99 protein-coding genes and 1 pseudogene (2 of these 100 only partly in view) are annotated in these 113,293 nt (G+C 72.6%); 56 read left to right on the top strand and 44 right to left on the bottom strand.

The window, feature by feature from the left end:
• The 8 genes in view from JOE61_RS09495 to JOE61_RS09460 are tightly spaced (at most 10 nt apart) and all read right to left on the bottom strand, a layout consistent with a single transcriptional unit that may run on beyond the window.
• Positions 1–554, bottom strand: partial view of a branched-chain amino acid ABC transporter permease gene (locus tag JOE61_RS09495; RefSeq protein WP_193669850.1) — the 5' portion only. It extends 307 nt beyond the left edge of the window; the window shows 554 of its 861 coding nt (coding positions 1–554); the start codon lies at positions 552–554; its stop codon lies beyond the left edge, outside the window.
• 7 nt (positions 555–561) lie between these two features.
• Positions 562–1,302 (bottom strand): ABC transporter ATP-binding protein, encoded by a 741-nt coding sequence (locus JOE61_RS09490; RefSeq protein ID WP_193669849.1) that lies wholly within the window; start codon positions 1,300–1,302, stop codon positions 562–564.
• A 10-nt stretch (positions 1,303–1,312) separates the two neighbouring features.
• The gene (locus tag JOE61_RS09485) at positions 1,313–2,653 is read right to left on the bottom strand and encodes an ABC transporter substrate-binding protein (RefSeq protein ID WP_193669848.1); all 1,341 of its coding nucleotides are present in this window, start codon (positions 2,651–2,653) and stop codon (positions 1,313–1,315) included.
• Positions 2,650–3,420 (bottom strand): enoyl-CoA hydratase/isomerase family protein, encoded by a 771-nt coding sequence (locus JOE61_RS09480; protein WP_193669847.1) that lies wholly within the window; start codon positions 3,418–3,420, stop codon positions 2,650–2,652. The genes JOE61_RS09485 and JOE61_RS09480 overlap by 4 nt, the downstream gene beginning before the upstream one ends.
• The gene (locus tag JOE61_RS09475; RefSeq protein ID WP_193669846.1) at positions 3,417–4,490 is read right to left on the bottom strand and encodes an acyl-CoA dehydrogenase family protein; all 1,074 of its coding nucleotides are present in this window, start codon (positions 4,488–4,490) and stop codon (positions 3,417–3,419) included. The genes JOE61_RS09480 and JOE61_RS09475 overlap by 4 nt, the downstream gene beginning before the upstream one ends.
• Complete coding sequence (locus JOE61_RS09470; protein WP_193669845.1) at positions 4,487–5,641, bottom strand: acyl-CoA dehydrogenase family protein; 1,155 nt, start codon at positions 5,639–5,641, stop codon at positions 4,487–4,489. Before JOE61_RS09470 ends, JOE61_RS09475 begins: the two co-directional genes overlap by 4 nt.
• Complete coding sequence (locus JOE61_RS09465; RefSeq protein ID WP_193669844.1) at positions 5,638–6,393, bottom strand: enoyl-CoA hydratase/isomerase family protein; 756 nt, start codon at positions 6,391–6,393, stop codon at positions 5,638–5,640. Before JOE61_RS09465 ends, JOE61_RS09470 begins: the two co-directional genes overlap by 4 nt.
• On the bottom strand, positions 6,393–8,534 hold the full coding sequence (locus JOE61_RS09460; RefSeq protein WP_193669843.1) for an acetate--CoA ligase family protein: 2,142 nt from the start codon (positions 8,532–8,534) through the stop codon (positions 6,393–6,395). Before JOE61_RS09460 ends, JOE61_RS09465 begins: the two co-directional genes overlap by 1 nt.
• A gap of 128 nt (positions 8,535–8,662) precedes the next feature.
• Here JOE61_RS09460 and JOE61_RS09455 point away from each other — a divergent pair, with 128 nt between their 5' ends.
• Both JOE61_RS09455 and JOE61_RS09450 read left to right on the top strand, forming a co-directional pair.
• Positions 8,663–9,628, top strand: a complete 966-nt coding sequence (locus tag JOE61_RS09455) for a phosphotriesterase family protein (RefSeq protein ID WP_204797198.1) — start codon at positions 8,663–8,665, stop codon at positions 9,626–9,628.
• 140 nt (positions 9,629–9,768) lie between these two features.
• Positions 9,769–10,727, top strand: a pseudogene (locus tag JOE61_RS09450) (integrase core domain-containing protein).
• Positions 10,728–10,740: 13 nt separating this feature from the next.
• Here JOE61_RS09450 and JOE61_RS09445 read toward each other — a convergent pair.
• Positions 10,741–11,382, bottom strand: a complete 642-nt coding sequence (locus tag JOE61_RS09445) for a TetR/AcrR family transcriptional regulator (RefSeq protein ID WP_193669842.1) — start codon at positions 11,380–11,382, stop codon at positions 10,741–10,743.
• Between the two features lie 161 nt (positions 11,383–11,543).
• Between JOE61_RS09445 and JOE61_RS09440 the strand changes: the two genes are divergently transcribed.
• The 3 genes from JOE61_RS09440 to JOE61_RS09430 are packed head-to-tail and all read left to right on the top strand — an operon-like array spanning position 11,544 to position 14,747.
• Complete coding sequence (locus JOE61_RS09440) at positions 11,544–13,340, top strand: flavin-containing monooxygenase (protein ID WP_193669841.1); 1,797 nt, start codon at positions 11,544–11,546, stop codon at positions 13,338–13,340.
• On the top strand, positions 13,337–14,326 hold the full coding sequence (locus JOE61_RS09435; RefSeq protein ID WP_193669840.1) for an Ldh family oxidoreductase: 990 nt from the start codon (positions 13,337–13,339) through the stop codon (positions 14,324–14,326). Before JOE61_RS09440 ends, JOE61_RS09435 begins: the two co-directional genes overlap by 4 nt.
• A gap of 1 nt (position 14,327) precedes the next feature.
• Positions 14,328–14,747: a carboxymuconolactone decarboxylase family protein gene (locus JOE61_RS09430; RefSeq protein ID WP_193669839.1), complete on the top strand. Its 420-nt coding sequence runs from the start codon at positions 14,328–14,330 to the stop codon at positions 14,745–14,747.
• Between the two features lie 43 nt (positions 14,748–14,790).
• Here JOE61_RS09430 and JOE61_RS09425 read toward each other — a convergent pair whose 3' ends face one another.
• From JOE61_RS09425 to JOE61_RS09405, 5 genes are all read right to left on the bottom strand, one after another.
• Complete coding sequence (locus tag JOE61_RS09425) at positions 14,791–15,195, bottom strand: PaaI family thioesterase (protein WP_193669838.1); 405 nt, start codon at positions 15,193–15,195, stop codon at positions 14,791–14,793.
• Positions 15,196–15,337: 142 nt separating this feature from the next.
• Entirely contained in the window at positions 15,338–18,637 is a 3,300-nt protein-coding gene (locus tag JOE61_RS09420) for a M1 family aminopeptidase (RefSeq protein WP_193669837.1), read from the bottom strand.
• Between the two features lie 218 nt (positions 18,638–18,855).
• Entirely contained in the window at positions 18,856–19,269 is a 414-nt protein-coding gene (locus tag JOE61_RS09415; RefSeq protein WP_193669836.1) for a hypothetical protein, read from the bottom strand.
• Positions 19,270–19,303: 34 nt separating this feature from the next.
• Complete coding sequence (locus tag JOE61_RS09410; RefSeq protein ID WP_193669835.1) at positions 19,304–20,797, bottom strand: sodium:solute symporter family protein; 1,494 nt, start codon at positions 20,795–20,797, stop codon at positions 19,304–19,306.
• A 256-nt stretch (positions 20,798–21,053) separates the two neighbouring features.
• The gene (locus tag JOE61_RS09405) at positions 21,054–22,853 is read right to left on the bottom strand and encodes a helix-turn-helix domain-containing protein (protein WP_193669834.1); all 1,800 of its coding nucleotides are present in this window, start codon (positions 22,851–22,853) and stop codon (positions 21,054–21,056) included.
• A gap of 199 nt (positions 22,854–23,052) precedes the next feature.
• On the opposite strand from JOE61_RS09405, the gene JOE61_RS09400 reads away from it, so the two are divergent.
• From JOE61_RS09400 to JOE61_RS09360, 9 genes are all read left to right on the top strand, one after another.
• Positions 23,053–24,657, top strand: a complete 1,605-nt coding sequence (locus JOE61_RS09400; RefSeq protein WP_193669833.1) for a long-chain-fatty-acid--CoA ligase — start codon at positions 23,053–23,055, stop codon at positions 24,655–24,657.
• 66 nt (positions 24,658–24,723) lie between these two features.
• Positions 24,724–25,518 (top strand): transporter substrate-binding domain-containing protein, encoded by a 795-nt coding sequence (locus tag JOE61_RS09395; protein WP_193669832.1) that lies wholly within the window; start codon positions 24,724–24,726, stop codon positions 25,516–25,518.
• Between the two features lie 47 nt (positions 25,519–25,565).
• Entirely contained in the window at positions 25,566–26,351 is a 786-nt protein-coding gene (locus JOE61_RS09390; RefSeq protein ID WP_193669831.1) for an amino acid ABC transporter permease, read from the top strand.
• 4 nt (positions 26,352–26,355) lie between these two features.
• Positions 26,356–27,105: an amino acid ABC transporter ATP-binding protein gene (locus JOE61_RS09385; protein WP_307822901.1), complete on the top strand. Its 750-nt coding sequence runs from the start codon at positions 26,356–26,358 to the stop codon at positions 27,103–27,105.
• A 30-nt stretch (positions 27,106–27,135) separates the two neighbouring features.
• Entirely contained in the window at positions 27,136–27,639 is a 504-nt protein-coding gene (locus JOE61_RS09380; protein WP_193669830.1) for a mycothiol transferase, read from the top strand.
• A gap of 99 nt (positions 27,640–27,738) precedes the next feature.
• Complete coding sequence (locus JOE61_RS09375) at positions 27,739–29,097, top strand: short-chain fatty acid transporter (RefSeq protein ID WP_193669829.1); 1,359 nt, start codon at positions 27,739–27,741, stop codon at positions 29,095–29,097.
• A gap of 195 nt (positions 29,098–29,292) precedes the next feature.
• Positions 29,293–30,279 (top strand): amidohydrolase family protein, encoded by a 987-nt coding sequence (locus JOE61_RS09370; RefSeq protein ID WP_193669828.1) that lies wholly within the window; start codon positions 29,293–29,295, stop codon positions 30,277–30,279.
• Positions 30,276–31,454, top strand: a complete 1,179-nt coding sequence (locus tag JOE61_RS09365; protein ID WP_193669827.1) for a Gfo/Idh/MocA family protein — start codon at positions 30,276–30,278, stop codon at positions 31,452–31,454. The genes JOE61_RS09370 and JOE61_RS09365 overlap by 4 nt, the downstream gene beginning before the upstream one ends.
• The gene (locus tag JOE61_RS09360; protein ID WP_193669826.1) at positions 31,447–32,568 is read left to right on the top strand and encodes a Gfo/Idh/MocA family protein; all 1,122 of its coding nucleotides are present in this window, start codon (positions 31,447–31,449) and stop codon (positions 32,566–32,568) included. The genes JOE61_RS09365 and JOE61_RS09360 overlap by 8 nt, the downstream gene beginning before the upstream one ends.
• Before the next feature lie 16 nt (positions 32,569–32,584).
• On the opposite strand, the gene JOE61_RS09355 is transcribed toward JOE61_RS09360, so the two are convergent.
• Complete coding sequence (locus JOE61_RS09355) at positions 32,585–33,673, bottom strand: amidohydrolase family protein (RefSeq protein ID WP_193669825.1); 1,089 nt, start codon at positions 33,671–33,673, stop codon at positions 32,585–32,587.
• A gap of 29 nt (positions 33,674–33,702) precedes the next feature.
• Here JOE61_RS09355 and JOE61_RS09350 point away from each other — a divergent pair, with 29 nt between their 5' ends.
• On the top strand, positions 33,703–34,728 hold the full coding sequence (locus tag JOE61_RS09350; RefSeq protein WP_193669824.1) for an Ldh family oxidoreductase: 1,026 nt from the start codon (positions 33,703–33,705) through the stop codon (positions 34,726–34,728).
• 24 nt (positions 34,729–34,752) lie between these two features.
• Positions 34,753–35,580 carry a fumarylacetoacetate hydrolase family protein gene (locus JOE61_RS09345; protein ID WP_204797197.1) on the top strand — a complete coding sequence of 276 codons (828 nt, stop codon included), beginning with the start codon at positions 34,753–34,755 and terminating at the stop codon, positions 35,578–35,580.
• Positions 35,581–35,684: 104 nt separating this feature from the next.
• On the opposite strand, the gene JOE61_RS09340 is transcribed toward JOE61_RS09345, so the two are convergent.
• From JOE61_RS09340 to JOE61_RS09325, 4 genes are all read right to left on the bottom strand, one after another.
• Positions 35,685–36,428, bottom strand: coding sequence for an ABC transporter ATP-binding protein (locus JOE61_RS09340; RefSeq protein WP_193669822.1), 744 nt, complete (start codon positions 36,426–36,428; stop codon positions 35,685–35,687).
• On the bottom strand, positions 36,421–37,383 hold the full coding sequence (locus JOE61_RS09335; protein ID WP_193669821.1) for an ABC transporter permease: 963 nt from the start codon (positions 37,381–37,383) through the stop codon (positions 36,421–36,423). The genes JOE61_RS09340 and JOE61_RS09335 overlap by 8 nt, the downstream gene beginning before the upstream one ends.
• 125 nt (positions 37,384–37,508) lie before the next feature.
• On the bottom strand, positions 37,509–38,357 hold the full coding sequence (locus tag JOE61_RS22465; RefSeq protein WP_193669820.1) for an ABC transporter permease: 849 nt from the start codon (positions 38,355–38,357) through the stop codon (positions 37,509–37,511).
• 91 nt (positions 38,358–38,448) lie between these two features.
• A complete protein-coding gene (locus JOE61_RS09325) occupies positions 38,449–39,510 on the bottom strand; it encodes an ABC transporter substrate-binding protein (protein ID WP_193669819.1) in 1,062 nt (353 codons plus the stop codon).
• A gap of 253 nt (positions 39,511–39,763) precedes the next feature.
• Here JOE61_RS09325 and JOE61_RS09320 point away from each other — a divergent pair, with 253 nt between their 5' ends.
• Genes JOE61_RS09320 through JOE61_RS09310 form a run of 3 tightly spaced genes read left to right on the top strand, consistent with a single transcriptional unit; the run spans position 39,764 to position 42,148 of the window.
• Positions 39,764–40,858 (top strand): LLM class flavin-dependent oxidoreductase, encoded by a 1,095-nt coding sequence (locus tag JOE61_RS09320; RefSeq protein WP_193669818.1) that lies wholly within the window; start codon positions 39,764–39,766, stop codon positions 40,856–40,858.
• A complete protein-coding gene (locus JOE61_RS09315) occupies positions 40,851–41,420 on the top strand; it encodes a carboxymuconolactone decarboxylase family protein (protein WP_193669817.1) in 570 nt (189 codons plus the stop codon). Before JOE61_RS09320 ends, JOE61_RS09315 begins: the two co-directional genes overlap by 8 nt.
• A complete protein-coding gene (locus tag JOE61_RS09310) occupies positions 41,417–42,148 on the top strand; it encodes an alpha/beta fold hydrolase (protein ID WP_193669816.1) in 732 nt (243 codons plus the stop codon). The genes JOE61_RS09315 and JOE61_RS09310 overlap by 4 nt, the downstream gene beginning before the upstream one ends.
• Positions 42,149–42,154: 6 nt before the next feature.
• On the opposite strand, the gene JOE61_RS09305 is transcribed toward JOE61_RS09310, so the two are convergent.
• Together JOE61_RS09305 and JOE61_RS09300 are read right to left on the bottom strand one after the other, a co-directional pair.
• On the bottom strand, positions 42,155–43,540 hold the full coding sequence (locus JOE61_RS09305) for a PucR family transcriptional regulator (RefSeq protein WP_193669815.1): 1,386 nt from the start codon (positions 43,538–43,540) through the stop codon (positions 42,155–42,157).
• Between the two features lie 14 nt (positions 43,541–43,554).
• A complete protein-coding gene (locus JOE61_RS09300) occupies positions 43,555–44,544 on the bottom strand; it encodes a Gfo/Idh/MocA family protein (RefSeq protein WP_193669814.1) in 990 nt (329 codons plus the stop codon).
• 211 nt (positions 44,545–44,755) lie between these two features.
• Between JOE61_RS09300 and JOE61_RS09295 the strand changes: the two genes are divergently transcribed.
• Positions 44,756–45,904 (top strand): flavin reductase, encoded by a 1,149-nt coding sequence (locus JOE61_RS09295; RefSeq protein WP_193669813.1) that lies wholly within the window; start codon positions 44,756–44,758, stop codon positions 45,902–45,904.
• Between the two features lie 40 nt (positions 45,905–45,944).
• Here JOE61_RS09295 and JOE61_RS09290 read toward each other — a convergent pair whose 3' ends face one another.
• Together JOE61_RS09290 and JOE61_RS09285 are read right to left on the bottom strand one after the other, a co-directional pair.
• On the bottom strand, positions 45,945–47,279 hold the full coding sequence (locus JOE61_RS09290; protein ID WP_193669812.1) for a M20/M25/M40 family metallo-hydrolase: 1,335 nt from the start codon (positions 47,277–47,279) through the stop codon (positions 45,945–45,947).
• Positions 47,276–49,447 (bottom strand): prolyl oligopeptidase family serine peptidase, encoded by a 2,172-nt coding sequence (locus tag JOE61_RS09285; protein WP_193669811.1) that lies wholly within the window; start codon positions 49,445–49,447, stop codon positions 47,276–47,278. The genes JOE61_RS09290 and JOE61_RS09285 overlap by 4 nt, the downstream gene beginning before the upstream one ends.
• Positions 49,448–49,483: 36 nt before the next feature.
• Between JOE61_RS09285 and JOE61_RS09280 the strand changes: the two genes are divergently transcribed.
• Genes JOE61_RS09280 through JOE61_RS09260 form a run of 5 tightly spaced genes read left to right on the top strand, consistent with a single transcriptional unit; the run spans position 49,484 to position 55,296 of the window.
• The gene (locus tag JOE61_RS09280; RefSeq protein ID WP_193669810.1) at positions 49,484–51,340 is read left to right on the top strand and encodes an ABC transporter substrate-binding protein; all 1,857 of its coding nucleotides are present in this window, start codon (positions 49,484–49,486) and stop codon (positions 51,338–51,340) included.
• Positions 51,337–52,389 (top strand): ABC transporter permease, encoded by a 1,053-nt coding sequence (locus JOE61_RS09275; protein ID WP_193669809.1) that lies wholly within the window; start codon positions 51,337–51,339, stop codon positions 52,387–52,389. Before JOE61_RS09280 ends, JOE61_RS09275 begins: the two co-directional genes overlap by 4 nt.
• On the top strand, positions 52,386–53,306 hold the full coding sequence (locus JOE61_RS09270; RefSeq protein WP_193669808.1) for an ABC transporter permease: 921 nt from the start codon (positions 52,386–52,388) through the stop codon (positions 53,304–53,306). The genes JOE61_RS09275 and JOE61_RS09270 overlap by 4 nt, the downstream gene beginning before the upstream one ends.
• On the top strand, positions 53,303–54,271 hold the full coding sequence (locus tag JOE61_RS09265) for an ABC transporter ATP-binding protein (protein ID WP_193669807.1): 969 nt from the start codon (positions 53,303–53,305) through the stop codon (positions 54,269–54,271). Before JOE61_RS09270 ends, JOE61_RS09265 begins: the two co-directional genes overlap by 4 nt.
• The gene (locus JOE61_RS09260; RefSeq protein ID WP_204797194.1) at positions 54,268–55,296 is read left to right on the top strand and encodes an ABC transporter ATP-binding protein; all 1,029 of its coding nucleotides are present in this window, start codon (positions 54,268–54,270) and stop codon (positions 55,294–55,296) included. The genes JOE61_RS09265 and JOE61_RS09260 overlap by 4 nt, the downstream gene beginning before the upstream one ends.
• 47 nt (positions 55,297–55,343) lie before the next feature.
• On the opposite strand, the gene JOE61_RS09255 is transcribed toward JOE61_RS09260, so the two are convergent.
• Positions 55,344–55,742 (bottom strand): hypothetical protein, encoded by a 399-nt coding sequence (locus JOE61_RS09255; protein WP_193669775.1) that lies wholly within the window; start codon positions 55,740–55,742, stop codon positions 55,344–55,346.
• Positions 55,743–55,835: 93 nt separating this feature from the next.
• Between JOE61_RS09255 and JOE61_RS09250 the strand changes: the two genes are divergently transcribed.
• Positions 55,836–57,149 (top strand): NupC/NupG family nucleoside CNT transporter, encoded by a 1,314-nt coding sequence (locus JOE61_RS09250; protein ID WP_193669774.1) that lies wholly within the window; start codon positions 55,836–55,838, stop codon positions 57,147–57,149.
• A 75-nt stretch (positions 57,150–57,224) separates the two neighbouring features.
• Here the strand turns inward: JOE61_RS09250 and JOE61_RS09245 are convergent, their stop codons facing one another.
• Complete coding sequence (locus tag JOE61_RS09245) at positions 57,225–57,779, bottom strand: type 1 glutamine amidotransferase domain-containing protein (protein WP_307822900.1); 555 nt, start codon at positions 57,777–57,779, stop codon at positions 57,225–57,227.
• Positions 57,780–57,924: 145 nt separating this feature from the next.
• On the opposite strand from JOE61_RS09245, the gene JOE61_RS09240 reads away from it, so the two are divergent.
• Entirely contained in the window at positions 57,925–58,809 is an 885-nt protein-coding gene (locus JOE61_RS09240; protein WP_193669772.1) for an aldo/keto reductase, read from the top strand.
• Between the two features lie 43 nt (positions 58,810–58,852).
• On the top strand, positions 58,853–59,896 hold the full coding sequence (locus JOE61_RS09235; RefSeq protein ID WP_193669771.1) for an alcohol dehydrogenase catalytic domain-containing protein: 1,044 nt from the start codon (positions 58,853–58,855) through the stop codon (positions 59,894–59,896).
• Positions 59,897–60,029: 133 nt separating this feature from the next.
• Here the strand turns inward: JOE61_RS09235 and JOE61_RS09230 are convergent, their stop codons facing one another.
• From JOE61_RS09230 to JOE61_RS09220, 3 genes are read right to left on the bottom strand one after another with little or no spacing between them, the layout of a single operon-like run.
• Positions 60,030–61,301: a patatin-like phospholipase family protein gene (locus tag JOE61_RS09230; protein WP_193669770.1), complete on the bottom strand. Its 1,272-nt coding sequence runs from the start codon at positions 61,299–61,301 to the stop codon at positions 60,030–60,032.
• A 13-nt stretch (positions 61,302–61,314) separates the two neighbouring features.
• Positions 61,315–62,121, bottom strand: coding sequence for a DUF2786 domain-containing protein (locus JOE61_RS09225; RefSeq protein ID WP_193669769.1), 807 nt, complete (start codon positions 62,119–62,121; stop codon positions 61,315–61,317).
• A complete protein-coding gene (locus JOE61_RS09220) occupies positions 62,118–62,633 on the bottom strand; it encodes a TIGR04338 family metallohydrolase (protein ID WP_193669768.1) in 516 nt (171 codons plus the stop codon). Before JOE61_RS09220 ends, JOE61_RS09225 begins: the two co-directional genes overlap by 4 nt.
• A 121-nt stretch (positions 62,634–62,754) precedes the next feature.
• On the opposite strand from JOE61_RS09220, the gene JOE61_RS09215 reads away from it, so the two are divergent.
• On the top strand, positions 62,755–63,150 hold the full coding sequence (locus JOE61_RS09215) for a hypothetical protein (protein ID WP_193669767.1): 396 nt from the start codon (positions 62,755–62,757) through the stop codon (positions 63,148–63,150).
• Between the two features lie 49 nt (positions 63,151–63,199).
• Here JOE61_RS09215 and JOE61_RS09210 read toward each other — a convergent pair whose 3' ends face one another.
• From JOE61_RS09210 to ppc, 3 genes are all read right to left on the bottom strand, one after another.
• Entirely contained in the window at positions 63,200–64,147 is a 948-nt protein-coding gene (locus JOE61_RS09210; protein WP_193669766.1) for an NAD(P)H-binding protein, read from the bottom strand.
• Positions 64,148–64,307: 160 nt separating this feature from the next.
• Positions 64,308–64,916 carry a cysteine hydrolase family protein gene (locus tag JOE61_RS09205; protein WP_193669765.1) on the bottom strand — a complete coding sequence of 203 codons (609 nt, stop codon included), beginning with the start codon at positions 64,914–64,916 and terminating at the stop codon, positions 64,308–64,310.
• A gap of 96 nt (positions 64,917–65,012) precedes the next feature.
• Positions 65,013–67,811, bottom strand: coding sequence for a phosphoenolpyruvate carboxylase (gene ppc / locus JOE61_RS09200; RefSeq protein WP_193669764.1), 2,799 nt, complete (start codon positions 67,809–67,811; stop codon positions 65,013–65,015).
• Between the two features lie 109 nt (positions 67,812–67,920).
• On the opposite strand from ppc, the gene JOE61_RS09195 reads away from it, so the two are divergent.
• Complete coding sequence (locus JOE61_RS09195; protein ID WP_193669763.1) at positions 67,921–69,156, top strand: cysteine desulfurase-like protein; 1,236 nt, start codon at positions 67,921–67,923, stop codon at positions 69,154–69,156.
• Between the two features lie 49 nt (positions 69,157–69,205).
• Here JOE61_RS09195 and JOE61_RS09190 read toward each other — a convergent pair whose 3' ends face one another.
• The 3 genes from JOE61_RS09190 to egtB are packed head-to-tail and all read right to left on the bottom strand — an operon-like array spanning position 69,206 to position 71,894.
• Positions 69,206–69,553 carry an MmcQ/YjbR family DNA-binding protein gene (locus JOE61_RS09190; protein WP_193669762.1) on the bottom strand — a complete coding sequence of 116 codons (348 nt, stop codon included), beginning with the start codon at positions 69,551–69,553 and terminating at the stop codon, positions 69,206–69,208.
• A gap of 14 nt (positions 69,554–69,567) precedes the next feature.
• Positions 69,568–70,545: an L-histidine N(alpha)-methyltransferase gene (gene egtD / locus JOE61_RS09185; protein WP_193669761.1), complete on the bottom strand. Its 978-nt coding sequence runs from the start codon at positions 70,543–70,545 to the stop codon at positions 69,568–69,570.
• Positions 70,542–71,894 (bottom strand): ergothioneine biosynthesis protein EgtB, encoded by a 1,353-nt coding sequence (egtB, locus tag JOE61_RS09180; protein ID WP_193669760.1) that lies wholly within the window; start codon positions 71,892–71,894, stop codon positions 70,542–70,544. Before egtB ends, egtD begins: the two co-directional genes overlap by 4 nt.
• A gap of 239 nt (positions 71,895–72,133) precedes the next feature.
• On the opposite strand from egtB, the gene JOE61_RS09175 reads away from it, so the two are divergent.
• Positions 72,134–73,099 carry a phosphotransferase gene (locus JOE61_RS09175; protein WP_193669759.1) on the top strand — a complete coding sequence of 322 codons (966 nt, stop codon included), beginning with the start codon at positions 72,134–72,136 and terminating at the stop codon, positions 73,097–73,099.
• Between the two features lie 22 nt (positions 73,100–73,121).
• On the opposite strand, the gene JOE61_RS09170 is transcribed toward JOE61_RS09175, so the two are convergent.
• A complete protein-coding gene (locus tag JOE61_RS09170; protein ID WP_307822899.1) occupies positions 73,122–73,703 on the bottom strand; it encodes a class F sortase in 582 nt (193 codons plus the stop codon).
• 13 nt (positions 73,704–73,716) lie between these two features.
• A complete protein-coding gene (locus JOE61_RS09165; protein WP_193669758.1) occupies positions 73,717–74,964 on the bottom strand; it encodes a hypothetical protein in 1,248 nt (415 codons plus the stop codon).
• Between the two features lie 176 nt (positions 74,965–75,140).
• On the opposite strand from JOE61_RS09165, the gene JOE61_RS09160 reads away from it, so the two are divergent.
• The gene (locus JOE61_RS09160) at positions 75,141–75,368 is read left to right on the top strand and encodes a hypothetical protein (protein ID WP_193669805.1); all 228 of its coding nucleotides are present in this window, start codon (positions 75,141–75,143) and stop codon (positions 75,366–75,368) included.
• A 23-nt stretch (positions 75,369–75,391) separates the two neighbouring features.
• Here the strand turns inward: JOE61_RS09160 and ilvA are convergent, their stop codons facing one another.
• Both ilvA and JOE61_RS09150 read right to left on the bottom strand, forming a co-directional pair.
• Positions 75,392–76,666: a threonine ammonia-lyase IlvA gene (ilvA, locus tag JOE61_RS09155; protein WP_193669757.1), complete on the bottom strand. Its 1,275-nt coding sequence runs from the start codon at positions 76,664–76,666 to the stop codon at positions 75,392–75,394.
• Positions 76,667–76,809: 143 nt separating this feature from the next.
• Positions 76,810–77,976, bottom strand: coding sequence for an acyl-CoA dehydrogenase family protein (locus tag JOE61_RS09150; RefSeq protein WP_193669756.1), 1,167 nt, complete (start codon positions 77,974–77,976; stop codon positions 76,810–76,812).
• An 87-nt stretch (positions 77,977–78,063) separates the two neighbouring features.
• Between JOE61_RS09150 and JOE61_RS09145 the strand changes: the two genes are divergently transcribed.
• From JOE61_RS09145 to JOE61_RS09090, 12 genes are all read left to right on the top strand, one after another.
• The gene (locus JOE61_RS09145; RefSeq protein ID WP_307822898.1) at positions 78,064–78,657 is read left to right on the top strand and encodes a TetR/AcrR family transcriptional regulator; all 594 of its coding nucleotides are present in this window, start codon (positions 78,064–78,066) and stop codon (positions 78,655–78,657) included.
• A 154-nt stretch (positions 78,658–78,811) separates the two neighbouring features.
• On the top strand, positions 78,812–80,371 hold the full coding sequence (locus JOE61_RS09140; protein ID WP_193669754.1) for a hypothetical protein: 1,560 nt from the start codon (positions 78,812–78,814) through the stop codon (positions 80,369–80,371).
• Positions 80,372–80,489: 118 nt separating this feature from the next.
• Complete coding sequence (locus JOE61_RS09135) at positions 80,490–80,957, top strand: PGPGW domain-containing protein (RefSeq protein WP_193669753.1); 468 nt, start codon at positions 80,490–80,492, stop codon at positions 80,955–80,957.
• On the top strand, positions 80,954–81,439 hold the full coding sequence (locus tag JOE61_RS09130) for a PGPGW domain-containing protein (protein ID WP_193669752.1): 486 nt from the start codon (positions 80,954–80,956) through the stop codon (positions 81,437–81,439). Before JOE61_RS09135 ends, JOE61_RS09130 begins: the two co-directional genes overlap by 4 nt.
• Positions 81,440–81,506: 67 nt before the next feature.
• Positions 81,507–84,848 carry an exodeoxyribonuclease V subunit gamma gene (recC, locus tag JOE61_RS09125; RefSeq protein WP_193669751.1) on the top strand — a complete coding sequence of 1,114 codons (3,342 nt, stop codon included), beginning with the start codon at positions 81,507–81,509 and terminating at the stop codon, positions 84,846–84,848.
• Complete coding sequence (locus JOE61_RS09120) at positions 84,845–88,330, top strand: UvrD-helicase domain-containing protein (protein WP_193669750.1); 3,486 nt, start codon at positions 84,845–84,847, stop codon at positions 88,328–88,330. The genes recC and JOE61_RS09120 overlap by 4 nt, the downstream gene beginning before the upstream one ends.
• Positions 88,327–90,213 carry an exodeoxyribonuclease V subunit alpha gene (recD, locus tag JOE61_RS09115; RefSeq protein ID WP_193669749.1) on the top strand — a complete coding sequence of 629 codons (1,887 nt, stop codon included), beginning with the start codon at positions 88,327–88,329 and terminating at the stop codon, positions 90,211–90,213. The genes JOE61_RS09120 and recD overlap by 4 nt, the downstream gene beginning before the upstream one ends.
• 60 nt (positions 90,214–90,273) lie before the next feature.
• Positions 90,274–90,888 carry an ACT domain-containing protein gene (locus JOE61_RS09110; RefSeq protein ID WP_193669748.1) on the top strand — a complete coding sequence of 205 codons (615 nt, stop codon included), beginning with the start codon at positions 90,274–90,276 and terminating at the stop codon, positions 90,886–90,888.
• A gap of 123 nt (positions 90,889–91,011) precedes the next feature.
• Positions 91,012–91,929, top strand: a complete 918-nt coding sequence (locus JOE61_RS09105; protein ID WP_193669747.1) for a 1,4-dihydroxy-2-naphthoyl-CoA synthase — start codon at positions 91,012–91,014, stop codon at positions 91,927–91,929.
• A gap of 173 nt (positions 91,930–92,102) precedes the next feature.
• Positions 92,103–92,639, top strand: a complete 537-nt coding sequence (locus JOE61_RS09100) for a DUF4333 domain-containing protein (protein ID WP_193669746.1) — start codon at positions 92,103–92,105, stop codon at positions 92,637–92,639.
• Positions 92,640–92,676: 37 nt separating this feature from the next.
• Complete coding sequence (locus tag JOE61_RS09095) at positions 92,677–93,375, top strand: NAD-dependent deacylase (protein ID WP_193669745.1); 699 nt, start codon at positions 92,677–92,679, stop codon at positions 93,373–93,375.
• A gap of 114 nt (positions 93,376–93,489) precedes the next feature.
• Positions 93,490–94,242: a LolA-like protein gene (locus JOE61_RS09090; protein ID WP_193669744.1), complete on the top strand. Its 753-nt coding sequence runs from the start codon at positions 93,490–93,492 to the stop codon at positions 94,240–94,242.
• 47 nt (positions 94,243–94,289) lie between these two features.
• On the opposite strand, the gene treZ is transcribed toward JOE61_RS09090, so the two are convergent.
• Genes treZ through glgX form a run of 3 tightly spaced genes read right to left on the bottom strand, consistent with a single transcriptional unit; the run spans position 94,290 to position 100,676 of the window.
• A complete protein-coding gene (treZ, locus tag JOE61_RS09085; RefSeq protein ID WP_193669743.1) occupies positions 94,290–96,083 on the bottom strand; it encodes a malto-oligosyltrehalose trehalohydrolase in 1,794 nt (597 codons plus the stop codon).
• Positions 96,080–98,458 (bottom strand): malto-oligosyltrehalose synthase, encoded by a 2,379-nt coding sequence (gene treY / locus JOE61_RS09080; RefSeq protein ID WP_193669742.1) that lies wholly within the window; start codon positions 98,456–98,458, stop codon positions 96,080–96,082. The genes treZ and treY overlap by 4 nt, the downstream gene beginning before the upstream one ends.
• Before the next feature lies 1 nt (position 98,459).
• On the bottom strand, positions 98,460–100,676 hold the full coding sequence (gene glgX, locus JOE61_RS09075) for a glycogen debranching protein GlgX (protein ID WP_193669741.1): 2,217 nt from the start codon (positions 100,674–100,676) through the stop codon (positions 98,460–98,462).
• A gap of 143 nt (positions 100,677–100,819) precedes the next feature.
• Here glgX and JOE61_RS09070 point away from each other — a divergent pair, with 143 nt between their 5' ends.
• The 7 genes from JOE61_RS09070 to JOE61_RS09040 all read left to right on the top strand — a co-directional run bounded on the left by JOE61_RS09070 (position 100,820) and on the right by JOE61_RS09040 (position 107,037).
• Complete coding sequence (locus JOE61_RS09070; RefSeq protein ID WP_193669740.1) at positions 100,820–101,965, top strand: acyl-CoA dehydrogenase family protein; 1,146 nt, start codon at positions 100,820–100,822, stop codon at positions 101,963–101,965.
• A gap of 73 nt (positions 101,966–102,038) precedes the next feature.
• Entirely contained in the window at positions 102,039–102,803 is a 765-nt protein-coding gene (locus JOE61_RS09065) for a VIT1/CCC1 transporter family protein (RefSeq protein ID WP_193669739.1), read from the top strand.
• A 187-nt stretch (positions 102,804–102,990) separates the two neighbouring features.
• Positions 102,991–103,557 (top strand): RNA 2',3'-cyclic phosphodiesterase, encoded by a 567-nt coding sequence (gene thpR, locus JOE61_RS09060; protein WP_193669738.1) that lies wholly within the window; start codon positions 102,991–102,993, stop codon positions 103,555–103,557.
• A gap of 37 nt (positions 103,558–103,594) precedes the next feature.
• Entirely contained in the window at positions 103,595–104,734 is a 1,140-nt protein-coding gene (locus tag JOE61_RS09055; RefSeq protein WP_193669737.1) for an NAD(P) transhydrogenase subunit alpha, read from the top strand.
• Positions 104,731–105,072, top strand: a complete 342-nt coding sequence (locus tag JOE61_RS09050) for an NAD(P) transhydrogenase subunit alpha part 2 (protein ID WP_193669736.1) — start codon at positions 104,731–104,733, stop codon at positions 105,070–105,072. Before JOE61_RS09055 ends, JOE61_RS09050 begins: the two co-directional genes overlap by 4 nt.
• Positions 105,072–106,442 carry an NAD(P)(+) transhydrogenase (Re/Si-specific) subunit beta gene (locus JOE61_RS09045; RefSeq protein WP_193669802.1) on the top strand — a complete coding sequence of 457 codons (1,371 nt, stop codon included), beginning with the start codon at positions 105,072–105,074 and terminating at the stop codon, positions 106,440–106,442. Before JOE61_RS09050 ends, JOE61_RS09045 begins: the two co-directional genes overlap by 1 nt.
• A 163-nt stretch (positions 106,443–106,605) precedes the next feature.
• Entirely contained in the window at positions 106,606–107,037 is a 432-nt protein-coding gene (locus JOE61_RS09040) for an organic hydroperoxide resistance protein (protein ID WP_193669735.1), read from the top strand.
• An 11-nt stretch (positions 107,038–107,048) separates the two neighbouring features.
• Here the strand turns inward: JOE61_RS09040 and JOE61_RS09035 are convergent, their stop codons facing one another.
• From JOE61_RS09035 to upp, 3 genes are read right to left on the bottom strand one after another with little or no spacing between them, the layout of a single operon-like run.
• On the bottom strand, positions 107,049–108,248 hold the full coding sequence (locus JOE61_RS09035; protein ID WP_193669734.1) for an ABC transporter permease: 1,200 nt from the start codon (positions 108,246–108,248) through the stop codon (positions 107,049–107,051).
• Positions 108,245–109,123 carry an ABC transporter ATP-binding protein gene (locus JOE61_RS09030; RefSeq protein WP_193669733.1) on the bottom strand — a complete coding sequence of 293 codons (879 nt, stop codon included), beginning with the start codon at positions 109,121–109,123 and terminating at the stop codon, positions 108,245–108,247. The genes JOE61_RS09035 and JOE61_RS09030 overlap by 4 nt, the downstream gene beginning before the upstream one ends.
• 34 nt (positions 109,124–109,157) lie before the next feature.
• Entirely contained in the window at positions 109,158–109,799 is a 642-nt protein-coding gene (upp, locus tag JOE61_RS09025; RefSeq protein ID WP_193669732.1) for a uracil phosphoribosyltransferase, read from the bottom strand.
• A gap of 137 nt (positions 109,800–109,936) precedes the next feature.
• Between upp and JOE61_RS09020 the strand changes: the two genes are divergently transcribed.
• The 5 genes in view from JOE61_RS09020 to JOE61_RS21640 are tightly spaced (at most 45 nt apart) and all read left to right on the top strand, a layout consistent with a single transcriptional unit that may run on beyond the window.
• Positions 109,937–110,422, top strand: coding sequence for a tRNA adenosine deaminase-associated protein (locus JOE61_RS09020; protein WP_193669731.1), 486 nt, complete (start codon positions 109,937–109,939; stop codon positions 110,420–110,422).
• 38 nt (positions 110,423–110,460) lie between these two features.
• Positions 110,461–110,910, top strand: coding sequence for a nucleoside deaminase (locus JOE61_RS09015; protein ID WP_193669801.1), 450 nt, complete (start codon positions 110,461–110,463; stop codon positions 110,908–110,910).
• Complete coding sequence (locus tag JOE61_RS22460; protein ID WP_193669730.1) at positions 110,907–112,175, top strand: D-arabinono-1,4-lactone oxidase; 1,269 nt, start codon at positions 110,907–110,909, stop codon at positions 112,173–112,175. The genes JOE61_RS09015 and JOE61_RS22460 overlap by 4 nt, the downstream gene beginning before the upstream one ends.
• A gap of 45 nt (positions 112,176–112,220) precedes the next feature.
• Positions 112,221–113,012, top strand: a complete 792-nt coding sequence (locus JOE61_RS09005) for a (Fe-S)-binding protein (RefSeq protein WP_372440062.1) — start codon at positions 112,221–112,223, stop codon at positions 113,010–113,012.
• On the top strand, positions 113,009–113,293 hold the beginning of the coding sequence (locus tag JOE61_RS21640; protein ID WP_193669728.1) for an LUD domain-containing protein. Its footprint extends 2,043 nt past the window's final position; the window shows 285 of its 2,328 coding nt (coding positions 1–285); the start codon lies at positions 113,009–113,011; its stop codon lies beyond the right edge, outside the window. The genes JOE61_RS09005 and JOE61_RS21640 overlap by 4 nt, the downstream gene beginning before the upstream one ends.

The following is a 113,293-nucleotide window of genomic DNA, read 5'->3' as shown; positions in this document are numbered from 1 at the left end:
TAGACGCGGGGAAAGTTGATCCCGACGTGCAAGGCTCCGGGCAGCGACTGGGAGCACGCCCGGATGCTCTGCCCCAGGCTGGTGCGGTAGACCACCCAGGAGATCGCCACGGTCAGCACCAGGCTGATGATCGCGGCCATGAGCCGGGCAGGGCTGACCGTGACACCCAGGATCTCGAAGGCCGAGAACGGCCACGGGTTCGAGATCCGCTGGAATGGCTCCGGGAACCTGATCTGGAAGAAGTACTGCATCGCGATTCCCAGGCTGATCGTGATGACCAGCTGGGCGTGGCCCGGTTTGTGCAGCGTGAAATCCAACAACCAGCGTTCGACGACGTACCCGAAGACAGCCGCCCCGAGGGCGATGCCGAGGGTGTAGAGGAGGTACGTCGGCAAGGAGCCGGGGTTGAGCCACAGCAGGCCGTACATCCCGATGAGGACGAAGTAGCCATGCGCGAAGTTCACCACGCGCATGACGTTGAAGACCAAGAACAGCCCCAGCCCGATCAGGGTGTAGATCACGCCTTGCAGGAGACCCGTGACGAGGATCTGCATCAACATGCTAGGAACCGCCTTCCGCAGATTCCACATCGACGGCCAGGTAGCCGCTGAGGATCACGTCCGACCCAAGCAGCGAGTCGCTGTCGTTCGACGCGGTGATCTCGCCGGATTCGAGGACATACCCCCACGAGGACATGGCGAGCGTCTGGTTGACGTTCTGCTCCACCAGCAGAATGGGGAGTCCTGACTGTGCGATGCGCTTGATCGTGGACATGATGAGGTCGATCACGATTGGCGCCAGCCCCAGGGAGGGCTCGTCGAGGACAAGTACCCGGGGCTGGAGCGCAAGCCCCCGGGCGATCGCGAGCATGCTCCGCTCGCCACCGCTCAATGTTCCGGCGTACTGGCCCTGTCGCTCGGACAGCCGCGGGAAGAGGTCATAGAGCTCCTCCAGCTCGAACGACCGGTCCTGACGTCGCCCTGCGCGCCGAGCGGCCACCGCGAGGTTCTCGGCGACCGACATGTCGGTGAACAGATACCTGTCCTGCGGGACGACGACGAAGCCGCCCCGGACCATGTCCCACGGTTTCGCGCCACGCACGTCCTTCCCGAAGAGCTCGAACTTCTCAGCCTTCGTCGGCAGGTGCCCCAGCAGACCTTCGATCAGAGTGGTCTTGCCTGCCCCGTTGGCGCCCAGGAGTGCGACCACCTGGCCGCTCGGGATCGTGAGATCGATCGACCTCACGATCTCCGAGCGGCCACGCCACACGCGCAGGCCCTCAACGCTCAGCGCTGTGTCCATCGGTGTGCCTTCAGCGAGCGGGGAAGATCGCCGTGCCGTCGGCGGCTTCCTCGGGATAGATGGGAACGAACTTCCCGTCCTGGATCTGGGTGACCAGGCCGACAGCGCGCTCGTTGAAGCCCCGGTCGTCGAACTTGACCCCGTGGCCGACGATGTAAAGGCCGAGCTCATCAGCGTTGATGCCCTCGATCTCGACGTCGTTGAGCGCTTGGTTCATCGCGTCGGCATCGCTGAAGTCGTCGGCGTTGGACAGTGCCTCCGCGATCACCGCAGCGGCCGAGTAGTAGTACGCGCCGACGCCGTCAGGAACCTGGCCGTCGAACTTCTCGGAGTAGTCCTCCACGTAGCCCTGAGGCGTCTGCTCCGCGTTCTCTCCGGCCTTGAGTAGGCTGGTCCAGTAGTTGCCGGCCATGTCGCCCTCAGCGGCCTTGCCGACAGTCGGGATGAACTGCGCGTTGGTGTTGCCGCCCAGCACCCCGACGGTCATCTTCGGGTGCCAGCCCGCGCCCTCGAGCGCCGGGTAGAAGAGGAACGAGCCCTGCGGGTTCCCGAAAAAGCCGATCAGGTCGGGGTTCTGTTCCTTGGTCTTTGCGACGATGGGACCGAAGTCGCTCGTGACCGCTTCGTCGTACGACGTCGTGTCGAGGATCTCGACCTCGGGGTACTCCTCCGTGAGGGTGCGCTCCCAGGCCTCGAACGCCTCCGGGCCGGCACCGGCGCTCACGTAGATGATCGAGACGGTCTCGATCGGGTCGCCGGCGTCTTCCGAAGCCTTCATCGCGGCACGGATGCCTTGTGCGGCCCACCCCTGCTCGGCGAGGATCGACGGGGCCAGCTTGTAGACGTACTCGCGCCCCTCACCGATGATCGCGTCAGCAGCCTCCATCGGCACCAGGAGCGGCACCTTGACCTGGTCGGCGGTTTGCGCGGCCGTGATCGTCAGCGGCGTCGACGACGCACCGACGATCAGGTCGATGCCGTCGGAGGCCAGTCGCTTCATCAGCGCGGGCACCTCCTCGGGCTTGGATCGGTTGTCGAGGGCCACGACCTCGAGGTCGCGGCCGTCCACACCGCCAGCCTCGTTGATGTCCTCGACCGCGAGCTTGAACGAGTTCAGGCTCTGCGTGCCATACGGAGCCGCAATGCCCGTGAGGGCAGCAATGACGCCGATCTTGATCGCCCCGCCGTCCTCGGCTGCGTCGCCCGACCCCGAGCCGCACGCCGACAGCGCGAGTGCCGCCGCGGTCAGGAGACTCACGACCTTGGCCGCCGACCGGCGACCTCCAGTAAACCGCTTCATCAGGTCTGTCCTTTCGTGGTTCTGCATGGGAATCGAGAACGTGCAGGTCATTGGCCGCTCCAGACGGGTGCGCGCTTCTCGCTGAACGCTTCCGCGCCTTCGGCTCGGTCCCGACTCAGATAGGGACTCGGACCGGGGTCGAGTCGAACCGCTGTGGCGACCGGAAGGGTCGACCCGTGCTGGACCATCGCTTTGAATCGCCGCAGGCTCAGCGGCGCGCGTGAGGCGATCGTCTCGGCGACCGCCTGCACGTGCGGCTCCATCTCCTCGGCAGCGACGACCTGTGACACCAGCCCGATGCGCTCAGCTCGCGTCGCGTCGAAGGTCTCGGCTCGGTAGAGGATGTCGAAGGCGTGCGCCCAGGGAACCAGGCGCGGCAGCATCTGACTGCCGAAGTTGGCACCGAGGCCGACCCTTCCCTCCGGCATCCGGAACCGCGTGTCCTCCGCCGCGATCCGCATGTCACAGGCCATTGCCAGCTCCATGCCGCCGCCGACTACCCATCCCCGTAGTGCAGCGAGCGTCGGTTTTCGGCACTCGAATACAGCTTCGTAGACGTTGCGCTGAGGCGTCCGCATGGGATCGACCCAACGGTCGGCGCCGTTCTCCTTGAGGTCCGCTCCCGCGCAAAAGGCTCGGGCGCTGGTGGTGCCCAGCACCACCACGCACGTCTCTGCGTCACTGTCGAGCTCGGTGAAGGTCTCGACGATGCGACGCTGCAAGGACGTGCTGAGGGCATTGAGGCGATCCGGGCGATCCAGCCGCACCCAGGTGACGGGGCCGTTCCGCTCGACCTTGAGCCCGTCGACGGAGGTCACCACGGAACCCGCTCTCCCACGTCGCGTGCTGACAGCTCCGCCAGCGGCGGGGTCAGCACGGGCCAGGCACCCGGTGACTCGGGGAACACAAGCTGCTCAGCGAGGTCCGCTGCCCAGTGCGCCGTCGTGCCGAATTCGTCCTGCCAGCTCCACAGACGACGCGTGCGGGTCTGGATCGGGTGTTCCTCCGTCGTGCCGATGGCACCGAACACCTGGTGGGCGAGCCGCGTCAGGATGGCCGCCTGCTCGCCCAGCATTGCTTTGGCGGCCGCCACCATCATCAGGCGGCTCTCCGGTGCAGAGCAGATTGCCGAGTCGACCGCCGCGGAGACCGACGCCACCGCCTCCGCGATCAGGACCAAGTGATGCTGGACCGCCTGGAACCCGGAGATCGGGCGCCCGAACTGCTGGCGCTGCTCGGCATGGACGAGCGAGGCGTCGAGCACGAACTCCATCGCGCCCACGGCAGCCACGGTCCTCAGCAGGCCGCCCCTGGCTCGTGCCTCGCGCGGCCGGGCACCGACTGTGGCGATCTGGTCGGACTCGACGCCGAGGAACCGCAGGTCGTCGCGCGGCTCGCTGGCGAGGTTCACGCTCTCGCGCACCTCGAGGAGATCACGATCCACGCACACCCAACGGGTCTCGGCGCCCGCTGACACAGGGAGCAGCACTGCCGCCGCGTGACGACCCCACGGGACACGGTGGGCCACGCCGTCGAGCCGCACCCGACCGTCATCGAGAAACGTGGCCTCGACGCGGTCTTGCTCCTCGAGCCCAGCACAGACCACGACGGAATCACGGGGCAGAGTGAGCCTCGCGGTGTCGGCGACCCAGCGGGCCAGGCCGACATCGGATACCGGGAGCGCGATCGCGTTCTTGCCGACCGCCTTGGCGATCGCCGCGTGGTCCACGAGCGTGGCATCGGCGCCGATCGCAGTGAAGCCGCCGTCCTGCAGTTGGCCCCACAGGTCATCCGCCCATGGCGCGACAGGACGGAAGACCGTCTGCTGGTCGTGCTTCTCGAAGATGGCGGTGAGCACGGCGAACAAGTCGTCGTTGAAGTTGGTCATGCTGCACGCCCCCGGTTGCGGATGAGGTCCTTCGCGATGACGGTTCGCAGGACCTCGTTAGTCCCGCCTCGCAGGGTGAACGTCGGCGCAGTGACGATCGCGTCGGCGAGGAGCGCATCGAGCTCGTCGCCCACAGGGTCGACCTGTCGATCGATGATGCGGCGGACGGCATTGATCGCGTCGTTCTCGAACTGGGTACCCATGTCTTTCACAAGCGCCGCCTCCACCGCGGGCAGCTCCCCTTGGTCGAGCCGGCGAGCGATGGAGAGCGACATCGTCCGGAACGTCATGTAGCGCGCGAAGAGGAGGCCCAGTTCAGCACGGACCGCTCCGTCCAGCTTCGCTTCCTTGAGTTCGTCGTAGAGCCGCTGGACAATCGGCATGACCGACAGGAAGCGATCGGGACCGGACCGCTCGTGAGCCAGCTCGGAGGTCACCTGGCGCCACCCGTCGCCGGGCTCCCCGAGCAGCATCTCGTCGGCGACGAACACGTCGTCGAAGAAGACCTCGTTGAAGTGGTGGGCACCGTTAAGGAGTCGAATCGGTGCCACTGTCACGCCCTCTGCCTTGAGGTCGACGATCAGCTGGCTCAGGCCGATGTGCTTGCGTTCTGTCAGCGGCTGGGTACGGCACAGGGAGACGGCAAAGTCGGCGTAGTGGGCGCCCGAGGTCCAGACCTTCTGGCCGTTGAGGATCCAGCCTCCCTCGGTCTTCGTGGCGCGGGTTCGCACGGATGCGAGGTCCGAGCCAGAGTCCGGCTCGCTCATGCCGAGGCAGAAGAACACCTCGGAGTTGACGATCGCCGGCAGGAACCTGTGCTTCTGCTCCTCGGTCCCGAATTTCAAGAGCATCTGGGCGGTCTGCCGGTCGCCGACCCAGTGCGCACTGATCGGAGCGCCCGCCGCGAGCATCTCCTCCACGACGATGAAGCGGTCGACCGCGGTTCGGCCGTGACCGCCGTACTCGGTCGGGACCGACATCCCGACCCAACCGCGTCGGGAGATCTCCTTGCTGAACTCGATGTTCGGCTCGGCGTTGATGCCCAACTGGGCTGGGTGTCCTTGCTTGCGGTAGTCGACCATGAACGCCCGGACCTCGTCACGCAGAGCCAGCTCAGCATCGTCGAGGGGAGAACTGGGGAAGTTGATCATCGCTCCGCCTGAGCACGCAGCCGACGCTCCTGAGACCACATCTGGACTCCACGCTCGACTTCCAGGGCGGCGTCCCAGGTGAGGTACTGGCCGGACGTCTCGATCTGGAAGGAGTGCTTCACGCGTCGGGCGAGGAGAGGGTCCTTGGCGGTCGTGGCAGCCATCCTGGAGGCGGTCGGCTCGACCTGGTCGTCTTCGACACACACGGCCGCGAACCCCACCTCGTGCGCGCGGGCACCCGAGATCTCCATGCCGAACAGGCCCAGGGCCCCAGCAATCTCGCGGCCGGCCAGGCGGCGCGCCAGAGTGAAGAAGCCCCCGCCGGGGTGGATGCCCGCGGCGGTGAAGCCGGCAATGATGCGCGCGTCCTCCGCTACGATCCGGAGATCGGCGGCCATGGCGAGGTTGAGTCCAGCGCCCACTGCGGCGCCACGCACCGCCGCTATGGTGGGGACGGGAAGCTGGCCGAACCTCACGAAGCTGCCGTACATCGCATCGGAGAGCTCGTAGGCCTCGTCAGTCAATGTGCCGCCGCTGTAGGTCTCGCCCCACGAGGCGGTGTCAGCGCCCGAGCAGAACGTGCCGCCCTCGCCGCGCAGGATGACGCAGCCGATGCGGTTGTCGCTCTCGATCTCCTCGCACGCCGCGGCGAAGTCCTTCGCCATATCGTTGGTCAACGCGTTGCGGATGGCTGGGTTGGAGATGGTCACCCATGCGACGGCTCCCTCTCGCTCCACGCTCACAGACGGCATCAGTTGGTCTCCTTAGTGGTCAGTCGCATGAGGAAGTCCAGGGCCAGCACCGGGTGTTCGGCGTCGTGGGTGACCCGTACAGGGTTGATCTCCAGTTCGCGCAGGCGCGGTCCCACCGCGACAGCGAGCCGACTCACTCGTGAGACGAGCTCGGCCAGGGCGTCCAGGCCGTATGGCTCGTCGCCGCGAAAGCCGGTCAGGAGGGCCGACGCTCGCGTACCACAAATGAGGTCGCGAGCCCGTTGGGAATCGATGGGCGCGAACGTGGTCGCGGTGTCTCGGAAGATCTCGGTCGCCGTGCCGCCCAGTCCAGCGGTGACGAGGGCAATGCCGCCGGCGGTCGTTGTCACGCCCACGATGAACTCGAGCCCCTCGGGGGCCATCTGCTGGATCAGGACGCCCTCGGGCTGGACGTCGGCGAAGCGCTCCAACAGCTCCTCCGCTGCGTCGGCGATGGCCTCCCGGGCGACGCCGAGCACAACTCCACCTAGGTCGGACTTGTGCAGGACGGAGGCGGACTGGATCTTCAGCACGACAGGTCCGTCGAACTCGTCCGCGGACTTTTCCGCTTCGGCGCGATCGCCGACGAGCCGAGCGCGGGGCACGGGGATCCCGGCCCAGGTCAAGAGCTTCCGCCCCACGGCCTCGGTAACGAACTCGTCCAGGCCGTCGATCAGGGCCCGCATGTCGGTGGGCACCTCGGGCACCGCCACACCCGCGGGCCGTGGTGGCGTCCGGCGCAGTGCGGCCAGGGCCCTGCACGCGTCCCCGACCGAGTCGTAGACGGGGATGCCCTGCTCCCGGAGGTGACGGCGTGCGTCTTCGGTCTGCTCCCGCGACGCTCCCCATGCGATGGCGACAGGCTTCTTGGAACTCGCAGCGAGGACCGCGAGCGCCTCGGCTGTGCGGGTGGCGAAGTCCCCGGTGACCAACGTTAGGGCGATCAGGACGCCATCGACCTCGTCGAGGCTCTCCACCCGGTGACACACCTCGATGAAGTCGTCGCTCACGCCGGTCCGAAAGATCTGAGCCGTGACGTCGACGGGGTTCTCGACCGCGCCGAAACTCGGCACTAGCTCGGCGAGGGACGCCTGCGCCGGGTCGGTGAACTCGCCAACGACCAGGCCGACCTCGTCGGCCCGGTCCGCAGCAAGACTGCCCGCGCCGCCAGAGGTCGTGACGATGCCGAGCCGCCGGCCGCGCAGCGACGGCAGCGCCGTTGCAGCGTGGGCCACATCGATCAGCTCATCGATGTCCCGCGCCTCAATGACGCCGTACTCCGCCACCGTCGCATCGAAGGCCGCGGAGTCTCCGATGATCGCTCCCGTGTGAGACGCTGCAGCCCGTGCGCCAGCGGCGCTGACCGCCGAGCGCAGCACAATCAGTGGCTTGTCCAGCTCTGCCGCGCGGCGGGCCAGGTCGAGGAAGGCGAGCTCGTCCGTCGCGCTCTCGATGTACATCGCCAGGGCCGAGGTGTCGCTCTCGTCGATGAGGTATCGCGCGACGTCGACGCTGTTCAGATCGGCCTGGTTGCCGGTACTCACCCACGAGGCGATGCCGATGCCGCGCTCGTTGGCGAGACTGAGGATCGACCCGCCCACGGCGCCCGACTGGCCGACATAGGCGAGGCAGCCTGCGCTGATCGGACCGTTCTCGAGGGCAGCGGTAAACGTGCCGTACATCTTGGCGGTGGTGGAGAGCACTCCCTGGCAGTTGGGGCCGATCAACCGGACCCCGTGGGCGCGGCCCGTCTCGACGAGTTCGCGCTGCAGGAGCTCGCCGTCCTCGCCCGTCTCTCCGAAGCCGGACGCGAAGACCACCGCTGCTCGAGCGCCTGCCGCGGCCACCTCGGGCAGCAGGTCGACGGCCGCCTTGGCGGGGACCATCATCAGGGCGAGGTCGACCGGCTCGGGCACCGAGCCGAGGTCTGGGTAGCACGTCACGCCGGCCAGCTCGTGGTACTGCGGGTTGATCGGAAACACCGAGCCCTCGTAGCCGAAGCTGGCTAGGTACTCCAGCGGGCGCGAGAACGGGTTGCCGCGCCGGCCCGACGCGCCGACGACAGCGACGGCACGAGGGTGGAACAGCGCATCGAGAGCCTCGACGACGCTGCTGTCCTCGTGATTCCGATCATTCACCATGCGACTGCAGCCTTTCGGGACGGACTCTTGACAACCAGACGGGGAACCCTGTGTCCTCTCTCACACAGAGAGAACATGAATATGGCGCCATTGTCAATAACGGTCCATTGAACTTTTCGAGGAGCGGCATGAACGACACGATCCCCACGATGCGCGGCACCGAACTGCCCAGCGAGCGCCTCGGCCACACCCTCATGCACGAGCACGTATTCGTACTCAACACCGAGATCGAGACGAACTACCCGTGGGAGTGGGAGGAGTCCGAGCGCATTCAGGACGCGGTGGAGAAGCTGGAATCGGCCTATGACGCCGGCGTCCGGACGATTGTGGACCTGACCGTGATCGGCCTCGGTCGCGACGTCACGCGGGTGCGCAAGGTCGCCGACCAGGTCCGCGTCAACATCGTCCCTGCGACCGGGCTGTACACCTACGACGACGTTCCGATGTTCTTCAAGTTCAGGGGCCCCGGTCTACTGATCGACGGACCCGACCGGCTGGTGGAGTTCATGGTGCGCGACCTCACGGTCGGGATCGCCGACACCGGGATCCGGGCCGGCATCATCAAGTGCGCCACCGATGCCCAGGGGGTGACCCCGGGAGTCGAGCGAGTCCTGCGCGCGACAGCCCGGGCACACAAGGAGACCGGCGCACCCATCTCGACCCACACCCATGCGGGCACCGAGCGCGGTCTGGAGCAACTGCACATCTTCGAGCAGGAGGGCGTCGACCTCACCAAGGTCGTCATCGGACACTCCGGCGACACGACGGACCTGAACTACCTGCGGCGCCTGCTGGGCCGCGGGGTGTCCCTGGGGATGGACCGGTTCGGTCTCGACCTCATGCTTTCGTTCGAGGACCGGGTCGACACCGTGGCCGCGCTGCTGTCCGAGGGGTTCGCGGACCAGATCGTCCTCTCCCACGACGCTTCCTCCTACACCCAGAATTTCGACATCAAGGCAAAGGAGCGCCTCATGCCCAACTGGCACTACGAGCACGTCCACCGGGACGTACTGCCAGCGCTCCAGGAACGGGGCGCCACGCCGGGCCAGGTCGAGCAGATGCTCACGCTCAACCCCGCGCGAATCCTGGGGTGAACCAACAAGCTGTCTTTCCGGCGAGGGAGAGGTGCTCGGTGTACCCGACCAGGACGTTGGTAGCAGCAAGCCTGGTTGAACGAGCGAGAACCTCCGGATGTGGCTTGTCTACTAGGGCCCACTCCAACCCGGAGGTTCTCGTGTCCCACGTTAGTGCTCGGCTGGCTGTTCACGGTCGTCGACTGATCGTCCAGCGCCATCGAGCCGGTCGGCCCAGGCCTATATCGCTGCTGCGATGGGCGTCTCGCAGGTGCGCGCGGGCCTGGGTCGACCGCCACGCCGCCGAAGGCGAGGCCGGTCTCGTGACCGCTCGTCGCGACCGCACAGCATGCCCACGCGTACCAGTGCCGAGCTCGAGCGGAAGGTGCTGACAGCGCGTGCGGAGGATCGCGACAGACCGGACGTGCTGGGACCCAAGGTCGGGGTGCCGGCCCGGACGGCGTCGCGAATCCTGCGACGCCTCGGCGTGGCCCATCTGCGCGAGTGCGACCCGATCGCCTGCGAGGTGATCGGTCCTCGAAAGCGACGGCGGTCCGCTAGGAACGCAAGCGCCCCGGCGAACTGGTGCACATTGACGTCGAGAAATTCGGCACAATCCCAGACGGCGGCGGCTGGAAGATCCGCGGCCGACAGATGGGATCCACTGCGGCGCGCAAACAAATCGAGGTCGGCTACGACTGCGTCCACTCGCTCGGCGATGACCATCCCGGCTGGCCTGCTCAGAGATCCTTCCTGACGAGAAGGGAGAAACCTGCGCGGCGTTCCTCGACCGGGCGATGGCGTACTTCGCGACCCGTGTCATCACCCGCATCGAGCGGCTGAAGACCGACAACGCCTGGGCATGCCGCTACTCCTTGCGCGCTCTCTGTGCCGAGCACGGCATCCGACAGAAGTTCGTCCGCTCGCACTGCCCTGGTAGAACAGGAAAATCGAACGCCTCAATCGCATACTGCCCACCGAGTGGGCCTATCGGCAGGTCTTGACCAGCAACGACGAACGAACAGCAGCGCTTGCGCCCTGGCTCGAGCACTACAACACTGAACGCCGCCACAGTGCATTCGGAGGACGACCGCCCATCAGTCGGCTGTCACCAACCTGATGGCCGGGTACAGCTAGGCGGTCTCGTTGCCCGGGGGCGCGTTCGAGGTGTCCGATCCCAGATCCATGCCCAAAGAGTTGGCCCACATGCGGCTAAGGGTGAAGACCACCAGGTCCTCCTCGTAGTCCTCGTCCATCGCGAGCCACATGTAGCAGAAGTTGCTGACCATCGAGGCCAGCGCCTCCGCCGCATACCTCGGCGGCAGCTCGGTATCGACGATCCCCTCTGCTTGCCAGCGTCGAATGGCTCGCTCGTTGCGGCCCCTGTAGCGCCGCCGCGTCTCCAGACGCATGTCGCGGAACTCGTCCGTGATCGAGGACACCTGCTCCAGGAGGACCACCATCCTCGAGTTCGCCCGGTAGGCCCGGACGTACTGCCGCGTGGCGTGCTCGATCCGCTCTCGAGGTGTTGCTTCGGGACCCAACCGATCGTTCAGGGCCCCTCGCATCTGGTCGTTGATGCGCAGGATCACCTCACGGAAGATGCCTTCCTTCGACTCGAAGTAGTTGTAAAAGCTGCCGTTCGCCGACCCAGCCTCTGCCGTGATGTCAGTGATCTTGGTGTCGAGGAAGCCCTGACGGGCGAACACCACCGTCGCCGCATCGATCAGTCGCTGACGGGTGCGCTCGCCCCGAACCGTGAACACCTTGCCCATCGTTTCCTCTCTTTCCTGCTAAGCCGAGTCAGCCGGAGATCGTATTGAACCGCGACCGGTCCGAATATTGAAGCGAGACGGTCCGGAACGCACTATTGACGTTGGCGCCATGTTCATCTTAACGTGACTCACCTCATTCGAGCATTCCCCCGGGAGGACTCATGTCGGACACCAACGTCGTGCGATTGGCCCAATCGTGGCTCGGCGAGCTGACGAGTGCCCTGGACAGTCGGTCCGTCGAGGCGCTTCGAGACGTCTTCGTTGACGACGCGGAGTGGCGTGACGTCGTGGCCTTCACCTGGGACCTCACTTCCGTGGCAGGCGCCTCGCAGATCGCCGAGTCGCTCGTCCGGATGAACAGTGCCGTCTCGATGCACGGCATCCGCCTCGCCGAGGGACGCACGCCGCCGACGGAGACGTCACGTGCGGGCGAGACCGTGGTTGAGGCCATCTACGAGTTCGAGACTGCGCTCGGTTCCGGGGCCGGCATCGTGAGGCTGCTGCCCCAGGCCGATGGGGGTGCTCGCGCCCGGCTGCTCTCCACCACTCTGCAGGAGATTCGCGGCCACGAGGAGCTCCGTGGCGCGCGACGCCCGAAGGGGACCGCCTACTCGCGGACCTTTGGGGGCATGAACTGGCTTGACCAACGAACTGCCGAGAAGGAGTATGACGACCGCCAACCCGACGTGGTCGTCGTGGGCGCAGGCCAGGCTGGTCTCTCGATCGCGGCCCGGCTGCGGACCCTCGGCGTCGACGTTCTCATCGTCGACAAGCTGCCGCGCGTGGGTGACGTGTGGCGCCAGCGCTACCACTCGTTGACGTTGCACAACGAGGTATGGGTGGCGAGCTTCCCGTACTTGGAGTTCCCCGACACCTGGCCAACGTTCGTCCCCAAGGACAAGCTCGCGGGCTGGATGGAGTACTACGCCGAGGCCATGGAGCTCAACGTCTGGACCCGCAGCACGTTGACAGGTGGAACGTGGGACGCGAAGACGAGGACCTGGAGCCTGAGCCTGGACCGGGAAGGGCGCGAGGTAACTCTGCGGCCACGTCACGTGGTGTTCGGCACCGGCAGCGTGAGCGGTCAGCCTTACATGCCGGACATGCCCGGTCTGGAGGACTTCGGTGGCGAGGTCATGCACTCGAGCCGCTACACGTCGGGCAGCCAGTACGAGAACTGCCGCGCCTTGGTCATCGGCACTGGCACCAGTGCCCACGATGTCGCGCAGGACCTTCATGCTCTTGGTTCAGACGTCACGATCGTGCAGCGCAACCCCACGACGATCGTCAGCATCGAACCGAGCGGAATTATGGTCTATGCGTTGTACGCGCAAGGGCTGCCGCTGGAGGACGCCGATCTGATCGCCGGCTCGAACACCTACGAGACCCTCATCCGCTCCAACCAGCTCATGGCACAGCAGATGTTGCGTCACGACGCCGAGTTGCTCGCGCGCTTGCACGCGGTCGGCTTCCGAACCGACATCGGTGAGGACGAGACGGGATTCCATCTCAAGTACAACCGGCGAGGCGGGGGGTACTACATAAACGTTGGAGCCTCCGACCTCATCGCCGACCGAGAGATCGGGCTGCTCCAGCACGACCAGATCGATCGCATCACAAAGGAAGGGATTCGCTTGATCGACGGCGAGGAGCGTCACTACGACGTCGTTGTCTTCGGGACCGGCTACCTCAACCAGCAGGAAGACATCCGGCAGCTCTTCGGCGATGAGATCGCTGACCGCCTGGGCGCGATCTGGGGTGTCGGTGAGGACGGGGAGATGCAGAACATGTGGCGACCTACTCCCCAGCCCGGACTCTGGTTCAACGGTGGCAGTCTTGCGGCCTGCCGTATCAACTCCAAGTACCTCGCCCTCCAGATCAAGGCTGACCTGGAAGGACTCAATCCCCGCACGAGCGGCAGTGGCGAGCTCGTCTCCTCGGAGGTGGCCACATCATGAAGATCAGGATTGCTGAAGCACGCGCGCTCGTCGCCGACGTCATGTCGACGTATGGCTACGACGCGGAACAGTCCGCCATCATCTCGGATCACCTGATCGACACCGAGCTGCGCGGCTTCAGCCAGGGGGGACTCGCCCGCGCGGTCACGCTCACCGAGCGTCTCGACGACAGCGAGCCGTTCGGCCCGATTACGACCATCCAAGAGACGGTCTCGTCGCTGGCGATCGACGGCGGCGACCAAGCGGGGTACATCGTCGCGAGGGAGCTCACCGAGCGGCTGATCGACAAGTGCGAGACAAGCGCGGCCGTCGTCGGAACAGCCCGGAACACCTGGTGCACCGGGATGTTCAGCTACTACCTCGAGATACTTGCCGCCGCGGGACTGATGGGGTTCATCGCCTCCAGCGGCGGGCCCTATGTCGCGCCGTACGGCGCCTCGGAGGCACGGTTCGGAACCAACCCGGTCGCCTTCGGGTTCCCGACCGACAAGGACCCCGTCATCTGGGACATCGGCACCTCGTCGCTGATGCTCGCCGACCTGACGATCGCGAAGAAGCACGGAGCCGAACTGCCCACGGGACTGGCGTTCACTGCGAGCGGCGAGACGACGACAGACCCGTCCGCCGTCCTGGACGGTGGCACGATCACGACTTGGGGCGGGCACAAGGGATCAGGGCTCGCGCTGGCGGCCCAGCTGCTCGGCATGATGGCTGGGTCCGCGATCGCGCCACCGTGGCTCACGGACATGGGCTTCTTCATGTTCGTGGTGGACCCCGCCGCACTCTCCCCTGACTTCCCAGCACGCGCCTCGGAGTTCGTCGAGATCATGCACGCCACCCGGCCCGTCGACCGCGACCAGCCGGTGCGCGTCCCCTTCGAGCGTTCGATCGCCCTTCGGGAACAGATGCGAGCCGCAGGCGAGTTCGAGGTCGAGGACCGTTTCGTCGAGGCGCTCCGCGGCGCGGCTTCCCGCAGGCCGGCCTGACATGGACCTGGACCTCCTCGCCGGGCACAATGACCCCCAGGTCCGCGCAGGGCTGTCCCGGCGGCGTGCAGTTCTCGGCGATGACTACACACTCGCCGCGATCGAGCGCTCCTCACCGCTCGCCGAAGAACTGCAGGTCTGGGTCACGCGCGACGTCTGGGGTAGCACGTGGGAGCGCCCGGCACTGGACCTTCCCTCGAGAAGCCTTGTGACCCTGGCCCTGCTTGTCGCGGGCGGGCATCAGCAAGAGCTCGCTGCGCACGTGCGGGGGGCTCTGCGCAATGGGCTGCGTGCCGAGCAAGTCCTCGAGCTGGTGCGCCACTGCGCGGCGTACTGCGGCGCTCCCGTGGCACTGGCCGCGATGCGCACCGTCGCTGAGGTGCTTGAAGCCCACGCAAACGGCTCACCACCCACCGACTGACGGGCGCAGCGTTCGGTGGGTGGCGCGGGGCAGCCCGAGGCGCTCAGACGACCGCCTTGACCACCTGCCCGGTGGCGACGACCTTGTCGCCCACCCGCAGCTCACCGGCCAGGAACGCGTGGGTGCGTCCGAGCCGGTCGACCCGGGCGGTGCAGCGCACGACCTCGCCGTCGCGCGCGGCCGCGATGATCGAGGCCGTCGAGCTCACCGTCACGGCGTGCGACCGGTCGGGCAGCGTGTCGAGGAGCCTCAGGAAGCAGGTCACGTCGAGGAGCAGCGGCACGAGCCCGCCGTGCAGGACCGCGGAGGGGTTGGTCGTGGCCTCCGAGACCGCCATCTCGACACCGGCCGCGGGATCGCCGTCGACCGCCAGGCGCAGCCCGAGCGAGCGGTGCAGCGGCAGGTCGAGGACGGTCTGGACGATGGCGGCGCGACGCTCGGGGTTCATGGGGTCCTCGCAGGTGCTGGGCGGGTGGGACCGGGGGCTGGTCCGGCCCCATCATCGGCTGCGGCTCGCTCTCGCAGCACGAGGCCCCGGCTCTGCCGAGCCGGGGCCTCGCGTCCTGCAGGGTGCTAGCGGTCCCGAGTGATCAGCGCACCGCCCTCGTCAGCGCGCTGGTGACGGAGGTGTCGGCGTACCCGGGGCGGGACCCGGTGACCTTGACCTTGATCCGCTTGCCGCGCAGCGCGGGACCGATCTCGAGCCGCTTGCCGCTCTCCCGCGCAAGCACCTCGCCGGCCGCGAACCAGCGGTAGGCGAGGGCGACCTCGTCGTCCCACTCGCCGGCCCGGGCCACCAGGGTGCGTCCGACCCGGGCCTGGCCCTTGATGGAGGGCCGGCGCGGGGCCTCGAGACGAGCGGTGGACACGGGTGCGGTGGCCTCGCTGGTGCGCGTGACCGACTCGTGGCCGGTCATCGACCCGGTCACCGCGACGGTGACGACCCCGCCGACGTCGCGCGGACGGGGGCTGAACTCGACACCGGTCGCGTCGACGACGGGCTCGCCGTCGACGAGCCACTGGTAGGCCAGGTCGACCCCGTCGTCCCAGGCGCCGGCCTCGACGGCGAGCGTCTCCCCGAAGCGGGGCGTCCCACCGATGGTGGGGGTCGGCGTGAGCGTCAGCCCGGCGGCCGCGACAGCGTCGGACTCGGCGCTGGTGCGAGCGGTCGTGGCGTAGCCGGCCTTGGTGCCCGTGACGCGCACGGCCAGGGTGCTCCCAAGGTCGTCGGCGGTCGGCGAGTAGCCGGCCCCGGTCGCGCCGGGGACCGGCTCACCGCCCGAGAACCACTGGTAGGTCAGCGCGGTCCTGTCGTCCCAGCTGCCCGCCTCGGCGGTCACGGTGCCGCCGAAGACGGGGGTGCCGGCGATCGTGGGGGTCGGCGACGACGCGAACGTGCCGAGCGCCACCGGCGCGGTCGGGGCGCTGGTGCGCGCCACGCTGTCGTAGCCCGGACGCGAGCCGGTGACCTGCACGGTCACGGTCTTGTCCAGGTCGGCAGGCACCGGCGTGTACGACGCCGTGGTGGCGGCGGGGACCGGCTGGCCCCCGACGGACCACTGGTAGGACAGGGTGGCCCCGCCGTCCCAGCTGCCGGGCTCGGCGCTGAGCGACGCCCCCACCGCCGGGTCGCCCACCACGGTCGGGACGGGCGTGCCGACGAAGGAGCCCCGCGCGACCGGCGCGCTGGGCTCGCTGGTGCGCGTCACCGGCAGGTAGCCGGACCGCTCGCCGGTCACCTCCACGCTCACGGTGCGGCCCACGTCGGAGGCACGCGGGGAGAACGTCGAGGACGTGGCTGCCGCGACGACGTCGCCGCCGACCGACCAGACGTACTCGAACGTGCTGCCCTCGGCCCAGCCGGCGGTGGCAGCGGTGAGGGTGCCGTCGACCACGGGGGTCCCGGTGACGACGGGGTCGGCGGTCGGGGTCAACGGCTGGGCGTCGACCGCGTGGCTGGTGGTGCAGGCATCCGCGCACAGGCCGCCGAGCGACGCGGCAGCGGGAGCGGCGGTCGCCTCGAGCGTGTCGCTGGAGGCGTCGTCCGCGAGGACCGCCGAGAAGCTGACGGTGGCGGTGCTGGCCTCTACGGCGGTCGGTGTCGACGGCACGGTCCAGGAGAGGTCGCTGCCGTCGAGGGTGAGCTCGTCGGGCAGGGCGCCCAGCTCGGCGTCGTCGAGGACGTCGCCCAGGTCGACCACCACGCTGGCCCCGTCGAGGGCCACGCGACCCACGTTGGTCGCGCTCAACGTGTAGACGATCTCGTCACCGGGCTCGACGGCGCCGTCGCTCGGCTCCGCGGTGAGGGCGAGGTCGTACTTGCCGGGCCAGGCCGGCTTGTCGGCGTCGTGGATCCAGTCCTGCCAGAACGAGTCGAGGTCGCGGTCCGAGAGCTCCTCGGCGAGGTCCTTGAGCTCGTCGCCGCGCGGGCTCGTGCCGGCGTGCCGGTCCTGCCACTGGCGCACCACGGCCAGGAAGTCGTCGCGGCGCAGCGCCGTGTGCAGCGCCTCCCAGAACTGCGCGCCCCGCGTGTAGGTCTGGTAGCCGTAGAGGTTCGCCGAGTCGGTCTGCGCACCAGGCGGCGTGGCCCAGCTCGAGCTGGTCGCGGCCCGGCTGTTCCAGCTGTTGTAGTAGGACGTCTCGACCGCGGTCCAGCTGGGCGTCGCCGCCGCGACGACGTTGTTGTAGTACGTCGGCGCCCAGGAGGCCATCCCCTCGTTGATCCAGATGTCGGTCCACAGCCCGGGCGAGACGTTGTCGCCGTACCACTGGTGGGCGATCTCGTGGGTCAGCGTGTTGCCGTTGAAGGAGCTCACGCTCGGGAAGAACGAGCGGTCCTGGGTCTCCAGCGCGTAGTTGATCCCGCTGGGCACCGCGTCGACGATGACGCCGGTCGCGTCGCCCGGGTAGGCGCCGTAGATGTCCTCGAGGCCGCGGGTGATCGGCCCGATCGCGGCACGGCGGTTGGTGAAGGTCGTCTTGTTGGTGGAGGACTGCGCGGAGTCGATGAACGACAGCTCGGGGATCTCGCGGCCGCTGCTCAGCGTCACCGTGCCCTCGTGGACGTCGTACTTGCCGACCGAGACCACGATCAGCTCGCTGGCCATCTGCTGGGCCATCGTCCAGCGCCACGTGGTGCGGGTGCCGTCGTCGGTGGGCACCTTGGCGCTCAGCACGCCGTTGCTGGCCGCGGCGGCCGCGCCGGTGCCGGCGAGGTTGGTCAGCTCGTCCGGTACGTTGACGTCGATGGTGTACGTCGCCTTGTCGCCCGGCGTGTTGTTGTGCGGGTAGACGGCCATCGCGCCCACCGGCTGGGCCAGGAAGGTGGCGCCGTCGGCGGTGCCGACCCAGCCCTCCCACGACCCGTCGGCGTCGGTGTGGCGCCCGGGGACGCCGTGGTAGTCGACGTCGACGGTGAAGGCGCCCTCGACCGGGGTCTCGGGAGTGATCACGAGCTTGTACTTGTGGGAGGGGTCGTAGTTGACCCCGGTGACCACGTCGCGGGTGAAGGTGGCGGGCTGGCCGTCGACCTCGACGCTGTCGATGTCGAGGCCACGGAAGTCCATCGAGAAGGAGCGCAGCGGGTCGTCGGTCGTGACGGCCTCCATGTGCAGGCTCGCCTCGTCGAAGACGCCGCCCATGATCCCGCTGACCACTCCGGTGGGGCTCCACCGGATGTCGAGGTCGTAGTGCTGCGCGTCGTAGCCACCGTTGCCGATGTGGGGGAACTGGGCGTCGCCGACGCTCTGGGCGCCGTCGACCGGCTCGTGCTTGGCCGCGCCGGCCGGGGTGGCGCTCGCGCCGACGGCGAGGGCCACCGCCAGGGCCGCGATGCCCGGTAGCCGCCGGTGACGCCGGTCGAGCCGGCCCTGTCGTCTCGGGTGCGTCATCTGGCGCGTACCTCTTCCAGGTCCCTGTCGCCGTCAGTTCGGCGAGCGCCTCGCAATCTAGGAAACTATTTTCCTGTGATGAGCAAGCAAGGCAAAAATTTGTCCCGCGAAACGTCGGTGGCACGAACTGGCCCATACCACTTCCCGCCGGGACGACGCGAGAACCCCAGGTCACACCGTGACCTGGGGCTCTCGTCGTCGGGGCAGGGTCGCGAGCGCTACCGGTCCTGCGCGGGCTCGGCCCCGGTCTCGTCGGCGACCTCCAGGGAGAGCCACCCCTGGTAGACGTGGGCGTAGACGAGAGGGGCGCCCACCACGGTGACCGGCCACATGACGTAGAAGAACACCGCCGTGGAGGCGGGCAGGCCGCCGAGGCGGGCGGTGCTGTCGAGCAGGGAGCCCGCCACGACGAACAGGACCCCGACGAGCGCGGCGAAGGCCACCACGGGCACCAGGAACTGCCGGGACCACTCGTTGCGGGCGTTGAGCGAGCCGATGAGCATGAAGAGGGCCACGAAGACGGGGATCGAGTAGTACACCGCCTGCCACACGTCGAGGAGCATCCCGGCTGCTGCGATCAGGGTGGCCACGAAGAACGCGGCCACCAGGGTGTCCATCTTGTCGAGCTTCATCTGGGTTCCACCTTCGGTCGGTCGGGACATCGGACTAGTTCGTGGCACGGGCTCGCTCCGCGACGGTCACGACCTGGGCGTCCATGCGGTCGAAGTGCTGCTGGGAGGTGCGTGAGGGGAAGAGCACGGAGACCGCGATGAAGAGCAGCGCCCCGCAGGCGATGACGAACCCGCCGGCCTGCATGTACGCCGGCAGGGTGATGACGCCCTCCGAGGTCAGGATCGTGACCGCCAGGTTGGCCACGATGCCGAACCCGACCGCCACCGTGGTCGCGATGCCGGTGGCGCGGCGCCAGTAGAGCCCCAGCACGACGGGGGCGAAGATGGCCGCGGCGAAGGCGGCCCAGCCGATGGCACCCAGCAGGAAGACCACCTGGGTCAGGTAGAGCGAGAAGACGAGCGCGCACAGGACGACGAACGCGCTGGCGAGCCGTCCCCACATCAGCTCACGGCTCACCGTCCGACCCAGCGAGCCGGCCAGGTCGCGGGTCAGGGAGCTGGCGCCGATGGTGATGAAGGAGCTGGCGCTGGACATGATCGCGGCCAGCAGCCCGGCCATCACGAAGCCGGCGAAGGCCGGTGCGGTCATGTTGTCGAGGAACCACGTGGTCGTGTTGTCGATGTTCGCCAGCTCCGGTGCGCGTCCGTCGATGGTCAGGGCGCGGGTGGCCAGGCCGATGGAGAGCGCGAACAAGGTGGTGACGGCGTACGCCACGGCGGCGACCAGCGCACCCCATCGCAGCTCGGAGCCCGAGCGCAGCATCAGGAACTTGGTCACCAGCTGGGGCTGGGCGGCGGTGCCCAGGACGGCCAGGAAGACGAACGAGAAGATCCAGGTGATCGGCTGGGTCGCGTCGAGACTGAGGAACCCGGGGTCGGCGCCCTCGACCGTCGCCAGCATGTCCGACCAGCCGCCGGCGGTGCGCGTCGCCACCACGAAGGCCGCGACCGACATCACGATCATCAGCAGGCCCTGCACCAGGTCGGTCCAGACCGCGGCGAGCATGCCTCCCGCGATCGTGTACGCCGCCACGACGAGCGAGCCGATGATGGCGCCCACGACCACCGAGGTGTCGAAGATGATGCCGACGATCACCCCCATCGCCGTCACCTGCGCGGTCATGTAGGCGACCGAGCCGACGAACATCGCGATCGACATCGAGAAGTGGGCCGAGCGGTGCGGGTAGCGGACCTTGACCACGTCGGGCACCGAGTACACGTCGTGCGACCTGGCCAGCCGGTAGAGCCGGGAGCCGAGCAGGAACCACGACAGGGCGAAGCTCAGCGGCACCAGCAACGCCGCCGCCACGATCGCCTGCATCCCCCAGGCGTAGGTGTTGGCGGTGTGCCCGATCATCCCGAACCCGCTCTGGATGGAGGAGAACGTGGCGATCGCCATCACGAAGAAGCCCAGCGTCTGGCCGGCGACCAGGAACTCCCGGGACGAGGCCATCTTGGTGTTGGCCCAGTACCCGATGCCGAACATGACGATGAAGTAGACGATGACGATGCCTAGTACGACACTCATGTGCTCCCTTTCAGTAGGCCTCTTCTGTGGCCTCGTGTGCGCCGGGCGGGCACCGACGGCGGCCGGTGCGGCGGGACCGTGGCGCCGAGCGGAGGCAGTGACCCCGGTCACCCTGCGGCGGTGTCGGTCGTCACTCTAGGAGCGGGGCTGCAGGAGAAGGAGGTGGCATAGCGCCACACCTGGGGAGGGTCGGGTGTGGAACCTCCACCCCCCAGGTCGGCGGCGGCCGCGGTCGGTCCGGGGCCGGTGCCGGGCGTCAGCTCGGCCGGTCGTCGCCCGCTGGGGCGCTGCGGCCCAGCGACTGCCGGAGCAGGTGCAGCCGCACCGCCATCCGCAGCTGCAGGTCGTCACCGCTGCGCCAGTCCTCGTCGAGCACGGCGGCGGCCCGGTCCAGCCGCTTGACGAGCGTGTTGGGGTGCACGTGCAGCGCGCGGGCGGTGCGGCTCAGGTTCTCCCCGTGCTCGAAGTAGGCCGCCAGGGTGCACACCAGCTCCGTCGAGCGACGCGCGTCGTAGGTGACGAGCGGGCCGATGGCCGCGGTGACGAACTCGTCCAGCTCGGCACTGCGGTCCGGGTCGACGAGGATGCCGTAGAGAGCGAGGTCGGCCACGCGCAGCGCGGTGTCACCCCGGCCGAGCGCGGCTGCCACGACGAGGCTCCGGCTGGCGCGGGTGAACGCGCGGGCCCAGCCGCCGGGGCCCACGGACTCGGCGACCACCGTGACGGGCTGGCCCAGGTCGCGCCGCAGGCGCTGGTGCAGCATGGACGGGACGTCGTCGCTCCCGTCCGACGGCAGCAGCAGGGTCGGGTGCCCCGCGTGCTCGCCCGCGAGACCGGACTGGTCGCGGGCGATCGTGTGCAGGCGCCGGGCGACGTCGGAGCGACGTAGGTCGGCGGCCTCGGCGATGACCAGCACGTCCAGCGCGTCGAGGTCGACGCCACGGGAGCGCGCTCGGGCACGGTGGGTCGTGCTGGGTGTCGGGCCGGAGGTCATCAGCTCGGTCAACAGCTCCCCGCTGAGCCGTTCCTCGGCATCGGCGACGGCGTCCTCGTTGAGGATCAGCAGGGCGAGCACGTGTGCGGCGAGCTCGAGGGTGCGGTCGTCGACGGGGCCGGGGGGCTCGGCGCGGGTCCAGGCGACCGTGCCGAGCAGGCGCTCGCCCGCCCGGATGGGGGCCACGCTGTGCGAGCCCCCGCCCGCCTGGCTCCCCGAGGCGCAGCGGCCGGTGCTCGTGGCCTCGCGCCGCAGCAGTGCCAGGGCGGGAGCGGCGGAACCGGCGTCCGGCTCCACCGAGCCGTCGTCGGCGCGTGCGACCTCGACCCCGTCGCGGTCCAGGACCGTCACCGCTCCTCCGAGCTGCGTGACCAGGCGGCGGGCGACGTCCTCGGGGCCACCGCCCGTGACGACGACCCCGGTCAGCGCCTCGTGCGCCGACTGGGCCCGCTCCATCTCCGCGACCTGGTCCTCGATGGTGCGGTACGCCGACCTGAGCCGCTCGAGCGAGGTCCGGCTCTCGTCGTAGAGCCGGGCGTTGTCCAGGGCCACCGCCGCATGGTCCGCGAACGCGCTGAGCAGCGCGATCTCGTCGGTGCGGAACTCGCGCTCGGAACGGTCGGCGGCGAACAGGACCCCGATGGCCTCGCCCCGCACCAACAGCGGCACCCCCAGGAGAGCGATCAGGCCCTCCTGGCCGACCAGGTCGTCGAAGCCGGGGTCGTGCTCCAGGTCGCTGGCGTGGGCGTAGCGGCTCACGTGGTGGGCGGCGCGGGTCTGCAGCACCCTTCCCCCCAGTCCGGTCCCCGGCGGGATGCGTGCGGCTCGGAAGGCCGCAGAGATGGTGCCCTCGCTGGCCCGGATCGCCAGCCCGCCGTCTGCGCCGACCAGCGAGAGGTAGGTGAAGTCGGTCCCGATCAGGTCGTGGGCGTGGCGCACGATCGAGCGCAGCACGTCGTCGAGGTCGCCCAGTGCCGTCAGGGAGCGCGCCGTCGCGTACAGCGAGGTCAGCTCCCGCTGCCGCGCCGACCCTCCGGGGTCGCGGGGGCTGTCCACGGCCATTGGTGCCTCCTCAGGAACGGGGCCGCATCGGTGCCCGGCCCGGGCGGCAGGGTAGCCCAGCCGCACACCCGGGAGTCTCGATGTGTGTGACATCCACACCTCCTGGCGGCGTCCCCGCCGCGCCTAGGTTGAGCGGGCGCCGGTGCGACGAGCAGCACGGGCGTCGGCCCACGACCCACGACCCCCGGGAGCAGCGCAGATGGACGGCCTCATGCAGTCGAGACCGCTGAGCGTGGCGCACGTCGTCGAGCGCGCCGAGTCGATGTTCGGCCACAAGCGGATCGTCAGTGCCGGCGACGAGACGCTGACCTTCCGGGCCTGGGCGGGGCGGGTACGCCGCCTGGTCACCGCCCTCGACTCCCTGGAGGTCCCCGAGGGCGCGACAGTGGGGACGCTCGCCGCCAACCACCGCCGCCACCTGGAGCTCTACGCGGCCGCACCGGTCAGCAAGCGGGTCCTGCACACGATCAACACCCGCCTGCCGGCCGAGCACCTCGAGCACGTCATCGCCGACGCCGGCGACGACGTCGTCTTCGTCGACCGGGCCCATCTCGCGGGCGTGTGGGCGGGAGTGCGCCACCTGGGCGTGCGGCACTGGGTGGTGCTGCCCGACGGCACGACCGCGGACCTCCCGCAGGACCCCAGGATCTCCCACTACGAGGACCTCCTGGCGGTGTCCGCGCCGCGCGCGGGCTCCTTCGAGGACGACTTCTCCCGCGACGACGAGGACCTCGCCGCCGGGCTCTGCTACACCTCCGGCACCACCGGCCCGCCCAAGGGCGTGGTCTACAGCCACCGGTCGACGCTGCTGCACTCGATGGGGACGATGCTCGCGGGCTACATCGGTCTCCACGAGCGCGACGTGGTGCTGCCGATCGTCCCCATGTTCCACGCCAACGCCTGGGGGCTGCCGTACGGCGCGCTGCTCGCCGGTGCCGACCTGGTCCTGCCGGGACGCTCCAGCGACCCCGCCCACCTGCTGGCCCTCATGGACTCCGAGCAGGTGACCGTCGCTGCTGCCGTGCCCACCGTGTGGACGAGCCTGGTGCCCGGCCTGGCCGGCACCGGACGGGGGGCGGTGCGCCTGCTGCTGGCCGGAGGGTCGGCGGTCGCCCCTGCCCTGTCGCGGGCCTACGAGGGGGCCTGGGGGCTGCCGTTGACCCACTCGTGGGGGATGACGGAGGTGAGCCCGGTCGGAGCGGTCGGGGGGCTGCGCAGCGAGCACGACGCCCTCGACCCCGTCTCGCGCGAGGAGGCCCTGGCCGCCCAGGGGCAGCCGCTGCCGCTGGTCCGGGTCCGCGTCGTCGACGTCGAGTCCGGTGCCCCACAGCCCTGGGACGGGGCCAGCGCGGGGGAGCTGCAGGTCGCCGGGCCGTGGGTGGCGTCGGCGTACCTGCACCGGGCCACGACCGAGAGCCACACCGAGGACGGGTGGCTGCGCACCGGTGACATCGCCACGCTCGACGCATCGGGCACCGTGCGTCTGGTCGACCGCCTCAAGGACCTGATCAAGTCGGGCGGGGAGTGGATCTCCTCGGCCGAGCTCGAGTCGGCGATCGGGTCGCACCCGGAGGTCGACGAGGTGGCGGTGGTCGCTCGGCCCGATCCGCGCTGGATGGAGCGCCCGGTCGCGTGCGTCGTGCGACGAGCGGGCTCGGCGCTGACCGCCGAGCAGGTGAAGAGCCACATCGCCCCGACCGTGGCGAGGTGGTGGGTGCCGGACGAGGTGGTCTTCGTCGACTCCCTGCCCAAGACCGGCACCGGCAAGCTCGCCAAGGCGGAGGTGCGCGCAGCCTTGCGCTGACCCGTGACGCCGGCCGCACCCTCGGGCGCCCGCGACCCTCGTCTCGTGCGCAGTTAGGATTCTCGGGTGAAGTCCCAGGCACTGAAGACCCTGTCCGTGGCCACCGCCCTCGCGCTGAGCCTCTCCGCGTGCGGCTCGGACGAGCCGGAGGCGGCCGAAGGCGAGCCCGAGCTCGGCTCCGCCGGTCAGCTCACGGTGTGCACCGACGCTCCGTACAAGCCGTTCGAGTACCCCGACGACTCCTCGCCGACCGGCTACACCGGCTTCGACATGGAGATCGTCGACGCGATCGCGGCCGGGATGGACCTCGAGGTCGTCGTCAAGGACGCCGGCTTCGACGGCCTCCAGAGCGGTGCGTCCCTGGCCGCCGGGCAGTGCGACATGGTCGCCAGCGCGATGACGATCACCGAGGAGCGTGAGGAGAACCTCGACTTCTCCGAGCCCTACTACGACTCCAAGCAGTCGCTCCTGGCCGAGGCCGGCGGCGACGTCGCCTCGATCGAGGACCTCGACGGCCAGAAGGTCGGCGTGCAGCAGGGCACCACCGGCGCGCAGTACGCCCAGGACAACGTGCCCGAGGGCGCCGAGCTGGTCTCCTTCCCCAGCGACGCCGAGCTCTACGCGGCCCTGAACTCCGGCGGCGTCGCCGCGGTCCTGCAGGACCTGCCCGTCAACCTCGACCACACCGACGACGGTGCCTACGAGATCGTCGAGGAGTACGACACCGACGAGTCCTACGGCTTCGCGGTCAAGGAGGAGGGCAGCGAGGACCTCCTCGCGGCCATCAACGAGAACCTCCAGGAGCTCCGCGACAGCGGCGAGTACGACACCATCTACGAGAAGTACTTCTCCGACTCCTGACGCTGCTGCGTCGTCGTCCGTAGCCGACCACCGTTGAGGAGTCCCTCGTGAAGAGGACCACGAAGACCCGTCTCACCCGCGGGTCGCTGTACGCGATCTTCGTGGCCGCCGTCGCCGCGCTGGTCCTGGCCGCGGACTGGCCGGCCATCCAGGAGGCGTTCTTCGACGTCGAGATCGCCAAGGACCTCTTCCCCGACGTGGTCGTGGTGGCGGCCAAGAACACGATCATCTACACCGCGATCGCGTTCGCCGGGGGCATGGTCTTCGGCCTGGTCCTCGCGTTGATGAAGCTCTCGCCGGTGGCGCCCTACCGATGGGTCGCGACGGCCTACATCGAGTTCTTCCGCGGCCTGCCGGCCCTGCTGGTGATCTTCACCTTCGCCTTTGCGGTGCCGATCGCCTTCCAGTGGCGCCCGCCCGGTGGCAACGCGGGAGCCGGCCTGATCGCCCTCATCGTCGTCTCGGCGGCCTACATCGCCGAGACGATCCGCGCCGGCATCCAGGCCGTCCCCAAGGGCCAGGTCGAGGCGGCCCACTCGCTCGGCATGCCGGGGGGCTGGACCATGATCTCGGTGGTGCTCCCGCAGGCCTTCCGGATCGTGATCCCCCCGCTGACCAACGAGCTGGTGATCCTGATCAAGGACACCTCGCTGCTGTTCATCGTCGGCATGACCCTGTCGCAGCAGGAGCTCACCACGTTCGCCCGCGACGGGGTCTCCTCGGTGGCCAACTCGACGCCGCTGACCATCGCAGCCCTGATGTACCTGGCCGTCACCCTGCCGCTGACGCGGCTGGTGGCCTACATGGAGCGCCGCGGCGCGAGAGGACGCTGAACCCGTGACGAGCACACCCGCCTACGAGCACGCGATCGACGTCCAGCAGCTGCACAAGTCGTTCGGCGACAACGAGGTCCTCAAGGGCATCGACTTCCACGTCGACGACGGCGAGGTGGTCTGCGTGATCGGACCCTCCGGCTCGGGCAAGTCGACGCTGCTGCGCTGCGTCAACCGGCTGGAGGTGCCGACCAAGGGCAGGGTGCTGGTCGAGGGCGTCGACATGACCGACCCCGAGACCGACCTCAACGACGTGCGCTCGCGCATCGGGATGGTCTTCCAGTCCTTCAACCTCTTCCCGCACCTGACCGTCACCGCCAACCTGACCCTGGCCCAGCGCCGGGTCAAGAAGCGCGGCAAGGCGGAAGCCGAGAAGAAGGCCCGGGAGAACCTGGCCCGGGTGGGCCTGGAGGACAAGGCCGACGCCTACCCCGCGCACCTCTCCGGCGGCCAGCAGCAGCGCGTCGCCATCGCTCGGGCGCTGTCGATGGACCCCGACCTGATGCTCTTCGACGAGCCGACCAGCGCCCTGGACCCCGAGCTCGTCGGCGACGTGCTCGCGGTGATGAAGTCGCTGGCCGCCGAGGGCATGACGATGATGGTGGTGACCCACGAGATGGGCTTCGCCCGCGAGGTCGGCGACAAGCTCGTCTTCATGGACGAGGGCGTGATCATGGAGGAGGGCGACCCCGCCGAGGTGCTCTCCGACCCGCAGCACGCGCGCACCCAGGAGTTCCTCTCCAAGGTGCTGTGACGGGAGCTGCGGGCGACGTACGGTCGGGGCATGACGCCTGGTGAGCTGTTGGCCGACTCCCTCGACCGCGTCGCCGAGCACGTCGAGGCGGTCCTCGACGGTCTCGACGTCGACGCCCTGACCCACCGCCCCGGGCCGGGGGCGAACACCATCGGCTGGCTGGTCTGGCACCTGACCCGCGTCTACGACGACCACGTCGCCGCGGCGGCCGGGCGCGAGCAGGTGCACGTCGCGTCGGGGTACGCCGAGCGGCTGGGGCTGCCGTTCGACCCCGCCGACACCGGCTTCGGCCACAGCAGCGACGAGGTGGCCGCGGTGCGGGTGCCGGCCGACCTGCTCGGCGACTACTTCCGCGAGGTGCACGGCGCGATGCGCCCCTGGGTGCACGGCCTGGACGCCGCCGACCTCGACCGGGTGGTGGACGAGCGCTGGGACCCGCCCGTCACGCTCGGGGTCCGGCTGGTCTCGGTGGCCGACGACTGCGCCCAGCACGCCGGGCAGGCGGCGTACGTGCGCGGGCTGCTGGGGCGCTGAGCGCCACCGGCGCGCGCCGCGCTTGACGGCGGGGTGCCCGGCACGGTGGGGTGAGCCACGCCACAGCCGTCTCGGGCGTGGCCTCTCGGGAGGTCCCACATGCTGCGCAAGATCGCCGGTCCGGCGAGCCGTTTCGTCGAACGCTGGATGCCCGGAGCCTTCGTCTTCGCGGTCGCCCTGACCCTGCTGGTGGCGTTGCTGTCGCTGAGCCTGACCGACACCGGCCCGCGCGAGCTGGTGCTCGCCTGGGGCGACGGGCTCACGGGCCTGCTGGCCTTCATGACCCAGGTCGCGCTGGTGCTGCTGCTGGGCTACACCCTGGCCAACCTGCCGCCGGTGCACCGGCTGCTGACCCGGGTGGCGGGGCTGCCGCGCTCGCCGCGGGCGGCGTACGCCTTCGTCACCGTGGTGGCCGGGCTGGCCTCGCTGCTCAGCTTCGGGCTCGGGCTCATCGTCGGCGGCGTCGTGGCCGTCGAGGTCGCCCGTCGCTTCCGTGAGCGGTGCACGCCGCTGCACTACCCGCTGCTGGTGGCCTCGGCCTACACCGGCTTCGTGGTCTGGCACATGGGCTACTCGGGCTCCGGGCCGCTCAACGCCGCCACCGAGACCGGGGTCTACGCGACGACGCTCGACATGGGCGTCGTGCCCGTCTCCGAGACCATCTTCGCCTGGTGGAACCTGGCCGCCATCGGCGTGACGCTCCTGGTGATCGCCGTGGCGATGCCGCTGATGGCCCCCGGCGACGGCGAGGCCGTGCGCGCCGCGCCCGAGGCCGCGCTGGAGGAGTCCGAGGAGCCTGCCGGCACCGGCGGCGCCCAGGAGGCGGGCTCGCCCGCCGACCGGCTCGAGACCTCGAGGCTGGTCACCGCCGTGATGGGCGTGGCGCTGGGCCTCTACCTGGTCGTCTACTTCCTCGACAACGGCTTCGACCTGACCCTCGACATCGTCAACTGGACCTTCCTGTGCCTGGTGCTGCTGGTCGTGGCCAACGCCCGCCAGCTCGCCGCCCTGGTCGCGCGCGGCGGCCGCACGGTCGTCGAGGTGCTGCTGCAGTACCCCCTGTACGCCGGCATCGCGGCGATGATGGCCGCCAGCGGCCTGGCCGAGATGCTGAGCAGCTGGGTGGTCGACGCGGCCACGCCCGGCACGCTCGGCGTCTTCGCCTTCCTCTCCGCGGGCCTGCTCAACCTCTTCGTGCCCTCGGGCGGCGGTCAGTTCGCCCTGCAGGCGCCGATCTTCGCCTCGGCCGCCGAGTCGCTCGACGTCACCCAGCCGGTCGTGATCATGGCCATCGCCTACGGCGACCAGTGGACCAACATGATCCAGCCGTTCTGGGCGGTGCCGCTGCTGGCGGTCGCCGGACTGCGGGTGCGCGACATCATGGGCTACACCAGCGTGGTGCTGGTGATCACCGGCGTCGTCTTCGTCTCCACCCTGCTGCTCGTCGGGGCCGGCTGAGGGGAGGTCGGGCGCAGGACGCCAGCACCCGGCACGGTCCGGCCGTCGGCCACTCACGGATCCCGCCATCGAACTGCCGGGTAGGCACATTGTGGCCCGCGTCGCGCGGTTCCTAGGGTTCCAAGCACGTCGCCCGCACCGGCCGGGCGCGGGGAAGGACGCCGCATGCCCAGGGCTCGCCGCACAGACGGCCCCGTGATCGACCTGCACTGCCACCGCGAGTGCTCTCTCGCCGACGACTTCATGAAGGAGGCCGCCCTCGCAGCGGGCAAGGTCTCGTTGGGTCACGGCAACCCGACGACGCAGGCGGTGAACCGTCGACAGCTCGAGCACATCAAGCCGAAGATGGACGTGCTCGAGGTGCGACTGGAGGACATGGACGCCATGGGCGTCGACGTGCAGGCCGTCGCGGTAGCGGTCTACCAGTACTACTACTGGGCCGACGCCGAGACCGGCGCCAAGGTCTCGCGGATGATGAACGAGGAGTTCGTGGAGGCGACCTCTCGCTACGGCGAGCGCTTCCTGCCGCTGGGCACGGTCCCGCTGCAGGACACCGAGGCGGCCGTCCAGGAGCTGCGCTACCTGGCGGGCGAGCTCGGGATGAAGGGGATCGAGATCGGTACCCACGTCGAGGGCGAGGAGATATCGGCGCAGCGGCTGGAGCCCTTCTGGGCCGAGGTCGAGAGGCTGGGCCTCGTCGTCGTCGTGCACACCCAGGGGACCACCCACCCGCAACGGTTGCAGACCCACAACTTCGTCAACATCATCGGCCACGCCTACGAGGCGACCGTGGCGACGGCACACCTGATCTTCAGCGGTGTCATGGAGCGGCACCCGGACCTGAAGGTCGTCGTCGTCCACGGCGGCGGCTACCTGCCGGCCTACGCAGGGCGGATCGACCACGGCTGGCGGGCGCGGGAGGACGTCCGCGAGGACGTGCGTGACCTCCCGGGCAACTACCTGCGCAAGTTCTTCTTCGACACGATGGTCTTCGAGCCCGACCAGCTCAGGTTCCTGGTGGACAAGTACGGAGCCGACCACGTGGTGCTCGGCACCGACTACCCCTACGACATGGGCGACGAGGACCCGCTGGCACTTCTCGCAGCCACGCCCGGCCTGTCGCAGGACCAGGTCGACCTGATCGCCGGTGGCAACGCCGCCCGTCTGCTGGGTCTCTCATGACGACCACGGATGGCGGCGCGCGGCTGCAGCGCGACGGGATCGGTCTGGCTGTCATCGGCTGCGGCGCCATCGGACGGATCCGGGCGGTGCTGGCTCGCGAGTACCCGGGCGTGCGCTGGCTCGGTCTGTGCGACGTCGATGCGGCCACGCTCGACCAGCTGGCGAGCGACACCGACGCCGACCTCGCCACGACCGACATCGACGAGCTGCTGGCGCGGCCCGAGGTCAGTGCGGTGATCATCGCCACGGACGAGCGGGAGCACGTGGAGCCCATCCTCAAGGCCGCGGGGCTCGGCGTGCCGCTGTTCATCGAGAAGCCCCTGGCGACCGACCCCGTCGACTCCGCACGAGTGCTGGCAGCCATCGAGGCCGCCGGGGTGGATGCCGTCGTCGGCTACACCCAGCGCTTCCGGCGCCGGTTCCTCACCGTGAAGCAGCGCCTCCGCGACGGTCAGGTCGGCGAGGTGACCACCGTGGTCACCCGAGCCCTGATGAACCGGATGGTGCCCGAGGCGACGCTGCGCAAGGTCAGCGACACGACGAACCTGACACCGATGGTCGTGTCCGGCACGCACAGCCTCGACATGTGCCTGTGGTTGATGGAGGGCAAGGAGCCCGTCGAGGTCTACGCCCGCAGCGTCGACCGGACGCTGGGCGACATGGGGACCAAGGACGGCACCCTGGGCATCTTCACGATGGACGACGGGACCGTGTTCTCGATGAACATCAACTGGGCGCTGCCAGCGGTCTGGCCAGGCGCTGTCTACGGCCTGGAGATCGGCATCGTGGGCACCGAGGGCGTCATCGACATCGAGGACACCCACCGCGACGTGATCGTGGCCTCCCAGCACCCTCAGCCCGCCGGGTACAACAGCCGTGGGTTCCAGGCACCCGCGCCACGACACATCGACTTCGTGGGCAGCTATCCGCCCGGTGACCTCTCGGACGGGGTCCTGTGGGGGCCGATGCGGGAGGAGACCATGACGTGGTTCAACCGTCTGACCACCGGGGCCCGCACGCCGCACGCCTCGGCCGCCGACGGGCACCGCAACCTGCTGCTGACCATGGCCATGGACCTGTCGGCCGCGCGAGGTCGTGCCGTCACCCTTCCCATCACACCCGAGGAGCTGCTCGCCGAGCTGTCCTCCCCCTCGTCAGGAGCCCGCGATGTCTGAGACGACCGCGATCGTGAACCCGCCCGGCAAGCCGCTGTCCATCGGCGTGATCGGCACCGGCTGGTGCGGTGGGATCCGTGCCGTCGCCTGCGCCCGCAGCGCCTTGGTGGGCGACCTCCACCTCGCCGAGGTCGACGAGGCCAGGCTGCAGGAGATGGCGCTGCTCACGGAGCCGGCCTCGGTCACGAACGACTGGGAGCGGATCGTCGCCGACCCCCAGGTCGATGCCGTGCTGATCAGCGCCACACCCGAGAACCTGCACCACCCGATGGCCGAGGCCGCCCTCAGCGCCGGCAAGCACGTGCTGCTGGAGAAGCCGATCGCGCTCACCCTGGACGAGGCCGACCGCTTGATCGCGCTCGCCCAGGAACGAGACCTGAAGTTCACGATCGGCTACTCGCAGCGCTTCAACCCCAAGCAGTCGATGGTCAAGCGCTCGATCGAGGCGGGCGACCTCGGCGCCGTCAGCAGCATCCTGGTCAGCCGCCACATCACGCGCTCGCTCGGCGCCAAGATCAGCAATCGCACCAAGCTGTCACCGGCGGCGATGGAGGCCACGCACGACCTGGACTTCGCCTTCTGGTGCCTGCAGCCCCGGCGCCCGGTACGGGTCTACTCCCAGAACGCCTGGGGGGTCCGGGCAGACACCCTCGGGGTGCCCGACACCCAGTACGTCGTGGTGACCATGGACGACGGGACGGTGGTCACCGTGGGTGCCGGCATGTCGTTGCCCCCCGGCTACCCCAACCAGTCCAGCACCTGGATCGAGGTGCTCGGCACCGAGGGTGCCGTGCTGGTCGATGCCAGCCACCGCGACGTCGTGGTCAACACGGTCGCCCGGGGGGTGCAGTTCCCGATGTCCACGATGCCGGGGGAGTACGTCGACCACGTGTACGCGGGGCCGATGGAGCGCGAGACCACGCACTTCCTCGAGGCAGTGGCCTACGACCGCCCGGTGATGGTCGACCCGCGGCACGCGCGGACCGTCATGGAGGTCTACCTGGCAGCCGACCTCTCGGCCGAGACCAACGAGGTGGTCACCCTCCCGCTGAGCCGCGACCAGATAGGTCTCGCCCTCTCCGAGCTCTACGTGGACCGCCCGGTCCGGGGCTGACCAGGCCGTGACCGGGTCAGCCGATCCGGAACAACCGCTGCGCGTTGCCACCGAGGACCAGCCGACGCTGGTCCTCGGTGAGGCCGGCATCCTCGAGGAAGCCCAGCGGGTCCGGAGTGCCCATGTCGAAGGGGTAGTCGGTGCCGAGCAGCACGCGGTCGGCGCCCTGCTGCGCCACGAGGTGGCCGACCATGGCCGGCTCGAAGACGTTGGTGTCGACGTGCAGCAGTCGCAGGTAGTCGCTGGGTGCCCTGTCGATGTGGTGCCGCAGCTCCGGGCGGTGCCGCCACGCGTGGTCCGTGCGGGCGACGTAGAACGGCAGGTAGCCCCCACCGTGCACCACGACCATCTGCAGCTCGGGGTGACGGTGCCACACACCGCCGAGGATCATCCGGGTGACTGCGAGTGTCGAGGCCAACGGCATGCACATCACGTTGACCAGGTAGTAGTCGCTGAAGCGCTCTCCGTGCGTGAACCCCTGGGGGTGCAGCACGGCGGTCATGGCGAGGTCGGTGGCCGTGGACCAGAGCTCGTCGTACCTGCGGTCGTCGAGCTCGATGATCGTGCCGTCGGCTCTCATCACGTCAGCACTCAGCTCGAAGCCGCCCATGCCGAGGTCGTGGGCCTCACGCAGCATCTCCACCGCCAGGTCGGGGTGGGCGAGCGGAAGGTTGGCGATGGCGGCGAAGCGACCGGGGAACCGGGCGACCACCTCGGCGAGCCGCTCGTGCTGGGCGCGGCAGACGCGGACGGCCTCGCTGTCGGGCAGCCAGTAGAAGTACTCGGTCGGGGGGACCGCCAGGACCTGGGTGTCGATGCCCTGGGCGTCCATGTCGACCAGGCGCGACTCAGCGTCCTCGAACCGCGCGGTCGACTGGGGCGTCGCGCGCAGGGCCGCTGTGTAGGCGAGGGTCTCGGGGGAGCTGAAGCGTGCTCGGGGCTCGAGCTCGGGGCGGTGCCACGGCTTCGCGAGCGCAGCGGCCGCGGGCACGGCCAGGTGGGTGTGGACGTCCACGGTGCGGTACTGCGGGCGGGTCGCCGTCGTGGGTGCGATGACGGGCGAGAGGTCCACGAACTGCTGTGCGGGGTCAAGGACGGAACTCATGAGAGGACACCTTTCGAGTGCGTATGACGATGGCGGAGCTGGAGGGCCTGGTGGGCGACCTGCTGGTGAGCGCCGGCGTGCCGGGACCCGATGCTCGACTGACGGCGCAACGGCTGGTCGAGGCGGACGCCCGGGGCCGCAACGGGCACGGCGTGATCCGGTTGGTGCCGTACCTGGAGAGGATCCGGGCGGGTGGCATCAACGTCGACCCGGACATCCGGGTCCTCGCCGACCGGCCCAGCAGTGCCCAGGTCGACGGTGACAACGGTCTCGGTCAGGTCGTGATGACCAGGGTCACCGACCTGGCGATCGCGAAGGCCGGTGCCACGGGTGTCGGGGTGGTCGGCGCCGTGAGGTCCAACCACGCCGGGGCCGCCGGGCTGTACGCCCTGCGCGCGGCCGAGGCCGGGATGGTGGGGATCTACCTGGCGGTGGCCAATGCCAACGGCATGGCGCCGTGGGGCGGGCGCAACCCGCTGCTGGGAACCAACCCCCTGGCGATCGCGGTGCCTGGCGAGCGGTCGACGTTCCTGCTCGACATGGCCACGACGGCCACCTCGCACGGAACCATCAAGACCTACCGCGATGCCGGACGCGCGATGCCGGAGGGATGGGTGGTGGGCGCGGACGGAGAGCCGATCACCGATCCCGGCCGCGCCGAGGAGGGACAGCTGGTCCCCATGGGCGGCTACAAGGGTGCTGGGCTCACGATCGCGATCGGCCTGCTCGCAGGCGTCCTCAACGGCGCCGCCTTCGGCTCGGAGGTCATCGACCACCGCGTCGACCTGGCCACGCCGACGAACACCGGCCAGCTGCTGCTGGTGGTCGCGGCCGACGTCTTCCGCCCGCTGGCCGACGCTGTGGGCGGCGTCGAGGCGGCCCTGTCCGAGCTGCGTCGCAGCGACGGCCCGGAGGGCGAGCCCCTGCGCTTGCCCGGAGACGCCTCCGCGGCTGCCTGGGCGCACGCGTGCGAGCACGGCATCGAGCTCCCGGCGCCGTTGTGGCGTCGGTTGACTGACGAGGCGGAGCGCTGCGGCGTTGCGCTGCCGTCCTGACGATGAGGAGATGCTGTGCGACTGGTGACCTACGAACGACCCGAGGGTGGCGCCGAACGCCTCGGCGTGCTCAACGACGCAGGTGAGGTCGTCGATCTCGGCCCCGGCTCGATGCAGGGGCTCATCGCCGACTGGCCGGAGCGCGCCGACGAGGTCGCTGCCGCGGCGGCGACCCGCTCGGGGCTGCCCCTCGGGGCGGTACGCCTGCTCGCGCCGGTCCGCCCCCGCAACAACATCATGTGTGTCGGGAAGAACTATGCCGCCCACGCGCAGGAGTTCGCCGGCAGCGGGTTCGACGCCTCGCAGCAGCAGGCCGTGCCCGACGCTCCGGTCATCTTCACCAAGGCCCTGTCGTCCCTGGTCGGACCCGACGATGCGGTGCGGGTCTCGGCTGACGACACCGGCACCTCCGACTACGAGGGGGAGCTCGCGGTGGTCCTCGGCCCCGACCAGGAGGTCTTCGGCTACACCATCGTCAACGACCTCACCGTCAGGGAGCTGCAGCGCAGGCACGTGCAGTTCTTCGTCGGCAAGAGCGCCGCGACCTACTGCCCCATGGGGCCGGTCCTGGTGACCGCGGACGAGGTCCCGGACGTGCGCGAGCTGTGGGTGCGGACCACCGTCAACGGCGAGCCCAGGCAGGCGGCGCCGGTCGCGGACCTGATCTTCGACGTGGCGACCCTGGTCGCCACCATCGGTGCCTACGTGCGCCTCGAGGCGGGGGACGTCATCGCGACCGGGACCCCGGCCGGTGTCGGCATCGGCTTCGATCCGCCGAAGTACCTGTGCCCGGGCGACGTGGTGGAGGTCAGTGTCGACGGCATCGGGACGCTGCGCAACACGTGTGTCTGACGACGGTGGGGCGGTGACCGTTGCGGTCACCGCCCCTGCCGTGGTGAGGAGGGCGGGGCCGCCCCCGCCCTCCTCACGTCGTCGTCGGCCGTTCAACGGCCGGGTCAGCTGACTGCGAGGGCGCCGATGTCCTCGAAGGTCTTGAAGACATTGGCCTTCGTGAGCGCCACCTCCGGGTCCGCGGCGTCACGGGGGAAGGGAAGACCGAGCTGGATGTCGTCCATCAGCCGGCCACCCTTGGCGAAGACCAGGATCCGGTCCGAGAGCTCCACTGCCTCCCCGACGTCATGGGTCACGAAGACCACGGTCTTGCCCGTCTCGCTCCACATCTGGTGCAGCTCGGCGCGCAGCGACCGGGCCGTGATGGCATCCAGGTGGCTGAACGGCTCGTCCATGAACAGGACGTCGGGCTCGGTGCTGAACGCTCGAGCGATCCCGACCCGCTGCTGCATGCCACCGGACAGCTCACCGGGGTACTTGGTGCTCTTGTCACCGAGCTGGACCATGTCGAGGTACTTCTGGCACCGGGCGCGGGTGGCGTCGCTGCGGTCGTCCTGGACGAAGAGCAGGTTGTCCATGACCGAGCGCCAGGGGAGCAGGCGCGCCGCTTGGAACACGTACCCCTTCTTGGCCGGTCGCCCGTCCTGGGTGATGCTGACCCTGCCGTTCGTCGGCGTCTCGATGTCGCTGAGGATGTTGAGGAGGGTCGACTTGCCGCAACCCGAGGCACCGACGATCGAGACGAACGTGTGACCGCCGATCTCGAGGTTGACGTCCTTGAGGGCGACGACCTTGTCGTCCCCGAACCCGAACTCCTTCTGCAGGTGGGAGATGTGGATCTCAGCCATGGTGGGGCCTCTCTGTCTTGTCCTGGTGCTGGGTGGGGTTCACAGTGGGCGGGAGCGGCTTGTCGTCGGCGCGGTCCTCTCGCTGCGACGGGGTGCCGATCGTCACCTGGTTGATGCTCTCCAGGGCGGCGCTGTTGGTGCTGGAGCCGGCGGCGACCGCGTCGAGGGTGGCTGGCGCGGAGGCGTCGAAGTTCTGCTCGACGACGTCACCGGCCGACGCCGCCGGGCGCCAGCGGAAGATGCGGTCCGACAGCTTGTCGAAGAGGAACTTCTCGAAGAGCAGGGCGAAGATCACGAAGAGGAAGGCGTATCCGACCACGCCGTAAGCGCGGTGGGCGTCGTACCAGAACTTGATCGTCCAGCCGGCGCCGTCCTGTCCCCCGAAGACCTCGGCCACGACCAGGCCCTTCCAGCCGAGGGCGAAGGCGTAGCGGCCGGCGGCGAACATGAACGGCATCAACGAGGGCAGCAGCACGTGCCGGATCGTCTTGTTGCGGGGCACCCCGAACGCGCGGGACATGTCGTAGAGCTCGGTGGGGGCGTTGCGCACCCCTTCTCGGACGTTGATGATCACGAACGGGATGCCGGTGAGCACGACCGTCACCGTGGGTCCCAGGTCGCCGAAACCGAAGGCGAGGGAGCAGAACAGGGCCCAGGCCAGGTTGGGCATCGCCAGGATCGCCACCACCCAGTCGTTGAAGAAGGCGTCGACCTTGCGCGACAGGCCCATGCCCAGGCCGATGACGGTGCCGATCGTCATGGCGAAGAACATCCCGATCGCGAGTCGCTGCAGCGAGATGCCGAAGGTCTCGTACATGTTCTTGGGTGCCACGGTGTCGCCCCGCAGCTCGTCCCACATGAAGCCCAGGACGGACTGTGGTGTCGGCAGGACGTCAGCGGCGAACGGCCAGATCGTCTCGAACGCCCACACGGTGGCGTACCACAGGGCCAGCACGACGAGAGGGAACGCCAGGCGGCCGGCGGTGGGGCCCTTGAGGAAGCGGGAGGTCCGGCTGGGCCGTCGGGGTGGCCGTGCGCTGCCGGCAGGGGCTCGAGTCGGGCGAGGTGCGGCGGTGGTGCTCACTTGACGCCTCCGATCGTGGTGCGCCAGCCGAAGAAGCGTCGCTCGATCTGCTCGAGGACCACCTTCTCCAAGAAGAGCGCCAGGACGTAGAAACCGAGGATCCAGGTGAGGAACTCGTCGAGGGCGAACAGCTGGCTGGCTGTGCGCATCTCGAAGCCGATCCCGCTGGAGGAGGAGAACACCTCCGTGAGCACCGTGACCTTCCACGCGATGGAGAAGCCGAAGCGGATGCCGGTGAACATGAAGGGCGCGAGGTGCGGGAGGACGATCTGACGATTCCTCTTGACCACCCCGATGTCGAACGCCTTGGCCATGTCGACCAGGTCGCGGGGGATGGACTTGATCCCCTCGGCGACGTTGACGGTGATGATCGCGAACGTCGTCAGCACGATGGCGAGGAGCGGCCCCTGGGTCCTGTTGCCGAAGATGATCGCCGTGAGGAGCGCCCAGATCAGTCCCGGCGTCGTCACCCCGATGGTCACCGCGTCGCGGAAGAAGCCGTTGAGGAAACGGTTCTGCATCAGGACGCCCACGACCATGCCCACGACGAAGGCGATGGAGAAGCCCATCCCGATCCGGGTCAGGGTGGTGGCGAAGGCGCCGGGCACCGCGCCGGTGTCCCACAGCTCCAGGAACGTCGTGAAGACGTGGGTCGGCCCCGGGAGCAGGGTCTCGTCCATGAGCCCCCCGGATGCGTACTCCCAGAGGCCGAGGAAGAAGACGTAGCCGAGGATGCGCCAGAGCCAACGGTCGATGCGGTCCTTGCGCCGCGCGTCGCGGGCCTTGTCCTCGGCCGTGGCCGGTTGCTGTTGCTTGGTCGGTGGTGGGGCCACTGTCGTCGCCACGGTGTCTCCTCTGCGTCAGGGCCGCTCGGCCGCGTGCGCCTGTGGTGGGTGGTGCTCGGTGCGGCGGCGGGGCGAGCCCCGCCGCCGGCGGTCAGTCGTCGGACGTCCCCAGCGCCTCGAAACGGGGCGTCGGTGCGTCCTCGGCGAGGTAGTTGACGTTGTCGGGGTCGAGCTCGTGCATCAGGGACCACACCTGGGTCTCGGCATCGATCCACTCCTGGTCGAGGAAGACCGTGTCGACGAACCAGTCGCGGTCGTCCTCGGTGATGAAGTCGGTGATGTAGGCGATGTCGTCGTCCGACTCGACCGAGAAGTGCTGGGGGTACTTCGCGATGGTCTCGGCCTTCTGCTCCTGCCACATCGCGATCCCGGTGTCCCACAGCTCCAGGAACTTGACGGCCAGGTCCTCGTTCTCGTCGAACCACTCCTCGGTCGCCACGAAGTTGTTGCCGAGGATGTGCTTCTCGCCGTCGTCGGTGGGGGCGAAGGTGTTGTAGAGCTGGAAGGGCAGCTTGCCGTCGTACATGATCTCCAGCTCCCCCTTGCGCATCTGGGGGACCGCTGCCTCGGGGATCACCGCTGCAGCCTCGCAGTCGCCACGCAGCAGGTTGGTGGGATTGACGAAGTGGTCGTTGACCATGAGGTCGAAGTCACCGCCCCCGACCCGGTAGTCCAGACCGTGCAGCTGCTGGGCCGCCACGGTCCAGAACGTGGTGTTGGACGTGGGTCCGGACACGCAGATCTTGGAGCCCTTGGGGATGTCGGCCAGGGTCTCGTACGGATCGCCGGCGCGCCGGTAGAGCGGCACGCGCAGGTAGTTGTACTTGCCGAAGGTGACCGTCTTGATGCCGGTCTCGGCCTCCAGCACGGGCGTCTCCTGGGTCGACATGGACACGATGTCGCCGTGTCCGCCGGCGAAGTAGGTGAACTCGTCCCAGGTCGAGCTGGTCTCGATCGTGACGCCGTTCTCCTCCTCCCACTCCGCGATCACCCCTGCGTCATCCATGAGGTCCCACACGGGGTCGGGGGCGAAGGCGAACCTGATCACGTCACCGTCGGCCCCGTCCGCCTCGGAGCCGCCGCTGCATCCCGCGGCAACGAGCACCAGGGTCGCTGAAGCTGTCAGTGCTTGCACGAACTTCTTGGTCTTCACGCTTCACTCGCCTTTCGTCGCCGGCTGGTTGCCGGAGTGACTCACCTCACTCATTAGAGGTGGCCGCGCCGTGCTGGTGCACTGTCGGTTCTCGTGATTTTTGTCGCGGCGCGCTGGCGGAGGCTGTGACGCCGGGTGGCCACTGACGTCTCCCGTCATCGCGACGGCGTCGATCTCACCCGAGGCGCCACTGCGCCGGTCCGGCCCGCGTTCTTGACTGTCGCGGACCAGACCGTCGACGAGATGAGGAATCGTGAGACTCGGCTACTTCTCCATGCCCCTGCACCCGCTCGGCCGGACGTGGGCGGACACGCTGCGCGAGGACCGGGAGGCGGTGCTGCTCGCCGACTCGTTGGGCTTCCACGACGCGTTCATCGGCGAGCACCTGACCGATCAGCACGAGAACATCACCAACAGCCTGTTGTTCCTGGCCACCTTGATCCACCAGACGAGCCAGATCAGGCTCGGGACCGGCACGACGAACCTGTCGCAGCAGCACCCGGTGCTGGTGGCGGCCAACTCGGCGATGTTCGACCACATGTCCGACGGGCGTTTCATCCTGGGCATCAGCCCGGGTGCGCTGTCCTCGGACGCGGAGGCGCTGGGCCTGCTCGACGAGGACCGCAACAAGATGTTCGCCGAGTCCGTCGACGTCATCACCGCCGTCTGGGCCTCCGACCCGCCCTACGACATCGCCTTCCCCGACAACCGGTGGCCGGTCAGCACGGCGCGGACCATCGATCTCGACCTGGGGGTCGGAGTGCTGCCCAAGACGCTCCAGCAGCCTCGACCGGAGATCGTCGGGACCGTCGTGGCGCCCTTCTCGAAGGGGGTCATCGCGATGGGGCAGCGTGACTTCCACCCCCTCTCGGCCAACTTCCTGCTGCCCCAGTGGGTCAAGACGCACTGGCCCAACTACGTCCAGGGCAAGTCGGACGTCGACCAGGTCGCGGACCCCGCCGACTGGCGGATCGCCCGCACGATCTTGGTGGCCGACGACGCCGCGACCGCGCGCAGGTACGCGATCGACGACCCGGCGAGCCCCTACCGGTTCTACTACTCCCAGATGCTGACCAAGATGCGGAAGCTGGGGCGGCTCGAGCTGTTCAAGACCCACCGCGACCAGCCCGACGACGAGGTCACCTTGGAGGGAGTGCTCGAGGCGCTGGTCGTCCACGGCACACCCGGCAGCGTGGCCGAGCAGCTCCTCGCCTTCCGCGAGGAGGTGGGGGAGTTCGGCGAGGTCGTCTATGCCGGTCTGGACTGGGTCGACCCGGGGCTCGCTCGGCGCTCGATGGACCTGATGGCGACCAAGGTCGTTCCCGAGATGGAGGCCGCAGGTGCCTGACGCACCACGAGACGACCGGATGCCGCCGGTCCCCGAGGACCAGCTCACCGACACCCAGCGCCAGGCCATCGAACGTGTGGTGTCCGGCCCGCGGGGCGAGCTGGCCGGCAACTGGGTGCCGCTGCTGCGCTCTCCTGCGCTGATGACGCGGCTGCAGCTGCTGGGGGAGTACCTGCGTTTCGAGAGCCTGCTCGACGACGACCTCGTCGAGCTGGTGGTCCTCGTCGTGGCGCGCCGGTGGAACAACCAGTTCGAGTGGTGGTTCCACCACCCGATCGCGCTCGAGAAGGGGCTGCCGGAGCAGGCGGTGGACGACATCGGCCACGACCGCCGCCCCCGTGCTGGCCGTCGCGAGGTGCTGGTGCTGTGGGACCTGCTCGACGAGCTGTCCAGGACCGGCCGTGTCGCTGACTCGACGTACGACGCCGCTCGCGCCCTGCTCGGGGAGGCCGAGCTCGTGGAGGCGGTGGGAGTGATGGGCTACTACACGACCCTCGCGATGACCATGAACCTGGCACAGACCCCGGCCCCGCCCGGTCCGCGCCTCCCGGAGGTCCCGTGAACCCGCTGCTGCTCCTGCACCCCCTCGGCTCGGACAGCAGCTTCTGGTCGTCGTGCGCCCACCTGCTCGCACGCCCGCTGCTCGTCCCCGACCTGCCCGGCCACGGCTCCGCCGAGCTCCCGGACGTCCGAGCGGGGGTCCCCGGCCTGGCCGCCGCGGTCCACGAGTGGCTGGACGGCGAGGTGACGTCTCCCGTGGTGGTGGTCGGCATCTCCCTGGGCGGTCTGGTCGCACAGCAGCTCGCCGTCCAGCACCCTGAGCGGGTCGCGGGCCTCGTGCTCGTCGACACGGTGGCCGCCTACCCGGCGCCGATGCGTGCGTCGTGGCTCGAACGCGCCGCTGCTGCTCGCTCGGACGGCCTGGAGGTCCTGGCTGACGCGATGCAGGACATGTGGTTCGGCGAGGACACCCGCCGCGAGCACGCCGACCTGGTCGCCGCGGCGAGACGAAGGTTCGTCACGACCGACCCGGAGGGCTACGCGCGCACCTGTGAGGTGCTGCGCGACGCCGACACCACAGCGCTGCTCTCCCAGATCACCGTGCCGACGCTGGTCGTCTGCGGTGACGCTGATGCCCCGCCGTTCGTGCAGGCAGCGCCCGCGCTGGCGGCAGGAGTCCGCGACGGTGAGCTGCAGTGGCTGCCGGGTGCCCGGCACGCGTCGGTCCTCGAGAAGCCGCACGCCTTCGCCGAGATGGTGCAGGGCTTCCTGGAGCGCCGGGGGCTGTGAGGCCGTTCAGGCCTCCGAGCCTGCGCTTCCCAGCAGCCTGACCAGACGGACCGCGACCTGGAGCTCGGTACGGCGCTCCTGGAGGCTGTGGCCGAGCAGCTCCTCGGCGCGGTGCAGCCGGTTGCGGACGGTGTGCTCGTGCAGCTGCAGGTGCTCGGCGGCCGCCACGTGGCTGCCGAAGCGGAACGAGGCCTCCAGCGTGTCGCGCAACCGGGCCGCCTCCGCGCTCTCGGTGGCCAGCTCGCCCAGCTCGCTGGCCACGAAGGTCCGGGCCAGGTCGTCGTCCTGCAGCAGCAGGATCTCCAGCCCGGCATCGGCGTACTTCACGATCGACGGCGCGAGCGCGGCGTCCTGCGCCCGCCATGCCAGACGGACCCTGTCGGCGTCGCGGGCCTGTGCGAGCGTCGTGCGGAACCCGTGGGTGCCTGCCAGGGCGGAGCTGATGGTCGCGGTCACTCCCAGGCGGTCGAGATGGGCGGACAGGGCATCGATGGCGCCGGCGTGCCAGGGCTCGATCCTGGCGAGCCAGATGACGGTGCTGGTCAGGCTCGTCGGGTGCACGAGCGTCTGGTGGGCACGGGCTGCGTTGCGCAGGCCGTCGGCCATCCGGTCGGCAGCGCCCTCGGCGACTCCGGGCAGCAGCACCGCGACGTGATGGTGCTCCAACGGGTAGGCCAGGATCGCCATGTCGGTGGCGGAGAGCCGGGCGTCGCGCTCGTTCAACACGTCCTGGACCAGGTTCCTGCGCACGTGGGCCCGGGAGCGGTTCAGCGCCTCGAAGTCGCGGGTGTAGGTCTCGGCGACCCGGGAGGCGACGTGGTCCTGGTAGCCCAGCACGATCTCCGTGAGCCGTTGGAGAGCGGTGAACGCCTCGTCGGCCGTCGTTCCGGTGGCCACGACGTGCTCCCGGACCGCGGCGACCCACAGGTGCCACTGCACGTAGAAGCTGACCCTGTAGGAGCGCTGCATCGACTTCTGAGGGATCCGCAGCCGCGCCTGCACCGTCGCGAACGACAGCACGTGGTCGAGCTGGACCTCGTCGAAGCTGGAGACGCCGGCCACGACGTCACGCAGGGCGTAGGCGTTCTGCCGCACGCTGGCCGTCAGGCGCTCTCGGAAGGTGGGATCGTGCTGCTGCGCGGTGAACACCACCGCCAGGCACGACTCGACGACGCGGTCGACCAGCGTCGAGACGTCGAACTCCTCGGCCACCGCCGCCAGCGTGGGTGGGAGCTCCTCGCCGTCGCCGAACAGCGGTAGCGGCGCGACCTCGACCAGCTGGTCGTCAAGACCCGGGTGGCGCGGGTGCGCGGGTCCATCGTGCTCGTCGGTGTCCGGTCGGTCGTCGAGGTGGATGCTCTCGGTCTCCGTCGTCGCCCGGCTCAGCTGCATGGCCGAACCTCCCATCAGGTCGCCGCCACGTTCTCCGGCCGCCCGCTCCGTGCGGATCGGCTGATCGCCTCGAACGCTGCCACGTTGGCGTGCATGTCTTCGAGTGAGACAGGGTACGGCTCGCCACCTGCGGCCGCCCTGGCGAACGCCTCGATGTTGTCGCGGACGGTGGGATGCGGCTCGTAGAAGCGGTGGCACGGGCTGCTGCCGCGCAGCACGGTCGTGACGTCCCATCCCTGGGGGTCCTCAGGGTGCTCGCGATCGCGGATCTCCACCCAGCCCTGGGAGCCGATGACGTGGACCCGGCCGATGAAGGGTGTCGTCAGGACGGCGGTGATCATCGCCGTCCGGTCCTTCTCGAAGCCCATGGTCACCGTCAGGGTGTCGCCGTTCTCGAAGGTGGTGGCCTGGGTCGACAGACGCGCCGAGACCTCGGTCGGGCGGCCCAGCAGGGCGATGGCCAGGTCCACGAGATGGATGCCGGTCGCCGACAACGGGCCGACCGGCGCCTCGGCGTTGGAGAGCCGCCAGTTGTCGGGCTCGAGCTGGAGGAACTTGTCCTGGCTGAAGTTGCCCTCGAAGACGAGCGGGATGCCGATCTGCCCCGTGCGCACCAGCTCTCGCAGCTCCAGGACGGCCGGCTCGAACCGGCGCTCGTGACCGATGCCGAGCTGCACCCCGGCCGCCCGTACCGCTGCGATCGCGGTGGTGGCCTCCTCGGTGGTCGTGGCGAGCGGCTTCTCGCAGAAGACGTGCTTGCCTGCGCCGGCGGCCGCGACGATCTGCTCGGAGTGCACGCGGTGCGGGGTGCACAGGATCACTGCGTCGATCGCCGGATCGGCCAGGGCCGACTCGTAGTCGCAGGCCGTGGGCACGGCGACCGAGGCCCGGGCCTGTTCCTGGCTGTCGACCCCGAGAGCGATGTTGACGTGGGGGCTGTCGGCGAGGTCGGCGACGACCTTGCGGCCCCACCACCCGAGGCCGATGACTGCTGCGTTGATCACGGCAGAAGTCAAGACCACGGCGATGCCCGGCGGCGCTGGCGGCGTGCGTGAAGATTTCCGCCGGATCTGCCGGTTTCCGTGATCGGTTGCCTCCACGGGGGCGTGCGCCGAGACATCTGCCTCGCGCCGTCACGCCCTCCGCCAGCCCCGCTGTGCAAAGTTCACGCTCACCGACAGTGCTCCCGGCGCCGCAGCGACATTCAATCGACCCATGAACCAGGTTGCCGCCACTGATCTGCCGAGGGTCGATCCCGTGCACTTCCGACACGTCGTGGGCCACCTCGCGAGCGGTGTGACTGTCCTGACGACCAGTCACGGAGGCCGTCGCTACGGGATGACGGCCAGCTCGGTCACCTCGCTGTCCGCCGACCCGCCCATGATGCTGGCCTGCATCAACAGCGCGGTCCCCACCTGCGACGCGGTCTCGCGGTCGGGCCGCTACGTGGTCAACATCCTCTCGGAGGGGCAGGGGGACCTCGCGCACCAGTTCGCCACGGCCGCCCGGGACAAGTACCGCGACGTCGGCGTCCACCTCGGGCTCGGAGGCATGCCGCTGCTGACCGAGGCGCTCGCGCACGTGGAGTGCGAGGTCGAGGAGAAGATCGTCGGAGGCTCGCACTCCATCTTCCTGGGCAGGGTGGTCTCGGCCTCGGCGTCCGCCGGGCAGCCGCTCACCTACTTCCGCGGTGGGTTCGGGCGCTTCGAGTTCGCCCGTGACGACGACGTCTACCGGCGGGCGCGTCGCCAGGTCCTGGCGCGGGTCTACGCCGCCGACGACGTCCTCGTGGTGGGCGAGCTGGCACTCGCCCTCGGAGTGGACGAGTCCGCTGCCTTCTACGCCCTCACCCGGATGGCGGCCGAGGGGTTGGTGCGGCGCGACCCCGAGCGTGGCTACGTCATCACGCCCTTCGACGTGCGTGCCTCGGACCAGACGTTCGATGCGCGGCTCCTGATCGAGCTGGGCGTCATCGACGCGGTCGTCGGCTCCGTGCCGGCCGCCTCGCTCGAGGACCTCCGCGCACGGTTCGAGGCGATGGCGGCTCAGCTGGTGGGCGACCGATTCGTGGACTTCGACGCCTACCTGGACGCGAACTACCTGTTCCACGAAGGTCTCGTGGGCCTGGCGCAGAACCCGTTGCTGACCGCCACCTTCGGCGGACTGAGCATCAAGAGCGTGATGACGCGCAGCTTCGGCTCGACGCCGGTCACGTCGCAGCGGTTCGTCGACGTCCAGAGACAGCTCACCGAGTGCATCGAACGAGGGGACAAGCCGGGAGCCCGCGAGGCCGCGCGAGGCTACTGCGAGCTCGCCAAGCAGCGCGTGCGGGACATCCTCTCCCACACAGGTGGCCGGATCTGATCGCACCGACCGCACGCCCGCGAGGGCCCCGGCGCGGCGCTCAGCCCAGCACCCGGCGCGCGAGCGCCTCGTGGAAGGCGACGCTGTGGGCCAGGTCGTCGACGTGGATCCGCTCGTCGGCGTTGTGGAAGCCCTCGGCGACCACCTCGGCCGAGGTCGCCCGGTAGGGGTTGAACCCGTACGCCGTCGTGCCGGCGCCGGCGCGCAGGTAGACCGAGTCGGTGAAGCCGGTGCCCAGCAGCGGCAGCAGGCTGCCGGTCTCGCCCTGCTCGGCGAGCACCGCGCCGATCGCGTCGATCAGCGGCGACTCCTCCGGCGAGCTGCTGCCGGCGACGAGGTGCTCGGGCCAGGTCAGCTCGTAGCGCAGGTCGTCGCCGAGCCGGGCCCGCACGGCGCGCTCGACGTCGGCCTCGGTGGTGCCCGGCAGGATCCGGCAGTCGAGCTCGACCCAGGCGCGCGCCGGCATCACGTTGCGCTTGGAGGAGCCGCCCACCAGGGTCGGCGCCATGGTGGTGCCGACCAGCGCCGGCAGCACGTCGAGCAGCAGCGGCTGCAGCCGCCCCGCGCGGGCCAGGGCCTCGCCGAGGTCGCCGGGCGCCTCGCCCAGCAGGATCTCCAGGGTCCGCTCGAGCAGCGGGGAGCGCTGCGGCTCGGCGGTGCCGAGGCCGATGCGGCGCAGCACCTCGCCCAGGTGGGGCACCGCGTTGTCGCCGATGGTGGGGGTGGAGGCGTGCCCGGCCTCGCCGACGGCGGTGACCCGCACCGGGTAGGTGCCCTTCTCGCCGACCCCGACCGGCAGCACGACGCGGCCGTCGCTGAGCACCATCCGCTCGCCCCCGCCCTCGTTGAGCGCCAGGTCGGGGCGGATGTCGGGGCGGGCCTCGAGCAGCCAGCGCATCCCGACGTCGTACATGCCGTCCTCCTCGTCGGCGACGGCCAGCAGCCACAGGTCGCCGCGCGGCTGGAAGCCCGAGCGGGCCAGGGCCGCCATCGCGACCGCGCGCCCGGCCACCTCGCCCTTCATGTCGATCGCGCCGCGGCCCCACAGCCACCCGTCGTCGTCGACGACGGCCTCGAACGGCGGGTGGGTCCAGTCGCGGGCGTCGGCCGGCACCACGTCGGTGTGCCCGACGAAGGCCAGCGACGGCCCCTCGCCGCTGCCGGGGATGCGGGCGACCAGGTTGGCGCGCCGCTCGTCGCGCGCGACCAGCTCGCACTCGACGCCGTGGCCGCTGAGGTAGTCGTGCAGGTACTCCGCGGCCTGGGTCTCCTCACCGGGCGGTCGCCCGAGCGCCTCGGCGGGCGCGTTGCTGGTGTCCATCCGGATCAGGTCGCGGGCGACCCGCAGCACCTCGTCGTGCACGCTGGTGGTCATCGCAGGGTCCCCTCGGGCTCGGCACGCGTCTCGTGCAGCAGCTTGTCGAGGACCCAGGCGTAGACCTCGGCCTCGTAGTGCAGGTGGGCCAGGCGCCCCGAGGGCCCGGAGTGCGCCCCGGCGCCCACCTCGCAGCGGAACAGGCAGCGCGGGCCCCACGCGGGATCGCTCTCGCGCAGCGCCGCGACCCACTTGGCCGGCTCGTGCACCAGCACCCGCGGGTCGTGCAGCGCGCCGGTGACCAGCAGGTCGGGGCGCGACCCCGCCGGCGGCAGGTTGTCGTACGGCGACCAGGCCAGCATCCACGCGTGGTCCTCGCGCCGCCGCGGGTCGCCCCACTCCTCCCACTCGTTGACCGTGAGCGGGACGCTCGCGTCGAGCATGGTGGTGACCACGTCGACGAAGGGCACCTCGGCCACCACCGCGCGCCAGCGCTCGGGCCGCTGGCTGAGCACCGCGCCCTGCAGCAGCCCGCCGGCGCTGAGGCCTCGGGTGGCCAGCCGGCGGCCGTCGACGAGCCCGTCGAGGGCGTCGGCCACCGCGAGGTGGTCGGTGAAGGAGTGCTGCTTGGCCGCCAGCCGGCCCTCGAGCCACCAGCGCCGCCCGCCCTCCCCGCCGCCGCGCACGTGCACGTGGGCGAAGACCACGCCCCGGTCGAGCAGGCTGGGCAGGGCCGGGTCGAACTCGGGCTCGAAGACGTACTCGTAGGCGCCGTAGGCGTAGAGCAGGGCGGGCGCGGTGCCGTCGAGCGGGGTGTCCCGGTGCCGCACCAGGGTGACGGGCACCAGGGTGCCGTCGGGGGAGGGGAGGTGCCGGCGCTCGGTGACGTAGCGGCCGGGGTCGTGGCCCGGAGCCTGCTGGCGCCCGAGCTGGCGCCGCTCGCCGCTGGCGAGGTCGACGTCGAGCCAGCGGCTGGGCTCGACGTGGGCCCGGTCGTGCACGGTGATCGACGTGGCGTCGTAGTCGGTGCAGCGGTCGAGGTGCACGGCGCCGCCGGCGAACCCGCTGGCCACCACCACCCCGGGCCCGGCCAGGTCGTCGTGGGGGAGCAGGCGCAAGCGGTGCTCGGCGTGGGTGCGCAGGCTCAGCACCACGTGGCCCGCGAAGGCGTCGACCCGCTCGAGGCGCTCGGCCGGGTCCTCGCCGCGGACCTCCACCCAGCTGGTGTGGTCCTGCCCCGTCGCGGTGGCCGGCACGGGGGCGCGGACCAGCCGGAACTCCTCGGCGCCGGCGTCGGTGACCAGCAGCAGGTGGCCGCCGCCCGGCCCGCGCACGTGCTCGGCGCGGTAGACCACGCCCGGGCGCCGTCCGCCGACCGAGCGCGGGGCGCCGGCCGGGTCGCTCGTCTCGACGACCCAGGTCTCGCTGGTGGTGCGGCTCTCGCTGAGGATGACCACCAGCTCGCCGCTGCGGCTGGTGCGCAGGTGCAGCTCGAAGGCCTCGTCGGGCTCGCTGAGCACCAGCACGTCGTCGGCGACGTCGCTGCCCAGCCGGTGCCGCCAGACCTGGTGGGGGCGGTAGGCGTCGTCGTGGACGGTGTAGAAGAACTCGCCGGAGTCGGCGCTCCAGGCGCCCCCGTAGTAGCAGCGCGGCACCTCGTCGGGCAGGTCCTCGCCGGTGCCCAGGTCGCGGAAGCGCAGCCGGTAGACCTCGTCGCCGGTGGTGTCGACGGCGTGGGCCAGCAGCCGCTCGTCGGGGCTGACCAGCGCCAGCCCGAGCTCGAGGTGGCCGCTGCCGGTGTCGAGCGAGCCGACGTCGAGGACGACCTCGTCGTCGAGCGACGCTCCGCTACGGAATACATCGGTAAAATCTTGATCTGCGACGGATTTCGTCTCACCATGTGACTTATCGCTGCGAATTCTTCGGCGAATAACCGCGTACTCACTACCGGCGGAGTGCTCGGTGTAGTAGGAAAACCTCGAGCGTTCCCACGACGGCGACCGCTCGTCCGTCGGCACCCGGGACACCATCTCGGAGGCCAGCCCCACCACCTGGGAGTGCAGATGCGCAGAGGCAGCGTCGTAGTAGGCCCGCTCGGCAGCAAGGTGCGCCAGCACCTCCGGCGAGGTCACGTCGTGCAGCCAGGCGTAGGGGTCGTGCCGCACGAGCCCGTGCTCGCGGTGGGTGTGCGGTCGGCGGGCGGCGACCGGGGGCGCGGGTGGCTTCACGGGCGTCAACGTACGACGAAGCGGCGGCGCGCGGCAGTGGTCCGGCCGGGCCGCCTGCTGGCCGGGCTGCTGGCCGGCTGCCTGCTCCCGGTCGGCATGCTGGGCGGGCTGTCCGGCGGCGCCGCGGCGGCGGGCGGGGGCGACCCGGCGCGCTTCACCGTCGCGCTGCTCAACGAGGTCGACAGCTTCAACCCCTTCCTGGGCATCGAGGTCGAGTCCTACGAGATGTGGGCGCTGACCTACGACTACCTCGTCGACTTCTCGACCGAGGACCTGTCCCTGCAGCCGTCGCTGGCCACCGACTGGGAGAGCAGCGACGACGGTCTCGAGTGGCGCTTCACCATCCGCGACGACGTCACCTGGTCGGACGGCGAGCCGCTGACCGCCGACGACCTCGCCTTCACCTACTCGCGGGTGCTGGGCAAGGGTCCCGAGTCGGCCACCTGGAAGTCGTGGCTGGCCGGCGTCACCGAGGTCGAGGCCCCCGACGACACGACGCTGGTGATGAGCCTGTCGCGGCCCAACAGCGTGCTGCCGATGGTGCCGATCCCGATCGTGCCCCAGCACGTGTGGTCGGAGGTGAGCGGCGAGGCGATGAAGTCGTTCGCGGCCGAGCCGACCGACGGCGCGCCGGTCGTCGGCTCGGGGCCGTTCCGGCTGGTCGAGGGCACCGCGGGCGGCTCGACGTACCGCTTCGAGGCCAACCCGGACTACTGGAACGGCGCCCCGCACGTCGACGAGGTCGTCTTCCGGGTCTTCAAGAGCGAGGACCCCGCCGTGCAGGCGCTGGTCAAGGGCGAGGTCGACTTCGTCGAGGGCATCTCGGCGCTGCAGGTCGACTCCCTCGAGGGCCGCGACGGGGTGCTGGCCCAGAACGCCGACACCCCCGGCTTCGACGAGATCTCCTTCAACGCCGGCTCGGTCGACCTCGAGACCGGCGAGCCGATCGGCGACCCCAACCCCGCCGTGCTCGACCCCGAGTTCCGCTTCGCCGTGGGGCTCGCGCTCGATCGCCAGCAGCTGGTCGACACCGTCTACCAGGGCGCCGGCAGGCCGGGCTCGACGATCGTGCCGCCGGGCTACGCCACGTTCCACTGGGAGCCGCCGGCCGAGGACCTGGCCCACGACCCCGAGCGTGCCGCCGCGCTGCTCGACGAGGCGGGCTACACCGTCGGCGCCGACGGCCTGCGCACCCTGCCCGACGGCTCCCCGCTCGGCACCCTGCGCCTCTTCGCGCGCTCCGACTCCGCCACCTCTACCAAGGTGATGGCCTACTTCAAGGAGTGGCTGGCCGACCTGGGCATCGAGTCGGAGGTGACCACCGTGGAGTCCTCCAAGCTCACCGACATCATCCTGGCCGGCGAGTTCGACGCCTTCGAGTGGGGCTGGTTCGTCGACGCCGACCCGACCTCGATGCTCAGCTACATGACCTGCGACCAGCGGGGCAACTGGTCGGACTCCTGGTACTGCGACGACGAGTACGACGCGCTCTTCGAGGCCCAGGGCTCCGAGCTCGACCCCGAGGTGCGCGCCGAGCAGGTCAAGACGATGCAGGAGACCCTCTTCCGCGACGCGCCCTACCTGGTCACGGCCTACAACACCACCGGCCAGGCGGTGCGCAGCGACCGCTTCGCCTGCCTGCTCCAGCAGCCGGCCGAGACCGGGCAGTGGATCTTCCAGCAGGGCACCCACACCTACCGCTCGATCCGGCCCGCCGCCGAGGCCGGTGACTGCGACGGCGCCACCAGCGCGACCGAGGCCGCGGCCGCCGGTGACGAGGAGGGCCCGGGCGCCGGGCTGCTGGTCGGGGCGGGCGGGCTGGTCGTGCTGCTGGTCGCCGGCGTCGCCGTCCTCGTCGTACGCCGCCGCGGGACCGCCGAGGACCGCGAGTGACCCTCGCGGCCAGCGCGGCCGGGCCCGAGGGAGCGCTCGCGGCCCCGCCCCGGGCCCGCCGGTCCCGGGGCGGCTACGGGCGCTACGCGGGAGGCAAGGTGCTGGGCTCCCTGGGCAGCCTCGCCTTCGTGCTGGTCGTCAACTTCTTCCTCTTCCGGGTGCTGCCCGGCGACCCCGCCCGCACCCTGGGCCGGGGCCGCTTCAGCTCGCCCGAGCAGCTCGAGCAGTTCAACGCCGCGTACGGGCTCGACGAGCCGCTGCCCCAGCAGTTCCTGACCTACCTGGGCAACACGCTCAGCGGCGACCTGGGGATCTCGCTGCGCTACCGGGTGCCGGTCGCCGACCTGCTGGTCGACCGGATCGGGCCGACCCTGCTGCTGGTCGGCACCTCGACGCTGCTGGCCGCGCTGGTCGGGATGTGGCTCGGGGTGCGCAGCGCCTGGGCCCGGGGCCAGCGCTTCGACCGCCTGTCCACCGGCGCCTCGCTCACCCTCTACTCGATGCCCGAGTGGTGGCTGGGCCTGCTGCTGATCGCCACCCTCGCCGTCGGCTTCGGGCCGGTGCCCGGGCTGTTCCCCACCGGCGGGCTGCACTCCGTCGACGTCGACCCGTGGTCGCCGGGCGGCGTGCTCGACGTGGCGCGCCACCTGACGCTGCCGGTGCTCACCCTGACCCTGGCCTACCTGGCCGACTACGCCCTGGTCATGCGCAGCTCGCTGCTCGACGAGCTCGGCTCCGACTACCTGACCACCGCGCGGGCCAAGGGCCTGCGCGACCAGGCGGTGCGCAACCGGCACGCGGTGCCCAACGCGCTGCTGCCCGCCACCACCGTCATCGCCCTCAACTTCGGCTTCGTGGTCGCCGGCGCCATCACCGTCGAGACGGTCTTCTCCATCCCCGGGCTGGGGCTGCTGGCCACCGAGGCCCTCGAGATCCCCGACTACTGGGTGCTGCAGGGCGCCTTCCTGGTCGCCTCGGTCGGCGTGATCCTGGCCAACCTGCTGGCCAACCTGCTCTACGGCGTCCTCGACCCGCGGGTGCGCACGTGAGCGCCCCCGCCAGCCCCGCCGCGGGCACCAGCGCAGCGCAGCTGGCCCGCCGGCGCCGCCACGACGCCTGGCGGCGGGGGTGGCGCGAGTTCCGCCGGCACCGCTCCGGGGTCGCCGGCCTGGTCGTGCTCACCGGCTTCGTGCTGCTGGCCCTGCTGGCGCCCGTCATCGCCGACGCCGAGGGCCTCTCGGTGACCCGCGCCCAGGGCGGGGTCCTGCAGCCGCCCTCGACGGCGTACCTGCTCGGCACCGACGACAACGGCCGCTCCGTGCTGACCCTGCTGATCTGGGGAGCGCGGGTCAGCCTGCTGGTCGGGCTGATGGCCACCGTCATCTCGATGGTGATCGGCACCCTGGTGGGCCTGCTGTCCGGCTACTTCGGGGGCTGGCCCGGGGCGCTGCTCTTCCGGCTGACCGAGTGGTTCCTGGTGATCCCGTTCCTGCCGCTGGCGATCGTGCTGGCCAGCGTGCTCGGGCGCTCGCTGCTCAACATCGCGCTGGTGATCGGTGTGACGTCGTGGACCAGCACCGCCCTGCTGATCCGCAGCCAGACCCTCTCGATCAAGGAGCGCGCCTACCTCGAGCGGGCCCGCGGCCTCGGCGCCGGCCACCTGCACCTGCTGCGCCGCCACGTGCTGCCCAACGTGGCGCCGCTGGTCTTCGCCAACACCACCCTGACCGTGGCGGTGGCGATCCTGGCCGAGACCACGCTCAGCTTCCTCGGGCTCGGCGACCCCACCCGGGTCTCGTGGGGCTCGATGCTCGAGGACGCCTTCCGGGTCGGCGCCATCACCACCGGCTCGTGGTGGTTCATCGTGCCGCCCGGCGTGTGCGTGGTGCTGGTGGTGCTCTCCTTCACCCTGGTCGGCCAGGCGCTGGAGTCCGTGCTCGACCCCCGGCTGCGGGAGCGCCGATGAGCGACCTGCTGCACGTGCGCGACCTGCACGTCACCTACCGCACCGACGAGGGACCGCTGAGCGCGGTGCGCGGCATCGACCTGCGCGTCGGGCGCGGCGAGGTGCTCGGCATCGCCGGCGAGTCGGGCTGCGGCAAGTCCACGCTGGCCAGCACCGTGCTGCGGCTGCAGCCGGCCAGCGCCGACGTCACCGGCGCGGTGCTCTTCGACGGCGCCGACGTGCTGACCATGCGCTGGGGCGACCTGCGGGCGGTGCGCTGGGCGGGTGCCTCGATCGTCTTCCAGGGGGCGCTGCACTCGCTCAACCCGGTGCGCCGGGTGGGCGTGCAGATCGGCGAGCCGATCAGGGTGCACGAGCCCGAGGTCGGCGACGACGAGGTCGACGCGCGCGTCACGGACCTGCTCGAGCAGGTGGGGCTGCCGGCCGCGAGGGCGGCGGCGTACCCGCACCAGCTCTCGGGCGGGCAGCGCCAGCGGGTGATGATCGCGATGGCGCTGGCCTGCCGGCCCGACCTCGTGGTGGCCGACGAGCCGACGACCGCCCTCGACGTGATGGTGCAGGCGCAGGTGCTCGACCTGCTCTCGGGGCTGGTGCGCGACCTGGGCGTCGGCATGGTGGTGATCAGCCACGACCTGTCGGTCCTCGCCGACGTCTGCGACCGGATCGCCGTCATGTACGCCGGCCGCGTGGTCGAGCAGGGGCCCGCCGACGAGGTCTTCGGCCGCGCGCTGCACCCCTACGCCGCCGCGCTGTCGGCGGCCTTCCCGCGGGTCGGCGACCCGGCCTCGCGCTACGCCCCGGCAGGGCTGCCGGGCGACCCGCCCGACCCCCGCGAGTCGGTCGCCGGCTGCTCGTTCGCACCCCGGTGCGCGCGGGCCGTGGAGCGCTGCCGCAGCGAGGAACCGCCGTTGGAGGAGCACCTGCCCGGGCGCACCGCGGCCTGCTGGAGGATCGGGGAGCCATGAGCATCGAGACGACGCCCGGCCCGGCCGCGCTCGGCACGCGCACCCTCGAGGCGCGCGGGGTGCGCGTGGAGTTCGGCACCCGCGGCGGCGCGGTCGCGACCGCGCTCGACGGCGCCGACCTGACCGTGCGCTCGGGCGACATCGTCGCCCTGGTGGGGGAGTCGGGCTCGGGCAAGACCACGCTGGCCCGCACCCTGGTGGGCCTGCAGGCCCCCACGGCCGGCGAGGTCCGCCTCGACGGCGTGCCGCTCGGGCGTGGTGCGCGCGCCCTGAAGGCGGTGCGCCGGCAGGTGCAGATGGTGCTGCAGGACCCCGCGGGGGCGCTCAACCCGCGCCACACCGTCTACGAGTCGGTGGCCGAGGGGCTGCGCCTGCACGGGCTGGCCGGTGGCCGCGGCGGCGGGCCGAGCGAGGAGCAGCGCGTGGGCGCGGCTCTCGCGGCCGCCGGGCTGCGACCACCCGAGCGGTTCTACCTGCGCTACCCGCACGAGCTGTCGGGCGGGCAGCGCCAACGGGTGCTGATCGCCGGCGCGCTGGCCCTCGAGCCGCGGCTGCTGGTGGCCGACGAGCCGGTCTCCTCGCTCGACGCCTCCGTGCGCGGCGAGCTGCTCGCGCTGCTGCTGCGGCTGCGCGAGGAGCGCGGCCTCGGGGTCCTGGTGGTCACCCACGACCTGGGCCTGGCCTGGAACATCGCCGACCGCACCGCGGTCATGTACCTGGGCCGGGTCGTCGAGTCGGGGCCCACCGAGCAGGTGCTCGGCGACCCGCAGCACCCCTACACGCGGGCGCTGCTGTCGGTGGTGCCCGAGTCGCAGCGCCGCGAGCAGGTCGTGCTCACCGGCGAGGTGCCCGACCCCACCCGCATCCCCGACGGCTGCCGGTTCCACCCGCGCTGCCCCGCGCTGGCCGACGGCAGCGCCGCGGCCGCCGGGGTCGCCGAGGCGTGCCGCGGCACCGCGCTGCCGGTGCTGCCCGCGGTCGACGAGCACGTCAGCGCCTGCCACCTGGTCGCGGCGCGCGACTGAGCGGCGTACGGGCTCGGGGTGGTGGGCCGGGGCCGGGGCCGTGGGGGTCAGAAGGTGTCGCGCTGCCCGTCGAGCCAGCGCTTGGCGTCGGGCACGTCGAACCGCAGCGAGACCGCGTCGACGACCAGCAGCACCACGAGGTACGCCGCGTAGACGCCGCCGACGTCGTCGCGCCCCAGCAGCAGGTAGGCGACCAGGCCGAGCAGCGGCACCCACAGCGCGACGTGGGGCAGCGCCATCGCCAGCGAGAAGCCGCGGTCGAGGACCATCACGACGCCGTTGAGCGCCAGCGCGCCCACCGCCAGCGCGGCCACCAGCGGGCCGAGGGGCTGGCCCAGTGCGACCAGCGCCGCCAGGTTGACCGGCATCAGCACCATGAACACCCACGCCTGCACGCCCAGCGGCAGGCGCTGGGCGCTGGCCAGGACGTCTCGGACCAGGCTCATGCGGTGCCTCCTGCGGCTCGGTGGGATCGCGTGCCAGCATGACCCACGCGTCGGCCGGCCGGTCGACGACCCACGGGTGCGAGAGGTGAAGTGATGATCGACGTCCTCTGGGGTGCCGGCGGCATGCTGGTGCTGCTGGCGATCGCCTTCCTGGTCTCCAGCGACCGGCGCGCGATCCGGCCGCGCACGGTCCTGGGAGCGCTCGGGCTGCAGATCGTCTTCGGCGTCGTGGTCCTCTACTGGTCGGTGGGCCAGCGTGCTCTCGAGGCCGCCTCGAAGGCGGTGCAGTCGGTCATCGACTCCTCCCGCGAGGGCATCGGCTTCCTCTTCGGCCCGGTGCTGCCCGAGGAGGGGCAGGTCTTCGCCTTCCAGGTGCTGCCGGTCATCGTCTTCTTCGCCGCGCTGACCGCGGTGCTCTACCACCTCGGCATCCTGCAGCGGGTCGTGCGGGTGCTCGGCGGCGGCCTGGGCTGGCTGCTCGGCACCGAGAAGGCCGAGTCGACCAACGCCGCGGCCAACATCTTCGTCGGCCAGACCGAGGCGCCGCTGGTGATCCGGCCCTACGTCGCCGGCCTGTCGCGCTCGGGCCTCTTCGCCGTGATGGTCGGCGGGCTCTCGACCGTCGCCGGGTCGGTGCTCGTGGGCTACTCGCTGCTCGGGGCGCGGCTCGACTACCTGATCGCGGCCAGCTTCATGGCCGCGCCGGGGGCGCTGCTGATGGCCAAGATCATCCTGCCCGAGGAGCGCGTCGTCGACGGCGACGAGGCGGGCGCGGGTGACGAGGGGTCGTCGGTCGCCGGCTCGGGCGACGACTGGGCGAGCGCCGACGAGATGCTGCGCGCCGAGCAGGAGGCCGCCGAGAGCAAGGGGCCGGCCGACGACGGGATGCGGGCGCGCAACGTCATCGACGCCGCCGCCAACGGCGCGGCCGACGGGCTCCGGCTGGCCGCGACCATCGGCGCGATGCTGCTGGCCTTCATCTCCCTGATCGCGCTGGTCAACCTGGTCGTCGGCGGTGTCGGCGGCTGGTTCGGCGCCGGCGACCTGACGATCGAGGAGATCCTCGGCTACGTCTTCGCCCCGCTGATGTCGGCCATCGGGGTGCCGTGGGGCGAGGCGGTCGAGGCCGGCAGCTTCGTGGGCCAGAAGGTGGTGGTCAACGAGTTCGTCGCCTTCGCCAACCTCGGCGAGGTGATCGGGGGCTTCAGCGACAAGACCGCCGCCATCGTGACCTTCGCGCTTACCGGCTTCGCCAACCTGGGCTCGCTGGGCATCCTGCTCGGCGGGCTGGGGGGCATCGCCCCCGAGCGTCGTCCCGACATCGCCTCGCTCGGGCTCCGGGCGATCCTCGCGGCCACGCTGGCCAACCTGATGAGCGCCGCGATCGCCGGCATCCTGATCGGCTGACCGCTCGGTGGTGCGGGACTGACCGGTCGGTGGTGCACGAGTGACCGGTCGTCCCGCAGCCGGGTGGTCGGTCCCTCAGGCGAAGGCGGCGATAGCCGCCTCGCAGAACGCGTCGAGGTCGCCGGGGTTGCGGCTGGTGACCAGGGTCCACCCGTTGTGCTGGCAGGTGAAGGACTCCTCGTCGACCCAGGTCGCGCCGGCGTTGCGGATGTCGGTCTGCAGGCTCGGGAAGCTGGTCAGGGTCTTGCCCTCGAGCCGGCCGGTCTCCACGAGGGTCCAGGGGCCGTGGCAGATCGAGGCGACCGGCTTGCCGGCGTCGACGATCTCGCGCATGAAGGCCACGGCGTCCTCCTCGACGCGCAGCTGGTCGGCGTTGGTGGTGCCGCCGGGCAGCACCACGGCATCGAAGGTCGCCGGGTCGGCGTCGGCCAGGCTCAGGGTCGCCTCGAAGGTGCCGGCCTCGTTGACGTCGCTCTCGAAGGCCTGCACCTTGCCGGTCTCGGGGGCGATCAGCACGGCCTCGGCGCCCGCGTCCTCGATCGCCTGCCAGGGCTGGGTGAGCTCGGGCTGCTCGACGCCCGACTGGGCGACGATGAATGCCACGCGCTTGCCGGTCAGGTCGGTGCTCACGATGTCCTCCTGGGGGTGGGGCCGTCGGGGCCCGCGTCGTTCGGTGCCTCTACTGCACCAGCCGTCGTGGGGGCGTTCGACACCCCCAGGGGTGACCGGGGGCCTGCGCGGGTTGCGGGTGGGGCCGGGCGGGTAGACAGGGGACATGCAGACACGAGAGATCGGCAACGACACCGTCGGGCGCGTCCAGGTCGGCGCCATCGGGTTGGGCCTGATGACCTTCGACCAGTCCGGGGCGCAGCCGCGCGAGCAGCTGCTCGACACGATGCGCGCGGCCCTCGCCGCGGGCGTGACGCTCTTCGACACCGCCGACGCCTACGGCCCCGGTGACGAGCTCGGCGCCGACGCGCAGGGTGCCAACGAGCGCCTGGTCGCGGGCCTGCTCGACGAGCTGGGGGTGCGTGACCAGGTGCTGCTGGCCACCAAGGGCGGTCACGTGCGCGCCGGCGGGGGCGCCTGGGCGCTGGACAGCTCGGCCGGCCACCTGCGCTCGGCCGTCGACGCGAGCCTCGAGCGGCTCGGGGTCGAGCAGATCGCGCTGTGGCAGCACCACCGTCCCGATCCCGACGTGGCCTACGAGGACGTCGTGGGCACGCTCCGCGAGATCTTCGAGTCCGGCAAGGTCGCGCGCATCGGGCTCTCCAACGCCGACCCGGCCCAGATCCGGCTCGCCCACTCGGTGCTCGGTGACGCGCTGGTCAGCGTGCAGAACCAGTTCTCGCCCGCCTTCCGCTCCAGCCAGCCCGAGATCGACGTGTGCGAGGAGCTCGGCCTGGCCTTCCTGCCCTGGAGCCCGCTGGGCGGGCTGTCCGACGCCAAGGAGCTCGCCGAGAAGCACCCCGCCTTCGCCCGCGTCGCCGAGGACCGCGGGGTCAGCGCGCAGCAGGTCGCGCTCGCCTGGGAGCTGGCCCAGTCGCCCGTGGTCATCCCGATCCCCGGTGCCAAGCGGCCGCAGTCGATCACCGACTCGGCCGCCGCGGCCGAGATCGAGCTGACCCCCGACGAGCTGGCCGCGCTGGACGCCTCCTGAGGGCACGGCACGTCCGGCCCGGCCGGACCGTAGGCTCCGCGCCGTGAGAGCCGTGCTGATGGAGACCTTCGGTGGACCGCTGGCGGTCGCCGAGCTGCCCGACCCGCCCTGCCCCCGCGACGGGGTCGTGGTGCGGGTCGGGGCGACCGGGCTGTGCCGCAGCGACTGGCACGCCTGGCAGGGCCACGACGACGGCGTGCGGCTGCCGCACGTGCCGGGCCACGAGCTGGCCGGCACGGTGGTCGAGGTCGGTGCGGCGGCCTCCTCGGTGCGGGTCGACGACCGGGTCACCACGCCGTTCGTGCTGGCCTGCGGCACGTGCGCGACCTGCCGCCGCGGTGACCAGCAGGTCTGCGAGCGGCAGGAGCAGCCCGGCTTCACCGGCTGGGGCTCCTTCGCCGAGCTGGTCGCGCTGCCGCGCGCCGACACCAACCTCGTGCGGCTGCCCGACGAGGTGCCCGACGACGTCGCCGCCGGCCTCGGCTGCCGCGTCGCGACGGCGTACCGCGCGGTGGCCCAGGTCGGGGCCGTGCGCGCGGGCGAGCGGGTGGTGGTGCACGGCTGCGGTGGCGTCGGGCTCGCCGCGGTGATGGTGGCGCGGGCACTGGGGGCCGAGGTGTACGCCGTCGACCCGGCGCCGGCCTCGCGCGACCTGGCCGCGCGGCTCGGGGCCACCCCCGTCGACCCGGACGCCGCGCCGGTCGTCGACACGCTGCTCGACCTGACCGGCGGTGGCGCCGACGTCTCGCTCGACGCCTTCGGGGCCGCCGCGGTGGCCGGCGCCTCGCTGCTCTGCCTGCGCCCGCGGGGGCGCCACGTGCAGGTCGGCCTGCTCGGTGGGGCCGACGCCGACGCCGGAGCGCCGCTCGGGCTGGTGGTCGCCCGCGAGCTGCAGGTGCTGGGCAGCCACGGCCTGTCGGCCACCGGCTACCCCGGCCTCCTCGACCTGGTCGCCGACGGCACCCTGCGCCCCGACCTGCTGCTGCGCGACCGGGTGGGGCTCGAGGAGGGCGCCCGCCGCCTGGCCGCGCTGGGCGAGCCCGGCGCCGGCGCGGGCGGCGCCACCGTCGTCCTCCCGCACCGCTGACCCGGCCCAGATCTCACGCTGACCCGGCCTGAACTTCACCCCGACCCGGCCTGAACTTCGCGCCGACCCGGCCTGAACCCTCATCTGCACCGGAACTGGCGCGGGCTCGCGCGGAACTGGCGCCGGCTCGCGGTCAGGTGCGGGCGCCGCTGGGCGGGTCGAGGTGGCCGGTGCGCCACAGCCCGTCGTTGGCCTCGAGCCAGCGCTGCGCGTCACGGCGGCCCAGCGCGGCGGCCTCGTCGAAGAAGTCGGGGTCGAACATCAGGTAGGACAGCAGCTCGCCCTGCAGCGGGCTGTCGCTGCCCATCAGCCGGTGCATGACCTGCAGGTCGGGGTCGCCGAGGGTGCGGCGCAGGGTGCCGTGGTTGCTGCGGAAGACGTCCATCGCCAGCTGGGCCAGCTCCTCGCCGTGCTCGGGGGCCACGGCGGCGTAGGGCAGCACCCGCTGCGGCGGTCGGCCGCGCTCGCGGCGGTGCCGGTCGAGGTGCGGCGCGAGGTCGCCATCGGCGGCCAGCACGTTGGTGTCGGCGAGGCGGCGCAGGTCGTGGCGCAGCGGGTCGTCCATCACCGCCCCCAGCAGGGTCGCGCCTCCGTCGCCGAGGTCGACGGGCTGGCGGTCACGCTCGGCGTCGGCCTCCGCGGGCCGGATCGCGCCGGTGCCGACGACCACCAGGCGGTCGGCGCCCAGCTCGACCGCGGGCGCGATCGGCACCCGCCGCCGGGTCGCCCCGTCGACGTACCAGCCGGCGGCCTCGGCCGGCTCGTCGACCTGCACCGAGGGGAACAGCGCGGGGATGGCCGAGGAGGCCATCAGGTGCTCGACCCCGATGCGGGCGCGCACGTAGGCGCGGTGGTGCTGGGCCAGCGGCGCCGGCAGGTCGCCGTACGCCGCGGTGGCCTCGGTGAAGAGCGTGACCCGCCCGGTGCGCACCGCCGTGGCGGTCAGCGCCAGCGCCTCCACCCGGCCCGCGTCGAGGTTGTCGTGCAGTGCCTCCCAGTCGATGGCGCGCTGCAGGGTCGCGGCGAGCGGGCCGGTGCCGAAGAGGCCACGCAGCCGGAAGCCGGTCAGGCCCAGGGTCTCGGAGGCGTAGCGGGCCAGCACCACCGGCGCCTGGCGCCACAGCGGCTGCATCACCTTCTTCTTAGTGGCCTGGGCCAGCACGTCGTGCAGTCGCTCCGCCTGCTCCTCCGGGTCGAGGTGCGCCGTGGAGGTCAGGGCGGCGCTGAGCAGCGCCCCGGCGCTGGTGCCGACCAGCAGCGTCGGGCGGTGGCCGTCGGCCTCGAGCGCGGGCAGCAGCACCCCCAGCGCGCCCACCTGGTACGCCGAGCGGGCACCGCCGGCGTCGAGCACCAGGCAGGTGCGGCCCGAGGGCTGCGGGGTCGGTGAGGAGTCGGTGGGAGTCATCGGCCCCAGGTTCTCACGCGATCTGGGTGCGCCCGCCAGGCAGTCGCTGGGCGGCGCTGAGCCGGGCCTCGGCGCCGGAGCGCGCCCCCGCCTCCCACGCCGCGACCCCGCCGTCGAGCCCGGTGCGGCGCCGCCCGGCCTGCCAGGAGCCCCGGGCGGTGGAGGTGCGGGTGTAGTAGTCGGCGACCTCGGCCTCCTTCTGGGCCAGCACCAGTGCGGTCGACGCGCCGGTGTCGGGCTCCTCGCGCTCGAGCCGCTCGCGCTCCGCGCGCGCCTCGGCGTCGCGCCGGGCCGCCCACAGCCGCGTGGCGATCTGCTCGACGAAGGCCTCGTAGAACGCCAGCCGGGCCGTCTTCTTGCTGGGCGGGGCGAAGCTGCGGGTGCGCGGGTTCCAGACCGCCCCGCCGACCAGGTGGGCGTCGCTGGCCAGGAAGACACCGGCGTCGTGGACCATCTGCAGCGCCAGGTGCACGTAGAGCGCCTCGACGACCTCGAGGTCGCTGGGGAAGCCGTAGGCGTAGACCGTGGTGGAGTTGCGCGCCACGTCGGCGCGCACGTCGTTGGGCAGCGCACAGGCCAGGAAGAGCGCGACCAGGCGCGAGTTGCCCATCGCCCGGGCCTCGCCGATGGTGATCGTGCGCTGCACCGGCTCGGCGCGCTGCTCCTGGCGCGCGGTGTGCTGGCGCGCGGTGGCCAGGTCGATCGACCAACGGGTCGAGAGGTACTGCGCCTTGGCCAGGAACGCGTCGGCCTCCTCGGGGGTGGAGGCGGCCTCGGCCTGGGCCAGCACCTTGGCCAGCTTGTCGATGAAGGTGCTCACAGGGGTGCTCCTGTCGTCACGCCGCGCTCGGCCAGGGCCACGCGCAGCAGGTGGGCGGCCTCGGGGCCGATGACGTGCTCGTAGAGGTGCAGCAGGTGGGCCAGGAACACCGGCCCGTGGGCAGGCAGGTCGGGGCCCAGGTGGTGGGCCAGCTCGTGCAGCACCGTGGTCTCGCTCAACGCCCAGCCCCCGCCGGCGGCGTACGGCGGCACCGCGATCGTGGGCCCGGCGGCCCCCGCCGGCTCGTAGTGCGCGGCCCGGGCGCCGCGGCGCTCGCGCACCGCCACGGGGACGCCGGCGCGCGGCAGCGCCGCCACCGGCGGATGGGCCAGGACACGTCTCAGGTAGGCCGGCACGTCGGCCACGTCGCCGAACTTGCGCAGCCCCGGCAGCACCAGCGTCGAGCCGTAGTGCTCGATCGTGCCGCCCCGCTCGAGGACCCGGCCCACGGCGTCCTCGGCGTCGTACACCGTCGAGCGGTGCCGGTCGCGGGGCGCGGAGGTGGGGCTCACGGGACTTCGTCCTCTCGTCGGGTGCTCGGTGCGGGTCGGGGGTGCTGCGCGGGGTCCTTCCTACCCGGTCGCACCGACGCCCGTCGTGGTCCTCCACAGGCGCAGCAGCCATGATGGGGGTGTGCGCTTCACCGAGAACGAGATGACCCAGGCGATGGCGGGTGCGGCCAAGTCCGTGCTGGCCACGCGCAAGGACGTGCGCAAGCAGAAGCTCGACGTCGACGAGGTGTGGGAGCAGATGACCCGCTGGGAGCGCTTCCAGGTGCTCGACGCGCTGGGCGACCAGGTGCTGCCGGTGCTCGTCGCGCTGCCCGACGTCGAGGTCGAGCCCGGCACCCGGCCCACGTTCACCGACGAGCAGGTGCGCGAGACGGTCGAGGCCGGGGTCGGCGACGACGTCGGCCGGCTGCAGCGCACGGTGCTGGTGCGCACCCGGATCGCGCTGGTCAAGGCCGCGCTGGCCGCCGTGCCCCCGCGCCAGGACCCCGACGCGCTCATCGTCCCCGACCACCTCTGAGCACGACCCGGCCGGTTCGGACCGGCCGGACAGCGGGGTCAGCCGGGGGTCAGGCGGGGTCGGTGGGCGCGGCCGCCTGCACGTCGCCGACCCGCGTGGTGCCGCCGCTGGTGCCCAACGAGCGCGCGATGGCCTCGTCGAGGTCGAGGAACTCGTGGCCGGGCACCAGGTCGCGGCGCACGTCGTCCTCGCCGCAGACCATGTCGTGCGACAGGCTCTCGGCGAGCGCGACCACGGTGCCGCGGGGCATCCCGGTCAGCAGCGCGCTGACCCTGCCGACCATCCACATCGGCACGCCGGGCACCATCGGGCGCCAGCGGCGCAGCCCGGCCACCTTCGCGTAGCGGCCCAGCAGGTCGGGGTAGCTCAGCACCTCGTCGGCGCCCAGGTCGTAGGCCCGGTTGCGCGGTTCGCCCTCGATGGCGGCGGCCAGCACCGTGACCACGTCCTCGACCGAGACCGGCTGCAGCCTGCGGCGCATCCAGCTCGGCACCGGGGTGATCGGCAGCCGGTCGCTGAGCCGGCGCAGCAGCTCGAACGAGGTCGACCCCGAGCCGACGATCATCGCCGCGCGCAGCACCGTGGCCGGCACCTCGGCGTCGAGGAAGACCTGTTCGACCTCGGCCCGCGAGCGCAGGTGGTCGGAGAGCTCGCCGGGCGGGATCAGGCCCGAGAGGTAGACGACGCGTCCGACGCCCGCGGCCGCGGCGGCCCGCGCCACCCGCTGGGCGGCCTCGCGGTCCTTGCGCACGAACTCGCCCGACGCCATCGAGTGCACCAGGTAGACGACCGCGTCGACGCCCTCGACCGCCTGCGTCACGAGGTCCTCGTCGGTGATGTCGAAGCGCCGCGCCTCGACCTGGGCGCCCCAGGGGTAGTCGTCGAGCGCCGCCTCGTCACGGGTGGCGGCGAGCACCTCGTGCCCGGCCTCGAGCAGCACCGGCACCAGGCGGGAGCCGACGTACCCGGTCGAGCCGGTGACCAGGACCCGGCTCATGCGCCGGCCCCCAGGGGTCGCGCGAGGGGGTGGAGCGGGCGGGGGTCGGCGTACGTCGGGGGCACGCCCGCAACCTAGGCGCGCCGCACCCCGGCGCGGCACCCCCTACGGGTGGCTGTGCCGGGGCCCACCCGGCATCCACGACCGCCTGGCGCCGCTGCTAGCCCGCGACCCGGTCGCTGCCGGCCGCCTGCTCCCGCCCCGCCTCGTCGCGCCAGCGCTCGGCCACCTCGGCGCCGGTGAGCACGTGCTGGCGGTGCTGGGTCTGGAGCATGGCCAGGGTGTGGTCGTGCTCCGACCAGTCCACCGAGGCGGTCGCGTCGGAGACCAGGGTCGCCTCGAGGTCGAGGGCGAACGCGTCGCGCGCGGTCGCCGCGATGCACGACTCGGTCGAGACGCCGCAGAGCACCACCCGGCGCACCCCGACGCCCTTGAGGCGCTCGGCGAGGTCGGTGCCGAAGAACGCGCTGTCGCGGGTCTTCTCGACGAGCTCGGCGCCGCCGGGGTCGAGGCCCTCGACCCGCTGGACCCCCTCGGTGCCGCGCTCGACGACCCCCTGGCCGTCCTCGACCATGGTCAGGGTCCAGGTGCTGCGGTCGGTCTCGTGCACGGTCTGCACCTCGACGACCGGGACCCCGACCTCGCGGGCCGCCCGGACCAGGTCGTTGCAGGTCGCCACCAGGTCGTCGCGGCAGCGGTCGAGCTCGGGGTCGGCGAAGTAGTCGCGCTGGAGGTCGATGAGCAGCAGCGCTTGGTCGGGTGCGGGCATGGCGATCGCCTCCTGGGGGGCTGGGGACGGGCACCAGGTTGGAGGCCCCGCCCCCGCCCGGGCTACACCCCCGAGGACGACCGTGGCAGCCGGCGCTCAGCCGGTGTTGCGCAGCCCCGCGGCGATCCCGTTGATGGTCAGCAGCAGCGCCCGCTGCAGCTGCGCCGGCGGCTCCCCGCCCTCCGGCACCTGCCGCACCCGGGCCAGCAGCGAGACCTGCAGGGCGTGCAGCGGCGCCAGGTAGGAGTCGCGCAGCTCGAGCGTCTGGCGCAGCACCGGGGCGCCCTCCAGCAGCCGCTCCTGGCCGGTGACCGCCAGCACCTCGGCCACGGTGCGCTCGTGCTCCTCGCGCACCCGCTCGAAGAGCTCCGCCGAGTCGTCGTCGACCAGGGTCCGCACGTAGCGGGCCGCGATGTCGAGGTCGGTCTTGGCCAGCGTCATCTGCACGTTGGACAGGAAGGTGCGGAAGAACGGCCACGAGGCGTACATCTCGCGCAGCACGTCCTCGCGCCCCGCCTCGCGCGCCGCCGCCAGCCCCGACCCGACGCCGTACCAGCCGGGCAGGATCATCCGCGACTGGGTCCAGCCGAAGACCCAGGGGATCGCGCGCAGGTCGTCGAGTCCGCCCTCGCCGCCGGGGCGCTTGGCCGGGCGCGAGCCGATGTTCATCTTGCCGAGCTCGTCGACGGGGGTCGCGGCCACGAAGAAGCGGACCAGCCCGGGGTCGCGCACCAGCGCCCGGTACGCCGTCTGCCCGCCGCCGGCGACGACGTCCATCGTGTCGTCCCAGCCGTCGAGCACCTCGCGGGGCAGCAGCCGGTCGCGGTGCAGCACCGAGGCCTCGACGACGGCCGCTAGGGCGTTCTCGAGGTTCCAGCGGCCCAGCTGGGGCAGCAGGTACTTGTCGGAGATGACCTCGCCCTGCTCGGTCACCTTGATCGGTCCGTCGAGGCTGCCGTTGGGCTGCGACAGGATCGCCTCGGCGGTCGGGCCGCCGCCGCGGCCCACCGAGCCGCCACGGCCGTGGAAGAGCCGCAGCAGCACGCCGTGGCGCCGCGCGACGTCGCGCAGCGCGCGCTGGGCGCGGTGGATCTGCCACTGCGAGGCGGCGATGCCGGCGTCCTTGGAGGAGTCGGAGTAGCCGAGCATGATCTCCTGCACGTCGCCGCGCGCCGCGACCACCCGGCGGTACGACGGGTCGCCGAGCAGGGCGTCGAGCAGCGGGCCGGCGGTCTCGAGCTCGGCGACGGTCTCGAAGAGGGGGGCGAACCCGATGCGGGCGGTCGCCGGCTCGTCGTCGGAGCCGAGGTCGACCAGGCCGGCCTCGCGGGCCAGCACCACCACCGCGAAGAGGTCGTCGACGTCGTGGGTCATCGAGACGATGTAGGTCTCGACCACGTCGGGGCCGTAGGTGTCCTGGGCGGTGCGCAGGGTGCGCAGCAGGCCCAGAGAGGCGGCCGCGGGGCCGTCGGGCGGCACCTGGCCGGCCCCCACCAGCGGGCGCCGCCCGGCCATCTCGGCGCTGAGCACCTCGGTGCGCGCGGCGTGGTCGAGCTCGCCGTAGGGCCGCTCGAGCTCGTCGAGGCGGTCGTAGAGCTCGGCGAGCGCCTCGTGGTGCTTCTCGGAGTGCTCGCGCACGTCGAGGGTGGCCATGCCGGTGCCGATCGCGGTGGCGGTGCGCAGCAGCCGCAGCACCGAGCCGTCGGCGGTGAGCCGGTCGCCGTCGGCGAGCATCGAGTCGCGCACCAGGCGCAGGTCGTCGACCAGCTCGCCCAGGTGCAGGTAGTCGCGGCCCGGCTCGTGGGCGGTGGCGTTCGCCAGCCGGTCGCGGGTGCGCAGCAGCCGCACCCGCACGAACGACAGCTTGAGCCGGTAGGGCTCCTCGGCGTTGAGCCGCCGGATCGTCGAGTAGGTGATCGGCAGCGCCCGGGCGTCCTCCTCCAGGGAGGCCAGCAGCTCCTCGCTGGCGCTGACGACCCGGGTCGAGGCGGAGACCTCGGTGAGGATCTCCTCGACCTGGGCGACCAGCTCGCGCAGCCCGGTGTCGTGCTGCAGCGCCAGCACCTCGAGGGTGACCTCGGGCGTGACGTTGGGGTTGCCGTCGCGGTCGCCGCCGGCCCAGCTGCCGAAGCGCAGCGGGCGCGCCGCCACCGGCAGCTCGACCCCGATCGAGGCCAGGCGGCGGTCGAGCTCCTGGAGCAGGTCGGGCACGACCTTCCGGGCGATCTGGCCCAGGTAGTAGAGCGAGGTGCGGGCCTCGTCCTTGGGGTCGGGCCGCGCGATGCGCAGCTCGTCGGTCTGCCACAGCAGGTCGACCAGCTCGGCCAGGCGCCGCTCGTGGCGCTCGGCGTCGCCGGGGCGGGCGCGGGGGTCCTCGGCGGCGTGCACCACGTCGGCGATCTTGCGCAGCAGCCGCAGCACCGTGCGCCGGCTGGCCTCGGTCGGGTGGGCGGTGAAGACGGGGCGGTACTCGACGCGGCGCAGCACGTCGGAGACCAGGTCGACGTCGACGCTGCCGTCGGCCAGGGCCTTGCCGATCCGCTCGACCGCCACGGCCAGGGGACCCTCGTCCTCGGCGGTCACCTCCTGCCAGCGGTGCAGCTGCTCGGTGACGTTGACCAGCTGGAAGTAGCCGGTGAAGGCGCGGGCCAGCACCACCGCGGTGTCGTCGTCCACCCCGGCCAGCAGGTCGTGCAGGGCCCCGTCGTCGGGGTCGCGGGCCAGGGCCCGCACCTGCTCGACGAGCTCGAGGAGCTCGGGCCCCTCGTGGCGGGTCAGCGCCTCGCCCAGCAGCGCCGCCAGCTGGCGCACCGAGGCGCGCAGCGCCGCGTGGTGCTCGTCGGAGGAGACGCCGGTGGCGAAGCGGGTCACGTCGGGCTGGTCGGTGTCGGCCATGGCACCAGTCTGGCGGGTGCCGGCCCGGTGCGTCAGGGGGCGACCGGGCGGTGGGCACACCCGGGCGGTCACACCCGGGTGGCTGGTGACGGGTGGCAGCATGCGGAGCATGGCTGCTCTCGACCTCGACCGTGTCCGCGCCTGGTTCCCCGCGCTCTGGTCCGGCCCCGGTGCCGGTGAGGCGCGCTTCGACGGGCCCGGCGGGTCCCTGGTGCCGAGCCGCGTGGCCGACGCCGTGGCCGACGCGATGACCGCCGGCATGTGCCAGCGCGGCTCGCTGACCCCCCTGCAGCGGCGTACGGAGGAGACGGTGGGGGCGGCGCGCGCCGCGCTCGGCGACCTGCTCGGCACCGACCCGCGCGGCGTGGTGGTCGGCCGGTCGATGACCGCGCTGACCTTCGAGATGGCGCGCACGCTCGCGCAGGGCTGGGGCCCCGGCGACGAGATCGTGGTCACCCGCCTCGACCACGACAGCAACATCCGGCCCTGGGTGCTCGCGGCGCAGCGCGCGGGTGCGACGGTGCGCTGGCTCGACTTCGACCCGGTCACCGCCGAGCTCGACGACGTGCGCGGGGTGCTCTCGGAGCGCACCCGGCTGGTGGCCGTCACCGCCGCCTCCAACCTCTTCGGCACCCGCCCCGACGTGGCCGCCATCAGCGCGGCCGCCCACGAGGTGGGCGCGCTGGTCTACGTCGACGCCGTGCACCTGGCCGCGCACGCGCTGGTCGACCGCGCCGCGCTCGGCGCCGACCTGGTCGCCTGCTCGCCCTACAAGTTCTTCGGGCCCCACCTGGGCGCGGTCGCGGCCGACCCCGCCCTGCTCGAGACGCTGCAGCCCGACAAGCTGCTGCCCTCCACCGACGCGGTGCCCGAGCGCTTCGAGCTCGGCACCCTGCCCTACGAGCTGCTCGCCGGCGTGACCGCGAGCGTCGAGGCGCTCGCCGACCTGCTCGAGCAGCCCACCCACGAGGGCGGCGAGCTGCCGCGCCGCGAGCGGCTGGCCGCGTCGATGACCGCGCTCGAGGAGCACGAGGACGCGCTGCTCTCTCGCCTGCTCGAGGGGCTCGACGCGCTGCCCGGGGTGCGCGTGCACGGCAGCCCCGCCCGGCGTACGCCGACGGTGCTGCTCTCGGTCGAGGGCCACGACCCGGTCGCGGTGCAGGAGCACCTGGTCGGCCACGGCGTGCTCGCCCCCGCCGGCAGCTTCTACGCCCTCGAGGCCTCCCGCCACGCCGGCCTCGGCGACACCGGTGGCGTCCGGGTGGGGCTCTCGCCCTACTCCACCGCCGAGGAGGTCGAGCGACTCCTCACCGGCCTCGCCACCCTGACGAGCAGTCAGGAATGACCCACCGACCGGTCACTCCTGCACCCTCGACCGGTCACCTGCACGCGTGTCAACGAGGCAGGACCTCGCCGCGCTCCTCCAGCAGGGCCGCGGGCGCGGTGAGGCGCCAGGCCTCGAAGACCAGCTCGGCCAGCTCGTCGCGCTCCACGTGCTCGAGGTGGGCCACCACCCAGCCGAAGCCGCCGGCGGTGAACTGGACCTCGAAGACGTCGGGACGCATCGCCACGAGGGCGAGCTGCTCGGCGATGGTCTGCTTGAGCCCGACGGTCACGGTCGGCTCCCACACGTAGCCGAACGTGCGCCCGGCCACGCTGAGCTTGACGTAGCGGCCGTGGTCGGAGCGGACCGTGCCGGGCAGCTGGTCGACCAGCTCGACGACGTCGACGGTGCCGCTCATCGCCGTCGCGCCACTCAGGTCAGCCGGGCCAGGGTCACCGCGAAGTCGCCCGCCGGGTCGGTCCACGTCTCGCGCACCTCGAAGCCGGCCGCGCCCAGCTCGCGGGCCACCTGGTCGCGGCGGAACTTGGTGGAGATCTCGACCTGCACCTCCTCGCCGGCCGCGATCTCGACGACCAGGTCGGCCCCCGGCACCGTGACCGTCTGCGGCACGCTCGAGCGCAGCCGCAGGTCCATCCGGCCCGTCCGGGGGTCCCACAGCGGCGCGTAGTCGAAGCGGCCGGGGTCGAAGTCGGCGCCGAGCTCGCGGTTGAGCACCACCAGGCAGTTGCGCACGAACGCCTCGGTCACGCCCTGCGCGTCGTCGTACGCCGCCACCAGCCGGTCGGCGTCCTTGACCAGGTCGGTGCCGAGCAGCAGCCAGTCGCCGGGGTCGAGCGAGTCGGCCAGCGCGCCCAGGAAGGCGCCGCGCTCCTCGAGGTAGAGGTTGCCGATGGTGCTGCCCAGGAACGCCACCAGCCGGCGCTGTCCCTCGGGCAGGTGGCCCAGGTGCAGGGTGAAGTCGCCGACGATCGCCTCGACGGCCGTCCCGGGGTAGCGCTCGGTCAGCATGACGGCCGCGTCGCGCAGCGTCTGCTCGGAGACGTCGACGGGCACGAAGCGGTGCAGCGCGCCCGCCCCGGCGAAGGCGTCGAGCAGCAGCCGGGTCTTGTCGCTGGTGCCGCTGCCCAGCTCGACGACCGTCGTGGCGTCGCAGGCCGCGACGATGTCGGCGGCGTACGCCGCGAGGATCGAGCGCTCGGCCTCGGTCGGGTAGTACTCCGGCAGCCGGGTGATCTCGTCGAAGAGCCGCGAGCCCTCGTCGTCGTAGAGCCACTTCGGCGGCAGCCGCAGCGGGCGCGAGCCCAACCCCCGGCGCACGTCGGCGACCAGCGACCCCGACGCCCAGTCGGAGTCGAGGAGCACCTGCACGACCGGCTCGGGAGCGCTCACGCGGGCGCCCCGCCGTCGGCGAGACGCACCCCGGACAGCGCCCAGCGGGCACCGTGCGGGAAGAAGTTGCGGTACGACGCCCGCGCGTGGCCGGCGGGGGTCAGGGCGCAGCCGCCGCGCAGCACCATCTGGTTGGACATGAACTTGCCGTTGTACTCGCCGATCGCGCCCTCGGGAGGGTGGAACCCCGGGTAGGGGTGGTAGGCCGAGGAGGTCCACTCCCAGCAGTCGCCGTGCACCTGGCGCAGCCGGCTGCCGGCCGGCGCGGGCTGCGCGGGACGGGGGTGGAACGACCCGCCGTCGGCGAGGTTGCCGACCACCTGCTGGTCGCGGCCGTGCTGGCCGCCCTGGCCGTCGGTGACCACCGCGTGCTCCCACTCGGCCTCGGTCGGCAGCCGCTTGCCCGACCAGGTGGCGAACGCCTCGGCCTCGTAGAAGCTGACGTGGGCCACCGGCAGCCCCGGGTTGACCGGCCAGGTGCCGTTGAGCGTGTGCTCGAACCAGACCCCGTCGTGCTCGCTCCAGTAGAGCGGCGCCGACCAGCCCTCGCCGCGCACCTTGGCCCAGCCGTCGGAGAGCCACAGCTCGTGGCGCTCGTAGCCGCCGTCGGCTATGAAGGCCAGCCACTCGCCGTTGGTGGCCAGCCGGTCGGCCAGCCGGTAGGGCTCGAGCCACTGGCGGTGCCGCGGCATCTCGTTGTCGAAGGAGAACCCCGGGCCCTCGTGGCCGACCTCGACGAGACCCCCCTCGACCTCGACCCAGCCCAGGCGGTCGGGCTCGCAGCGCTCGACCGGGCTGCCGGCGTACACGGGCTGGAGGGGGTTGCGCGAGAGCACGTGCTTGATGTCCATCAGCAGCAGCTCCTGGTGCTGCTGCTCGTGGTGGAAGCCGAGCTCGATGATGGGGGTGAGCTTCTCGAGGCTGCCGCCGTCGAGGGTGTCGACGAGCTCGCGCACCCGCGCGTCGACGTTGGCGCGGTAGTCGCCGACCTCGTGCGCGCCGGGGCGGGTGACCAGCCCGCGGTCGGGGCGCGCGTAGCGGGGCCCGAGGGTCTCGTAGTAGGAGTTGAAGAGGAACCAGTACTTGTCCTGGAAGGGTGCGAAGCCCTGCTCGGCCTCGGCGAGCAGGAACGTCTCGAAGAACCAGGTGACGTGGGCGCGGTGCCACTTCGTCGGTGAGACGTCGGGCATCGACTGGACCGTCTGGTCCTCGGGCGAGAGGGGTGCGGCGAGGGCCTCGGTGTGGCCCCGGACCTCCTCGAAGCGGCGGCCGAGCGAGTCGGCGTCCCACTCCCTGCTGCTGGCCTCGCCGGTCTCGCTGGGGGCCTCGTTGGCGGTGGTCTGTGTCATCTGCCGGCAGTCCTCTCGGTTCCGGTGTGAGGGCACGCCCCGATGACGCGCCACCTCCACCTTGCCGCAGGAGTGGTGACGCGTCGACCACCCCGACGTGGACGGTGGGTGACGGCTGGGTCGTCGCGCGGTGCCGGTTCGGGCCGGGTCGGCGCGAGATCCTGGCCGGGTCGGTGAGAGATGTGGGCCGGGTCGGGAAATGGGTGGCGCCACGCGCCCGGTGGGCGGAGCCTGGGCCGGTGACGACGTACGACACCCCGGGCGACGCCACGGGCGACGCCCCGGACGAGCAGGCCGACCTGCTCGGGTGGGTGCACGCCCGGCTGGAGGTCTTCGGGCTCGCCGTCGAGGGCCGGGTGAGCTGGCCGCACGTGCGTCCCTGGGGGGTCGTGGTGCGGGTGCCGACGGCCAGCGGTCCGGTGTGGGCCAAGGCGGTCGAGCCGGCGCTGCGCCACGAGGTCGCCGTCACCACCCTGCTGGCGCGGCGTCGGCCCGACGCGGTGGCACCCGTGCTCGGCGCCGACACCGCCCGCGGCTGGCTGCTGCTCGCCGACGCGGGCGAGACGCTGCGCGAGGTGGCCGCCCGGGAGCGCACCCTCGCGCCGTGGCACGACGCGCTCGCGCTCTACGCCTCGGTGCAGCGCGACGTCGCCCCCGAGGCAGCGGCACTGCTGGACGACGGGCTGCCCGACCTGCGCCTGCCCCGCCTCCCCGACCTGTACGCCGACCTCGTCGGCCGGCTCGCCCCCGACCTCGGTGACGTCGGCGCGTCGGCGCTGGCGGCCGTGCCGCTGCTGCGCGACCTGTGCGCCGAGCTGGCGGCCACCGGGCTGCCCGACACGCTGCAGCACGACGACCTGCACGACGCCCAGGTGTTCGTGCGCGACGGGCGGGTGCGCATCCTCGACTGGGGCGACGCCTGCCTGACCCACCCGTTCCTCACGCTGGCGGTCACCCTCGACGGGGTGCTGGCCTGGGGCCTCGACGACGAGGAGGCCTCCGAGGACACCACGCCGTACCTCGAGAGCTACCTCGCCGGGTGGGCGGGCGCCGGGAGCCCCGACCAGCTCGTCGCCGCGAGCCGGGCGGCCCGGCGGCTGGGCTGGGCCTGCCGGGCGGTCAACGGGCACGTGCCGCAGGACCCGGAGTCGCTGCGCACCACCCGCACCCGGCTGCGGATGTTCCTCGACGGCAGGGCCGGCTGACCGCGAGCCGGGCGAGCGGCGCTCAGGCGTCCTGGGCCGGGCTGCCGACGGGGTCGGCGTAGACGACGACGTTGCTGTCGTAGGCGGTGCCGTCCCAGTCGGCGCAGGAGACCAGCACCAGGCGCCCGTCGCCGGCGTCCTGGCCGAAGACCCGGGCGGCGTTGCGGGCCAGCTGCTCCTTGTCGTAGACCTTGGTGCGGCGCACCTCGTAGCGCATCACGCCGTTGCGGGTCAGCACGTCGACGACCGCGCCGCGGCGCACGTCGGCAAGCCGGTCGAGGGAGCCGCCCCCTGTGTTGACGGTGTGTCCCGCGATCACGGTGCGGCCGGTGGCCTCGCCCGGCAGCGCGCTGGCGTCCCACCAGCCGACGTCGAGCACGTCGGCCGGCGGGTCGAGCACCCGGTCGTCCCCGACCTCGATGGCGTTGACGGGGGCGCGGATGTCGAGCGAGGGCACCGAGAGCCGCACCGGGGCGGCCGGGTCGAGGGAGGTGTAGCCGTCGTCGTCGCCGCTGGGCAGGACGATGCCGAGCAGCACCATCCCCAGCGCCAGCACGCCGAGCGCCGAGGTCAGCGCCCGCAGCCGTGCCTCCAGGACCGCCACGACCGGCCCCGGGTCAGCCGCGCAGGCTGCGGCGCCAGCTGGCGACGCCGGCGGCGCCGGCCAGGGCCAGCAGCGCGGCCAGGGACAGGTTGCCCGCGGCGCCCATGCCGCCGCCGGAGGCGGCGGTCTCGACGCCGGCCGGCACCGAGGTCGGCACCGGGGCCGGCGGGTCGGTCGGGTCGGGGGTCGCCTCCGGCTCGGCGGGGGCGCCCACGCGGCCGGTCGGGCCGCAGTGCGACCGGCCGATCTCGGCGCGCAGCAGGTCGACGTCGAACTCCTGGGCGGCCGGCAGCACCGAGAGGTCCAGTGCGGTCACCTCGATCTCGTCGTCGGCGACCTGCACCTGCTCGTTGAGCAGGATGTCGATGACGTTGTCCTCGAGCGGGGCGAGCTGCTCGCCGACCTGGCCCAGGGCCTCGGCCAGCACCTCGGCACCGTCGACGACCGCGGTCAGCGGGCCGAGCGTGCCGTCGATGGCGGTCTCGAGCTCGGTGCGCACGGCGTCGAGCACCTCCTGGGTCACGGCCCCGAGGTCGGTCACGACGTGGGTGTTGGGCTCGGGGTCGACCGGCAGGGCCACCAGGTCGACGCGCGTGCCGCCCACCTCGACGTACGCCGCCGCGTCGGCGATCTGCGCGGAGCCCGCGGAGGTGCCGGGCCCGGCCGTGCACCGGCTCTGGATGACCCCGGCGTCGAGGAAGACCCCCAGGTCGCCCAGGCCGGTCAGGGCCTGCTCGAGGCCGTCGGTGAGGGCGGGCAGCAGCTGGTCGAGCACCGGCGCCAGCGCGTCCTGCAGCTGCTGGTCGAAGCCGGCGAGGAACTCGGACTCGAGGACACGCAGCCCGGAGAGGTCGACGGTGGCGGCGTTGAGCCGCACGTTCTGGCCGGGGGTCAGGCAGCCGCCCTCGCCGACGCCGACCACGGTGGCGCCGTCGCCCGCCAGGCCCGCGCACGCCTCGGCGTAGCCCTGCCGCTGCTCGACGCGGGTGCGGGCGTCCTGGGCGAGGGTGCCGACCTGGGCGAAGGACTGGCCGGTCGCCGCCGAGAGCGCCGGCTCGTCCGAGCCGGAGGTGCTCTCGCTGTCACCGTCGTGGGTGGAGGAGAAGGACCCCGAGTCGGTCGGGGTGCTGGCCACGGTCAGGGTCAGCGCGGTCGCGTCGGCCTGGGCGACCGGGGTGGCGGCCGTGGCGGGGGCCGCCGAGAGGGCGATGAGCGTACCGGTCGCCGTCAGTGCCAGTCCGCGAGCGGTCCTGTGGGTCATGTCCGTGTCCTCCCAGGCGGGCGTCACAGCGCCCTCGAGTGCATGTCCGAGAACCCCGAGGCCGGGATCGGAGGGGTGATCACTGGTCCAACTGGCCACCGGCACCCGGGTTACGCACCGGCCGGGTGGTGTCCGGCATGCGGTCGGGGTGGGCGCCGCCGCGCTAGCGTCGAGCCATGGACGCCACCGACCCGACCCCCGAACACGCTCCGCACCCCGACGCCGACCCCGACGCCCACCCCGACTCCGACGCGGTCGCCTCGCGCGCCGAGCTGCTGCCCGAGGAGAGGGAGGCCGGCAGCGACGACCCGCAGGCCCAGGCCGAGGCGATCCTGGCCGACTCCCAGGAGCGCACCGAGGACCCGGAGGGCACCCGCGACGACTCGACGCAGACGCCCGGCTAGGCATCGGGCCCCGCCGCTCGGGGTTACATCACCCAGCGGAAGAGCGGGCTCTCGGGCGGGACCTGCTCGACGCGCAGCGGCGAGGCGTCCATCCGGGCCAGGAGGCCGTCGAGGTCTCCGGCGGTGGCGAGCTCGACGCCGACCAGCGCCGGGCCGGTCTCGCGGTTGCTGCGCTTGACGTACTCGAAGAGCGTGATGTCGTCGTCGGGCCCGAGCACCTCGTCGAGGAAGCGGCGCAGCGCGCCCGGCTCCTGGGGGAACTCCACCAGGAAGTAGTGCTTGAGCCCCTCGTGCACCAGTGCGCGCTCGACCACCTCGGCGTAGCGGCTCACGTCGTTGTTGCCGCCCGAGACGATCGCCACGACCAGCGAGCCCGGCGCCAGCACCGGGCCGCCCGACTCCATCGGCAGCCGCAGCGCCGCGCTGGCCAGCGCCCCGGCGGGCTCGGCGATGATGCCGTCGGACTGGTAGAGGTCGAGCATCTCGACGCAGGCCAGCCCCTCGGGCACCGCGACCATCGGCGGCCGGTGCGCGGCGACCGCGGCGTGCGTCCACGCGCCCACCCGGCGTACGGCGGCGCCGTCGACGAAGCTCTCGAGCTCGGGCAGGGTCACCGGCTCGCCGGCCTCGAGGGCCGCGGCCATGCTGGCCGCCCCGGCCGGCTCGGCGCCCACCACCCGCACGTGCGGGGCCCGCTCGGCGAGGAAGGCGAGCATGCCCGCGGCCAGGCCGCCGCCGCCGACCGGCACGACGACGGCGTCGGGCGCGCGCCCGACCTGCGCGTCGAGCTGGGCCAGCACCTCGCGGGCCACCGTGCCCTGGCCGGCGATCGTTCGCGGGTCGTCGAAGGCCGGCACCGGCGTCGCGCCGCTCTCGAGGGCGTACGCCGCACTGGCCGCGGCCGCCTCGTCGTAGGTGTCGCCGACGATCACGACCTCGACGAGCCCGCCGCCGAGCACCGCGACCCGCTCGCGCTTCTGGCGCGGGGTGGTGCGGGGCAGGTGCACCCGTGCCCGGACCCCGGCCCGGGCGCACGCGAAGGCGACCCCCTGGGCGTGGTTGCCGGCGCTGGCGCAGGTCACCCCCCGCTCGCGCGCCTCGGGCGGGAGCTGGTCGATGAGGGTGAACGCGCCGCGCAGCTTGTAGGAGCGCACCGGCTGCAGGTCCTCGCGCTTGAGCCACACCTCGAGGCCGAGCAGTGTCGAGAGCCGGTCGCTGCGGTGCAGCGGCGTCGGGCTGACGATGTCGGAGAGCCGGTGGGCGGCGGCGTCGATGTCGGCGGCGTCGGGGAGGTCCACCCGTCCAGCCTCCCACCCGGCCGGCCACCGCCCCGACCCGGCGCCAGTTCCCCGCGACCCGGCACCAGTTCCGCGGCTTTCGTCGGTCCGGTCAGGAAGTAGCGCCGGCTCGCGAGGAAGTCGTGCCGGCTCGGCGAGGTGGGTCAGAGGTGGGTGATGGCGCCGGGGGCGGACTTGTCGAGGGAGCGGGCGACGACCATCCGCTGGATCTGGTTGGTGCCCTCGAAGATCTGCATCACCTTGGCCTCGCGCATGTAGCGCTCGACCGGGAAGTCGCGGGTGTAGCCGTAGCCTCCCAGCACCTGCACGGCGTCGGTGGTGACCTTCATGGCGTTGTCGGTGGCCACGAGCTTGGCGATCGAGGCCTCGCGCCCGAAGGGCTGCCCGGCGTCCTTGAGCCGGGCCGCGTGCAGCACCGTGGCCCGGGCGCTCTGCACCGCGGCCTCCATGTCGGCCAGCACGAAGGCCAGGCCCTGGTGCTCGATGATCGGGCGTCCGAAGGTCTCGCGCTCGCGGGCGTAGGCCAGCGCGTGGTCGAGGGCGCCCTGGGCGAGGCCCGTGGCGACGGCCGCGATGCCCAGGCGCCCGGCGTCGAGGCCGGCCAGGGCGATCCGCAGCCCCTCGCCCTCGGCGCCGAGACGGCGCTCGACCGGCACCCGTACGCCGTCGAAGCGCATCGTGGCGGTCGCCGACCCGGTCAGTCCCATCTTCCGCTCCGGCGGGTCCGCGACCAGTCCCGGCGTGTCGGCCGGCACCAGGAAGCAGGAGATGCCGCCGCGGTCCTCGGAGGTGCGTGCCATCACCTTGTAGAAGTCGGCGTGCCCGCCGTGGGTGGTCCAGGCCTTGGCGCCGTCGATGACGTAGTCGTCGCCGTCGCGCCGCGCGGTGGTGCGCATTGCCGCGGGGTCGGAGCCGGCGTGCGCCTCGGAGAGGCAGTAGGCGCCGAGCAGGTCGCCGCCGAGCATGTCGGGCAGCCACTGCCGGCGCTGCTCGTCGGTGCCGAACCGCGCCAGCCCGAAGCAGCTCAGGGCGTGCACCGAGACGCCCACCCCGACCGAGGACCAGACGGCGGCGATCTCCTCGAGCACCTGCAGGTAGACCTCGTAGGACAGCCCGGCGCCGCCCTGCTCCTCCGGGTAGGGCAGCCCCAGCAGCCCGCTGCGCCCCAGTAGGCGGAAGACGTCGCGGGGGAACCGCTCGTCGGCCTCGGCCTCGGCCACGCGGGGGGCCAGCTCGTCGGTGGCGATGCGGCGCACGAGCGCCAGCAGCTCGGCGGACTCGTCGGTGGCCAGGACGCGGCGGGCGGGCATGGGTCCTCCTGAGGACGGGGAGACGGTCGAGTACCAGACTACGGGATCTGGTACCCGACGGCCCGTTCGCGGCCTATGCTCCGGCGGGTGGGCCCCACCGACTCCATCGCCCGAGCCGACCGCCGGCGCGCTGAGCTGCTCGGGCGCCTCGCCGACCTGTTCCTCGCCGAGGGCTTCCTCGCCTTCGGCGTCGGCGACCTCGCCGCCCGGCTGCGCTGCTCCCGGTCCTCGCTCTACCTGGTCGCCGGCTCGAAGCCCGAGATCGTGCTGGCGACGCTGCGCGCGTGGTTCCGAGGAGCAGCCGAGCGCATCGAGCAGCGGGTGCAGGCCGAGCCCGACCCGGCGGCCCGGCTGCGCACCTACCTGCTCGCGGTCTCCGACGAGCTGGCGCCGGCCTCGCCGAGCTTCTACGCCGACCTGCTGGCCCACCCGCCGGCGGGCGAGGTCTACGAGGAGAACACCCGCCACGCGGCCCGTCGGGTCCGGGCGCTGGTCGACGCCGGCGTCGTGGCGGGGGCGCTGCGCCCCGTGGACGCGGTCTTCGTGGGGGCCGCGGTCGCCGAGGTGATGACCGGCATCCAGGCCGGCCGGGTGGGCGCGGCGACCGGGCTCAGCGACGCCGAGGCCTACCGGGCGCTGGCCGACGTGGTCGTCGGCGGGCTGGCCCGCCGGCCCGCCTGAGCGGGGCGTGCTCCCCTCCCGGCGACGTCGCTCGCTGGCTCTCGCGGGGGATGGGTATTTACCCTTGCTGCGCAGTCGGCTCACAGCCGGCTCACAGACACGTCGCACGAGGATCACGATCACCCTCGTGGGGCAGGGGACATGGGGGTCCGAGGTGGGTACGGAGCAGTCGCGCGGCGCGCCGCTCAAGCCGCTCGACGACCCGACCCCGCTCACCGGGCCGACCATCGACGTCGGCGTGCGCATCGGCTGGCTGCTGCGGATGGCACGGCTGACCGCGCCCGAGCGCCCCGCGCATCGGCTGGGCGACATGGTGACGCGGCTCGAGTGGCTGGGCCTGCGCACCAGCACGTCGTCGCTGCACCGCATCGAGACCGGAGCCGTGCGCGACGACCGGGTCGTCGCGGCGTACGAGGAGGCGCTGGCGCTGGCGCCGCACTCGCTGCGCGCCAGCATCGACATCGTGTGCCGCACCTTCCCCTACAGCCCCGTCGACCGCGCGCCGGTGCACCGTGTCGCCTCGCCCGAGGAGATGTCGCGCCTGCACGAGCCGGTGCTCGCGGGGGACGCCGTGGGCGGCCAGTGGCGCGAGTGGGCGCGTGCGATGGCCCAGCAGGGCAACGTGGGCCTGCCCGTCGACCAGGCCCGGGACCGGGTCTCGGCCCTGATGGGTGAGCTGGTGCGTTCCCACGGCACCTCCTACCTCATCCGGTACGACGCGCTGGCGACCTTGCGACGCAGCGCGTGGGGCGGCGTGGTGCGCGAGGCCGCCGAGGCGGTCCTGGCCGACCCCCACGTGCAGATGCCCAACGACGTGATGAGCGCGGTGGGGGAGGCCTTCGACGACGACACGAGGTCGTGGATGGTCGATCTGCTCGGAGACCCTCGCGAGCTCCGGGTCGAGGGCGCCGCGATCGGGCTGGGCGTGATGGCCGAGGCGCACGCCGCGCCGGGCTTCTGGGCGCCGGTGCTCGACCGCGTGGTCGCCCACTACAACGCCGCGGCCCAGGACCAGGGGGAACGGTGGCGCTGGCTCTCGCACGTGCTGCGGCTGGTGCCCGCCGACGAGCTCGCGGCGGTGCGCGGCGACGTGGCGCACCCGCCCTCCCCGGTCGGCGAGTCGCTGCGCCCCGCGGGACGCGAGGCGCTGGTCCGTGCCTGCCAGGTGCATGCCGAGGAGAGCTCGGCCGCCCTCGGCCTGCCCTACCAGCCGCTGCTGGCCCGGTTGCTCTTCGAGGTGGTCGGGGAGGGGCGCTCCAGCCGCTCGCACGCCAGCGCCCTGCTCCTCGGGGCACTGCCGGGGCTGCGCCGCGTCGCGGTGGACGCCGTCCTGTCGATCGCGGAGAGCCACCCCGACCCCTCGGTGCGGGAGCGGGCGACGAGCCGCGGTGCCTCGCTGGTCCACGACTACCTGCCACCGACCGTGCGTCGCCGCCTGCAGGAGGCGGACGAGCTCTCGGCCCGCGAGGCGGCCTGGTTGGCGATCGCAGGGGAGCAGGTGGACGAGGCCGTGCTGCGCCGTTGCTTGCGTACCTCCGACCAGCTGTTCGGGCCCGGCCGCGTGCTCAGCGTGATCGGTATCGCCGGCTCGCCGGTGCTGGGCGAGATCCTCGAGGAGCCCGGCTGGTCCGACGAGGTCCGCGGCGCTGCCGCCTGGTGGGTCCGCACGGGGACCCGCCTCGTCGACCCCCAGCCGGGCGCCACCGACGGCTGAGCCGCGCCGTCACGCCTCACGAGCCCGGCGAGCCGGTGAGGCAGGAGTTCACCGGGCCGGCACCGGACGGCCGCCCGGCGGGCGGGTGGTCGTCGACCGGCCGCCGCAGGATGCGCCGATGCGCTCTCGCCTGCTGCTCGTGCTCGGCTGGGGGCTCGTCCTGCTCGGGGTCGTGCTCTACCCGCTGCCCGGCCCCGGGCTGCTGGCGCTGGCGGCCGGGGTGCACGTGCTGGCCCGGGCCGACGAGCGGGTGGCCGCGCGGCTCGCCCCGTGGCGCGAGCGGGGCCTGCGCGCCGCGGCCCGCTCGGTGGCGACCTGGCCGCGCACCCTGGCCTCGCTGCTGGGCACCACGGCGCTGGCCGCGGCCGGCGTGCTGTGGCTCGTCGACCCCGCTCCGCCGTCGTGGTGGGGGCTGCCCGGGTGGGCGTGGCTGCCTGGCGGGACCTGGAGCGGCGTGGCCCAGATCGCCTCCGGGGCCCTCGGTGTCGCCCTCGTGCTCTGGTCGCGCGCGCGGCTGGGCGGCACCGCGCCGCGCCCACGAGGGCCTGGCGGCGCTTGGAAGGCTCTGGGATGGTGGGGTCCATGAAGTCCGCTGCGCGTCGGGTGACGCTCGAGGTCGTGGGCTGGACCCTCGTGGTCGTGGGCATCGCGGCCCTCGTGCTGCCGGGCCCCGGCCTGCTGATGCTCTTCGCCGGCATGGCGGTGCTCTCCCAGCAGTACGACTGGGCCGCCAAGCGGCTCGACCCGGTGAAGTACCGCGCCATGCGCGGCGCCGCCGACGGCGTCGCGACCTGGCCGCGGATCCTCGCCTCCACGACCGCGGCGCTGGTGGTGGCCGGCCTGGGCGTGGTGTGGATCGTCGGCCCGGACGCCCCCGGCTGGTGGTTCCTGGACGAGTCGTGGTGGCTGGTGGGCGGGGCCGCCACCGGGATCACCCAGGTGGCCTCGGCCGCCATCGCCCTGGGCCTGATCGTCTGGAGCTACCGGCGCTTCCACGACAAGCCGGAGGCCGTCGCCGACCTCGAGCGCGACATCAACCGCAGCGACTCCCAGCGCGAGACGGTCTGACCCGGCTGACCCGGCTGACCCGGCACGTACGGTCGGGCATGTCGGCGGGTCGTGCGATGCTGCCGCCGTGCCGCTCCACCTCCACCGCGCCACGCGCACCGACCGGCTCGCCGACGGCCTCGGCGGGCTGCTCGCCGCGCCGCTGGACGACCCGTTCGCCGAGGAGGTCGTGGTGGTGCCCGCCAAGGGCGTGGAGCGCTGGCTGACGCAGCGGCTGTCCCACACCCTGGGGGCCGGCCCCCGCGGCGGCGACGGCATCTGCGCCGGCGTCCGGTTCCTGACCCCCCACTCCCTGGTCTCGCTGCTGCTCGACCGTGACCGCGACGACGCGTGGGAGCCCGACCGCCTCGTGTGGCCGCTGCTGGCCACCATCGACGACTGCCTCGACGAGCCGTGGTGCGCCACGCTGGCCCACCACCTGGGCCACGGCCGTCGCGGTGACGACGCCGAGCTGCGGCGCGACCGGCGCTGGTCGGTGGCGCGCCGCCTGGCCGGCCTGCTGTCGTCGTACGCCGTGCAGCGGCCCTCGCTGGTCGGTGACTGGCGCGAGGGGCGTGACACCGACGGCGCCGGCCGGAGCCTGCCCGACGACCTGGCCTGGCAGCCCGAGCTGTGGCGCCGCCTGCTGGAGCGGGTGCCCGCCGACCCGCCCGACGTGCGGCTGGCCCGCACCGTGGCCGCCCTCGAGAGCGGTGGCGAGGGTCTCGACCTGCCCGGGCGGCTCTCGCTGTTCGGCCACACCCGGCTGCCCGTCAGCGAGGTCACGCTCCTCGGCGCCCTGGCCGCGCGCCGCGAGGTGCACCTGTGGCTGCCCCAGCCCTCGGCCGCGCTGTGGCGGGCGCTGGGCGACGTCGAGGGACCCGTGCGGCGCCGCGCCGACAGTGCGGCCGAGCTGGCCGGCCACCCGCTGCTGGCCTCGCTGGGCCGCGACACCCGCGAGCTGGCCCGCACCCTGGCCCCCCTCGGCGCGCTCGACGAGCCGCTGGTCGACGAGGAGCCGGCCCCGGCCACCCTGCTGGCCCGGCTCCAGCACGACCTGCGCGCCAACCACGCCCCCGAGCCCCACGAGCGCACCGCCCGGGCCCACGACCCGGCCGACCGCAGCCTGCAGGTGCACGCCTGCCACGGCCCCGCCCGTCAGGTCGACGTGCTGCGCGAGGTGCTGGTCGGGCTGCTGGAGGACGACCCGAGCCTGCAGCCGCGCGACATCCTCGTGATGTGTCCCGACATCGAGACCTACGCGCCCCTGGTCTCGGCCGGGTTCGGTCTCGCCGAGGCCGTGGAGGACAGCCCCGGCGGCGGGCACCCCGCCCACCGGCTGCGGGTGCGCCTGGCCGACCGGGCGCTGAGCAGCACCAACCCGCTGCTCGCCCTGGCGGGGCGCCTGGTCGAGCTGGCCGGCGGCCGGGTCACCGCCTCCGACGTGCTCGACCTCGCCGGCTCCGAGCCCTGCCGCCTGCGCTTCGGCCTCGGCGACGACGACCTCGACCGGATCGCGCGCTGGGTCGGCCAGGCCGGCATCCGCTGGGGCCTCGACGCGCCGCACCGCGCCGCCTTCTCGATGGCCCGCTTCGAGCACAACACCTGGCGAGCCGGGCTCGACCGGGTGCTGCTGGGCGTGGCGATGAGCGGCGACGACCACCGGCGGGTCGGGCGCGGCCTGCCGGTCGACGACGTCGGCAGCTCCGACGTCGACCTGGTGGGCCGGCTCGCCGAGCTGGTCGACCGCCTCGACGGCTGCGTCACGGCGCTCTCGACGGCCGACGACGCCGCGTCGTGGATGAGCGCCCTGGGCGACGGCGTACGGGCGCTCGGCGACGTCGCCCCCGACGACGCCTGGCAGCTCGCCCAGCTCGAGACCGAGCTCTCGCGGGCCGCCGCCGCGGCCGCCGACGGTCCCGACGTGCGGCTGCGCCTGGCCGACGTGCGCGCGCTGCTCGTCTCGCGGCTGGGCGGGCGACCCACCCGGGCCAACTTCCGCACCGGCACCCTGACCGTCTGCACGATGGTGCCGATGCGCTCGGTGCCGCACCGGGTGGTCTGCCTCGTCGGCCTCGACGACGGCGTGTTCCCGCGCAGCCTGGCCCCCGACGGCGACGACGTGCTGGCCCGCGACCCGCTCACCGGCGAGCGCGACGTGCGCAGCGAGGACCGCCAGCTGCTCCTCGACGCCCTGCTCTCGGCCACCGAGACCCTGGTGGTGACCTACACCGGCGCCAACGAGCACTCCGGGGCGCCCCGGCCCCCGGCGGTGCCGCTGGGCGAGGTGCTCGACGCGGCCGACCGCACCTGCGCGACCCCGGTGCGCGAGCACGTGCTGACCCACCACCCCCTGCAGCCCTACGACGCCCGCAACCTGGCCCCGGGCGCGCTGCTGGCCCACGACCCCCGGCCGTTCAGCTTCGACACCGCCGCGCTGGGCGGCGCCCGGGCCGCGGTCGCCGAGCGGGTCCCGCCCGCGCCGCTGCTGGCCGGCGACCTGCCGGCCCTCGAGCCCGGCGACGTCAGCCTGGCCGAGCTGCGCTCCTTCTTCCTGCACCCGGTGCGCAGCTTCCTGCGCCAGCGGCTCGACGTGTCGGCCCCGCTGGAGCCCGACGAGGTGGGCGACGCGATCCCGGTCTCGCTCGACGCGCTGGATGCCTGGGCCGTGGGCGACCACCTGCTGCGCGAGGTGCTCGCGGGCCAGGACCCGGTCGCGGTGATGACCGCGGAGCAGCTGCGCGGCACCCTGCCCCCGGGCGTGCTGGGCGAGCAGGCCCTGCGCGGGGTGGTCGAGGAGTCGCAGAAGCTCTTCGAGCGCACCGCCGACCTGCGCCAGGGCGCGCCGCGCACCCTCGACGTCGACGTCGACCTGGGCGCCGGGCGGCGCCTGACCGGCACGGTCGCCGGTGTCCACGGCTCGAAGGTCCTGTCCCTGGGCTACTCCCGGCTCAAGCCCAAGCAGCGCCTCGCCTCCTGGATCGACCTGCTCGCGCTGTCGGCCGCGCACCCCGACGAGGTGTTCACCGCCCACGCGGTGGGCCGCGAGCGCGCCGGTCCGCGGCGGGCCCTCGCCGGGCCGCTCGACCACCGGGCCGAGGAGTGGCTGCGCCGCCTCGTCGAGCTGCGCGACCTCGGGCTGCGGCGTCCGCTGCCGCTGCCGGTGGCCACGGCGGCGGCCTGGGCCGAGGGCCGGGCGCGCGGCCTGATGGGCGACGACGTGTCGCCCGACGACCTGGCGCGCAAGGCCTGGGAGACCGACCCGCACCACCCCTACGGCATCGAGGGCGAGGACGCCGACCCCTACCACCGTCGCGCCTTCGGCGACGGCGCCGACCTGGGCGTGCTGCTGGCCGCGGGCCTCGGCGAGCACGCGTGGACGGTCTGGGAGCCCCTGCTCACCGGCGCCGAGAGGGTGGGACCGCTGTGAGCGCGCCCGGGTTCGACGTCTGCGCCCCCGACCTGCCCACGCCCGGCACCACCACGCTGCTCGAGGCCAGCGCCGGCACCGGCAAGACCTGGACGATCGGGGCCCTGGTGACCCGCTACGTCGTCGAGGGCACCGCCCGGCTCGACGACATGCTGGTGGTGACGTTCGGACGGGCCGCCAGCCAGGAGCTGCGCGAGCGGGTGCGCACCCAGCTCGTGGAGGCCGAGCGGGCGCTGGCCGGCGACCCCGACGTGCCCGCCGACACCGACCTGCTGCGCCTGGTGGTGGGCGACGGCGACGACCGCGCGCTGCGCCACCGGCGGGTCCTCGAGGCGCTCGCGGGCTTCGACGGCGCCACGATCGCCACCACCCACCAGTTCTGCGCGCTGGTGCTGGAGTCGCTCGGGGTGGCCGGCGACACCGACGCCCGGGCCCGCCTCGTGGAGGACCTCGACGACCTGCTGCGCGAGGTCGTCGACGACCTCTACCTGCGCGCCTTCGCCTACGCCGACGCCGACCCGGTCTTCAGCCACGCCGACGCGCTCGCCATCGCCCGGGCCGCGGTCGGCGACCCCCAGGCCCGCCTCGAGCCGGCCGACGCCGACCCGGCCACCCCGGCCGGTCGCCGGGTCGCCTTCGCCCAGGCCGTGCGCGACGAGCTCGACCTGCGCAAGCGCCGGCTCGGCGTGCTCTCCTACGACGACCTGCTGCTGCAGCTGGCGCGCGCCCTCGAGGCGCCCGGCTCCCCGGCCCGCACCCGCATGCAGGAGCGGTGGCAGCTGGTGCTGGTCGACGAGTTCCAGGACACCGACCCGGTGCAGTGGCAGGTGCTCGACCGGGCCTTCACCGGGGTGGCCACGATGGTGCTGATCGGCGACCCCAAGCAGGCCATCTACGCCTTCCGCGGCGGTGACGTCACGACCTACCTGCAGGCGGCGCGCAGCGCCGACCGGCACGAGACCCTCGGGGTCAACTGGCGCAGCGACGCCGCCCTGCTCGAGGCCACCCAGGCGCTGCTGGCCGGCGCCGAGCTCGGCGACGAGCAGATCGTGGTGCACCCCGTCAGCGCCCACCACCAGCAGCGGCGGCTCGTGGGCGCACCGGTCGAGGCGCCGCTGCGGCTGCGGGCGGTGCGCCGCGACAGCCTGGGCCGCGGCCCGGGCACCTCGCTCGCGGTCGGCCAGGTGCGCCCGCACGTGGCCCGCGACCTGGCCCTCGACGTACGCCGCCTGCTCGCCTCGGGCGCGACGTTCGAGGGCCGCGAGCTCGAGCCCCGCGACGTCGCGGTCATCTCCTACCGCCACGCCGACCTGGCCGCGGCCCAGCGGGCGCTGGTCGAGGCGGGCGTGCCGGCGGTGATCGCCGGCGGCGGCAGCGTCTTCGCCACCCCGGCGGCCGTCGAGTGGCTGAGCCTGCTCGAGGCCCTCGAGCAGCCGCACCGCAGCGCCCGGGTGCGCGCGGCCGCGCTGACCTGCTTCGTCGGGCGCAGCGCCGCGGAGCTCGACGGCGACCCCGGCCCGGGTGGGCGCAGCCGTGACGACGTCACCGACGAGGTGGCCGACGTGCTGCGCCGCTGGGCCGACCTGGCGGCGCGCCGCGGGGTGGCCGCGGTGCTCGAGGCCGCCTCCGCCGCGGGGCTTCCCGCCCGGGTGCTGCGCGAGGTGGGTGGCGAGCGCCGCCTGACCGACCTGCGCCACATCGGCGAGGCGCTCCACGAGACCGCGCAGCGCGAGCACCTGGGGCTGGTCTCGCTGCTGGCGTGGCTGCGCGAGCAGGTCGCCGAGGGGCGCGCGGGCCGCGGGGCCGAGCGCACCCGCCGTCTCGACTCCGACGCGGCCGCGGTGCAGCTGGTGACCATCCACGCCAGCAAGGGCCTGCAGTACCCCGTCGTCTACCTGCCCGCCCTCGCCGACCGGTTCGTGCCCAAGCCGGTGCGCCCGCTCTTCCACGACGACGCCGGGCAGCGCTGCCTCGACGTCGGCGGGCCCCGCGACGCGGCCGCCGACGGCTGGGGCGAGAGCGTGCGGCGCTGGAACGACGAGGAGGCCGGGGAGTGGCTGCGGCTGCTCTACGTGGCGATGACCCGTGCCCAGGCGCAGGTCGTGTGCTGGTGGGCGCCGACCAAGAACGCCCTCGCCTCGCCGCTGCACCGGCTGCTGTGCCGCCCGCAGGGCGACCCCGTGGTGCCGCGCACGCCGCCGGTGCCCGGTGACCACGAGGTCGTCGGGCTCTTCGGCGACTGGGCGCGTCGCGGTGGCCCGGTTCCCGAGGCCGCCCTGTGGGGCGACCCGCCGCCGGCGCCCGCCCGGCCCGCTCCCGGCCGGCTCGAGGCGCGTCGCTTCGCGCGCGACGTCGACACCGCGTGGCGGCGCACGTCGTACTCCGCGCTCACGGCCGCCCCGAGCGCCGAGCGCGCCGCCCCCGGCAGCAGCGTCGCCGGGTCGCCCCCGTCACCCGGGGGTGCAGGTGGGGGCGCCGTGGGCAGCGAGCCCGAGAGCATCCCCAAGGACGACGAGCCCGCCACCCGCCCCGACGCGGTCCCCGCGACGCTCGACGGGGCGAGCCCCGCCGTGGTGCCCGCCGAGCTGCAGGTGGCCTCGCCGATGGCCGACCTGCCCGTGGGTGCGACCTTCGGCTCGCTGGTGCACGCGGTCCTCGAGCACGCCGACCCCGGGGCCGACGACCTGCGCGCCGAGCTGGTGGCCCACGTGCGCGACCAGCTCGTGTGGTGGCCGGTCGACGTCGACCCCGAGGCGCTCGCCGACGCCCTGGTCGCCGTCTGCGACTCGCCGCTGGGCAGCGCCGCGCCGGGGCTGCGCCTGCGCGACGTGGGGCTGCGCGACCGGCTGCGCGAGATGGACTTCGAGCTGCCGCTCTCCGGGGGCGACCTCGCGGAGCCTCTCGAGGCCGGGAGGCCCGAGCAGGAGGTGCGCCTGGGCGACCTCGCACCGCTGCTGCGCCGCCACCTCGACGAGACCGACCCGGTGCGGGGGTACGCCGCGGCGCTCGAGCAGCCGGCGCTGGGCGACCAGCCGCTGCGCGGCTACCTGACGGGCTCGGTCGACGTGGTGCTGCGCGTCGCCGGTCACGCTGGTGATGTAGGTGGCGCGGGCAGCGGGGCGACGCAGCCGGCCCCGCGCTACCTGGTGGTCGACTACAAGACCAACTGGCTCGGCCCGCCCGACGAGCCGCTCACCGCCCACGCCTACCGTCCCGCGGCCCTCGACGCGGCGATGGTGCACTCCGACTACCCCCTGCAGGCGCTGCTCTACGCGGTGGTGCTGCACCGCTTCCTGCGCTGGCGCCAGCCGGGCTACGACCCCGAGCTGCACCTGGGCGGCGTGCTCTACCTCTACCTGCGCGGCATGTGCGGCGAGGCCACGCCCCTGGTCGACGGGGAGCCGTGCGGGGTCTTCCGCTGGACCCCGCCGGTGCCGCTGCTCGAGGCGGTCTCGGACCTGCTGGACGGAGCCCGGCCATGACGACGACACCGACGACACCGACCACCGTCGCGCCCGCGGAGCCGCTCGGCCCGCACGACCGGCGCCGGGCCCGCTCGGCGAGCGGGCTGCTGGCCGGCTTCAACGACACCGGCCTGCTCGAGGCTGCCGACGTGCACGTGGCCCGCCGGGTCGCGGCGCTGGCCGGCGAGGCCGACGAGCAGGTGCAGCTCGCGCTGGCGCTGGCCGTGCGCGGGGTCCGCTCGGGCTCGACCTGCGTCGACCTGTCCGCCGTCCCCGCGCTGCTCGACCACCCCGGCTGGCCCGAGCCCGCGGGCTGGGTCGAGGCCGTCGCGGCGTCCCCGCTGGTCGCCGAGGGCGTCGTGCACCTCGAGGGCGACACCGTCTACCTCGACCGCTACCACCGCCTCGAGAGCCAGGTCTGCGACGACCTGGTCGAGCGGGTGGCCGCCCCGGCCCCCCAGGTCGACGCCGCCGCGCTCGACGCGGCGCGGGCCCGCATCCGCGGCGCCCGGCTCAGCGAGCAGCAGGAACGGGCCGCCGTCGGGGCGGTCGGACGCTCGACCACCGTGCTGACCGGCGGGCCGGGCACCGGCAAGACGACCACCATCGCCCGGCTCCTGGTGCTGCTGGCCGACCAGGCCGCGGCCCGCGGCGAGCGGTTCTCGGTGGCGCTGACCGCCCCCACCGGCAAGGCCGCCACCCGGTTGCAGGAGGCGGTGCTCGCCGAGCTCGCCGACCTCGACCCCGCCGACCGCGAGCGGGTGGGCCGCCCCGAGACCATGACCCTGCACCGGCTGCTCGGCTGGCGCCCCGACAACGCCACCCGGTTCCGCCACGACCGCGGCAACCGCCTCAAGCACGACCTCGTCGTCGTCGACGAGTCCTCGATGGTCGAGCTGACCATGATGGGCCGCCTGCTCGAGGCGGTGCGCCCGCAGGCGCGGCTCGTGCTGGTCGGTGACCCCCGCCAGCTCACCTCCGTGGGGGCCGGGGCGGTGCTCGCCGACGTGGTGCGCGGCTTCGCCGACCACTTCGGCGAGGACGCCCCGGAGTCACCGGTCGCCTCGCTGACCGAGAACTTCCGCTCCACCGAGCACATCAAGGAGCTGGCCGAGGCGCTGCGCGCGGGCGACGCCGACGAGGTGCTGGCCACGCTGCGCCGGCCCAGCGACGAGGTCGAGTTCGTCGAGCTGCCGGCCACGGACCCGACGGGCCAGGAGCCCGGCGCCCGGGCAGCGGGGGGCCAGGCGCTGGCGCAGACGCTGGGCGAGGCGCTGCGGGAGCGCTCCCTCGACCTCGCGCTGCGGGTGCGCCGCCACGCCGCCGCCGGCGAGCACGAGCAGGCCGTGGCGGCCCTCGACACCCACCGGCTGCTCTGCGCCCACCGCGACGGGCCCTACGGCGTGCGCTCCTGGAACCGGCAGGTCGAGCGCTGGCTCGCCGAGGAGGTCGGGGAGCCGGTGCTGGGGGAGTGGTACGTCGGGCGCCCGTTGCTGGTGACGACCAACGACTACGCGCTCGAGGTCTACAACGGCGAGACCGGGGCCGTCGTGCGCGCCCCCGACGGCCGGCTGCGCGCCTGGATCTCCGGCTCCGAGCGGTTGCGCGACTTCGCCCCCGCACGGCTGGAGGCGATCGAGACGATGCACGCGATGACGGTGCACAAGAGCCAGGGCAGCCAGGCCGCGCACGTGACCGTGCTGCTGCCCGAGGCCGACTCGCGGCTGCTGACCCGCGAGCTCTTCTACACCGCCATCACCCGTGCCCAGGAGCAGGTGCGGGTGGTGGCCTCGGAGGCGGCCGTGCGCGCCGCGGTCGCCCGGGAGGCGCAGCGCGCGTCGGGCCTGCGCGACCGGTTGGCCCAGCGGTTGGCCCAGCGGTTGTCGCAGCGCTCGGCATAGCGGTCGCCCGCCGGCCGCGCGTGACACGCGCCCGCAACACGGGCGGGCTAGGGTCGATGCGTGTCCTTCCTGCTGCGTGTCGAGCTGCCCGACGTCCCCGGCTCCCTGGGGCGGCTGGCGACCCGCATCGGTGAGGCCGGCGGCGACATCGAGGCCATCGAGATCGTCGAGAAGCGCGACGACGTGGCCGTCGACGACGTGCTGCTCGAGCTGGTGCCCGGCACCATGCCCGACACGATCGTCTCGGCCTGCCACGCGACGCCGGGGGTCCGGGTGCTGTGGATCAGCCGGTACGCCGCCGGCGGCCAGCTGTTCCTCGACCTCGAGGCCGTCGAGGAGCTGACCGCCAGCCCCACGCAGGCCATCAACCGCCTCGTCGACCTGCTGCCGGTGACCTTCCGGGCCGACTGGGCCGCACGGGTGCACCGCAGCGACGGCATCATGCACGCCACCGACGCGGCGCCGGCGGAGCTGCCGTTCGTCGAGGTCGTGCGCTCCCAGCGCGCCCAGCGCGCCGAGATCGACGGCGACGACAACAACGTCTACGCCGCCGTCGACCTCAGCGACGGCGAGGTCGTGCTGCTGGGGCGCCGCGGCGGCCCCGAGTTCCTCGACTCCGAGCTGGCCCGGGTCGGCCACCTGGCCGCGCTCGCGGTCGGCATCGCCCGACCCTGAGCAGGGTCGACCCGGCCCGGACCTCGCGCCGACCCGGCCCAGATCTCGCGTCGACCCGGCCCAGATCTCGCGTCGACCCGGCCCGGACCGGCAGCTCCCCGGCGCGCCGATACGCTGCTGGCCATGAGCGCCATCGACGGGGTGTCGGAGATCTTCGACGCCGAGGCCTGGGACGTCGTGCCCGGCTTCGAGGACCTGACCGACCTGACCTACCACCGGGCGCGCGCCCACGGCACCGTGCGGGTCGCCTTCGACCGCCCCGACGTGCTCAACGCCTTCCGCCCGCACACCGTCGACGAGCTGCTGCGGGTGCTCGAGCACGCCCGCACCACCAGCGACGTCGGGTGCGTGCTGCTGACCGGCAACGGCCCGAGCGACAAGAACGGCAAGTGGGCCTTCTGCACCGGCGGCGACCAGCGCATCCGCGGCCGCGCCGGCTACCAGTACGCCGAGGGCGAGAGCGCCGAGACCGTCGACAAGGCCCGCCTCGGGCGCCTGCACATCCTCGAGGTGCAGCGGCTGATCCGCTTCATGCCCAAGATCGTCATCTGCGTGGTCCCCGGCTGGACCGCCGGCGGCGGGCACTCGCTGCACGTGGTCTGCGACCTCACGCTGGCCAGCCTCGAGGAGGCCCGCTTCAAGCAGACCGACGCCGACGTCGGCTCCTTCGACGGCGGCTTCGGGTCGGCGTACCTGGCCCGCCAGGTGGGGCAGAAGAAGGCCCGCGAGATCTTCTTCCTCGGCCAGACCTACTCGGCCGAGGAGGGCGCCGCGATGGGCACGGTCAACAAGGCCGTGCCGCACGCCGAGCTCGAGGCCACCGCCCTGGAGTGGGGCCGCCTGATCAACGGCAAGAGCCCGACCGCGCAGCGGATGCTGAAGTACTCCTTCAACGCCATCGACGACGGCCTGGTCGGCCAGCAGCTCTTCGCCGGCGAGACCACCCGCCTGGCCTACATGACCGACGAGGCCGCCGAGGGCCGCGACCAGTTCCTCGAGAAGCGCGACCCCGACTGGTCGCCTTACCCCTGGTACTACTGAGCCGGCCCGAACTTCGCGCCGACCCGGCCCAAACCTCCCGCCGAGCCGGCCCGGACCTCCCGCGGTCCAGACCAGGGACGGGACCTCACGAGAACCGCCCACCCCTGCGGCCCCCGCGAGGGATGCTCAGGGGTCGGGCGCCGTCGTGCGCGCCCCGTCCCCTGGGGGTCCTCGTGCGCCTGCCCGTCCTGTCCCCGTCCCTGGTCGGCGCGGTGCTCGCGCCCGCCCTGCTGCTGAGCGCCTGCAGCGGTGAGATCTCCGTCGGGGGCCCCGGCGCCGTCGACCGGGCCGACCTCGAGGGCGAGGTCTCGGCCAACATGAGCGGGCCCGACGCCGACCGGTACGACGTCGCCTGCGAGGGCGAGCTCGAGGCCGAGGTGGAGGCCACCCAGGACTGCCTGATCACCTTCTCCGACGACGGGTCGACGACGGGCGTGCGGCTGGTGGTCACCGCGGTGGAAGGCGACGAGGTCGAGTTCGAGCAGACCCTCTTCATCCCTGCCGACGAGGTCGCCGACGCGGTCGAGCGCGCGTACGCCGACCCGGGGCTCACGATCGACGAGGTGACCTGCGAGGGCGAGCTGGTCGGCGAGGAGGGCGCGACCACGACCTGCGACATCGTCTCCAGCGCGGGCGACGTGACGGTGGAGGCGACCACCACGACGGTGGACGGGCTCGTCGTGGACTTCGATCTCACGGTGGTGTCCTGAGCCGCACCCGAGGACGCGCTCGGCCTACCCTGGGCCGGTGAGCGTCGTCGTCCTGACCGGAGCCGGCATCTCCGCGGAGAGCGGGGTGCCCACCTTCCGTGACGCCGACGGGCTCTGGGAGGGCCACCACGTCGAGGACGTCGCCACCCCCGAGGCCTACGAGCTGGCGCCCTCGCGGGTGCTGCGCTTCTACGACGAGCGGCGCAGCGCCCTGGCCCGCGTCGAGCCCAACCCCGCCCACCGCGCGCTGGCACGGCTCGAGGAGGCGCTGGGCGACGACCTGCTGCTGGTCACCCAGAACATCGACGACCTGCACGAACGGGCCGGGTCGCGCCACGTCGTGCACATGCACGGTGAGCTGCTCTCGGCGCTGTGCCGCGCCTGCGAGGGCCGGGTGCGCTGGGAGCGCGAGCTGCTCGACCACCCGCCGTGCCCGGGCTGCGGGCACGCCGAGCTGCGCCCCGACGTGGTGTGGTTCGGCGAGATCCCCTACCAGATGGACCTCATCCTCGAGCGCCTCGGCTGCGCCGACACGTTCGTGTCCGTGGGCACCTCCGGGGCGGTCTACCCGGCCGCGGGCTTCGTGCAGCACGCGCGCCGCCACGGCGCCCGCACCCTCGAGCTCAACCTGGTGCCCTCCGAGGGCTCCATGTGGTTCCACGACTCCCGTCACGGCCCGGCCGGCGAGCTCGTGCCCGCCTGGGTCGACGAGGTCCTGGGCGCCCGCACGGGCTGAGCGTCGGCCGTCCTGGGCGCCCCGCCTGTGGAGAGGGTTGTGGAGAGCGCTCGCGGGCCGGCGGCGCACGTGGTGTGATCTGACCACGACCACGCGCGACGAGAGGACCACGACATGGCCGGCTGGGCACGACGTACGGCGGAGGTGGCGGCGCTGCTGGCAGCGAGCGCGGCCCTGGTCGGCTGCGGCGACGACGGGGACGGCTCCTCGGCCGGTGACGACCAGACGGGCGACTCCGCGGGCTCGTCGGCCTTCGCCGAGCAGGAGGGCGCCGAGATCCGCGACGCGTCGGGCGAGGCGATGGGTCAGCTGGAGAGCGTGCGGGTGCGCGGCGACATCACGATGGGTGGCGACGAGATCTCCCTCGACCTGGCCACCAGCACCGCGGGCGACTGCACCGGCACCCTGACCCTGGACGGCGCCGAGGCCGAGGTCCTCAGCGTCGGCGGGCAGGCCTGGTTCCGGCCCAGCGAGGAGTTCTGGACGTCGCAGGCCGGCCCCCAGGCCGACCAGGTCATCGACCTCGTCGCCGGCCGGTGGGTGGTGCTGGGCGAGGACGACGGGTTCGCGGAGTTCTGCGACCTCGACCAGCTGCTCGACGAGCTCGTCGAGAGCGACACCGAGTCGACGTACGAGACCGGTGAGCAGAGCGAGGTCGACGGGATCGCCGTCGTGGCGGTCGAGTCCACCGACGAGGACGGCGAGACCTCGACCGGCTACGTCGCCGTCGAGGAGCCCCACCACCTGGTGCGGATCGAGAAGACCGAGGGCGAGGACACGGGCACGGTGACCTTCACCGAGTTCGACGAGCCGCTCGAGGTCGAGGCACCCGCCGACGAGGACATGGTCGACCTCGACTCACTGTGACCCAGGCGGCCTCGCGACCCGGCTGGTGAGGACCAGCCGGGCCGCGGTCAGGCCCGTACGACGGCGCCGGCGTGCCCGGGCAGCACCAGCAGGCCCTGCGCGTCGAGCTCGGCGCCCGACGCGGTGGCGGCGAGCAACTGCCCCGGACCGGTGTGCACCTCGAGCGGCGTCTCGCCCAGGTTGAGCACGACCTGGAGCCGACCCCGGTGCAGCACCACGAGCCTCGCGGTCTCGTCGACCTCGCACCGGGTGGCCGCGAACGACGGGTCGGTCAGCTCGGGCCACTCCCTTCGCAGCCGGCCCAGCGTGCGGTAGAGCTCGAGCAGCCGCGCGTGCCGCCCGTGCCCGAGCTCGCTCCAGTCGAGCTTGGAGCGCTCGAAGGTCGCAGGGTCCTGCGGGTCGGGCACCACGGCGGGGTCCCAACCCATCTGCTCGAACTCCGCGATCCGGCCCTCTGCCGTGGCGGTGCCCAGGTCGGGCTCGGGGTGGCTGGTGAAGAACTGGAACGGTGTGGAGGCCGCCCACTCCTCGCCCTGGAAGAGCATCGGGGTGAAGGGCCCCAGCAGGGTCAGCATCGCGGCGCAGCCGAGCTGGTCGTCGTCGAGGTGGCCCGGCGCGGGGTCGCTGAGGCGGTCGCCCACGGCCCGGTTGCCGACCTGGTCGTGGTTCTGGTTGGCCACCACCAGCCGCCAGGTGGCGGTGTGGTCGGTGTCGATGGGCACCCCGTGGTCGCGCCCGCGGAAGGAGCTGTGGGTGCCGTCGTGGAAGAAGCCCTGCTCGACGACCTTCTTCAGCGCGGTGAGCGGCTCGAAGTCGGCGTAGTAGCCGGTCGTCTCGCCGCTCAGCGCGACGTGCACGGCGTGGTGGTAGTCGTCGCTCCACTGGGCGTCGAGCCCGCGGCCACCGGCCTCGCGAGGACGGATCATCACCGGGTCGTTGAGGTCGGACTCGGCGATGAGCGTCAGCGGCCGGCGCTGGTGGGCCGACAGGGCCGCCACCTCGACGGCCATCTCCTCGAGCAGGTGCACCTCGGAGTCGTCGGAGAGCGCGTGCACGGCGTCGAGGCGCAGCCCGTCGACGTGGTGGTCGCGCAGCCACATCGCGACGTTGTCGAGGATGTAGCGGCGCACCTCGGCCGACCCCTGGCCGTCGAGGTTGACCAGGTCGCCCCAGGTGTTGCGACCGTCCTTGAGGTACGGCGCGTAGAGCGGCAGGTAGTTGCCCGACGGGCCCAGGTGGTTGTGCACCACGTCCTGGATCACGCCCAGGCCCTTCGCGTGGCAGCCGTCGACGAAGCGCTGGTAGGCCTCGGGGCCGCCGTACGACTCGGCGACCGCGAACCAGGCGACGCCGTCGTAGCCCCAGTTGTGGGTGCCGTTGAAGGCGTTGACCGGCATCACCTCGACCAGGTCGACGCCGAAGTCGACGAGGTGGTCGAGCCGGCCGAGCGCGGCGTCGAGGGTGCCCTCGGGGGTGAAGGTGCCCACGTGCATCTCGTAGATCACCGAGCCGGCGAGCTGGCGGCCGGTCCAGGAGTGGTCGGTCCAGGCGAAGGCCGACGGGTCGTAGGTGCGCGAGAGCCCGTGCACGCCGTCCGGCTGGCGCCGCGAGCGCGGGTCGGGTCGCGGGTCGGGGTCGTCGTCGAGCAGGTAGCCGTAGTCGACCTCGCCCTCCTGAGCGCCCTCGGGCACCGGCCCGTCGGGTGTCCACCAGTCGTCGTCGCCCCGGCGCATCGGCACGGTCTCGCCGGCCACCAGCAGCCGCACGCGCTCGGGCCGCGGGGCCCAGACGTCGAAGCGCCCGCGTCGGTGGCCGTGGCCGGGCGTGGTCGTCGTGGTCATCGGTCCTCCTTGACGAGCAGGGCGACGGGGTAGGTCGCCAGCAGGGTCGCGAGGTCGCCGTCGGTCACCTCGCCGGTCAGCACGTCGCGCCAGCGTCCGGCCGGCAGGTCGAGACGGGTCCCGCCCCAGCCGCCGCGGTCCGCGAGCCCGAGGGGCAGCCGGGTCGCCACCGTGACGGCGCCGCCCCGGTCGAAGGCGACGACGTGGCCGGAGGCCTCGCCGGTCGCGGCGATCGGGGTGTAGCCGGTGAACAGGTCGGCGTGGTCGCGGCGCAGCCGCAGCGCGGCCGTGGTGACCAGCAGCTTGGCGGCGCCGGTGTCATCGACGCCCGACGGGGCGGCCGGGCGCTGCCCGGCGTCGATCCCGGCGAGCAGCCGGGCCCGCAGGTCGAGGTCGACCGGGCGCCGGTTGTCGGGGTCGACCAGCGACTGCTCCCACAGCTCGGAGCCCTGGTAGACGTCGGGCACGCCCGGCAGCGTGGTCGCGAGCAGCTTGGCGGACAGCGCGTTCGACCAGCCCGCGTCGACGACCTCGGCCACCAGGGCCTCGAGCACGCCCCGGACCTCGCGGTCGTCGAAGGCGGCGTCGACGGCGGCGTGCACAGCGGCCTCGTAGGTCTCGTCGGGCTCGGTCCAGGTGGTGCGGTCGCCGGCCTCGCGCATCGCCTTCATCGCGTAGCCGTGCAGCCGCTCGCGCAGCACGTCGTCGGGGTCGGAGCCCCAGGCGCCCAGCACGGCCTGCCACAGCAGGGAGCCGAAGCCCGGGTCGGGCAGCGGCGCCAGCGCCAGCAGCCGGTCGAGCGTCTCCTCCCAGCGCTGCGGCACCTCGGCGAGCACGGTGATGCGCGCGCGCACGTCCTCGCCCCGCTTGGTGTCGTGGGTCGACAGCGTCGTCATCGCGTGCGGCCAGTCACGCTGGCGCGCCGCGAGGTGCTGGTGCAGCTCGTCCACCGGCAGCGAGAACTCGTGGGGGTCGCCGCCGACCTCGTTGAGCGAGGTCAGGCGCGAGTAGCGGTAGAACGCGCAGTCCTCGACGCCCTTGGCCATCACCATCCCGCTGGTCTGCTGGAAGCGGCGGCAGGCGTCGAGCGAGGGGTCGCGCAGCCACGGCTCGATGGTGTCGAGGGTGGCGGCCAGGTCGGGGCGGCGCTCGCGGGCGGCCGCGAACGCCTGGTCGACGTGCTCGGCGCCCTCGGGCAGGTAGGAGCGGTAGACGGGGAAGCAGGCCATCAGCTCGGCGACCGCGTCGGCGGTGCTCGAGGGCACCCGCTCGGGCACGTCGCGGCGCAGGTCGCGCACGATGCGCCGCACCTCGCTGTGCAGGATGCCGTCGGCCACCTCGCGCTTGAGGTCGTGCACCATCGCGGGGTAGTCGACGACCTCGCCGTCGGGCAGCCCGCGCAGCCGCGCCTCGAGCGCGTCGAGCGGCGCCTGACCCGCGGGGTCGGTGAGCACCCGGTCGACCCAGGCCAGGGCGTCGTACCCGGTGGTGCCGTCGGTGGCCCAGCTGGTCGGCAGCGCCTCGCCGGGCTCGAGGATCTTCTCCACCAGCGTGTACGCCGACCCGGTGAGCTCGGCGAGGTCGTCGAGGTAGCCCTTCGGGTCGCGCAGGCCGTCGGGGTGGTCGACGCGCAGCCCGTCGACGAGGCCCTCGGTGAACCAGCGGCGGATCTCGACGTGGGTCTCGTCGAAGACCTCGGGCTCCTCCACCCGCACCGCGGCGAGGGTGTTGACGGCGAAGAAGCGGCGGTAGTTCAGCGCGTCGTCGGCGCGGTGCCAGTCGACGAGCTCGTAGTGCTGGCGCGCGTGCACGGCCTGCGGGTCGTCGTCGACGCCCTCAGCGGTGCCGTGGGCCACGGGGAAGGCCTGGTCCCAGTAGTGCAGCTCGAGGCCGCGCTCGCCCTCGACGAGGCGCAGGTGGTCGACCTGCCCGTCGGGCAGCAGGTCGTCGTCGCCGACGACGGGGATGCGCAGGCGCTGGTCGGCGGTGTCCCAGTCGATGTCGAAGGCGCCCGCGTGCTCGGCGTCGCGGCCGTCGCGCAGCACCTCCCACCACCACGGGTCCTCGCTGGGCGTGGCGACCCCGACGTGGTTGGGCACGATGTCGACGAGCACGCCCAGGCCCAGGCGCCGGGCCTCGGCGCTGACGGCGTCCAGGCCCTCCTCGCCGCCGCGGGACTCGTCGAGGTGGTCGTGGGCGACCACGTCGTAGCCGTGGCTGCTGCCGGGCTCGGCGGCCAGGAGCGGCGAGAGGTAGACCCAGTCGACGCCCAGGTCGTGCACGTAGGCCAGCCGGCGGGCCACCTCCGGCAGGTCGAGGTCGGCGCTGACCTGGAAGCGGTAGGTCGACACCGGCCGGCGGGTGGGACCACCCACGTCAGGCCTCCTCGCCGGTCGCGGTCTGGGACTGCGCGGCCATCGAGGCGGCCACCGAGTGGTCCACGTCGGCCTCGGGGGCGGCGTACTCCTGGAGCACCAGCACGCTGCGCGAGGCCATCGTGACGACGCTGTCGGGGTCGAGCGGCTCGGGACGGTCGCCGTTGCCGGCGGTGTTGATGGCGACCTGCCAGCGCGCGGCGTACTCCTCGGGGGGCAGGGTCACCTCGACGTCGAAGTCGGCGGCGTTGAAGTAGAGCAGGAAGTGGTCGTCCTCGATGACCTGGCCGCGCGGGTCGCGCCCGGCGATGCCGTGGCCGTTGAGGTACATCCCGAGCACCCGGTCGTCGCCCTCCCAGTCCTCGTCCTCCATCGGGCGCCCGGAGGGGTGCAGCCACACGATGTCGTTGAGCCGCTCGGCGCCCTCGGGGCCGGTGCGCACGGTGTTGCCGGTGAAGAAGCGCTTGCGGCGGAAGGTCGGGTGCTCGGCGCGCAGCCGGGAGACCGCGGCGGTGAACTCCACCAGCGGGGTGTCGAGGCGGTCCCAGTGCATCCAGGCGATCTCGGAGTCCTGGGCGTAGGTGTTGTTGTTGCCGTCCTGGGTGCGCCCGGCCTCGTCGCCGTGCAGCAGCATCGGCACGCCCTGGCTCAGCAGCAGCGTGGTGAGGTGGTTGCGCTGGGCGCGGGCCCGCAGCTCGAGGACCGCCGCATCGTCGGTGGGCCCCTCGACGCCGTGGTTCCACGAGCGGTTGTGGCTCTCGCCGTCGTTGTTGTCCTCGCCGTTGGCCTCGTTGTGCTTGTCGTTGTAGGACACGAGGTCGCGCAGCGTGAAGCCGTCGTGGGCGGTGACGAAGTTGATGCTCGCGAAGGGGCGCCGGCCCGACTGCTCGTAGAGGTCGGAGGAGCCGGAGAGCCGGCTGGCGAACTCGCCCAGCGACGGCTCGCCGCGCCAGAAGTCGCGCACGGTGTCGCGGTAGGCGCCGTTCCACTCGGTCCACTGCGGCGGGAAGCCGCCGACCTGGTAGCCGCCGGGGCCCACGTCCCACGGCTCGGCGATCAGCTTGACCTGGCTCACGACCGGGTCCTGCTGGACGAGCTCGAAGAACGTCGCCAGCCGGTCGACCTCGTAGAACTCGCGCGCCAGCGCGGAGGCCAGGTCGAAGCGGAAGCCGTCGACGTGCATCTCGGTGACCCAGTAGCGCAACGAGTCCATGATCAGCTGCAGCGAGTGCGGGTGGCGCACGTTGAGCGTGTTGCCGGTGCCCGTGTAGTCCATGTAGTAGCGCGGGTCGTCCTCGACGAGGCGGTAGTAGGCCTGGTTGTCGATGCCCTTCATGCTCAGGGTCGGGCCCAGGTGGTTGCCCTCGGCCGTGTGGTTGTAGACCACGTCGAGGATCACCTCGATGCCGGCGGCGTGCAGCTCCTTGACCATCGCCTTGAACTCCTGGACCTGCTGGCCGCGACCGACCCCGGCGTGCGCGGAGGCCGAGTAGTCGGCGTGCGGGGCGAAGAAGCCCAGGGTGTTGTAGCCCCAGTAGTTGCGCAGCCCCTTCTCGAGCAGCGTGTTGTCCTGGATGAACTGGTGCACCGGCATCAGCTCGACCGCGGTCACCCCGAGCTTCTTGAGGTGCTCCACGACCGACGGGTGCGCGACGCCGGCGTACGTGCCGCGCAGCTCCTCGGGGACGTCGGGGTGCAGCTGGGTCAGGCCCTTGACGTGGGCCTCGTAGACGACCGTGTCGTTGTAGTCGACGCGCGGGCGGCGGTCGCCCTCCCAGTCGAAGAACGGGTTGATGACCACGCCGAGGGTCATGTGCGGCGCGGAGTCGTCGTCGTTGCGGGAGTCCTCCTCGCCGAAGGTGTAGGCGAAGAGGCTGGGGTCCCAGTCGATCTCGCGCCAGGTCGCCTTGGCGTAGGGGTCGAGCAGCAGCTTGTTGGGGTTGCAGCGCAGGCCCTGCTCGGGGTCCCACGGGCCGTGCACGCGGTAGCCGTAGCGCTGCCCGGGCTGGATCGTCGGCAGGTAGCAGTGCCAGACGTGCGCGTCGACCTCCTGCAGCTCCACGCAGGTCTCGAGCAGCGGCCCGTCGGGGTGCTCGGGGTCGTCGTCGAAGAGGCACAGCACGACGCTGTCGGCCACCTCGCTGAAGAGCGCGAAGTTGGTGCCGCTCCCGTCGAACGTCGCGCCGAGCGGGTAGGCGGTTCCGGGCCAGGTCTCCATGCGGGTGGTGCTCCCTCGAGTGCGTGGGTGGTGCGGGTTGGATCGATCAAAGCACGGGCGGGCCCCGTCCATGCCCACCCGCAAGGGGGCCTTCCCCGCTCGCTGCTGTGCCACACGCGCTACCCGCCGGTAGCATGTGCGCCATGAAGCGGAGCATCTTTGACGAGGACCACGAGGCCTTCCGCGCGTCTGTGCGCGAGTTCCTGGAGCGGTCGGTGATCCCGGACGTCGAGCAGCACGCGGCCGACAAGGCCCTGCCGCGCGAGTTCTGGCTCGAGGCCGGCAAGCAGGGGTTCCTGGGCCTGGAGATCCCCGAGGAGTACGGCGGCGTGGGCGCCGGGGACTACCGGTTCAACGCGGTCGCCGCCGAGGAGCTCAACAAGGTCAACGCCGCGCTGGGCTCGTGCTGGGGCATCCACGCCGACATCACCGCGCCGTACATCGTCGAGCTCGGCACCGAGGAGCAGAAGCAGCGCTGGCTGCCCGGCGTCGCGGCCGGCGAGATCCTGCTCGCCATCGGCATGACCGAGCCCTCCGGCGGCTCCGACCTGGCCGCGCTGAAGACCACCGCCGTGCGCGACGGCGACCAGTGGGTCATCAACGGCTCCAAGACCTTCATCACCAACGGCTACTCCGCCGACCTGGTGATCACCGCGGTGCGCACCGACCCCGAGAAGGGCGCGCGCGGCATCACGCTCTTCGCCATCCCCTCCGACGCCCCGGGCTTCAGCCGCGGGCGCAAGCTCGACAAGGTCGGCCAGGACGAGTCCGACACCGCCGAGCTGTTCTTCGAGAACGTGCGCCTCGGCGACGACCACGTCATCGGCGAGCTCGGCGGCGGCTTCATCGCGATGATGCAGAAGCTCCCGCAGGAGCGCCTGGGCTGCGCGATCTCCAACGTGCACCACGCCAAGCAGATCCTGGTCGAGACGCTGCAGTACACCAAGGACCGCAAGGCCTTCGGACAGTCGATCGGGCAGTTCCAGCACAACAAGTTCCTGCTCGCCGAGCAGTTCACCGCTATCGAGGTCGCCGAGGCGTACGTCGACCAGTGCGTCGTGGCCCACGACAAGGGCGAGCTCACCCCGGTCGACGCGGCCAAGGCCAAGTGGTGGACCAGCCAGGTGCAGAACGACGTGCTCGACCACTGCGTGCAGCTGCACGGGGGCTACGGCTTCATGAACGAGTACCGCGTGGCGCGGGCCTGGCGCGACGCCCGCGTCTCGAAGATCTGGGCCGGCTCGAACGAGATCATGAAGGAGCTCATCGGCCGCGACCTCGGCCTCTGAGCGCCCCGGCGGGGCCGCTGAGCGCAGCCTCACCTTCGTTGTCGGGGGTCGTGGGTCCACGGATGATGGACCCATGACCCCCGAGACGAGATCCGCGCTCGACCCCGATCTCGACCTGTCCACGGTCGAGGTGGCCCGTCACGACGACGAGCCGCACGGCAGCAGCATCAACAACCGTCTCAACTGGCTGCGCGCCGCGGTGCTGGGCGCCAACGACGGGATCGTCTCGACCGCCGGCGTGGTCGTCGGCGTCGCGGGCGCGACCACCGACCGCAACGCGATCCTGGTCGCCGGCGTCGCCGCGGTCGCCGCCGGGGCGATGAGCATGGGGGCGGGCGAGTACGTCTCGGTGAGCACCCAGAGCGACTCCGAGCAGGCGCTGCTCGACAAGGAGCGCCGCGAGCTCGAGGAGGAGCCCGAGGAGGAGCTCGCCGAGCTCGCCGCCATCTACGTCGGCAAGGGGCTCGACGAGGACCTGGCGCTGCAGGTCGCCCTGCAGCTGACCGGGCACGACGCCCTGGGCGCCCACGCCGAGGCCGAGCTCGGCATCGACCCCGACGACCTGACCAGCCCCTGGGCGGCGGCCGGCGCCTCGATGCTGGCCTTCACCATCGGCGCGCTGCTGCCGCTGCTGACCATCCTGCTCGTCGTCGCCGACCTGCGCGTGGGCGTGACCATGGGCACGGTCGCCCTGGCCCTGGCCCTCACCGGCTGGGCCAGCGCCAAGCTGGGCTACGGCCCCACCGGCCGGGCGGTGCTGCGCAACGTCGCCGGCGGCCTCTTCGCCATGGCCGTCACCTACCTGATCGGCACCCTCCTCGGCGCCCACGTCGTCTGACCCGGCCCGAACTTCGCGCCGACCCGGCCTGAATCTCGCGCTGACCCGGCCCAGACCTCGCACCGACCCGGCCCGAACCTCCCCGTGCAGGTCCGGGCCGGCTCGGTGGGAGATCTGCGCCGGCTCGACGCGAAGAACGGGCCGGGTGGGCGGGAGATCCGGGCCGGGTCGCGGCTAGGTTGGCGGGGTGCGTCTCTTCGCTGCACTGGTGCCACCGACCGAGGCGGTCGAGCACCTCGACGCGTTCCTCGAGGTACGGCGCGGGGCCGCCGACTTCCGGTGGAGCCTGGCCGAGCACCTGCACGTCACCCTGGCCTTCTACGGCGACGTCGAGGAGTGGCGCCTCGACGAGGTGGCGGAGCGGCTGCGCTCCGCGGCCGCGCGGCGTACGCCGGTCGAGGCCCGCGTGGCCGGGGGCGGCGCGTTCCCCGACCCCGCCGCGGCGCGGGTGCTGTGGGCCGGTGTCGACGCCGAGCCGCACGACGAGCTGGAACGCCTCGCCGTGGGCTGCCGCACCGCCGGCGCGGTCAGCGGCGCGCGGGTCGACGGCCAGCGCTTCCGCCCGCACGTGACCGTGGCCCGGCTGCGGCGCGCCGGGCACGTCGACGACTGGGTGCGCCTGCTCGACGGCTACCGCGGGCCCACCTGGCGAGCGGGCAGCGTCGCGCTCGTGGCCTCCCACCTGGGGCAGGGTGCCCGCCGCCGGCCCCGCCACGAGGTGCTCGAACGCGTCGAGGTCGGCTCCGGCGAGTGACGCGCGGTCGCCGGCGATCTCCCCTAGGTTGACCAGGGTGAGAGTCGCAGTCGTGCGCGAGACGCGGGAGGCCGAGGCCCGGGTGGCGCTGGTGCCCGAGCTCGTCGCCAAGCTGACCGGGCTGGGCCACCAGGTGCTGGTCGAGACCGGCGCCGGGCTGGGCGCCCTGGCCGACGACGCGGCGTACGCCGAGGCGGGCGCGAGCGTCGTCGACGACCCGCTCCCCGATGCCGAGCTGGTGCTCTCGGTGCAGCCGCTGACCCGCGAGGCGGCCCGGCGGCTGCCCGCCGGCGCCGTGACGGTCTCGTTCCTGCCGACCGCGCTCGAGCCCGACCTGGTGCGCGACCTGCGCGACCTGTCGGTGACCAGCCTGGCCATGGAGCTGGTGCCGCGGATCTCGCGAGCCCAGTCGATGGACGCGCTGTCGTCGCAGTCGCTGGTCGCCGGCTACCGCTGCGCGATCGTCTGCGCCGGCCTGCTGCGCCGCTTCTTCCCCCTCAACATGACCGCCGCGGGCACCGTCCCGCCCGCCGAGGTCGTGGTGCTCGGCGCCGGCGTCGCGGGCCTCCAGGCGATCGCGACCGCCAAGCGGCTCGGCGCGGTCGTCAAGGCGTACGACGTGCGTGCGGCCGCCGCCGAGGAGATCCGCTCGATGGGCGCGCAGGCCATCGAGCTCGACCTGCCCACCCTCGAGGGCGCCGGCGGCTACGCCCGCGAGATGAGCGAGGAGCGCTCGCGGCTGCAGCGCGACCTGCTGGCGCCGTATGTCGCCGCCGCCGACGGGCTGATCACCACCGCGGCCGTGCCCGGGCGCACCGCGCCGGTGCTGGTGACGCGGACGATGGTCGAGCAGATGCGGCCCGGCTCGGTCGTGGTCGACCTCGCGGCCGACTCGGGCGGCAACGTCGAGGGCGTGGTCGCCGGGGAGGTCGTGCGCATCGGGGAGGCCCAGGTGTGGGGTGGGCGCAACGTGCCGGCCCAGATGCCCGGCCCGGCCTCGCGGCTCTACGCCCAGAACGTCGTCAACCTGGTCACGCTGCTCGCGCCCGAGGGCGAGCTGGTGCTCGACCTCGACGACGAGATCCTGGCCGGTGCCTGCGTGACCCACGCCGGCGTGATCCGGCACGAGCCGACCCGGGTGCTCGTCGAGGGCCCGGCGGAAGGGGAGGTCCAGTGAGCGAGGGCGTGGTCTGGCTGACCATCTTCGTGCTCAGCGTCTTCGTGGGCACCGAGGTGATCTCGAAGGTCTCCTCGACGCTGCACACGCCGCTGATGTCGGGGGCCAACGCGATCCACGGGATCATCCTGCTCGGCGCGGTGATCGTCACCGGCGCCACCGACTCCACACCTGCGCTGGTCGTCGGGCTGGTCGCCATCGTGCTGGCCGCCATCAACATGGTCGGCGGGTTCGTGGTCACCGACCGCATGCTGCAGATGTTCGGGCGCAGACGGGGGGCTCCGCCCCCCGTCGCCCCCCCGAAGAGCCCGTCGCCTGCACCGAGGTCCGACCGGTGATGCCGACCTGGGTGCAGCTGGTCTACCTGGGCTGCGCGGTCTGCTTCGTGCTGGCCCTCAAGGGGCTCTCCGGCCCGCGCACCGCGCGGTTGGGCAACCTCGTCGGCGCGGGTGCCGCGGTGGTCGCGGTGACGGTGCCGTTCGTCTACCTCGAGCTCGACCACGTGCCGCAGATGCTGGCCGCGATCGCGGTCGGCTCCGGCGTCGGGGTCGTGGGCGCGCGCAGGGTCCAGATGACCCAGATGCCGCAGATGGTGGCGCTCTTCAACGGCGTCGGCGGCGGCGCGGCGGCCCTGGTGGCGCTGCTGGAGCTGCAGCACATGGGTGCGGGCACCCCCGCCTTCGACCTCGTCGCCACGGCGTTCACGATCGTGGTCGGCTCGGTCTCCTTCGCCGGTTCGGCGGTCACCTTCGCCAAGCTGCAGGAGCTGATGACCTCGCGCCCGGTGGTCTTCCCCGGGCTCCCGGTCGCGTTCGCGGCCGCGCTGCTGGGTGGCGTCGGGCTCTCGGTGCTGGTCGTGCTCGAGGCGTCGCTGGCGCTCGGCGTCGTGCTGGCGCTCGTGGGCCTCGCACTGGGCGTGCTGCTGGTGCTGCCGGTCGGCGGGGCCGACGTGCCGATCGTGATCTCGCTGCTCAACGCCTTCACCGGCCTGACCGTCGCCGCTGGCGGCTACGTGCTCGGCAGCGTGGTGCTGCTGGTCGCCGGCACCCTGGTCGGCGCGGCCGGCACCTTCCTGACCCTGCTGATGGCGCGGGCGATGGGCCGGTCGGTGGCCAACATCCTCTTCGGGGCGCTGCGCGGCGGCTCGACCCTGGGCGCCGGCGAGGCCTCCGACCGCCCGGTGCGCTCCTCGGGACCCGAGGACGTCGCGATCCTGCTGGCGTACGCCGACCGGGTCATCGTGGTGCCCGGCTACGGGCTCGCCGTGGCCCAGGCCCAGCACACCCTGCGCGAGCTCGTCGAGGTGCTGCTGGCCCGCGGGGCGAAGGTCGACTACGCGATCCACCCGGTCGCCGGGCGGATGCCGGGCCACATGAACGTGCTGCTCGCCGAGGCGCAGGTGCCCTACGAGCAGCTCGCCGAGATGGACGACATCAACGGCGACTTCAAGCAGACCGACGTGGTGCTGGTCGTGGGCGCCAACGACGTGGTCAACCCGGCCGCCCGCAGCACCCCCTCGGCGCCGATCTACGGGATGCCGATCCTCGACGTCGACCAGGCGCGGCAGGTGGTCTTCCTCAAGCGCTCGATGCGCCCGGGCTTCGCCGGCATCGAGAACGAGCTGCTCTTCGACCCCCGTACCACCCTGCTCTTCGGTGACGCCAAGGACTCGCTGGCCAAGCTGCTCGCGGCCGTCAAGGCGCTCTGACCGCCCGCCGAGGGGAGTTTCATCGGCCGGCCGATGAAACTCGTGGGTGGCCGATGAAGCTTCATCGTCCACCCGCCAGCTCCGTCGGCCGGCCGATGAAACTCACGACCGCCGGCGCCACGGGGGTGAGACAGCTCGCTGCGCGGCCGGGTTGGCTGGAGCCATGACCAACACACCGGAGAAGATCGTCTACACCGCCCGCGCCACCGTGAAGGGCGGCCGACAGGGCCACGCCAAGTCCGACGACGGCATCCTCGACTTGACCCTGACCGCGCCGAAGGAGACCGGCGGTCCCGGCACCGGCACCAACCCCGAGCAGCTGTTCGCGGTCGGCTACGGCGCCTGCTTCCAGGGCGCGCTGGGCCTGGTCGCCAAGAAGCACGGCGTGGACGCCGCGGACTCGACCCTGGAGATCGCGGTCGGCTTCGGCCCCGAGGGCGAGTCGTTCGCCGTCACCGTCGACATCACCGCGACCATCCCCGGCGTCGACGACGCGAGGGCCCAGGAGCTCGTCGAGGCGGCCCACCAGGTGTGCCCCTACTCCAAGGCCACCCGCGGCAACGTGCCCGTGACGGTCACCGGCAAGGGCGCCTGAGCGGAGGTCGCTCAGCGGGCGTGGCGCAGCGCCTCGCCGAAGGAGATCCGCCGACCGGTCTGCAGCAGGGTGCGCTCGTAGACGCGGGCCGAGAACCGCACCAGCACCACGGCGGCCAGCAGGGTCACGCCCACGGCCACCGCGAGCTGCCAGGCCGGGACGGGGCCCTGGGCCAGCCGGGCGGGCATCACCATGGTGCTGACCACCGGCAGCATCGAGAAGACCGTCTGCACGCTCTCGCCGGCGGTGATGGCCACGAAGTACGGCGCCATCAGCAGCGCCTGCAGCGGTGCGGTGGTGCCCTGCAGGTCCTGCTGGCGGCTGGCCATCGACCCCGCGACCGACCAGAGGCTGGCCAGCGTCACGAAGCCGAGCACGAAGAACACGACGTACCAGGCGATCGCGCCGCCGAGCACCCCGAGCGCCGAGGCCTGGCCCGTGACCAGCAGCGCGACCACGCCGATGAGCACCAGCAGCAGGGTCTGGGCGAAGGCGAGGGCGCTGGTGCCGACGATCTTGCCCCACAGCAGGGCGCGGATCGGCACCGCCGCGGCCAGGATCTCCACGACCCGGCTCTCCTTCTCCTGGGTCACGGTCGAGGCCATCGCCATCCCGAAGGTGATCGCGGTGACGAAGAACAGCACCACGAGCAGGAGCGCGGCGGCCTCCCGCAGCCCCTGGTCGTCGGGCCCCGGATCGAGCAGCCGCTCCTCGACCTGTACGCCGGCGGCCAGGGCGTCGAGGTCGACGCCCTGCTCCTCGGCGTTGCGCTGGGTGAGCAGCTCGGTGGTCGCGGCACCGAGGGCCTGCGCCGCGGTGTCGGGGAGGTCGTCGTCGCCGACCAGCTCGTAGCCGGCGCCGGCCGCCGGCAGCAGTGCGAGGTCGGCCTCGCCCTCGCGCAGCGCCCGCTCGGCGTCGGCGGGCGAGGCGGCGGCGGTGCTGCGCAGGGTCAGGTCGTCGTCGAGCTCGCCGGCGAGTGCGGCGGCCCGGTCGACCGCGGCGCTGCCCAGGTCGTCGACGACGGCGACGTCGCGGGTCGTCTCGCGACCCGACACGATGCTGAGCACGATGATCAGCCCCACCAGGCCGACCGCCAGGAACCCGGCGCTGAGCAGGAAGGCCTTGCTGCGCGCCTGGGTGCTGAGCTCGCGGGCGGCCACCGCCCGCCACACCTGGCCGGCCGGCGGCGTCGAGGGTCCTGGCGTGCTCATCGGGTGACCTCGCGGAAGATCTCGGAGAGGGACGGACGTACGCGGGTGACCTCGAGGACGCCCCCGCGGGCGGCGAGGGCCGGCACCAGCTCGGCGGGCGGCAGGCCGGCGAGCCTGAGCCGGACCACCGACGCGTCGATGGAGTCGACCCGGACGCCGGCGAGGTCGCGCACCCAGCCCGCGTCGTGACCGACCACCTCGACCCGGTAGCTCGGCGTCTCCTGCGAGCGCAGGTCGTCGACCGACCCGGCGCTGACCACCCGCCCGCCGGCGAGCACGACGACGTCGTCGCAGATCCGCTCGACCAGGTCGAGCTGGTGGCTGGAGAAGAGCACCGGGATCTCGCCCGCCTCGCGCTGGAGCAGCTCGAGCATCGCGTCGACCGCGTGCGGGTCGAGCCCGCTGAACGGCTCGTCGAGCACCAGCGCGGTGGGTCGGTGCACCAGGGCGGCCGCGATCTGGACCCGCTGCTGGTTGCCCAGCGAGAGGCTGTCGAGCAGGTCGTCGGCACGGTCGCCGAGGTCGAAGAACTCGAGGAGCTCGCCGGCCCGGGCCCGGGCCTCCGACCGTCCCGCGCCGTGCAGGCGGGCGAAGAAGGCCAGCTGCTCGGCGAGCTTCATGCGCGGGTAGAGGCCCCGCTCCTCGGGCATGTAGCCGAACCCGCGGCGGTCCTCGGCGGTCGCGGGGCGACCGTGCCACCGCACCTCGCCGGAGCTGGGGCCCAGCACCCCCATCAGCATCCGCATGGTGGTGGTCTTGCCGGCGCCGTTGGCGCCGACGAAGCCGGTGATGCGACCGGGCCGGACGGTCAGGTCGACCCGGTCGACGGCGCGACGCTCGCCGAAGTCGCGGGTCAGCGCATGGGCGGAGAGCATGCCCCCGAGGGTAGAGCCGGGCGTCGGAGAGCCCTCAGCCGGCCACGCCGTACAGCCGGTCGCCGGCGTCGCCGAGCCCGGGCACGATGTAGCCCTTCTCGTTGAGCCGCTCGTCCATCGCCGCGGTGACGACCGTGACCGGCACGTCGAGGCCCTCGAGGTCGGCGGCCAGGCGCTCGCAGCCCTCGGGGGCGGCGAGCAGGCAGATCGCGGTGATGTGGTCGGCGCCGCGGTCGGTGAGGAAGCGGATGGCGGCGGCCAGGGTGCCGCCGGTGGCCAGCATCGGGTCGAGCACGTAGCACTGGCGGCCCGACAGGTCGTCGGGCAGCCGCTCGGCGTACGTGGACGCCTCGAGCGTCTCCTCGTTGCGCACCATGCCCAGGAAGCCGACCTCCGCGGTCGGCAGCAGGCGCATCATCCCGTCGAGCATGCCCAGGCCGGCGCGCAGGATCGGCACCACGAGCGGCTTCGGGGAGTCGAGCCGGACGCCGGTGGCGGGGGAGACGGGGGTCTGGATCTCGACGGTCGAGACCCGCACGTCTCGGGTGGCCTCGTACGCCAGCAGGGTGACCAGCTCGTCGGTCAGCGCCCGGAACGTCGGGGAGTCGGTGCTCCGGTCCCGCAGCGTGGTGAGCTTGTGGGTGACGAGCGGGTGGTCCACGACGTGGGTGCGCATGGCGACACCCTAGTGCGCCGCCCCGGAGGGGTGGGCCGCGGGAAAGGGGCTGGTCGCCACACCCGGACGTCTGTCACTGTAGGAAGTGCCGCACGTCCGTGCAGCAGCGTGGTTCGTCCGTCCCGGAGGGTGTCCCCATGGTCGAGCAGTTCGACGAGGTCGACTTCGCGCTGGCGGCCTACCGCACCGACGGCGAGTGGGTGGTCGCCGAGCTGACCCACGACCACCTCGAGGACGTCGACGTGCTCGCGAGCGCGCTGCGCCGCTTCCCCGGCGACGCCGGGACCCTGGGCCTGGTCGCGATCGACGAGGACTTCTTCGTGCTGGTGCGCGTCTCGGGCGGCACCACCCGTCTGCTGCTCTCCGACGTGACGGCGGCCGAGGAGTGGGAGCTGGCGGCCTCGGTGCTCGAGCACCTGCACCTGCCCGACCCCGAGGACGACGACGAGCCGGAGCCGGCCGGTGAGGTCGGCCTGCTGGCCGACCTGGGTGTCAGCGCCGCGACCATGGCCGAGCTCATCGACGACGAGGAGCTCTACCCCGACGAGCTGCTCTCCGAGGTCGCGCGTCGCCTGGGCTTCGGCGAGCTCTTCGACGACGTGGTCGGCCTGACCTCGGCGTGAGCGCCACCCCCCGCCCCACCGGCCCCTGGGAGCCGGAGATGCGCGCTGCCCTCGACGAGGCGCGCGCCGCGCTGGCCACCGGCGACGTGCCGATCGGCGCCGTGGTCGTCGACGCGACCGGTGCCGTGCTGGGCCGCGGCCGCAACGTGCGCGAGGCCGAGGCCGACCCCACCGGGCACGCCGAGGTGGTCGCGCTGCGGGCGGCGGCGCAGGCGCGGGGCGAGTGGCGGCTGGAGGGGTGCACCCTCGTGGTGAGCCTCGAGCCGTGCACGATGTGCGCCGGCGCGGCGGTGCTGAGCCGGGTCGAGCGCGTCGTCTTCGCGGCGTACGACGACAAGGCCGGGGCCGTGGGCAGCCTCTGGGACGTGGTGCGCGACCGCCGTCTCAACCACCGCCCCGAGGTGGTCGCCGGGGTGCTCGCCGACGAGTCGGCCGCGCTGCTGCAGGAGTTCTTCGCCGCGCACCGCGGGGCCGGGGCGGGGTCGTGAACGGGGCCGGCCCGGCCGGGTCGATCCGCAACTGGGCGGGCTCGCACACCTACCGCGCGGCCCGCTTCGTGGAGGCCCGCAGCGTCGCCGAGGTCCAGCGCGAGGTCGAGGCGGCGACGAAGGTGCGCGTGCTGGGCACCCGGCACTCCTTCAACGACCTCTGCGACACCGACGGCACGCTGCTGAGCACCACGGGCTTCCCCGACCCAGTCGTCGTCGACCCGCACGCGCGCACGGTCACCGTCCGCGGCGGCCAGCGGTACGCCGTCGTGGCCCGCGCCGTGCACGAGGCGGGCCTGGCGCTGCCCAACATGGGCTCGCTGCCGCACATCTCGACCGCCGGGGCCGTCGCCACCGGCACCCACGGCTCGGGCACCGCCAACCAGGCCCTGGGCGCTGCGGTCGCCTCGCTGGTGCTGGTGGGGCCCGACGGGGCGCTGCGCACGGTGCGCCGCGGGGAGCCCGACCACCTCGGGAGCGTGGTCGCGCTCGGGGCGCTGGGCGTGGTCGTCGAGGTCGAGCTCGACCTGGTGGCGCCCTACGACCTGCGCCAGGAGCTGCACCTCGACCTGCGCTGGGACGACCTGCTCGCCGACCCGGTGGGAGTCCTGGGCCTCGGCTTCAGCACCAGCGTCTTCACCCGGTGGAGCGGAGACCTGGTGGGCGAGGTGCTGGTCAAGGCCCGGGTGCCGGACCCCGGCCGCGACCTCGACCGCGCCGCCGGGCTCATGGGGGAGGCCGTCGCCGCTGGCGCCGGGTCGCCGCTGCTCGGGCTGGGGGACTCGATGACCCTGCGGGGCACCGACGGCCCCTGGATCGAACGGCTCCCGCACTTCCGCCACGACCGCGAGCCCAGCCAGGGCGACGAGATCCAGAGCGAGTGGTTCGTGCCCCTCGAGCAGGCCGGCCCGGCGCTCGCCGCGCTGCGCGGACTGGGCGAGGAGCTCGACCCGCTGCTGCACGCCAGCGAGCTGCGCACGGTCGCCGCCGACGACCTGTGGCTCTCGCCGGCGCAGGGCCGCGACTCGCTGGCCCTGCACTTCACCTGGCGCAACCGGCCGGCCGAGGTGGCCGCCGCCGTCGAGCGGGTCGAGTCGGCGCTGGCTCCCTTCGCCCCGCGTCCGCACTGGGGCAAGGTCTTCGGGCCCGGGTTCACCGCGGCGACGGCGTACGAGCGGGCCGAGGACTTCCGGGCGCTGCGGCGACGCGTCGACCCCGACGGGGCCTTCGTCAACGAGTTCGTGCAGCGGGTCGGGCTGGCCTGAGGGCTCCCTCGGCGGGTCGTGGCCACGACCCACCGCGCGGCACTGATGACACGCACCGTCCCTGCCCCGGAGAGTGGTCCCATGCGAGTAGCCCTGTCGGTCACGTGCGTCAACGACGCGATGTTCCCCGAGACCGGCAAGGCGGTGGTGCGGCTGCTGCGGCGGCTGGGCTGCGAGGTGGAGTTCCCGGCGGCGCAGACGTGCTGTGCGCAGCCGATGGTGAACACGGGCTACCTCGACGAGGCGGTGCCCGTGGTGCGGACCTATGTCGACGCGTTCGCGGGGTACGACGCGATCGTGACCCCGAGCGGGTCGTGCGCGGGCTCGGCGCGTCACCAGCACGGGCTGGTGGCCGAGCGCGGGGTCGCGAACGGCAGCGACCCGGGCCTGGTGGGCGCGGTGGCGGCGGCGCCGCCGACGTACGAGCTGAGCGAGTTCCTGGTCGACGTGCTGGGGGTGATCGACGTGGGGGCCTACTTCCCGCACACGGTGACCTACCACCCGACGTGCCACTCGTTGCGGATGCTGGGGGTGGGCGACCGGCCTCGGCGGCTGCTGGAGGCGGTGCGGGGTCTGCGGCTGGTGGAGCTGCCGAAGGCCGAGGAGTGCTGCGGTTTCGGTGGGACGTTCGCGGTGAAGAACGCCGACACGTCGGTGGCGATGGGTGCGGACAAGGCACGTCATGTGCGCTCGACGGGCGCGGAGGTGCTGGTGGCCGGTGACAACAGCTGTCTGATGCACGTGGGTGGGGTGCTGTCGCGGCAGCGTTCGGGGGTGCGGGTGGTGCACCTGGCCGAGGTGCTGGCGGCGACCGAGGGCACGGAGGGACAGTCGTGAGCGGGACGTTCGTGGGGATGCCGGCCTTCCCGGAGGCGGCACGGGCTGCGTTGGGCGACACCCAGCTGCGGCACAACCTGGCGCACGCGACGGGGGTGATCCGCAGCAAGCGTGCTGCGGTGGTGGGCGAGCTGGAGCAGGCGGGGATCTGGGAGGACCTGCGCCTGGCCGGGGCGGCGGTCAAGCAGCGTGCCCTCGACGACCTGGCCACCCACCTGGAGACCTTGGAGCGCACGCTGACCGCGGCCGGTGCGACCGTGCACTGGGCGCGTGATGCCGCG

This window comes from Nocardioides salarius (assembly GCF_016907435.1).
GTDB classification, from domain to species: domain Bacteria; phylum Actinomycetota; class Actinomycetes; order Propionibacteriales; family Nocardioidaceae; genus Nocardioides; species Nocardioides salarius.
This window is presented reverse-complemented; position numbering and strand designations above follow the sequence as displayed.

Excerpts from the sequence above, each read along its gene's own strand:
- JOE61_RS09005 (WP_372440062.1), top strand. The coding sequence starts at position 112,221 with ATGACACGCACCGTCCCTGCCCCGGAGAGTGGTCCCATGCGAGTAGCC.
- JOE61_RS09090 (WP_193669744.1), top strand. The coding sequence starts at position 93,490 with ATGGCCGGCTGGGCACGACGTACGGCGGAGGTGGCGGCGCTGCTGGCA.
- JOE61_RS09040 (WP_193669735.1), top strand. The coding sequence starts at position 106,606 with ATGACCAACACACCGGAGAAGATCGTCTACACCGCCCGCGCCACCGTG.
- JOE61_RS09375 (WP_193669829.1), top strand. The coding sequence starts at position 27,739 with ATGCTGCGCAAGATCGCCGGTCCGGCGAGCCGTTTCGTCGAACGCTGG.
- egtB (WP_193669760.1), bottom strand. The coding sequence starts at position 71,894 with ATGACACAGACCACCGCCAACGAGGCCCCCAGCGAGACCGGCGAGGCC.
- JOE61_RS09035 (WP_193669734.1), bottom strand. The coding sequence starts at position 108,248 with ATGAGCACGCCAGGACCCTCGACGCCGCCGGCCGGCCAGGTGTGGCGG.
- JOE61_RS09405 (WP_193669834.1), bottom strand. The coding sequence starts at position 22,853 with ATGGCCGTGGACAGCCCCCGCGACCCCGGAGGGTCGGCGCGGCAGCGG.
- JOE61_RS09255 (WP_193669775.1), bottom strand. The coding sequence starts at position 55,742 with ATGAGCCTGGTCCGAGACGTCCTGGCCAGCGCCCAGCGCCTGCCGCTG.
- JOE61_RS09425 (WP_193669838.1), bottom strand. The coding sequence starts at position 15,195 with ATGAACCCCGAGCGTCGCGCCGCCATCGTCCAGACCGTCCTCGACCTG.
- JOE61_RS09445 (WP_193669842.1), bottom strand. The coding sequence starts at position 11,382 with ATGGGCAAGGTGTTCACGGTTCGGGGCGAGCGCACCCGTCAGCGACTG.
- JOE61_RS09135 (WP_193669753.1), top strand. The coding sequence starts at position 80,490 with ATGCGCTCTCGCCTGCTGCTCGTGCTCGGCTGGGGGCTCGTCCTGCTC.
- JOE61_RS09240 (WP_193669772.1), top strand. The coding sequence starts at position 57,925 with ATGCAGACACGAGAGATCGGCAACGACACCGTCGGGCGCGTCCAGGTC.
- JOE61_RS09160 (WP_193669805.1), top strand. The coding sequence starts at position 75,141 with ATGGACGCCACCGACCCGACCCCCGAACACGCTCCGCACCCCGACGCC.
- JOE61_RS09465 (WP_193669844.1), bottom strand. The coding sequence starts at position 6,393 with ATGCCGTCTGTGAGCGTGGAGCGAGAGGGAGCCGTCGCATGGGTGACC.
- JOE61_RS09380 (WP_193669830.1), top strand. The coding sequence starts at position 27,136 with ATGACGCCTGGTGAGCTGTTGGCCGACTCCCTCGACCGCGTCGCCGAG.
- JOE61_RS09470 (WP_193669845.1), bottom strand. The coding sequence starts at position 5,641 with ATGATCAACTTCCCCAGTTCTCCCCTCGACGATGCTGAGCTGGCTCTG.
- JOE61_RS09420 (WP_193669837.1), bottom strand. The coding sequence starts at position 18,637 with ATGACGCACCCGAGACGACAGGGCCGGCTCGACCGGCGTCACCGGCGG.
- JOE61_RS09105 (WP_193669747.1), top strand. The coding sequence starts at position 91,012 with ATGAGCGCCATCGACGGGGTGTCGGAGATCTTCGACGCCGAGGCCTGG.
- JOE61_RS09015 (WP_193669801.1), top strand. The coding sequence starts at position 110,461 with ATGCGCGCTGCCCTCGACGAGGCGCGCGCCGCGCTGGCCACCGGCGAC.
- JOE61_RS09435 (WP_193669840.1), top strand. The coding sequence starts at position 13,337 with ATGAAGATCAGGATTGCTGAAGCACGCGCGCTCGTCGCCGACGTCATG.
- JOE61_RS09485 (WP_193669848.1), bottom strand. The coding sequence starts at position 2,653 with ATGACCTGCACGTTCTCGATTCCCATGCAGAACCACGAAAGGACAGAC.
- JOE61_RS09360 (WP_193669826.1), top strand. The coding sequence starts at position 31,447 with ATGTCTGAGACGACCGCGATCGTGAACCCGCCCGGCAAGCCGCTGTCC.
- JOE61_RS09045 (WP_193669802.1), top strand. The coding sequence starts at position 105,072 with ATGCCGACCTGGGTGCAGCTGGTCTACCTGGGCTGCGCGGTCTGCTTC.
- JOE61_RS09460 (WP_193669843.1), bottom strand. The coding sequence starts at position 8,534 with ATGGTGAATGATCGGAATCACGAGGACAGCAGCGTCGTCGAGGCTCTC.
- JOE61_RS09130 (WP_193669752.1), top strand. The coding sequence starts at position 80,954 with ATGAAGTCCGCTGCGCGTCGGGTGACGCTCGAGGTCGTGGGCTGGACC.
- treZ (WP_193669743.1), bottom strand. The coding sequence starts at position 96,083 with ATGACCACGACGACCACGCCCGGCCACGGCCACCGACGCGGGCGCTTC.
- JOE61_RS09400 (WP_193669833.1), top strand. The coding sequence starts at position 23,053 with ATGGACGGCCTCATGCAGTCGAGACCGCTGAGCGTGGCGCACGTCGTC.
- JOE61_RS09340 (WP_193669822.1), bottom strand. The coding sequence starts at position 36,428 with ATGGCTGAGATCCACATCTCCCACCTGCAGAAGGAGTTCGGGTTCGGG.
- JOE61_RS09020 (WP_193669731.1), top strand. The coding sequence starts at position 109,937 with ATGGTCGAGCAGTTCGACGAGGTCGACTTCGCGCTGGCGGCCTACCGC.
- glgX (WP_193669741.1), bottom strand. The coding sequence starts at position 100,676 with ATGGAGACCTGGCCCGGAACCGCCTACCCGCTCGGCGCGACGTTCGAC.
- JOE61_RS09195 (WP_193669763.1), top strand. The coding sequence starts at position 67,921 with ATGGCTGCTCTCGACCTCGACCGTGTCCGCGCCTGGTTCCCCGCGCTC.
- JOE61_RS09150 (WP_193669756.1), bottom strand. The coding sequence starts at position 77,976 with ATGCCCGCCCGCCGCGTCCTGGCCACCGACGAGTCCGCCGAGCTGCTG.
- JOE61_RS09290 (WP_193669812.1), bottom strand. The coding sequence starts at position 47,279 with ATGACCACCAGCGTGCACGACGAGGTGCTGCGGGTCGCCCGCGACCTG.
- JOE61_RS09350 (WP_193669824.1), top strand. The coding sequence starts at position 33,703 with ATGGCGGAGCTGGAGGGCCTGGTGGGCGACCTGCTGGTGAGCGCCGGC.
- JOE61_RS09455 (WP_204797198.1), top strand. The coding sequence starts at position 8,663 with ATGAACGACACGATCCCCACGATGCGCGGCACCGAACTGCCCAGCGAG.
- JOE61_RS09415 (WP_193669836.1), bottom strand. The coding sequence starts at position 19,269 with ATGAAGCTCGACAAGATGGACACCCTGGTGGCCGCGTTCTTCGTGGCC.
- JOE61_RS09265 (WP_193669807.1), top strand. The coding sequence starts at position 53,303 with ATGAGCGACCTGCTGCACGTGCGCGACCTGCACGTCACCTACCGCACC.
- JOE61_RS09365 (WP_193669827.1), top strand. The coding sequence starts at position 30,276 with ATGACGACCACGGATGGCGGCGCGCGGCTGCAGCGCGACGGGATCGGT.
- JOE61_RS09490 (WP_193669849.1), bottom strand. The coding sequence starts at position 1,302 with ATGGACACAGCGCTGAGCGTTGAGGGCCTGCGCGTGTGGCGTGGCCGC.
- JOE61_RS09230 (WP_193669770.1), bottom strand. The coding sequence starts at position 61,301 with ATGACTCCCACCGACTCCTCACCGACCCCGCAGCCCTCGGGCCGCACC.
- JOE61_RS09475 (WP_193669846.1), bottom strand. The coding sequence starts at position 4,490 with ATGACCAACTTCAACGACGACTTGTTCGCCGTGCTCACCGCCATCTTC.
- JOE61_RS09165 (WP_193669758.1), bottom strand. The coding sequence starts at position 74,964 with ATGACCCACAGGACCGCTCGCGGACTGGCACTGACGGCGACCGGTACG.
- JOE61_RS09410 (WP_193669835.1), bottom strand. The coding sequence starts at position 20,797 with ATGAGTGTCGTACTAGGCATCGTCATCGTCTACTTCATCGTCATGTTC.
- JOE61_RS09070 (WP_193669740.1), top strand. The coding sequence starts at position 100,820 with ATGAAGCGGAGCATCTTTGACGAGGACCACGAGGCCTTCCGCGCGTCT.
- JOE61_RS09260 (WP_204797194.1), top strand. The coding sequence starts at position 54,268 with ATGAGCATCGAGACGACGCCCGGCCCGGCCGCGCTCGGCACGCGCACC.
- JOE61_RS09295 (WP_193669813.1), top strand. The coding sequence starts at position 44,756 with ATGAACCAGGTTGCCGCCACTGATCTGCCGAGGGTCGATCCCGTGCAC.
- ppc (WP_193669764.1), bottom strand. The coding sequence starts at position 67,811 with ATGGCCGACACCGACCAGCCCGACGTGACCCGCTTCGCCACCGGCGTC.
- recD (WP_193669749.1), top strand. The coding sequence starts at position 88,327 with ATGACGACGACACCGACGACACCGACCACCGTCGCGCCCGCGGAGCCG.
- JOE61_RS09210 (WP_193669766.1), bottom strand. The coding sequence starts at position 64,147 with ATGAGCCGGGTCCTGGTCACCGGCTCGACCGGGTACGTCGGCTCCCGC.
- JOE61_RS09065 (WP_193669739.1), top strand. The coding sequence starts at position 102,039 with ATGACCCCCGAGACGAGATCCGCGCTCGACCCCGATCTCGACCTGTCC.
- JOE61_RS09440 (WP_193669841.1), top strand. The coding sequence starts at position 11,544 with ATGTCGGACACCAACGTCGTGCGATTGGCCCAATCGTGGCTCGGCGAG.
- JOE61_RS09305 (WP_193669815.1), bottom strand. The coding sequence starts at position 43,540 with ATGCAGCTGAGCCGGGCGACGACGGAGACCGAGAGCATCCACCTCGAC.
- upp (WP_193669732.1), bottom strand. The coding sequence starts at position 109,799 with ATGCGCACCCACGTCGTGGACCACCCGCTCGTCACCCACAAGCTCACC.
- JOE61_RS09430 (WP_193669839.1), top strand. The coding sequence starts at position 14,328 with ATGGACCTGGACCTCCTCGCCGGGCACAATGACCCCCAGGTCCGCGCA.
- JOE61_RS09250 (WP_193669774.1), top strand. The coding sequence starts at position 55,836 with ATGATCGACGTCCTCTGGGGTGCCGGCGGCATGCTGGTGCTGCTGGCG.
- JOE61_RS09355 (WP_193669825.1), bottom strand. The coding sequence starts at position 33,673 with ATGAGTTCCGTCCTTGACCCCGCACAGCAGTTCGTGGACCTCTCGCCC.
- JOE61_RS09205 (WP_193669765.1), bottom strand. The coding sequence starts at position 64,916 with ATGCCCGCACCCGACCAAGCGCTGCTGCTCATCGACCTCCAGCGCGAC.
- JOE61_RS09190 (WP_193669762.1), bottom strand. The coding sequence starts at position 69,553 with ATGAGCGGCACCGTCGACGTCGTCGAGCTGGTCGACCAGCTGCCCGGC.
- JOE61_RS09030 (WP_193669733.1), bottom strand. The coding sequence starts at position 109,123 with ATGCTCTCCGCCCATGCGCTGACCCGCGACTTCGGCGAGCGTCGCGCC.